Below are 114826 nucleotides of genomic sequence, written 5' to 3' on the forward strand. Positions count from 1 at the left end.
CGACGCGACCTGGATCATCACCGACAGGGTTTCCATGACGAACACGCCGCCCATGATGAACAGCACCACTTCCTGGCGCACGATCACGGCGATAGTGCCCAGCGCCGCCCCCAGAGCCAGGGCACCTACGTCACCCATGAAGACCTGGGCCGGGTAGGTGTTGAACCAGAGGAAGCCGAGGCCGGCACCCACCAGGGCGGCACAGAACACGATCAGTTCTCCCGCACCCGGTACGTACGGGATGAGCAGGTATTCCGCGAATTTGATGTTCCCCGACAGGTAGCAGAAGATCCCCAGTGCGCCGCCGACCATGACGGTCGGCATGATGGCGAGCCCATCGAGTCCGTCGGTCAGGTTCACCGCATTGCTGGAGCCGACGATCACGAAGTACGTCAACACCACGAAACCGATGCCCAGCGGGATCTCGATGTTCTTCACCAGCGGCAGGATCAGGGTGGTCTCGGCCGGAGTGCTGGCGGTCATATAGAGGAAGATCGCGGCGGCGATACCAAATACGGACTGCCAGAAATACTTCCAGCGGCTCGGCAGGCCACGGGAGTTCTTCTCGATCACCTTGCGGTAGTCGTCTACCCAACCGATGGCGCCGAAGGCCAAGGTCACGGCCAGCACCACCCATACATAGCGGTTGGACAGGTCGGCCCAGAGCAGGGTGCTGATGCCAATGGCGGTCAGAATCAGCGCGCCCCCCATGGTCGGCGTGCCGGATTTCGACAAATGCGATTGCGGGCCGTCGTTACGCACGGCCTGGCCGATCTGGCGAATCTGCAGGGTACGAATCATCCAGGGACCGAGCCAGAGCGACAGCGACAGGGCTGTCAGGACGCCGAGAATCCCGCGCAGGGTCAGGTACTGGAATACGCCGAACCCTTTATGAAACTGTTGCAGGTACTCAGCGAGCAGCAGCAGCATGATTAGTGAGCCTCCCCCGTCCCGCAAAGCGCCGCGACGACTTTGTCCATCGCTGCGCTGCGGGAGCCTTTGATCAGAATTGTGGTGTTTGAGTCCTGCTCGCTGACCAGCGCCTGGATCAGGCTGGCCTGGTCGGCGAAATGACGCCCTTGGGTGCCGAAGGCAGTAACCGCATGTGCCATCAGCGGACCGACGGCGTACAAGGCGCTAACCTTGCCGCGCGCGTATTCGCCTACGTCACGGTGGCCCTGTTCGGCCCATTCGCCGAGCTCGCCCATATCTCCGAGCACCAGGACGGTGCGACCGGAAAAGCCGGCGAGTATATCAACGGCGGCGAGCATCGACGCGGGGTTGGCGTTGTAGCTGTCGTCGATTACGCGCATGCCGCTGGTGGCGAGCTGCGCTACGGCGCGGCCTTTGACAGGCTGCAGGTTTTCCAGGCCAGCCTTGATCCCGACCAATGGCACGCCCAAGGCATGGGCGGCTGCGGCAGCGGCCAGAGCATTGGCGACGTTGTGCGCCCCCAACAGGTTGAGCTGGATGTCCGCTTCGCCGACCATGCCACGAAGGCTGAAGGCCATGCATCCGCGGGCATCCCGAGCCAGGTTCTCAGCGCGCACGTCGGCGCGCGAATCATCCAGACCGAAACTGATGACTTTCCGACCGGCAGCACGTGTGTGCCAGATGTCGAATGCGCGGTCGTCACGATTCAGAACAGCGATACCGTCAGACGACAGCCCTTCGAGGATTTCACCCTTGGCCTCTACGATTTTCTCGGGCCCGCCGAATTCACCCACATGGGCAGTGCCGGCGTTGTTCAGGATCGCTACTTGGGGACGGGTCAGGCGTACCGTGTAGAGAATCTCGCCGACACGGGAGGCTCCGAGTTCGATGACGGCGCTGTCGTGTTCGGCGCCCAGTTCCAACAATGTCAGGGGCACGCCGAGATCGTTGTTCAAGTTGCCGCGGGTAGCCAGCACGGAACCCTGGGTCCGCAGGATGCTGGCGAGCATTTCCTTGACCGTGGTCTTGCCACTGGAACCGGTGACCGCGGCAACACGGCCGGTGAAGCCATCGCGGTTGTAGGCCCCCAGACGGCCGAGACCTTCGCGGGTGTCGGCCACCAGCAGTTGCGGAATTGGAGCATCAGCCACCTTGCGCTGTACCAGCGCAGCAACGGCACCTTTGGCGGCGACGTCCGAAAGGTAGTCGTGCCCATCGAAACGCGGGCCGACCAAGGCAACGAATAGTTGTCCGGCTTCAATCTTGCGGCTGTCGCTGGAGACGCCGGTAAAGGCGACATCGGCCCCCACCAGCTCTCCCTGGAGCGGCGCGAGCAGTTCAGACAACTGGAAGGGCTTAAGCATGCGGCACCTCCCAGGCATCCAGCGCCTTGGCAGCTTCGTCCAGGTCGGAGAAGGGATGACGCACGCCGGCGATCTCCTGGTAATCCTCATGCCCCTTGCCTGCCAACAGCACCACATCGTCAACATTGGCGGAGGCGATCAGCTGGGCAATCGCCATACCGCGGCCGGCGACAAACTCAACATTGTCGGCGTCGGCAAAGCCTGGACGGATGTCACCGAATATCTGCGCGGGGTCTTCGGTGCGCGGATTGTCATCGGTCACCAGCACCCGGTCGGCGAGGCGCGCGGCGACAGCCGCCATCAGTGGGCGCTTGCCGCGATCCCGATCACCGCCACAGCCGAACAGGCAGAGCAGGTGACCCTGGACGTGAGGGCGCAGGGCTTGGAGAACTTTTTCCAGCGCATCCGGCGTGTGGGCGTAATCCACTACCACCAGGGGTTTCTCGCCTCCCCCCAGGCGCTGCATACGGCCAATCGGGCCTTGCAGCGACGGCAGCACATGCAGTACGTCGGCCAGCGGGTAATCCATGGCCAGCAGCGCGCCAACCACGGCAAGCAGGTTGCTGAGGTTGAAACGGCCCAGCAGCGGGCTGCGCAGAAGGCCTTCGCCCTGGTGGGTAACTACGTGGGCGCTTACACCGTGATCGTCGAAACGGGCTTCGCGGCAATAAAGGAAGGCACTGGAATCTTCCAGGCTGTAGCTGAACAAGCGCGACTCGTGCTGCTCGTTAGCCAGTTGGCGACCAAACTCGTCATCCAGGTTGACTACCCGCGCACGCAGGTTAGGCCAACTGAACAGCCTGGCTTTGGCGGCCGCATAGGCCTCCATGGAACCGTGGTAGTCCAGATGATCACGGGACAGGTTAGTGAACACCGCTACGTCGAAGTCCAGGGCGGCAACCCGGCCCTGCTCCAGACCATGGGAAGAAACTTCCATCGCCACGGCTCGGGCACCGGCCTGCTTCAGGTTGGCCAACGTAGCTTGCACGGCCAGCGGGTCGGGTGTGGTGTGACGGCCGCTTTCCAGCTCGCCGTAGAATCCGGTACCCAAGGTGCCGACAATGCCGCAACGCTCGCCCAATTGGTCAAGGGCCTGGGCCAGCAGTTGGCTGACACTGGTCTTGCCATTGGTGCCGGTGACGCCAACGAGGCGCAGGGCACGGCTCGGCTCGCCATAGAAGCGGCCGGCAATGGCCGACAGCTGGTTAGCCAGGCCTTTGATCGGAATCAGTTCCGCGCCGACAACCTCAGGCACCTCGGCACCAGCAGTTTCATAGGCCACGGCGACCGCACCGCGCGCCACGGCGTCGGCGATATGGGCACGACCGTCGTGCTGTGCGCCGGGCACAGCCAGAAACAGATCGCCCGGACGCACTTTTCGGCTATCCAGGGTCAGTTCGCGAATCAAGGTGGCGCATTGTGCTTGGAGCAGTAGTTGGTTCAGTGGCATGGGCATCAGATCCGCCCTCCTTTGCCGGTAACCGCGTTTGCGGTTTGTTGTTCCTCGGTGGGCAGGTTGTCTGGCGCGACGTTCATCAGCCGCAGGGCGCCGGCCATGACCTTGCCAAATACCGGGGCCGAAACCAGGCCGCCGAAATAGCCCGCCTTGCTGGGCTCGTCGATTACCACCACCATCGCAATGCGCGGATTTGTGGAAGGACCGAAGCCCGCGAATAGCGAGCGATAGGCGTTCTGGGTGTAGCCCTTGGTTCCTACGCTGGCTTTACGTGCCGTGCCACTCTTGCCGGACACGTGGTAGCCCGGCACCTTGGCGCGGAATACGCCGCGCGGCGCCTCGACCACCTGCTGCAGCATGACCTGCATGGTCCTGGCGACATCTTCGGGAATGACCTGGACGCCATCGGGGACGTTGTCCACCCGAGTCATCGACAGCGGTACCGCCTGGCCGTTATTGGCCAAGGTGGCGTAGGCGTGGACCAACTGGATCGCGGTGGTCGACAGGCCATAGCCATAGGACAGGGTCGCGGTTTCCGCCTTGCGCCATTCGCGGTGGTTGGGCAGATTGCCCACGCGCTCACCCGGGAAGCCAAGGCCGGTATCCTGGCCCAGGCCGAGCTTGCGCATGGTGTCGTAGATAGTCTCGCCGCCGATATCGAAGGCGATCTTGCTCATGCCGACGTTACTGGAGTTGATCAGGATACCGGTCAGGTCGAGGATCGGACCTTCGCTCCTGGATACGTCCTTGATGGTGTAGCGGCCTATCTGCAGGGAGCCGGGGTAGACCTCGACCTTGTCCTCAGGCTTCCAGCGGCCGGTCTGCAGGGCCGCAGACATGGAGATGGGTTTTACAGTCGAGCCCGGCTCGAACACGTCGATCATGGCGCGGTTGCGCATGGCCGCCGGTTGCAGGTTACGACGGTTGTTCGGGTTGTAGGTGGGCTGGTTGGCCATTGCCAGCACCTCGCCAGTCTTCACATCGACAATCACGAGACTGCCCGCCTTGGCACCATTTTCAACCAGGGCGTTGCGCAGCTCCCTGTGGGCCAGGTATTGCAGGCGCAGGTCAATGGACAGGGCCAGGGTCTTGCCAGGCTTGGCGTTGCGGGCAACCTGAACGTCCTTGATCAGACGACCACGGCGGTCCTTGAGTACCTGGCGCTTGCCTGGCACACCAGCCAACCACTCTTCGAAAGACAGCTCGACACCTTCACGACCGCGGTCATCGACATCCGTAAAGCCCACTACATGAGCGGTGACTTCGCCCGCCGGATAGAAGCGGCGAAATTCTTCGATGCCGTAAACCCCCGGCAGCTTGTTGGCGATGATGGCCTGTCCCTGCTCCGGTGTAAGACCACGCACCAGGTACATGAACTCGCGGGTGGCGTTCTGCTCGATGCGCTGGGCAAAGGCCTTCGGATCCTGCCCCAGCGCCTGGGCGATCTTCGGCCACTCGCCGCGCAGCGCCATCAAGTCCTTGGGATTGGTCCAGAGGGTAGTAACCGGCGTACTAACCGCCAGGGGCTCACCATTGCGATCGGTGATCAGGCCGCGGTGAGCGGGAATCGGGATATGCCGCACGCTGCGTGCATCGCCATGCGCCTTGAGGAAGTCATGGTCAATCACGTGCAGGTCAACGATACGCCAGGAGATGGCACCGATCATGATGGCGAGCAAACCCAGGACGACCCGGAAGCGCCACGGATAGAGCGCGCCTTCGAGTTTCATCATGGCGCCACCATCCGCACTTCAGTCGGATCGGGGATTCGCATCTTCAGCTGTTCGCTGGCCAGGGACTCGATGCGGTTGTGTGCAGTCCAAGTGCTCTGCTCGAGAACCAGGCGCCCCCATTCGGCCTGTGCCTTGTCGCGCACACTGAGCTCCGAATAGAGCTCGTTGAGTAGCTTGCGGTTCCAGTGGGCGCTGTACGACACCGCGATGGCGGACAGCAGGACGCCCGCGAACAGCAGCAACATCAGCAGGCTGCCGCCAGGCAATGGCTTGGCGTAGATGCGGCTCATCGCACCTTCTCCGCCACACGCATAACTGCGCTACGCGAGCGCGGGTTGGCCTTGAGCTCTTCGTCCGACGCGTACTGCGGCTTGCCCAGCAGCTTCAAGCGCGGCTCGAAGACAGCCTGGCGAACCGGCAGGTCACGGGGCAGCTTGTCGGCTTCGCCCTTGGCGTGTTTGCGCATGAACAGCTTGACGATGCGATCTTCCAGCGAGTGGAAGCTGATCACCACCAAACGACCGCCGACAGCAAGGGACTCGAGCGCAGCATCCAGCCCCTGCTCCAGGTCGCCGAGCTCATTGTTGACATGAATGCGAATGCCTTGAAACGCGCGGGTAGCAGGATTCTTGCCCTTCTCCCAAGCGGGATTGGCCGCGGTCAACACAGCAGCCAGATCGGCGGTGCGCTCGAATGGTTTCTCAGCACGACGCTGCACCACGGCACGGGCCATTCGCTTGGCGAAACGCTCTTCTCCGTAGTCCTTGAAGACGCGGGCGATTTCGTCCTCGCCAGCGCTGGCAATCCACTGCGCGGCACTCTGGCCGCGGCCAGGGTTCATGCGCATATCCAGCGGACCATCATTTAGGAAACTGAAGCCACGCTCCGGATCGTCCAGTTGCGGGGATGACACGCCAAGGTCGAGCAGAACGCCGTCCACCTTGCCGCCCAAGGCGCGCGCCTGCACCTCATCACCCAGCTCGGCAAAGCTCCTTTGCACAATGACAAAGCGGCCGTCATCGGCCGCCAGAGCTTGCCCCGCTGCAATCGCTTGCGGGTCTTTGTCGAACCCCAACAAGCGCCCGCCGGGCCCGAGCCGCTCCAGAATGAGCCGACTATGCCCACCTCGCCCGAAGGTGCCATCCAGGTAGCAGCCGTCTGCGCGCAAGGCGAGTCCTTCCACTGCCTCTTCGAGCAGTACGGTGATATGACGGAAGCTGCTGGTTGCGCTCACAGGATTAGGTCACGTAGTTCATCCGGCAGACCGCCAGGTTGTTTGATTGCCATGAGATCCGCCTCGGAAATCGCGTTCCAGGCATCTTCATCCCACAGTTGAAATTTGTTCAGTTGGCCGACCAGCATGGCCCGCTTGTCCAGACTGGCGTGCTCACGCAGGCGCGGCGGAACAAGGAAACGCCCGGCGCTATCCAGCTCCAGGTCCACGGCATTACCGATCAGCAGACGTTGCAGGCGGCGAGTTTCCTCGCGCAGGGAAGGCAGCTCTCGCAGCTTGGCTTCGATGAGCTCCCATTCAGGCAGGGGATAGACAGTCAAACAGGGATCGACGGCGTCGATTGTCACGATGAGCTGCCCACCACAACGCGAAACGAGCTCATCACGATACCGACTTGGCATCGCGAGTCGCCCTTTGGCGTCGAGACTGATGGCGTTAGCTCCGCGAAACAAGGCTGCGCTCCCCCATTGATTGGCTTTCCGTGCCAGTAAATCCCACTTCTACCCACTTCGCTCCACTTCCGCACACTATAGAAATGCGCAAGCCCCACCGTCAAGGCGCGCAAAAGCGGAAAATTCCTTACAGGACGGCAATTTAGCGAGGGTTCGGAAGGGATTGGGATGGTTGTACCGAGGCAAAGACGGAGCAAAATCCAGCACTTACAGGAAGCTGAACTTCGAACTTAAAGTAAATTGTTAAGAGTAAGATCTTTTCGGTATTTCTAAGGAGGGTAAGAGAACGCGAAAGAGCTAACGCGGAGCAGAAAGGAGAAAAAGCAGAGAGTCGATCTGTAAGCCGGGTTCTGTCGAGGACAGTCATTCATCTACGGCTGCCATCACTGACAGCCTTTAGCAACCTACCCGAATCCGACGCGGGCCACGCCATGGATTCCTATTTGGTCTTGCTCCGAGTGGGGTTTACCTAGCCACGAACTGTTGCCAGTCGTGCGGTGCGCTCTTACCGCACCTTTTCACCCTTACCGGCGCTTGCGCGCTTAGGCGGTTATTTTCTGCGGCACTTTCCGTAGGCTTGCGCCTCCCAGGCGTTACCTGGCACTCCGCCCTATGGAGCCCGGACTTTCCTCCCTCTCAAAATCGCAGAACGAAATGAGACAGCGACTGTCCGATCGACTCTCCACCGCCAAGATTAACGGCAGGCGCTCCCAAGAACAAGCTCAGGAATCGCCCTGCCGCTCCAAGGCCGCCTGGTAGAGCAGATTCTTGCGCACGCCCGTGATCTCCGCCGCCAGCGCGGCAGCCCGCTTCACCGGCATTTCTGCGAGCAACAGGTCCAGAACTCGCAGCGCTTCTGCACTCAGAGCCCCCTCACCCTCCGGCGCCTGCCACCCCTTTACCAGCACGACACACTCGCCGCGCTGCTGGTTCAAGTCCGCCGCCACCCAGCCACACAACTCATCCAGCGGTGCGCCCTTCAGCGTTTCGAAGGTCTTGGTCAACTCCCGCGCCAGCACCGCCGGACGATCGCCACCGAATACGCCACGCATATCCTCTAAAGACTCCAGAAGTCGATGCGGCGCCTCATAGAAGATCAGCGTACGCGGCTCTTCCTTTAACTCGTCCAACCGCCCACGGCGAGCATTGGCTTTGGCCGGCAGGAATCCCTCGAAAATGAATCGATCCGACGGCAGGCCAGCGGTCGACAGCGCCGCGATCAGTGCGCAGGCCCCGGGCACAGGCACCACTGCAATTCCCGCAGCACGCGCTTGTCGCACCAGGTGAAAACCCGGATCGGAGATCAGCGGCGTACCTGCATCAGAAATCAGCGCCACGTCATCCCCTGCCTGCAATCGCGCGAGGAAGCGCCCACCCTGGTCCCGCTCGTTGTGCTCGTGACAGGCAGCCAGGGGTGTTTCGATGCCGAAGTGCTGCAGTAGACGGGCCGAGTGACGGGTGTCCTCGGCGGCGATCAACGCAACCTCTCGCAACACTCGCAGGGCTCGGGCGGTGATGTCGTCGAGGTTACCGATAGGCGTTGCGACCACATACAGCGTGCCGGAAGCACTGCCACTGGCAGGGGAAAGAGTCACAAGCCACCTCGGAAAAGACTTAAAGCGCGCATTGTATCCCGATTCGCCGGCCCGACATCGCGCCTCAACCGGGGCTTGGGTACAATCGCGTCTTTCTTCAACGAGTATCGGGACCGATAAATGATCGCTTGCCTGCGTCCGCTCTCCGCCCTCTGCCTCGCCGGCCTGCTGGCTGCCTGCGCCAGTTCGCCCTCGTCCAGCCTTGGCGAACTGCCCCGCACACCTCAGGCCAGCATCGAGCAACTGCTGCAGCAAGCCAGCGAAGCGAAACCGGAAGAAGCCGCACTGCTGCGCCTGTCCGCCGCCGACCTCGCCTACAAACAGCAAGATATCGGTCGTTCGGCTCGCATCCTGGAGCAGATTCCGCTGGAGAGCCTGAAGCCCGCCCAGCAGATATTCGCCAGCACCCTGGCTGCCGAACTGGCCATGGCCCGCAACCAAACCAAGAGCGCCCTCAAGGCACTGAGCCATCCCAGCCTCGACCACCTTGCCGAGCTACCCGTTGACCAGCAGGTGCGCACTCAACTAGTTCGTGCCCGCGCCCTGGAAGCCGACGGCCAGACACTCGCCGCCGCCCGCGAACGCGTGTTCATTGCTCCGCTGCTCAGCGGCGAAGCCGCCAGCAACAACCATGAAGCAATCTGGGCACTGGTTTCCAGCCTGCCGCTGAACCAATTGCAAGGCGGCGCCGACAAGGACCTTGCCGGCTGGCTGGAACTGGCGAGCCTGACCAAGACCTCGTCCACCCTGGAACAGCAGCAAGCCGCCATCGATAACTGGCGCGCAATGAATCCGGACCACCCGGCCGCCAAGCAGCTGCCGCAGGCCCTGACCAAACTCAAGGAAATTGCCGGCCAACCGCTGACCAAGATCGCCCTCCTGCTACCCCAGGAAGGCCAACTGGCCTCCGTGTCCCGCGCCTTGCGCGATGGCTTCCTGGCCGCCCACTACCAGGCGAAGCAGTCCGGCCAGCAGCAACCGGCCATTGAGCTCTACGATAGCTCCAAGCTGACCTCTATCGACGACTTCTACCGCCAAGCCCAGGCCGACGGCGTACAACTGGTAGTCGGCCCACTGGAGAAACCGCTGGTCAAGCAGCTCAGCACCCGAGAGCAACTCCCCATCACCACACTGGCACTGAACTACAGTGACTCGGGCCAGGAAGCTCCAGCCCAACTCTTCCAGTTTGGCCTTGCCGCCGAAGATGAAGCCCGGGAAGTGGCCCGTCGCGCCTGGGCTGACGGCATGCGCAGCGCCGTGGCCCTGGTGCCTCGCGGCGAGTGGGGGGATCGCGTATTGCGCGCCTTCCAGCAGAGCTGGCAAGCCGAAGGTGGTCGTCTTATCGCCGCCGAGCACGTCGACCAGCCGGTGGCGCTGGCCCAGCAGATTGCCGATCTGTTCCAACTCCGCCAGAGTGAAGCCCGCGCCAAGCGCCTGCAGGGGACCCTGGGCGTACCGGTAGCCGCCCAACCGGCGCGCCGCCAGGACGTCGACTTCATCTTCCTCGCCGCCACCCCACAGCAAGCCCAACAGATCAAACCAACCTTGGCCTTCCAGTACGCTGGCGATGTACCGGTCTACGCCACTTCCCACCTCTATTCGGCAAGCAACGATCAGGCCCAGTACCAGGACCTGAACGGCATCCGCTTCTGCGAAACCCCCTGGCTGCTGAACGGCGACGATCCACTACGCCAGCAGGTCGGCAACCAATGGCCACAAGCCGGCGGCAGCCTGGGACGCCTCTATGCCATGGGCGCGGATGCCTATCGCCTGGCACCGCGCCTAACGCAGCTGAAAGTACTGCCGGAAACCCAAGTGGATGGACTTTCCGGCCGACTGAGCCTCAACCCCGCCCGCCGTATCGAACGCCAGCTCCCCTGGGCTGAGTTCCGAAATGGCCAGGTCCAGCGTCTGAAAGACAGCGACTCTTGAGTGACAAACGCGCCCGCGGACAAGCGGCGGAAGCCCTTGCCCGCGCCCACCTCGAAGCAAACGGACTGCGTTTGTTGTCTCAGAACTGGCTGTGCCGTCGCGGCGAGCTCGATCTGGTCATGCTCGACGGCGATACAGTAGTATTCGCCGAAGTCCGCTACCGGCGTCATGCCGGCTGGGGTGGCGCCCTCGAGAGCGTCGATGCCCGCAAGCGCGAAAAACTGGCATACGCCGCCCAGCAGTTCCTCCAGCAGGAATCCCGCTGGGCCAAACACCCTTGTCGATTTGATGTGATTGCCGTCAATGCAATGGACGGTGATTCACCCCCGCGACTGACCTGGCTGAAGAATGCCTTCGACACCTGATCGGTCGCCCCACTGAAGGTCTTACCCGATGGACATGCAACCCCGTATTCGCCAACTCTTCCAGGCCAGCATCGACACCAAGCTGCAGGCCATGGAACTGCTGGCCCCGCACATCGAGCACGGCAGCATGGTGATGGTCCACGCGCTGCTCAATGAGGGCAAGATCCTGTCCTGCGGCAACGGCGGCTCGGCCGGCGACGCCCAGCACTTCTCCTCGGAATTGCTCAACCGTTTCGAGCGCGAGCGTCCGAGCCTGCCCGCGATCGCACTAACCACCGACAGTTCGACCATCACCTCAATCGCCAACGACTACAGCTACAACGAAGTTTTCTCAAAGCAGATCCGCGCACTCGGCCAACCCGGCGACGTACTGCTGGCCATCTCTACCAGCGGCAACTCGGCCAATGTGATCCAGGCCATCCAGGCCGCCCACGACCGCGAAATGGTGGTAGTTGCCCTGACCGGGCGCGACGGCGGCGGCATGGCCTCATTGCTACTGCCCGAAGATGTGGAAATCCGCGTTCCCTCCAAGGTCACTGCGCGCGTCCAGGAAGTGCACCTGCTGACTATCCACTGCCTCTGCGACCTGATCGACCGTCAACTGTTTGGGAGTGAAGAATGATCCGTTCCCCCCTGATTCTCGCTGGCCTCGCCCTCTGCCTCGCGCTTTCCGGCTGCGGTGGCCGCACCATTGGCAAGACCATCGACGACCAGTCCATGCCATCCAAGGTGCGCGCGAAAGTCGAGGCCGCCAGCGCTGACCTGAAGACCAACTCGCACATCGTGGTCTCCAGCTACAACGGCGTGGTGCTGCTCGCTGGCCAGACGCCGCGCGCCGACCTCAAGGAACTGGCCGGACAGGCTGCCCAGAGCGCTCAGGGCGTACGCCGCGTGCATAACGAACTGCAAGTCCTGCCGCCCTCCTCCACCCTGGCGCGCATGAATGACAGCACCATTACCACCAAGATCACCACCCAACTACTGGCCGACAGCAAGGTTCCCAGTTCGCAGATCAAGGTGGTGACCGAGAACGGCATCGTCTATCTGCTAGGCCTGGTCACCCGCCAGGAAGCCCAGCTGGCCACCAGCATCGTTCAGGGTGTTTCCGGCGTACAGAAGATCGTTCGACTCTTCGAATACACCAACTGACCCCTGCGGCAGGCATAAAAAAGGCGATCCGAGGATCGCCTTTTTTCTTACTTGACCACTTTCAGACTGGGCCGGCCGCTTGGGCGGGAGGGATCACCTCCCGAACTTGGCGGCTCATTACCGGAGGGGCCGTCATCGTCCGGCTCCGGATCATCCCCGGGAAGCGGCGGCTCAAGATCGAAGACCATGCCCTGTCCATTTTCTCGGGCATAGATGGCCATTACCGCAGCCGAAGGGATGTAGAGGCTGTGGGCAACCCCACCGAAGCGACCCTCGAAGCTTACCGCGTCGTTGTCCATATGAAGATGGCGCACGGCACTGGGAGAAACATTGAGCACGATCTGGCCATCATTGGCGTAGCCCGGTGGCACCTGCACACCCGCATGCTCGGCATTGACCAGCAAGTGCGGCGTGCAGTTGTTATCAACGATCCACTCGTAGAGAGCACGGACCAGGTAGGGACGACTGGAATTCATCTTGGTCTCCTCAGCGCATATCGCGCTCGGCGGCGGACAAGCTGGCCAGGAAGGAGTCTCGAGAGAAGGCCCGCTCCATGTAGTCCAGAAGCGGCTTGGCCGGCCGTGGCAGCTCGATGCCCAGCACGGGAAGGCGCCACAGAATCGGCAGCAAGCAGCAATCCACCAGGCTGAAATCTTCGCTCAGAAAATAGGGTTTGTCGGCAAATAGCGGCGATACGCCGGTCAGGCTCTCGCGAAGCTCCTTGCGCGCCAGCGCCTTGTCGGCGTCCTTGCTGCGCGGATCAAGGATGCGATCCACCAGTGAGCACCAGTCGCGCTGTACGCGATGGATGAGCAAGCGAGTATTAGCTCGAGCTACCGGATAGACGGGCAACAGCGGTGGATGGGGATAGCGCTCTTCGAGGTACTCCATCACCACGGTGGACTCATAGAGCGCCAGATCGCGATCTACCAGGGTTGGCACGCTGCCGTAGGGATTGACCTCGGCCAACTTGGGCGGGCAACGGCCCGGCTCGACATTGATGATCTCGGCAGCGACCCCCTTCTCGGCGAGCACAATGCGCACACGATGGGAGTAGTGGTCGGCAGGGTCGGAATAACAGGCCAGCCTATTGGTGACGGCCATTGCGCCCTCCTCACTAGGGATTATTCAGGGGCAGAAAGACGCGCGCGCCCAATAAGGGCGCGCGCTTGTGAAACAGTCCAGCAGTGTATCAGTGCACGTCCTTCCAGTACTCGCGCTTGAGCAGATAGGCGAATACGAAGAAGAATGCCAGGTACAGCAGGACGTAGGTCCCGACGCGCTGGCTTTCCAGCTTGACCGGATTGGCCGAGTAAGCCAGGAAGGTCACCAGATTCTGGACCTTCTCGTCAAACTCGGCTTCGGTCAGCTTGCCGGTCTTCGGCACCACGGTCAGTTGATCACAGGCTTCATGGGTGATTGGCGCGCCAGTCAGCGGATCGAACTGCTTCTTGCCGTCCTCTACCACCTGAACCTGCTTGCAACCAATGACCTGACGGCCCTGCAGGCTGACCAGGACGTTCGGCATACCGACGTTCGGGAAGACCTTGTTGTTCACGCCCCAAGGACGCGCAGGATCCTCATAGAAGGCACGCAGGTAGCTGTACAGCCAGTCAGTACCACGCACGCGGGCAACCAGGGTCAAGTCCGGGGGAGCCGCACCGAACCATACCTTGGCGTCGTTGGGCTGCATGCCGATCTTCATGTGATCGCCGATCTTGGCGCCTGTGAAGACCAGGTTCTGCAGCATCAACTCTTCGGAAATACCGAGATCCTTACCTACACGCTCGTAGCGCTGGAACTTGGCACCGTGACAGCCCATGCAGTAGTTCGCGAAAGTACGCGCGCCGTCCTGCATCGCAGCCTTGTCGGTCAGGTCGATGTCGACCTTGTCCAGATGCACACCTTGACCGCCAGCAGCGAAGGAAAGAGCCGGCAGCGCAGCAAATACAAATGCAGCAAATAGCTTTTTCATTAGCCCGTCACCCTTTCCGGAACCGGTTTGGTTTTTTCCATCCTGGTGTAGAACGGCATCAGGATGAAGTACGCGAAGTACAGGATGGTGCACACCTGCGACAACAACGTACGGCCCGGGGTCGGCGCGAGAACGCCCAGCACGCCAAGGATGATGAAGGAGACGCAGAACACCAGCAGCCAGATCTTGCTCAGCCAGCCCTTGTAGCGCATCGACTTGACGGGGCTACGATCCAGCCACGGCAGCACGAACAGCACAGCGATGGCAGCACCCATGGCGATTACGCCGAGGAGCTTGTCTGGTACCGCACGAAGAATCGCGTAGAACGGGGTGAAGTACCATACCGGCGCGATGTGCTCAGGAGTCTTGAACGGGTTCGCCTGTTCGAAGTTCGGCTTCTCGAGGAAGTAGCCGCCCATTTCCGGGAAGAAGAACACCACGAAGCAGAACACGAAGAGGAATACCACGACACCGACGATGTCTTTCACGGTGTAGTAGGGGTGGAACGCGATGCCATCAAGCGGCACTCCGTTCTCGTCTTTCTTCTTCTTGATGTCCACGCCGTCCGGGTTGTTCGAACCCACTTCGTGCAGGGCCAGGATGTGCAGCACAACCAGGCCAAGCAGAACGATCGGCAGGGCGATCACGTGCAAGGCGAAGAAGCGGTTCAGAGTGATACCGGAGATCAGGTAGTCACCACGGATCCACTGGGTAAGGTCATCACCCACCACCGGGATTGCACCGAACAGGGAGATGATCACCTGGGCACCCCAGTAGGACATCTGGCCCCAGGGCAGCAGGTAACCCATGAAGGCCTCGGCCATCAGGGCGAGGTAGATCAACATGCCGAAGATCCACACCAGCTCACGCGGCTTCTGATAGGAGCCGTAGAGCAGGCCGCGGAACATGTGCAGGTAGACAACGACGAAGAATGCCGATGCACCGGTGGAGTGCAGGTAGCGGATGATCCAGCCGTACTCCACGTCGCGCATGATGTACTCGACCGACGCGAAGGCCTCTTCGGCGGACGGAGTGAAGCTCATGGTCAGCCAGATACCGGTAAGGATCTGGTTAACCAATATCAGCAGTGCCAGCGAACCGAAGAAGTAGAAGAAGTTGAAGTTCTTCGGGGCGTAGTACTTGCTCAGATGGTCTTCCCACATCTTGGTCGCGGGGAAGCGCGCATCGACCCATTCCATGAATTTGCTCATCAGGCCTTCTCCTGGTCCACACCGACGACGATGACGTCATCCGACTCGTACGAGTACGGCGGCACCGGCAGGTTCAGAGGCGCGGGCTGCGCCTTGTAGACACGACCGGCGAGGTCGTAGCGGGAGCCGTGACAGGGGCAGAAATAGCCGCCGACCCATTCGGCGCCCAGGTCAGCCGGCGCGACTTCCGGACGGAAGGACGGCGAGCAGCCGAGGTGGGTACAGATACCTACCAGCACCAGGATTTCCGGCTTGATCGAGCGGCTGACCGGATCCACGTAGGTCGGCTGCACCGAAGCCTTGGACTCCGGGTCGGCCATGCTACCGCTGAGCTTGCCCAGATTGGCCAGGATCTCTTCGGTACGACGCACGATGAACACCGGCTGACCGCGCCATTCGGCGATGATCTGCTGGCCTACCTCGACCTTGCTTATATTCACCTTGACCGGTGCACCCGCGGCCTTGGCCTTGGCACTGGGCAGCCATGACCCCACGAACGGGACCGCAGCCCCCACCGCTCCCGCCGCACCGACCACGGACGTGGCCGCTACGAGGAAGCGACGCCGGCCTGCATTCACGCCGTCATTGCTCATTCAGTCGTCTCCCATCAGCTTCTGTGGCCTGTTGCTCAGGCCTCTACTAAGTAAAAAATCGAGCCGCGCAAAAAATTCGCCAAATGGTAAAGAAAACCCCCTTTGCTGACAAGGTAATAGCCGGATACAAATAGGCCGAAAGCCTTGAATGGCGCGGGATTCGCACGTGCGACAAGCTGTCGCATGCCATAACTTTTAGCGCATAAAAAAACGCCCAGCTCCGAAGAAACTGGGCGTTCTTTGCAAGCGCTGAATTAACGCTTGGAGTACTGCGGACGCTTACGCGCTTTGCGCAGACCGACTTTCTTACGTTCAACTTCGCGAGCGTCGCGAGTCACGTAGCCGGCTTTACGCAGCGAACTGCGCAGGGTTTCGTCGTATTCGATCAGGGCGCGGGTGATGCCGTGGCGAATAGCACCGGCCTGACCGCTTACACCACCGCCAACGACGGTGACGTAGATATCGAATTTCTCGACGGTCTCGGTCAGCTCCAGCGGCTGACGCACGACCATGCGAGCGGTTTCGCGACCGAAGAAGGTATCCAGGGTGCGATTGTTGATGGAGATCTTGCCAGTACCCGGACGCAGGAAGACGCGCGCGGTAGCAGTCTTACGACGGCCGGTGCCGTAGTTTTGAGTCGCCGACATAATGAACTATCCCGTTAAATCTTCAGTTCTTGGGGCTGCTGAGCGGTGTGCGGGTGAACAGCACCCTTGTACACCTTCAGCTTGCGATACATGTCGCGACCCAGCGGATTTTTCGGCAGCATGCCTTTTACCGCGGTCTCGATCACGCGCTCAGGGGCTTTGGCAATCAGCTTCTCGAAGTTGATTTCCTTGATGCCGCCCGGGAAACCGGAGTGCGAGTAGTACATCTTGTCGGTAGTCTTGGCACCGGTAACACGAACCTGCTCGGCATTGATCACGACGATGTAGTCGCCGGTATCAACGTGAGGGGTGTATTCCGGCTTGTGCTTGCCACGCAGACGGCTGGCAATTTCGGTGGCCAGACGACCCAGGGTCTGACCTGCAGCGTCGACGACGTACCAGTCGCGCTTAACAGTTTCCGGTTTTGCAGTAAAAGTCTTCATTCGCTATAGCCTCAGGGGCCGCCCTGAAAATAAGACGGCGGATCTTACTGAATAGTGCTCGCTCTGACAAGGTCAGAGACAGCCGGAAACAGACGCTATCGGGGGCTCGGGTCAGCGCGTCCGCTACGGCATAGGGTTTTCGGCAGGCTAGGCATCCCCGCCTTCCTTCTCTGCAGGCTAGGCATCCCCGCAAAGAAAGCCGCGAAATTATGCCGATTGCAGGAAAAATTTCAACCTGATTTCATTCATCCTTTATGAAAACGCTGGAGGCAGCGATGGAATACCGCCAACTCGGCCGCACTGACCTCAAGGTTAGCAGCCTATGCCTAGGCACTATGACCTGGGGTGAGCAGAACACCGAGACAGAAGCCTTCGCTCAGATCGAGCGCGCCAAGTCGTACGGCATCAACTTCATGGACACGGCGGAGATGTACCCCGTACCGCCGCGTGCCGAAACCTACAGCGCCACCGAAACCATCATCGGTAACTGGTTCGCCAAGTGCGGCGACCGTGCGGAGTGGGTCCTGGCAAGCAAGGTAGCCGGCCCCGGCAACGGCATCAGCCATATCCGCGACGGCAACCTGAAGCACAACCGCCAGCACATCACCGCCGCACTGGACGCCAGCCTGAAGCGCCTGCGTACCGACTGGATCGACCTCTATCAGTTGCACTGGCCCGAACGCAGCACCAACTTCTTCGGCCAGCTCGGCTATCAGCACAAAGAGGACGACTTCACACCGCTACAGGAAACCCTCGCAGTGCTCGGCGAGCAGGTCAAGGCTGGCAAGATCCGCCATGTCGGCCTGTCCAACGAAACACCCTGGGGCACCATGAAATTCCTCCAGCTTGCCGACCAGCTCGGGTTGCCGCGCGCCGCGTCCATTCAGAACCCCTACAACCTGCTCAACCGCAGCTTCGAAGTAGGCCTGGCGGAAGTGGCGATTCGCGAGCAGTGTGGGCTGCTGGCGTATTCGCCAATGGCCTTCGGCATGCTGTCCGGCAAATACGAGAACGGGGCACGCCCAGCCAACGCGCGGATCACGCTCTTCAGCCGCTTCACCCGCTACACGAACCCGCAGTCCCAGGCGGCTTGCTCGCGCTATGTGCAACTGGCTCGCGAACACGGGCTCGATCCAGCGCAAATGGCCCTGGCATTCGTCACAGCCCAGCCTTTCGTGACCAGCAATATCATTGGCGCCACCTCGCTGGAACAGCTGGAAGCGAACCTGCACAGCAGCGAGCTGAAACTGTCCGAAGCCGTGCTGGAGGGCATTGCCGCCATCCATAAGGACCAGCCAAACCCAGCCCCCTAAAAACGCAGAAGCCCGGCACGTGCCGGGCTCCTCGTGTCCTCCGCTGCCTTACACCAGGGAACGGGCGATGATTTCCTTCATTATTTCGTTGGTGCCGGCGTAAATTCGCTGCACCCGCGCGTCCGCCCAGGCCCGCGCTACCGCGTACTCCCACATGAAACCGTAGCCGCCGTGCAACTGCACGCACTCGTCCAGCACTTTGCACTGCAGGTCGGTTCCCCAGTACTTGAGCATTGCCGCAGTGGGCACATCCAGCTTGCCATCCAGATGCAACTCCAGGCACCGATCGACGAATACACGACCGACCTGGATTTCAGTGGCCATCTCGGCCAGCTTGAAGCGGGTGTTCTGGAACTCGGCGATGGATTTGCCGAAGGCCTTGCGCTCACGGGTGTAGTCCAGGGTCCAGTTCAGCGCCGCCTCCGCCGAGGCCAGTGCACCGATGCCCACGGTCAGGCGCTCCTGGGGCAGCTCCTGCATCAGATAAGCGAACCCCATACCGGCCTGGCCCAACAGGCTCTCCTTCGGTACACGAACGTCCTGGAAGAACAGTTCGGCGGTGTCCTGGGCCTTCATGCCTACCTTCTCCAGGCGCTTGCCCTTCGCGAAGCCCGGGGTGCCCGCCTCTACCAGGAACAGGCTGGTGCCCTTGGCGCCCGCCTTGGGGTCGGTCTTGGCCACCACAATCACCAGATCGGCAAGAATGCCGTTAGTGATAAAGGTCTTGGAGCCATTGATTACATAGTCGTCGCCATCCAGTACCGCAGTGGTCTTCACTCCCTGGAGGTCAGAGCCAGCGCCAGGCTCGGTCATGGCGATGGCAGTCACCATCTCACCGCTGACCAGCTTGGGCAGGTACTTCTTCTTCTGCGCCTCGGAGCCGTAATGCAGGATGTAGGGTGCAACGATGTCGGAATGCAGCGAAAAGCCGATGCCGGTCAGTCCCAGGCGGCCAATCTCCTCGATCACCACCGCGCTGTAGAGGAAGTCGGCAGCCATACCGCCGTATTCCTCCGGAATGTGCGAGCAGAGCATGCCGGCCTCACCCGCCTTGTTCCACAAGGTGCGATCGATGTGGCCGTCTTTCTCCCACTGATGGTGATAGGGCACGGCCTCCTGCTCGAGGAACTTGCGCACGCTGTCGCGGAAGAGTTCGTGGTCAGAGCTGAACAGGGTTCTCGGGATCATGGCATCACCTTGGAATGACACTGTGGTCATGTGGGTTCGGAGGCCACCGACTCTAGGCCAGTCCCCGCCCCCGCCACACTGGACACTTAGGACAAAAAATAAGACGATCCAGCCGGAGAATGACCGCTTTCCCCTAATAAGAACAACACCATGAGTAATTCGCAGTCCCCTAACCTTCGGCAGGTCAGCATCCTGGCCATCGACGGTGTCTTCGCCTCCACCTTGATGCAGGCCAAGGACTTCTTCCACATGGCCAGCCTGCGCTTCGGCAAACTGCAGGGCAAGGGCCTCACCCCCGCGTTCCAGATCCACTTGGTCAGCCCTGATGGTCGGCCGGCGGACAGCTTCAGTGAAGTACAACTTCCGGTAGACGGGCCTCTGGACGACGCGGAAATCATCATCATCCCGGCCTTCTGGGGCGATTTCGACGCCCTGCTTGCGCGTTATCCACAGGTCTGTGGCTGGCTGCGAGAGCGCCACGCCGCTGGCAGTGCCATTTGCGGCGAGGCCACCGGGGTATTCTGGATGGCCCAGGCCGGCCTGCTGGACGGCAAGGAGGCAACGACCTACTGGCGCTTCTTCGGAGAGTTCGCCGAACGCTTCCCCAAGGTTCTGCTGAATCAGGACAAGCACCTCTCCGACGCTGACAACCTCTACTGCGCGGGCGGTGTCACCTCGGCCTGCGACCTGTACATCTACCTGATCGAACGCTTCTGCGGCGCCGGCATCGCCCAGGCGGTCGCCCGCGACATCCTCTACGAAGTACAGCGCAGCTACACCCCGGGCCGCATCGGCTTCGGCGGGCAGAAGCTGCACCACGACATGACCATCCTGCAGATCCAGCAATGGCTGGAAGATCACTTCGCCGACAAGTTCCGTTTCGAGGATGTGGCCCGCGACCATGGCATGAGCATTCGCAACTTCATGCGGCGCTTCCAGGCAGCTACCGGCGACAAGCCCCTGCACTATCTGCAGCGGTTACGCATCGAAACGGCGAAAGGGCTGCTCTCGGCTACGCGCAAGAGCATCAAGACCATCAGTTACGAAGTGGGCTACGACGACGCCAGTTTCTTCGCCAGGCTGTTTCGCCAGCACACCCAGCTTTCTCCGAATCAGTACCGCCGTCAGTACCAGCAAAAAGGAGAATGACGCCGCCATTCCAAGGATAGGTTGGCCGGCAGCGCCACGACCCTATGATCGGCCCATGCCCGAACGGGATGCTCCGAACCCGCGCCAGCCCCGGCACGGGAGGACAACAACAAGAAAAGGTCCATCGCCATGCGCCGCTACCTGCTTGCCCTGCTAGCCGCCTGCAGCCTTACCGCTGTGGCGGACGACAACTGGAAACCCTTCCCCTATGACCAGGCCGCCTACGACTACTCCGGCGACAAGCTGCGTGAGGCCTGGCCGCGCCTGACTCGAGGATTCGGCCCGAACTACCCCTACCCGGATGCCGACTGGGTGGTGACCATGGCCACCAAGTACCCGAAGGCCCTGGAACTGACCGTTACCGGCAATACCGGCTTCACGGGCAAGCCCGAGGAAGCCGAGGCCTACGCAGCCAAGCTGCAGGATGTCTGGCGCCTGATGTTCCGGGGTGAATTTGCCAAGGCGAAGAAGCAGGGCCTGGAACTGGGCGTCGGCGGCCAGGTGCCAGCCATGTTCGCCCAAGTGGTTTATGCCATGTTCCTGGTGCCTGATCAGGCGGAGAAGCATCAACTGTTGGAAGAAGTGATCCGCTACACCGACGAAGCCGGCGATCTGGTCAAGGCAGATGTGGTCGCCCAGTTCGGTCGGGCCTACGCCAAGGCCCGCCTGGGTGAGGAGCTGCCGGTTCCGGTAGTGCTCAAGCGCGGCTATACCAGCCAGATTCCCGATGAGCTGGACGCCCTGCTGATGAAACAACCGCAGCAGCCTTTCGCTCTCGCCCTATACGGCGGCTACGAGGCTGGCGTGATCCGCAAAGTGGGCAAGCTGGTGGGCAAGATGACCTACGGGGTCAGTTCGGACAAGATGGAGCAGTACTTTGCCCGCTCCTTCAAGGCCACCGACGACCTGCCCATTGGTCACTACGAGTACGCCAACGCACTGGAATACGTGTACGGCGAGGACGAGGAAGCCAAGGCGCTGGAACACCTGAGGAAGGCGGTGGCAATCAAGCCGATCAACGCCATGGAAGCGCTGGAAGTCGCCCATGCGCAAAGGCTGCTGAAACAGCAGGAGCAGAAGCTGGCGCAGAACTGAAATACCCTGGCGAAATTGAGAAAGGCTGCCTTCGGGCAGCCTTTTTCTTGCGTGTTCCTCAAGGCTTGTGCGGCCTGGAAAGGAACTCGTGGGACTGCATCTCGAGCAGGCGACTGAGGGTACGCTGGAACTCGAAGTTCAGGCGGCCACCGGAATATAGGTCCTTCAGCTCCACTTCGGCCGAGATGATCAGTTTCACGTTGCGGTCATAGAACTCGTCCACCAGGTTGATGAAGCGCCGCGCCATGTCGTCCTTGGCCACGCCCATCTGTTCGACGTTGGCAAGGATCACCGCGTGGAAGATCTTGCCCAGTTCGATGTAGTCGTTCTGGCTGCGCGGGCCATCGCAAAGCTCACGGAACTCGAACCAGGCGACGTCTTCGCAGACGCGCACGGTGCGGATCTCGCGATTCTCGATCATCAGGACTTCGTTTTCCTGAGCCATCGTGCAGTCTGGCAGTAGGCTCTTGAAGCTGCGGCTCAGGCTGGCCTCGGCCTCGGTGTCCAGCGGGAAGTGGAACAACTCCGCCTGCTCGAGGGCGCGCAACCGATAGTCCACGCCACTGTCAACGTTGACGATATCGGTGTGCTCCTTGAGCAGCGCGATGGCCGGCAGGAACCGCGCCCGCTGCAGGCCGTCCTTGTAGAGGCCATCAGGGACGATGTTCGAGGTCGCCACCAGGCTGACGCCGTTCTTGAACAGCTCCTCGAGGAGCGTGGCCAGAATCATGGCGTCGGTGATATCGGAGACGAAGAACTCGTCGAAGCAGATCACTCGGGCTTCATCGGCGAAACGCTTGCCAATGATGGTCAGCGGGTTCTTTTCGCCCTTGAGGGTCTTCATCTCCTCATGGACGCGTTTCATGAAGCGGTGGAAGTGGGTACGCATCTTCTGCTTGAACGGCAGTGCTTCGTAGAAGGTATCCACCAGGTAGGTCTTACCGCGACCCACTCCACCCCAGAAGTACAGGCCCTTCACCGGGCCCTGTCGCTTCTTGCCGAACAGGCCACCCAGCAGGCCGGGCTTGCTGCGGCCGTCAGCGATCAGGTCGTCATACAGCCGCTGCAAGTGGCGAACAGCCGTTTCCTGCGCAGCATCGTGAAAGAAATCCGGCCGTTTGAGATCGGCCTGGTAGCGCTCGAGGGGGGTCATGATCGGTAGCAAGGCAACGAAAAACGGGGCGAGTACTTTAGAGCCTGCCCCGTAGATTGGCAATTGGCCGGCAAAGCCGGCCGCTGGAAAGGCAGTTATTCCTGGGACGCGAGAGCCACATAGAGGCGCTGGATAGCAGCATCGCGGGCCGCAGCGTCGGCAAAGCCGGGGCTGGAAGCCACCTGCTCGTCATCCAGCCAGATACCGAAGGCTTCACCTTCGACACGCAGGTCCAGCTCATCGCTTGACTGCAGACGCTTGCTGACCTGGCCGGCGGTCTTGCCGTCGGCGAAGGAGCGAGACAGCAGCAGTTGCTCCCCATCGGCATCCAGCAGACGGAAACGGAAGCTGCCGTCCTCGTCGCGGAAACTCACGAAGCGCGCGCTCTTGGCCGCTTTCTTCTTCGTCTCGCCACCAGCTTGTACGTTGGTGCGGAACGATCGCAAGCCCACAGCCTCTCGCAGTTCGTTGAGGAAGGGCGTGGCGATCTTGCGGGCCTTGGCAGCGCCGGCCAGGAGAATGTCCTCCAGATCGGACGGCCGCTCGATCAGTGCATGGTAGTGCTCGCGCGCCTCGCCCAGTTCGTTGTCGAGCAACTGGAACAGACGCTGCTTGGCTTCGCCCCAGGCCAGGCCAGCCAGCAGGTCAGCACGGAACTCGGCGAGCTGCGCCGGGGTGGCGAAGGCCTGGTACAGGGTGAAGAGATGGGAGTTGTCCGGGTCTTTCGGCTCGCCGGGTGCGCGGGAGTCGGTGACGATGCGCGCGATGGCGTCCTTCAACTGCTTGGCGCTACCGAACAGTGGAATCGTGTTGTCGTAGCTCTTGGACATCTTGCGGCCATCGAGTCCGGGCAGGGTCGCTACCTCTTCCTCGATCACCGCTTCCGGCAGGGTGAAGTACTCGCGACCGGCCCCGAACAGGTGGTTGAAGCGCTGGCCGATGTCGCGGGCCATTTCCACATGCTGGATCTGGTCGCGGCCAACCGGCACTTTGTGTGCGTTGAACATCAGAATGTCCGCGGCCATCAGCACCGGGTAGCTGTACAGGCCCATGGTGACGCCGGCATCCGGGTCTTCGCCGTTCTCCAGGTTCTTGTCCACGGAAGCCTTGTAGGCGTGCGCCCGATTGAGCAGCCCCTTGGCGCTGACGCAAGTCAGCAGCCAGGTGAGCTCGGGGATCTCGGGAATGTCAGATTGGCGGTAGAAGGTCGCCTTATTGGTATCCAGGCCACAGGCCAGCCAGGTGGCGGCGATTTCCAGGCGCGAACGCTGGATGCGGACCGGATCGTCGCACTTGATCAGGGCATGGTAGTCGGCCAGGAAGTAGAAGGAATCGACGTCGCTGGCGCGACTGGCAACGATGGCCGGGCGGATGGCGCCTGCGTAGTTGCCGAGGTGCGGCGTGCCGGTGGTGGTGATGCCGGTAAGGATACGAGTGGTCATGGTGTTCGCTTGTCAGACTTCGTTCGGAATCAGAGACGCGGCAGGACCAGATCCTTGAGATCGGTCAGCTTGCCGTGGAAGAAGTGCCCGCATTCTGCCACTTTCAGCAGCTCATGGGGGCGCGTGAGGCCAGCGGACCAGTCATACACCGCTTGGGGCGGCACGACCTCATCGGCTTCGGGCTGGATCACTGTCACCTCGCCGCCTTCAGGCAGCGGGTTATCCGCCGTCAGGCGCATGACCGCCGGCGCCACCATGAACAGGCGTGGGACCAAGATACCCTGACGCTCGAGGCGACCAGCAAGGCTGGCAGCAACGAAGCCACCAAAGGAGAAGCCGAACAGGGTCAGAGGCAACTCCGGTCGCTGGGTGTGGAACCAGTGGGCGACGGCTTCGGCGTCGTCCACCTCGCCAGTGCCCATGTCATGACTACCGGTACTGGCGCCGACGCCTCGATAGTTGAAGCGCAATGTGCTGTATCCCGCGTCACGGGCGGTGCGTTGCAGGGTGGAAACCACCTTGTTGAGCATGGTGCCGCCTTGCACCGGATTGGGATGACAGATCAGCGCCAGGCCTTTGGCCTCGGGCAAATCAAGATGCAGCGCCTCGATCTGGCCACAGGGACCATCGAGCAGGAGAGGGTTTTCTCGGCTCAACTAGGGAAACTCCGTGACCCCGTGACGGGTCGACTCGTCTTGGATTAGCACAACAGGGCTTGCGTCGCGGTATACAGCGCGGATTCGAGCCGTTAACGTAAAGCAAAGCCGTTTATAGAGGAAGGACTCGTGGAACAGTCGCTCACCGTCTGGTTGTTACCAGCCTTCGCCCTGCTCGCCGGTATCGGCATCGGATTCCTGATCGCCCGCCTGGTGCCCAATGCCGCTCCGAGCCGGACGCAGCGCCAGCTGGATGATCTGCAGGAACGTTTCGATACCTACCAGAGTGAGGTGGTCACTCACTTCAACACCACCGCCAGTCTGGTGAAAAAACTCACCCAGAGCTACCAGGAAGTGCAGGAGCATCTGTCCGAGGGCGCCAGCCGCCTGGCCCTGGATGAGCTGACCCGCCAACGCTTACTGGCCGCACTACACGCCGATGAGGCTGCCAGTCCGCGAGAGCGCCTGACACCACCGAAAAGCAATGAAGCGCCCAAGGACTATGCGCCCAAAGCCCCGGACGCCCCTGGCACCCTGGACGAGACCTTCGGTCTGAAAGGCAAGTACTGATTCCTTCACGGCTGGACCTCCGATCGGCCAGCCGAACCGGAGGCCAACAAAAAGCCCCGCAATGCGGGGCTTTTTGTTGTTCGGTGCTTAGATCGCACCGCGAGAGCGGAGCAACTCCAGGACCTGCTTGACGCCCTCTTCTACCGTGACTGACTGGGTGTCGATCACCAGATCGGCATCCAGCGGCACGTCGTAGGGGAAGGACTCTCCCGGGATATTGTCCTGACCTGCGGCGTACAGTCCTTGCGGGTCACGCTCGCGGCACGCCAGCGGCGATGCCTGCACGTAGACGGTGATCAGGCGGTCGGCACCAATCAGCGCCTTGGCCTGCTCGCGACCTTCGGCATCCGGAGCAACGAAGGCCGCCAAAGTGAGCAGGCCGGCTTCGTTGAACTGACGCGCCACGTGAGCGGCACGTCGCCAGTTCTCGGTGCGACCGGCGCGATCCTGCGGCAAGCCCTTGTTCAGGTCATGGCGCAGGTTCTGGCCATCCAGCACGTAAACCGCACGTCCCATGTCGAAGAGCTTGCGCTCCACGGCGTAGGCCAAGGTGCTCTTGCCTGCGCCTGAGAGGCCGCTGAACAGCACGGTAGCCGGCTGCTGGCCGAAGCGTGCTGCACGCTCCTCACGAGCAACATGCGCCTGTTTGCCGTGGTGACCGTCGATATTACGCCCGGCTTGCGGGTCGGCGATGATCATGCCGGCGCCGACGGTGCCATTGGTAAGTCGATCAATGACGATGAATGCACCGGTGGTGCGGTTCTGTTCGTAGCCGTCGAGGGCAATGGGCGCATCCAGGCTGACCTTGACCTTGGCGATCTCGTTCAGTTGAAGGCTGCTGCCTGCTGTTTCCTCGAGGGTGTTTACGTCCACCTTGTGCGCGATGCTGGGAATGGAGCCCGGCACATAGCTGGTGGCGCGCTTGATGTCGTACTTCTTGCCCGGAAGCATAGGCTCTTCGGACATCCACACCAGCATGGCGTCGAAGCCGTCGGTGACCTGCGGGCGGTTGTCGGCATGCACCAACATGTCGCCGCGGGAAACGTCGATTTCGTCTTCCAGTGTCAGGGTGATCGCCTGGCCGGGGCCGGCGTGCTCCAGTTCGCCTTCGTAGGTGACGATGGACTTGACGCGGCTGCCCTTGCCCGAAGGCAGAGCCACCACTTCATCACCCTTGCGCACGACGCCGCTGGCCAAGGTTCCGGCGAATCCGCGGAAGTTGAGGTTCGGACGGTTCACGTACTGCACCGGGAAGCGCATGTCGGAGACGTTTCGGTCGCCGGCGATTTCCACGGTTTCAAGGATTTCCATCAGCGACTGCCCGGTGTACCAGGGCGAGCGCTCGCTCTTGTTCACCACGTTGTCGCCCTTCAGGGCCGACATCGGCACGAAGTGGATCGATGTGGGGTTGAGCTTGATGCGTTCGGCAAAGTGCAGGTAGTCGGCCTTGATGCTCTCGAACACACCCTGATCGAAGTCTTTCAGGTCCATTTTGTTGATGGCGACGACGATATGCTTGATACCCAGCAAGGATGCGATGTAGCTGTGCCGGCGGGTCTGGGTCTGCACACCGTAGCGGGCGTCAACCAGGATAATGGCCAGGTCGCAGGTGGAGGCGCCGGTCGCCATATTGCGGGTGTACTGCTCATGGCCAGGGGTATCGGCGATGATGAACTTGCGCTTTGCGGTGCTGAAGTAGCGGTACGCCACGTCAATGGTGATGCCCTGCTCGCGCTCGGCCTGCAGGCCGTCGACCAGCAGCGCCAGGTCAACGTCGTCACCGGTGGTGCCGACTTTCTTCGAATCACGGGTGATGGCTTCCAGATGGTCTTCGTAGATCATCTTGGAGTCGTGCAGCAGGCGCCCGATCAGGGTGCTCTTACCGTCGTCGACGTTGCCGCAAGTGAGGAAGCGCAGCAGTTCCTTGCGTTCGTGCTGGGCCAGGTAAGCGAGGATATCCTCGCTGATCAGATCGGATTGGTGGCTCATGATGCGGAATCCTTAGAAATAGCCCTGACGTTTCTTCTCTTCCATCGAGCCGGCGGCGTCGTGGTCGATGACCCGCCCCTGGCGTTCGGAAGTACGGGTCAGGAGCATTTCCTGGATGATTTCCGGCAACGTGGTCGCCGTGGACTCCACCGCGCCAGTCAGCGGGTAGCAGCCCAAGGTGCGGAAACGCACCATACGCTTCTCGATACGTGCTTTCTCTTCGTCGGAGAGATGCTCGAGGATGCGCTCGTCGTCGATCATGATCAGCGTGCCGTTCTTCTCGATGACTTCACGCTCGGCGGCGAAGTACAGCGGGACGATCGGAATCTGTTCCAGGTAGATGTACTGCCAGATGTCCAGCTCAGTCCAGTTGGACAGCGGGAAGACGCGAATCGACTCGCCCTTCTTCACCTTGCCGTTGTAGACGTTCCAGAGTTCGGGGCGCTGGTTCTTCGGGTCCCAGCGATGCTTGCTGTCGCGGAAGGAGTAGACGCGCTCCTTGGCGCGAGACTTCTCCTCGTCGCGGCGAGCGCCGCCGAATGCCGCATCGAAGCCGTACTTGTCGAGTGCCTGCTTCAGGCCCTCGGTCTTCATCACGTCAGTGTGCTTTGCACTGCCATGGGTGAAGGGGTTGATGCCCTGGGCTACGCCTTCCGGGTTGACGTGGGTGATCAGATCCAGGCCCATCTCGGCGACCATCTTGTCGCGGAAGCGGTACATCTCCTGGAACTTCCACCGGGTGTCGACATGCATGACCGGGAACGGCAGCTTGCCGGGGAAGAACGCCTTGCGCGCGAGGTGCAGCATGACGGCGGAGTCTTTACCGATGGAGTAGAGCATCACCGGGTTGTCGAATTCGGCGGCCACTTCACGAATGATGTGGATGCTCTCCGCCTCCAGCTGTTTCAGGTGCGTCAGTTTATCGAGCATGGCTACTCACGAAGGTCTTTCTGATACGACGGCCGGCGGGCCGTGGACGAGCGGGCACTCTAACACAGCCCCTCCCTTCTATTGAGGGGCCTGTTTAGAACGAAACAATCTAGTGATATGCCCACCGGATAGATGCCGTGCAGCGCCCTCAAACGGGATTCGGGCAATCGATGAAGAGATGTTCCAGGGCGAAACGCCGCGCCAGATAGTCGCCCAGCGCCTGCACGCCGTAGCGCTCGGTCGCATGATGGCCGGCGGCGATGAAGCTGATACCGTTTTCCCTCGCACTATGAAAGGTCTGCTCAGAAGCTTCGCCAGTCAGATAGAGGTCGACGCCCGCGGCAATCGCGGTATCGATGTAGCCCTGGCCGCCACCGGTGCACCAGCCGATCCGACTGATCATCCGGTCGCCCTCGACCAGCAGCGGCTCACGCCCCAGCACCTCGTGCACACGACGAGCGAAGTCGATGGCGGTCATGGGCTCGACCAAGGAGCCGATCAGCCCAACAGTACGCGGATTATCCGGCTCCAGTGGGCCTTCAACGATGATGTCCAACTGGCGTGCGAGCTGAACGTTGTTGCCCACCTCGGCATGCAAGTCCAGTGGCAGGTGGTAGGCCAACAGGCTGATGTCGTTGGCCAGCAGCGTCTTCAGACGGCGCTGCTTCATGCCTACCACGCATGGGTTTTCACCCTTCCAGAAATAGCCGTGGTGTACCAGCACCACATCCGCCTCGGCCTCCACCGCGGCGTCCAACAAGGCCTGGCTGGCGGTGACGCCGGTGACGATCCGACTGACCTGCGGACGCCCCTCGACCTGCAGGCCGTTGGGGCAGTAATCCTGGATGCGCGAAGCGTTCAGGTAGCGCTCCGCTTCTTCCACCAGAGTGTTCAAGGCAATGGCCATGGCGTTCCTCACAAGCTGTTGCGGACGGCTCGTTTTTAACGGGCGCCCTCGTATAATGGCGCCACCTTAAGGGGCACCCCTGCCCCTCGCAACCCTCAGGATTCTCCCTCGATGCTCAAGGCCCTGCGATATCTCGGCTGGCCCCTGATTGTCGGCGTGCTCGTGGCACTGCTGATCATCCAGCAATACCCGGAATGGGTCGGTCTGCCTCGCCAGGAAGTGCATCTGCAGGAAGCGCCCAAGTTCAACTTCACCCGCCAAGGTCCGGACTCCTATGCGGACGCGGTGACCAGCGCCTCGCCGGCAGTAGCCAACCTCTACACCACCAAGATGGTGAGCAAGCCCGCCCACCCACTGTTCGAGGACCCGCAGTTCCGCCGCTTTTTCGGCGACAACCTGCCGCGTCAACGGCGCATGGAGTCCAGCCTGGGTTCAGCGGTGATCATGAGCCCCGAAGGCTACCTGTTGACCAACAACCACGTAACTGCCGGTGCCGACCAGATCGTGGTAGCCCTCAAGGACGGCCGTGAGACCCTGGCACGCCTGGTGGGCAGCGACCCGGAAACCGACCTGGCGGTGCTGAAGATCGACCTCAAGGACTTGCCACCCATCACCCTCGGTCGCTCGGACAACATCCGCATCGGCGATGTCGCTCTGGCGATCGGCAACCCCTTCGGTGTCGGCCAGACCGTGACCATGGGCATTATCAGCGCCACCGGCCGTAACCAACTGGGCCTGAATACCTATGAAGACTTCATCCAGACCGATGCCGCAATCAACCCCGGCAACTCCGGCGGTGCCCTGGTAGACGCCAATGGCAACCTGATCGGCATCAACACCGCAATCTTCTCCAAGTCCGGCGGCTCCCAGGGCATCGGTTTCGCTATTCCGGTCAAGTTGGCGCTAGAGGTGATGAAGGCGATCATCGAGCACGGCTCGGTGATTCGCGGCTGGCTTGGGATCGAGGTCCAGCCGCTGACCCCGGAGCTGGCCGAGTCCTTTGGCCTGGAAGGCCGACCCGGCATTGTCGTCGCCGGCATCTACCGCGACAGCCCGGCGCAACGCGCGGCACTGCAGCCCGGTGACATCATCCTCAGCATCGAGGGCGAACCCGCAGGCGACGGCCGTCGCTCGATGAACCAAGTAGCCCGCGCCCGCCCGGGCGAGAAGGTCAGCATCCAGGTTATGCGCAACGGCAAGGAGTTGGAGCTGATCGCCGAGGTCGGCGTTCGTCCACCCCCCAGCAGCAACGGCGGAAACTGACCCCACAGTAACGGCGCCTTCGGGCGCCGTTTTCGTTTCTACAATCCAGCACACGCATTGCCCCGCACTGGACAAGAACGACTCTTAGCCCGAAAAAGTTATGCTATTACATCTATAGCGAAATCATCCGATGCCCTCCCACCACCTTTCGACTGTCACGGGACTGGTGCTGAGCCTCCTTGGCGAAGCCGCTGCGGCCGACCCGCCCTCCCACTGCTGCTTGACGACATCCAGATCGACTTCGGCGGCAAGTGGAAGGGGCTGATCGGCGCACGCTTCGAGCACTTTCCCTGACTGTCAACTCGCTCTTTCCCCAGATTCCGCGAAGAACCCAAGAAAAAGCCGAGTGCGGAATTCCACACTCGGCTCTTTCTTTCGATCGCAGAAGGCTTAAAGCGTATTCAGAGCGTCCAGCAGTGCCTGGTTCTGCTCCGGCGTGCCGATGGTGATCCGCAGGAATTGGGCAATGCGTTCCTGCTTGAAATGGCGAACGATCACGCCCTGTTCGCGCAGCCCAGCGGCGATGCCGGCAGCATCCTTCTGCGGGTGACGCGCAAAGACGAAATTGGCAGCCGACGGTAGTACGTCGAAGCCCAGCTTGCCCAGCTCGGCCACCAGGTGCTCACGGCTGTCGATTACCTTGCGGCAGGTCTCCTCGAAGTAGGCCCTGTCTTCAAAGGCGACCGCCGCACCCGCGATGGCCATGCGATCCAGCGGGTAGGAGTTGAAGCTGTTCTTGATCCGCTCCAACGCCTCGATCAGGTCCGGATGCCCCACTGCCAGGCCCACCCGCAGTCCTGCCAGGGAGCGGGACTTGGATAGGGTCTGAGTCACCAGCAGGTTCGGGTAGCGATCCACCAGACTGATGGCGGTCTGGCCACCGAAGTCGATGTAGGCCTCATCCACCAGCACCACCGTATCTGGATTGGCCTGGAGCAGACGCTCGATTGCCTCAAGCGCCAGCAGGCAACCGGTCGGGGCATTGGGGTTGGGGAAGACGATGCCGCCATTGGGGCGCGCGTAATCCTCGACGCGGATCTGGAACTGCTCGTCCAGCGGCAACGCCTCGAACGGAATGCCGTATAGCCCACAGTAGACCGGGTAGAAGCTGTAGCTCACGTCCGGGAACAGCAGCGGCTTGCCGTGCTGGAACAGGCCGTGGAAGGCGTGGGCCAGGACCTCATCCGAACCGTTTCCGACGAACACCTGGCTAGTCTGCACACCATAGTAATCGGCCACCGCCTGCTTCAGGCGATCGCTGTTCGGGTCCGGATACAGGCGCAGGTTGTCGCCAACCTCGGCCTGCATGGCCGCCACTGCCTTGGGCGACGGGCCATAGGGATTCTCGTTGGTGTTCAGCTTGACCAGCTTGGCCAGCTTGGGCTGCTCACCCGGTACGTAGGGCACCAGCTCCTTGACGAAGGGACTCCAGAACTTGCTCATGTTCACTCCCCCTGCTCTTTGTTAGGAGCAATGCGGTATTCAGCGCTGCGCGCGTGGGCGGTCAGCGACTCGCCGCGGGCCAGTACGGATGCGGTCTTGCCCAGTTCGGACGCGCCGTCGGCCGAGCAGAAGATGATCGAAGAGCGCTTCTGGAAGTCGTACACGCCGAGCGGCGAGGAGAAGCGCGCGGTACCGGAAGTCGGCAGCACGTGGTTCGGGCCGGCACAGTAGTCACCCAAAGCTTCAGCGGTGTAACGACCCATGAAGATGGCGCCAGCGTGACGGATCTGCGGCAGCCAGGCCTGCGGATCGGCAACGGACAGCTCCAGGTGCTCGGGAGCAATGCGATTGGCCACCTGACAGGCCTGGGCCTGGTCGGTCACCTGGATCAGCGCACCACGGTTCTGCAACGAGGTACGGATGATCTCGGCACGCTCCATGGTCGGCAACAACTTATCAATGCTGGCCGCCACCTTATCGAGGAAGGCAGCGTCGGAGCTGACCAGGATGGCCTGTGCATCCTCGTCATGCTCGGCCTGGGAGAACAGGTCCATGGCAATCCAGTCCGGATCGGTTCCGCCGTCGCAGACCACCAGGATTTCCGAGGGGCCGGCAATCATGTCGATACCCACCTGGCCGAACACATGGCGCTTGGCGGTGGCAACGTAGATGTTGCCCGGACCGACGATCTTGTCCACCTGAGGCACGCTCTCGGTACCGTATGCCAGCGCGGCCACGGCTTGGGCGCCTCCAATGGTGAAAACGCGGTCCACACCGGCCACGCAAGCGGCAGCGAGGACGATTTCATTGATCTCGCCACGGGGGGTGGGCACCACCATCACCACCTCGGTGACGCCGGCAACCTTGGCAGGAATCGCGTTCATCAGCACGGAGGACGGGTAGGACGCCTTGCCACCCGGCACGTAGAGGCCTGCGCGATCCAGCGGGGTGACTTGCTGGCCCAGCACGGTGCCGTCGGCCTCGGTGTAGGTCCAGGAATCCTGCTTTTGCTTCTCGTGGTAGCTGCGCACGCGTTCGGCAGCGGTTTCCAGGGCCTTGCGCTGCTCGGCCGTAATGCGCGTCAGGGCCAACTCCAGGCGCTCGCGCGGCAGAATCAGCTCGGCCATGGAGGACGCCTGAACGCCATCGAAACGCTGGGTGAACTCGACTACCGCAGCATCTCCACGCTCGCGCACGGCCTTGATGATGTCGAGGACACGCTGATTGACCGCTTCGTCGGATACGCTTTCCCAGCTCAGCAGATGATCCAGGTGTCGCGCAAAGTCCGGATCAGCGGCATTGAGTCGGCGGATAGCGATTGGAGCGGTCATAGCGGGCCTCATGAATGGCAATAGCTCGGGCGCCGCTAGAGTAGCAAGCCCACCGTGCGGGCACCCGAGAATATTGGCTATGACACGGATAGGCGCGTGCGGCGCAGGGCCGCACTCAAGGTGTCAGCTTGGGTGTCGAGACTCGACCGCATTGCGCAGCACTTCGATCAGTGCCTGAATGCGTGCGTGCTGCATCTTCATCGATGCCTTGTTAACGATCAGCCGCGAGCTGATGGTGGCGATCAGTTCCTGGGGCTCCAGGCCATTGGCGCGCAAGGTGTTACCGGTGTCGACCACGTCGATGATCTTGTCGGCCAGCCCCACAAGGGGCGCCAGCTCCATGGAGCCATACAGCTTGATCACGTCGACCTGACGGCCCTGTTCAGCGTAATAGCGCTTGGCGACGTTGACGAACTTGGTGGCTACACGCAGGCGACCCTTGGGCTCCGGTGCGCCAATCGCACCGGCGGTCATCAGCTTGCAGCAGGCGATCCTGAGGTCCAGAGGCTCATAAAGTCCCTGGCCACCGTACTCCATCAGCACATCCTTGCCGGCAACGCCGAGGTCGGCGGCGCCGTGCTCGACGTAGGTCGGCACGTCGGTGGCACGCACAATGAGCAAGCGCACATCGTCCTGAGTGGTAGGGATGATCAGCTTGCGGCTCTTGTCCGGATTCTCGGTGGGCACAATGCCGGCTTCGGCGAGCAACGGCAGGGTGTCGTCGAGAATGCGGCCCTTGGACAGTGCGATGGTGAGCATGAAACTGGATTTCCTTGGCTACGGCCCGTTCGGGGCCTGTTGCGCGGTCGCTACTGGCCGGCCCAGTTCAGGGCCGGCCGATAACACGACCTAACCCGGCACGCGGCGGATCTTGGCGCCGAGCAACTGCAGTTTTTCTTCGATGCACTCGTAACCACGATCGATGTGGTAGATGCGGTCGATCAGAGTATCGCCCTCGGCAACCAAGCCGGCGATTACCAGGCTGGCGGAAGCACGCAGGTCGGTGGCCATGACCGGTGCACCCTTGAGCTTCGGTACGCCGGTAACGATGGCGGTGTTGCCTTCAACCAGGATCTGAGCGCCCATGCGATTCATTTCGTAGACGTGCATGAAGCGGTTTTCGAACACCGTCTCGATCACCGCACCGGTGCCTTCAGCCACGGCGTTCATGGAGATGAACTGGGCCTGCATGTCGGTGGGGAACGCTGGATAAGGGGCAGTACGGACGTTAACCGCTTTCGGGCGGTTGCCTTTCATGTCCAGCTCGATCCAGTTGTTGCCGGTGTTGATGTGGGCACCGGCCTCTTCGAGCTTTTGCAGCACGGCTTCGAGGATGGTCGGATCGGTGTCCTTGAGCTTGACGCGACCACCAGTGGCGGCGGCAGCCACCAGGTAGGTACCGGTTTCGATACGGTCGGGCATTACGTTGTAGCGCGCGCCGCCCAGACGTTTGACGCCATCAATGGTGATGGTATCGGTACCAGCGCCCTGGATCTGAGCGCCCATGGCAATCAGGCAATTGGCCAGGTCAACCACTTCCGGTTCACGAGCGGCGTTCTGCAGCACAGTACGACCGTTGGCCAGGGCAGCAGCCATCATGATGTTTTCGGTGCCGGTCACGCTGACGGTATCGAAGAAGAAATTGGCGCCGCGCAGGCCGCCGGCCGGAGCCTTGGCCTTGATATAACCACCCTCGACATCGATCTTCGCCCCCATGGCCTCAAGACCACGGATGTGCAGGTCGACCGGGCGCGAACCAATGGCGCAGCCACCAGGCAGGGCCACTTCGGCCTCGCCGAAGCGGGCAACCATGGGGCCAAGCACCAGGATGGAAGCACGCATGGTCTTGACCAACTCGTAGGGAGCGACCAGGGTCTTGATGCTGCTGGCGTCCACTTCTACGGCCAGCTTCTCGTCGATCACTGGCTGCACGCCCATACGACCGAAGAGCTCGATCATGGTGGTGATGTCGTGCAGGTGTGGCAGGTTGGCCACAGTGACCGGAGTGTCGGCCAGCAGGGTAGCGGCCAGGATCGGCAGCGCGGAGTTCTTTGCGCCGGAAATGCGGATCTCGCCATCGAGGCGTTGACCGCCAGTAATAATCAGTTTGTCCATAGTTCTCTCGGCAGCGGAGCTCAGGAGCGCTCGGCCCAGGCGGCCCGGCTGAAGAATTTCATGGTGACAGCATGGATGCTGCCGTCAGCAATCCAGGGATTCAGGTGGGCGTATACCTGCTGCTGACGCTTCACCGGGCTCAGGCCGGCCAGCTCATCGCTGATCAGGTTCAACTGGAAGTTGCAGCCTTCCCCTTCAACTTCCACCTGAGTACCTGGCAGTTTCGCCTCCAGGAGGCTTTTCACTTCTACGGCCTGCATGCTCAACCTCAATCGGCGCCCAACGCGCGCGGGTCGGCCATGATACAAAAAAGCCCTCCGCCTGCGAACCCCGCGCGCGCGGGGCCTGACGGAGGGCCGTCGGACCGGCTCAAGCCTCTAGCGGCAGCAGCTCGGTCACTCCAGATACTTCGGCGATCTGCCGCATATCCTCGGGCATTCCACGCACCGTCACCGCCTTTCCGGCAGCCTCGGCGTCACGCATGAAGGCCAGCAGCAAGGCGAGGCCGACGCTGCTGGTCTTCTCTACTGCGGAGCAGTCCAGCAGGAGGCCTGCGCCTTTACTGGCACGGATCATCTGCTTGCCCGCCTCACGCAGCTGCGGTCCAGTGCTGAAATCGAGCACACCAACCAGACGCAACTCGCCCGGAGCGGCCTGTTCGATACGCGCCTCACTCATTGTCCGCCCGCCTGCTTGGCCTCATCAGACTGCTTAGCCTTCGCGACCACCTCAGCCCAACCGTTGATGGTTTTGTCGAGGTCATTGCCATTGCGCTGCATGGTATCGGCGAACTGATCGCGGAACAGCTTGCCGATGTTGATGCCATTGATGATCACGTTGCGCAGCATCCACTGCCCATTGACGTTCACCATGGTGTAGGAGACCGGGTAGACCGTGCCCTTGCTGTCCTTGACCTCCATTCCCACACTGGTGCGTTCGGGGTCTTCCTTCTTGGTTGGCAGCACCCGAATTTCCTGGTTGTCGTACTCAAGCAGGGCGTTTCCGTAGAACTGGATCAGGCTGCGCTTGAAGTTCTCCTGGAAGCGGGTCATCTGCTCGGGCGTGGCCTTGCGCGAATACTTGACGGTCATGATGCTGCGAGAGATGCCATCGGCATCCACGACCGGACCGAGAATGCCGTTCAGGGCCTCGTAGAATGCATTCGGGTCACTGCGATACTGCTGCTTGTTTGCCTTGAGGTCAGCCAGCAATTGGTCAGTGGTCTGTTGCACCACATCGCGCGCACTCGGCGCAGCCGTGGCCAGCAGGGGCAGAGCCGCCAGCAGCACCAACAGGCCGTTTCGCAGAGCTTTGATCATGTCTCGAGTCCTCATTTGCTCTCTTTATTGACCGTGTTCAGCAAGAACTTTCCGATCAGATCTTCCAGCACCAGGGCCGACTGGGTGTCGCGGATGGTGCCGCCATCTGCGAGCAACTCCTCATCACCACCGACACTGATGCCAATGTACTTCTCACCCAGCAGGCCGGCAGTGAGGATGGATGCCGTAGAGTCGGCGGGCAGATTATCCACACGCTTCTCGACTTCCATTGTGACGCGGCCGGTGTAGCTGTCGCGATCCAGGTCGATAGCCGTAACCTTGCCGATGGTTACACCAGCCATGGTTACCTTTGCTCTGACAGTCAAACCGGCAATATTGTCGAAATGCGCGTAAAGCTTGTAGGTGTCGCCATTGGCGCCATAAGACAGACCGCTGACCCGCAGGGCTAGAAGCAGCAAGGCCAACAGACCGGCCAGGAGGAACAGGCCGACACCAATTTCCAAGGTGCGGATTTGCATCAGAAATCTCCAAACATCAAGGCGGTCAGGATGAAGTCAAGCCCCAGCACGGCCAGCGAGGCGTAGACCACGGTTTTAGTCGTTGCGCGGCTGATCCCTTCCGAGGTCGGCTCGCAGTCATAGCCCTGGAACACAGCGATCCAGGTCACCACGAAGGCGAATACGACGCTCTTGACCACGCCGTTCAGCACATCCTCGGTGAATTGCACACTGTTCTGCATGTTGGACCAGAAAGAGCCCTCATAGACTCCCAGCCAGTCCACGGCAACCATAGCGCCGCCCCAGATGCCCACTACGCTGAAGATGATCGCCAGCAGCGGCATCGAGATGAAGCCCGCCCAAAGGCGCGGTGCAATGATGTACTTGAGCGGATCGACACCGATCATCTCCAGGCTGGAGAGTTGTTCGGTGGACTTCATATTGCCGATCTCGGCCGTCAGCGCCGAGCCGGCGCGTCCAGCGAAGAGCAGACCGGTCACCACTGGCCCAAGCTCACGCAGCAAAGTCAGTGCAACCATCTGGCCCACTGCCTGCTCGGATCCGTAGTCGACCAGGATGTTATAGCCCTGAAGGGCCAGCACCATGCCGATGAAGACGCCGGAGACCACAATGATCGCCAACGACAGCACACCAACGGCGTAGAGCTGCTTGACCAGCAACTGAAAGCCGTTGCCCACGCCGGTGCGGCCAAACAGGGCATGGATCAGGAACAGGGTGGAGCGCCCTAGCGCTTCCAGCACATCCAGACCGGAACGCCCGAGCAGGCGAATGCGCTCGAGCAAGGATTTCTTGCGCATCAGCGCCCCCCCAGCAAGTCTTTGCGGTAATCCGGTGCCGGGAAATGGAAGGGCACCGGACCGTCCGGGATGCCTTTCATGAACTGGCGGATACGCGGGTTATCGGAATTCATCAGCTCATCCGGGGTTCCCTGCCCCAGTACCTGGGAATCGCCGACTACGTAGAGGTAGTCCGCGATGCTCGCAGTTTCCGCCAGGTCGTGGGAGACCACGATGCTGGTAATTCCGAGCGCATCGTTGAGGAGGCGAATCAAGCGCACCAGTACGCCCATGGCAATGGGGTCCTGACCGACGAACGGTTCGTCATACATCAATATCTGCGGATCGAGTGCAATCGCCCGCGCCAGCGCCACGCGGCGCTTCATGCCACCGGAAAGTTCATCAGGCATCAGCTCGATGGCGCCACGCAAGCCAACGGCCTGGAGCTTCATCAAAACTATGTCACGAATCATTTCTTCAGGCAGCCTGGTGTGCACCCGCAGCGGAAACGCGACGTTCTCGAATACATCCAGATCGGTGAACAGCGCACCACTCTGGAACAGCACACCAAACTGCTTACGCATGTCGAACAGGTCGGCACGGGAGAGTTTGGGCAGGTTCTGTCCATTGACCCAGACCTCGCCACTGGCGGGTTTGAGCTGGGCGGCGATCAGGCGCAGCAACGTGGTCTTGCCGCAGCCGGAAGGCCCCATGATGCCGGTTACCTTGCCGCGCGGAATACGGATATCGACATCTTGAAAAATGCTGCGCGTGCCGCGGTTGAAGGTTACTCCCTTCAGCTCGACGGCATAGGCGTTTTCGGCGCTCATCTAAACTCCTTGCGATACAGCCTCCCTGAAAGACGACGCATCCCAACGCAAGGACACCCCGCCCGGGACGGGCCGAACAAGGCGCGGACTATATCACCGCGCCATTGCCGCTCCCAAGGCCACACCAGCGTCTGTTCAGCTTTGCGACAGCCTCCACGGCATTGGCGCGTGAGCTAAATCACCTTTATCGCTATAATCGCCGCCTTTTCCCTCGGCAACTGCACGCCCTCCATGAGCCAATCCAGCGATCTCATCAAGTCCGCACAACGCACTATCCGACTCGAACGCGAGGCCATCGACGCCCTTCTGCCGCGCATCGACGCCGATTTCGTTCGCGCCTGCGAACTGATTCTGGCTTGCAAGGGACGCGTAGTCGTAGTCGGGATGGGCAAGTCGGGCCACGTCGGCAAAAAGGTCGCCGCCACCCTGGCCAGTACCGGTACCCCCTCGTTCTTCGTCCACCCGGCCGAAGCCAGCCATGGCGACATGGGCATGATCACCCGCGACGACGTGGTCCTGGCGCTTTCCAACTCTGGGTCGACTGCCGAGATAGTCACCCTGTTGCCACTGATCAAACGCCTGGGCATCACCCTGATCAGTCTCACAGGCAATCCGGATTCCCCATTGGCCAAGGCTGCCGCCGCGAACCTGGACGCTCGCGTTGCCCAGGAAGCCTGCCCGCTGAACCTCGCGCCAACCTCCTCCACCACCGCCTCCCTGGTACTGGGCGATGCCCTCGCAATCGCCCTGCTGGAAGCTCGCGGCTTCACCGCCGAGGACTTCGCCTTCTCCCATCCGGGCGGCGCGCTGGGCCGACGCCTGCTGCTCAAGGTGGAGAACATCATGCATGGCGGCGAAAGCCTGCCCAGCGTCGCGCGCGGCACGCCGCTGCGCGAGGCGCTTCTGGAAATGACCCGCAAGGGCCTGGGCATGACCGCGGTAAACGAGGACGATGGCCGTCTCGCCGGCATCTTTACCGACGGCGACCTGCGCCGCACCCTGGATAAAGGCATCGATGTGCGCCAGGCCAGCATCGACGACGTCATGACCGTCCATGGCAAGACTGTACGCCCGGACATGCTCGCCGCTGAGGCCCTGAAGATCATGGATGACCACAAGATCAACGTGCTGGTCGTGGTCGACGAAGACGACCACCCCATCGGCGCCCTGCATATTCATGACATGACCCGAGCCGGAGTGATTTGATGAGTAACGACCTCCTCACCCGTGCCAAGGCCGTTCGTCTGGCGGTATTCGACGTGGATGGCGTACTAACCGACGGCCGCCTCTACTTCCTCCCCGGAGGCGGCGAATTCAAGACCTTCAACACCTTGGACGGCCAAGGCATCAAGATGCTGATGAACACGGGAGTGCGCACAGCCATCATCAGCGGCCGCCAATCCGAAGTCGTCGAACGCCGCGCGCAGAACCTCGGCATCCAGCACCTGTTCCAGGGACGCGAGGACAAGCTGGTTGTGCTGGATGGCCTGCTCGCGGAACTCGATCTGACCCACGATCAGGTCGCCTACCTAGGCGATGACCTGCCAGACCTTCCCGTAATCCGTCGAGTCGGTCTAGGCATGGCCGTGGCCAATGCGGACGCCTTCGTGAGGCAGCACGCCCATGGCGTCACGCAGGCACATGGCGGCGAGGGGGCGGCCCGTGAGTTCTGCGAACTCATCCTGCGCGCCCAGGGCAACCTGGAAGCGGCTCAAGCCGCCTATCTCTGAGGCCTGACATGTCCAAGAATATCCGACTGGCGCTGGTCTTGATTCCCATCGCAGCACTGCTCGTCGCCCTCGGCTACTGGAACATCAGCCCTGAAAGCTTCATGGACCGGTCTCCGGCAGCGGGCAGTGAAAACGCCATCGACTTCTATGTGGAAAATGGCAAGAGCACCCAGTTCCAGGAAGACGGAAAGATTCACTACGAGCTGACGGCTACACACCTCGAACATATCAAGGCCACTGATGTCACACTGCTGACCAGTCCCGACCTGCTCCTTCATCGCGGCACGGCTTTTCCCTGGCACGTGCAGAGCGAGCGTGGCGAAGTGGGCCCCGAAGGCAAGCAAGTTGAATTGATCGATAAGGTCCGAGTGGCCCGCACCGACGCCAAGGGCCGTCCGACCCTCCTGACCACCAGCCGGCTGACCGTATTCCCCGACGAGGAATATGCGCAGACCCAGCAAGCCGTTAGAATCGAGGCGGCCAATGGGGTGACCACGGCACAAGGAATGAAAGCGTACTTGAATGACAGCAGGATGATCCTGCAGTCCAACGTAAGAGGCCAGCATGAGGTTCGTTAATACCCTCCCCCTGTTGCTCAGCCTGGGCACCGCACTCGGAAGTGCTGCCGCCTGGGCACTGCCTACGGACCGCGAACAACCGATTCGCGTCCAGGCCGACAGCGCCGAGCTTGATGACAAGCAGGGCGTCGCGGTCTACCGCGGCAACGTGGTGATTACCCAGGGCACCCTGAAGATCACCGGCGACACTGTCACCATTACCCAAGACTCCAACGGCGACGTCGAGGTGTTCACCTCGGTGGGCAAACCCGCGTACTACGAACAGAAGCCCGCCGTCGACAAGGAAATAGTCAAGGCCTACGGCCTGACCATTCAATACTTCGCCGCCAACGAGCGCATCATCCTGCTCGACCAGGCCAAGGTGATTCAGGAAGGCAACACCTTCGAAGGCGAGAAGATCGTCTATGACACCCAACGCCAGATCGTCAACGCAGGCCGCGCCACCGGCAGCAACGTGACCACGCCGCGCCCGCGGATCGACATGGTCATCCAGCCGAAGAAGAAAGAGCAGAAAGCACAGTAATGGCGACTCTCAAAGCCCAGCACCTGGCCAAGAGCTACAAGAGCCGTCAGGTGGTCCGCGATGTCAGCCTGTCAATCGACAGCGGTCAGATCGTCGGCCTCCTCGGCCCCAACGGCGCGGGCAAGACTACCTGCTTCTATATGATCGTCGGCCTGGTCAAGGCCGACCAAGGGCGCGTCCTGATCGACCAGCAGGACGTCACCCACCAGCCCATGCATGGCCGCGCTCGCGCCGGTATCGGCTATCTGCCGCAGGAAGCCTCGATCTTCCGCAAGCTCAGCGTGGCGGATAACATCATGGCGATTCTCGAGACCCGCAAGGAACTCGACCGCGCCGCACGCCGCAAGGAGCTGGAGAGCCTGCTGCAGGAATTTCATATCAGCCATATCCGCGATAGCCTCGGCATGAGCCTTTCAGGTGGCGAACGTCGCCGCGTGGAAATCGCCCGCGCACTGGCGACTGCCCCCAAGTTCATACTGTTGGACGAGCCCTTCGCCGGTGTGGACCCGATTTCCGTGGGCGACATCAAACAGATCATCCATCACCTCAAGGCCAAAGGGATCGGCGTACTCATCACCGACCACAATGTCCGCGAGACGCTCGATATTTGCGAGACGGCCTACATTGTCAGTGACGGACAACTGATCGCCGAGGGGGATGCGGAAGCAATCCTGGCCAACCAGTTGGTGAAGGAAGTCTATCTGGGCCACGAGTTCCGCCTGTAGCGTCCCGCGGCCTTGCCTACAAGACCGGTTGCGTAAGCTAGGAAAATCCTTCAAGGTCAGGCATATAATTTGCTTCCTGGTGGCGCTACGGCGCCCTGTAGTGGATGGCGCGCAAGCGCCGGCGAATAAGGTGCTAAGCCCTCTGCCATGAAACCATCGCTAGTCCTAAAGATGGGCCAGCAGCTGACGATGACCCCGCAGCTGCAACAGGCCATCCGCCTACTCCAACTCTCCACCCTGGATCTCCAGCAGGAGATCCAGGAAGCGCTGGAGTCCAACCCGATGCTCGAACGGCAGGAGGATGGCGACGACTTCGACACCTCCGACCCGATGGCCGAAGGCGACCAGTTGCCCAACTCCGGCAATCAGGAGACCAGCTTTCAAGAGTCCAGCGTCGAGACCAATGCCGAAGCCATGGAAGACGGCGAATGGCACGAACGCATCCCCAGCGAACTCCCGGTCGACACCGCGTGGGAGGACGTCTACCAGACGAGTGCCAGCAGCCTCCCGAGCAACGATGACGACGAGTGGGATTTCACCTCGCGCACTTCGGTTGGCGAGAGCCTGCAGAGCCATCTGCTCTGGCAGCTCAACCTGGCGCCCATGTCCGATACCGACCGCTTGATCGCGGTCACCCTGATCGACTGCATCAACAACGATGGTTACCTCGAAGAGTCACTGGCCGAGGTCGTCGAGGCATTCGACCCCGAACTCGGCATCGAACTGGATGAAGTCGAAGTCGTCCTCCACCGCATCCAGCAGTTCGAGCCCGCCGGCGTCGGCGCCCGCGACCTGCGTGAATGCCTGATCCTCCAGCTGCGCCAGTTACCTACGGGAACCCCCTGGCTGACTGAAGCCCAGCGCCTGGTCAGCGATCTCCTCGACCTGCTCGGCAGCCGCGACTACAGCCAGCTGATGCGACGCATGAAGGTCAAGGAAGATGAACTTCGCCAGATCATCGAACTGATCCAGTGCCTGAATCCGCGGCCCGGTTCGCAGATCGAAGCCAGCGAGCCTGAGTACGTGGTACCGGATGTCATCGTTCGCAAGCACAACGAACGCTGGCTGGTGGAGCTGAACCAGGAAGCCGTGCCGCGCCTGCGGGTCAACCCACAGTACGCCGGCTTCGTCCGCCGCGCCGACTCCAGCGCCGACAACACCTTCATGCGCAACCAGCTTCAGGAAGCGCGCTGGTTCATCAAGAGCCTGCAGAGTCGCAACGAAACCCTGATGAAGGTCGCCACCCAGATCGTCGAGCACCAGCGCGGCTTCCTGGAGTACGGCGATGAGGCGATGAAGCCCCTGGTCCTGCACGACATCGCCGAAGCCGTGGGCATGCACGAGTCCACCATCTCGCGCGTAACTACCCAGAAATACATGCACACTCCCCGCGGAATCTACGAGCTGAAGTACTTCTTCTCCAGCCACGTCAGTACCTCGGAAGGCGGCGAATGCTCGTCTACCGCGATCCGCGCCATCATCAAGAAACTGGTCGCAGCGGAAAATCCGAAAAAGCCGTTGAGCGACAGCAAGATCGCTGGTTTACTGGAGGCACAGGGCATTCAAGTGGCCCGTCGCACAGTAGCCAAGTATCGCGAATCCCTTGGGATAGCGCCTTCCAGCGAACGGAAGCGACTGATGTGACGCGGAAATTGACCCACGCCAAAGTGTTCCGGTGGCAGGCCCGTTAGCCTGTCTCTTATACACGGGCAATAAGGAGAAAGCGGTATGCAAGTCAACATCAGTGGACATCAACTGGATGTGACCGACGCCCTGCGCGATTATGTCGGCGAGAAACTTGGCCGGCTCGAGCGCCACTTCGACAAGATCACCAATGTGCAAGTCATCATGGAGGTCGAGAAACTGAAGCAAAAAATCGAAGCCACCTTGCACATCGCCGGCGGGGAGGTTGTGGCCAATGCGGAACATGAAGACATGTACGCCGCCATAGACCTGCTCACCGATAAACTTGACCGCCAACTGATCAAACACAAGGAAAAGCAGTTGAATCGCCAGCAGGGCGCTACGGCCCGCTGACACTCTTCCCCTTCCTATGATTCGACTCGAGCAAATCCTGACCCCCGGCCGTTCCCTGGTGAACGTGCCGGGCGGCAGCAAAAAGCGTGTACTGGAACAGATTGCCAAGCTGGTTTCCCGCGATCTCCCCGACCTCGACAACCAGGATATTTTCGAAAGCCTGGTAGCCCGGGAGAAACTCGGCTCCACCGGTTTTGGCAACGGCATCGCCATTCCCCACTGTCGCCTCACCGGCTGCACCTCGCCCATCAGCGCGGTGCTCCGGCTCGACGCTCCAGTCGATTTCGACGCTATCGACGGCGCCCCGGTTGACCTACTGTTGGTCCTGTTGGTCCCGGAAGCCGCTACCGATGAGCACCTTGAACTGCTCCGTCAGATTGCCAGCATGCTCGACCGCAGCGATGTTCGTGAACGCTTGCGCCAGGCGCCCGACAGCACCAGCCTCTACCAGGTGGTGGTGGACGTGCAGAGCGAACGCTAGGGTTTCTCCATGCGCCTGATCATCGTCAGCGGCCGCTCCGGGTCGGGCAAGAGCACCGCCCTCGATGTACTGGAGGATCACGGTTTCTACTGCATCGACAACTTGCCCGCCGGACTGCTCCCAGAGTTGGCGGAACGGGCACTGCTGCACACCGAACTACTGGAACCCCAGGTTGCCGTCTCCATCGACGCACGCAACCTGCCCAGCCAGTTACAGCGCTTTCCCGAGCTGCTCGTCGAAGCCCGCAGCCGCCACATAAAATGCGACGTGCTCTACCTCGATGCCGAGCATGCCACCCTGCTCAAGCGTTTTTCGGAAACGCGCCGGCGCCATCCGCTGACCAACGACAACCGTTCCCTGGCGGAAGCAATCCAGGACGAAGAAGCACTTCTGGCCCCCATTGCCGATCTCGCCGATCTGAAGATCGATACCACGCACCTCAACCTCTACCAACTGCGCGACAGCATCAAGCTCCGACTACTGAACCAGCCGGAGCCAGGCACCGCCTTCCTGATCGAGTCTTTTGGATTCAAGCGTGGCATGCCTGTGGATGCCGACCTGGTGTTCGACGTGCGCTGCCTTCCCAATCCGTACTGGAAGCCTGAGCTGCGCGATCATTCCGGGCTGGAACCAGCAGTCGCCGAGTATCTCGCGGGGCAACCTGATGTCGAAGAGATGTATCAGGATATCCTCGGCTATCTGAGCAAATGGCTGCCGCGCTTCGCCGCCAGTAACCGCGCTTATGTCACTATCGCCATCGGCTGCACCGGTGGGCACCACCGTTCGGTCTACGTCGCCGAGCGTCTGGGCACCGCGCTGAAACCCAGTTTGAAGAATGTCCAGGTTCGCCACCGCGACCTCAGCTAGAAGGATTGGAAACGCGATGCCCGCCTGCGAGATCACCATCATCAACAAGCTCGGACTGCATGCCCGAGCCGCGGCGAAGTTCGTCGGCGTGGCCGGTCGCTATCCTTGCCAGATTCGCGTGGGCCGCTCCCCAGAAAGCCTGGTGGACGGCAAGAGCATCATGGCGGTGATGATGCTGGCGGCAGGCAAAGGCACCCCCATTCACCTGCATACCGAAGGCGACCAGGACGACGACGCCCTCACCGCCCTGATCGAACTGATCAACAATAAGTTCGACGAAGGCGAATGACTGCCACTACCGCCTCGTGAAAACGCGCCCAATTGGGCGCGTTTTTCATTCCCTGGCCAAGCAACCTTCAGCTGCCCGCAACCGTCATCCGCTCGATCAGGACAGACCCGGTGCGAATGTTGCCGCGCAGCTCCAGGTCGCTGCCCACAGCGACTATCTGGCGGAACATGTCCTTCAGGTTTCCCGCGATGGTTACTTCCTGCACCGGGAACTGGATCTCGCCATTCTCCACCCAGTAACCAGCTGCGCCGCGGGAGTAGTCGCCGGTCACCATGTTCAGTCCCTGCCCCATCAACTCGGTCACAAGGAGGCCGCGCCCCATACGTCGCAGCAGCGCGGCCTGGTCTTCCTGGCCGTGGCTGACGAAAAGATTGTGCACGCCGCCAGCGTTCGCCGTGCTGGGCAGGCCCAGCTTGCGCCCGGAGTAGGTGCCGAGGATGTACGACACAAGCTCGCCATTCTCGACGAATGGCTTGGCGTAGGTCGCCAGACCGTCGTTGTCAAAGGCCGCGCTGGCCATCGCGCGCGGGATGTGCGGGCGCTCGTCGATGGACAGCCACTCGGGAAACAGGCGCTGTCCAAGAGCACCTTCGAGGAAGGACGACTTGCGGTAGAGATTGCCTCCGGAAATTGCCCCAAGGAAGCTGCCGAACAGGCCGGTTGCCAGCTCGGCGGCGAACAGCACCGGTACTTCGCAGGTCGGTACCGGACGTGCACCAAGACGAGCCGCTGTCCGCTCGGCCGCGCGGCGTCCGATGCTGACCGGGTCGGCGAGCTGATTGCCGATACGGTTAACGTCATACCAATAGTCGCGCTGCATCTGTCCCTGGCTCTCGGCGATCATCACGCAGCTCAGGCTGTGACGGGTGCTGGCATAACCGCCGACGAAACCATGGCTGTTACCGTAAACCCTGCAGCCCTGATGGGTGTTGAGGGTAGTGCCGTCCGCCTTGCTGACGCGCTTGTCGGTCTCGAATGCCGCCGTCTCACAGATCAGCGCCTGCTCCACCGCCTGTTCGGGGGTTATGGACCACGGATGGTAGAGATCGAGCTCCGGCAGATCGCGGGCCATCAGTGCCGCGTCGGCCAAGCCTGCGCATTCGTCCTCGGATGCGTGCTTGGCAATGGCCAGGGCCGCAGCCACAGTCTCGCGGATCGCATCGTCGCCGCTCGCCGACGTACTGGCAGAGCCCTTGCGCTGACCCACATACAGGGTGATTCCGAAGCCTTGATCGCGGTTGAACTCGACTGTTTCCACCTCGCCCTGGCGAACGGTGGTGGACAATCCCTGCTCTACTGAAACAGCCACCTCACAAGCGCTGGCACCCTGACGCCGGGCTTCGGCGAGGATGCGCTCGACCCGCGCCTGCAATTCCGGCAATGCTTCCGGGCCGACCACTTCTACTTCACTCATAGCCACTCCAGTTCAATAATTCCTCGACACGACGGGCGCAACCTGGCGCCTCGCCGCACGTACCGCACTCCGGCGGCGCCAGCCGGGCCGGACAAGGCGGCCCCGACTGGTTATCATGGCGGCGTTTCCCATTGGACCACCCCCATGTCTGAATTCCTCGACGACGACTTCTCCGGCGAGAAGAGCAAAACCCAGGTCAAGCGCGAGCTGCACGCCCTGCAGGAGCTCGGTGAGCGCCTGACGACCTTCAAGCCCGACGTGCTGGCCAAGCTGCCACTGACCGACGCCCTGCAGCGAGCCCTGGCGGAAGCGCCGAAGCACAAGGCACACGTTGCCCGCAAACGGCACATCCAGTACATCGGCAAGCTCATGCGCGAGCAGGACATCGACGCCATTGTCGGCCTGATCGACCAGCTCGACAGCTCCACCCGCGAGTACAACGAACGCTTCCACGCCCTGGAACGCTGGCGCGACCGTCTGATCGAGGGTGGCGATGCCGCCCTGGAAAGCTTCGTCGCCGACTACCCGGATACCGACCGCCAGCACCTGCGCGGCCTGATCCGTCATGCCCAGCACGAAGTGGCCCACAACAAACCACCGGCCGCCGCGCGCAAGGTGTTCAAATACATCCGCGACCTGGACGAGGCCAAGCGCGGCTTGCGCTGATCCTTCCGGGGGCCGCCATCAGGCCCCCGTCCCGCCTACCGTTATTGCATCGATCTTCAGGGTCGGCTGACCCACGCCCACCGGCACCGACTGACCGTCCTTGCCACAGGTACCCACGCCGCTGTCCAGTGCCAGGTCATTGCCGACCATGGACACCCGGCTCATGGCCTCCGGACCGTTGCCGATCAGGGTAGCGCCCTTCACCGGCGTGGTGATCTTTCCGTTTTCGATCAAGTACGCCTCGCTGGTGGAGAAGACGAACTTGCCGCTGGTGATGTCCACCTGGCCACCTCCGAGGTTGGCGCAGTAGATGCCGCGTTCCACCGAGGCGATGATCTCCTGCGGATCGCTCTTGCCGGCCAGCATGTAGGTGTTGGTCATGCGTGGCATCGGCAGGTGCGCGTAGGACTCCCGGCGACCGTTGCCGGTGCGCGCCACCTTCATCAGGCGGGCGTTCAGCTTGTCCTGCATGTAGCCCTTGAGCACACCGTTTTCGATCAGCGTGGTGCACTGGGTCGGGGTGCCCTCATCGTCAACGCTGAGGGAGCCACGGCGATAGGCCAGGGTGCCGTCGTCGACGATGGTGCAAAGACTGGAAGCCACCTTCTCGCCGATGCGGCCGCTGTAGGCTGAGCTGCCCTTGCGGTTGAAGTCGCCTTCCAGGCCGTGGCCCACGGCTTCATGCAGCAGCACACCGGACCAGCCAGCTCCCATCACCACCGGCAGGGTACCAGCCGGCGCGGGAACAGCTTCCAGATTGACCAGGGCCTGGCGCAGCGCCTCGCGGGCATAGCCCATGGCGCGGTCTTCCTGGAGGAAATAACGGTAGTCGGTACGTCCGCCGCCGCCATGGCCACCGCGCTCGCGGCGGCCGTTCTGCTCGACGATCACACTGACATTGAAACGCACCAGCGGGCGCACATCGGCGCCCAGGCTGCCGTCGCTGGCGGCGATCAGGATGCGCTCCCAGACGCCGGCCATACTCACAGTCACTTGCTTGATGCGTGGATCGAGCGCACGGGTGGCGGCGTCGACCTTCTTCAGCAGCTCGACCTTCTCGGCACGGCTGATCACATCCAGCGGGCTGCTGGAATCGTAGAGCCGGGTAATCTGCGGGCTGGCGAAGGCCTGCACCCGCCCTTCCTGCCCGGCACGGGAAATGGAACGCGCGGCCCGCGCGGCCTGGCGCAAGGCATCCGCCGTGATGGCATTGCTGTAAGCGAACCCGGTCTTCTCGCCGGACTGGGCACGCACGCCGACGCCCTGATCGAGATGGAAGCTACCTTCCTTGACGATGCCGTCCTCCAGCATCCAGGACTCGGAAATCTGCCCCTGGAAATACAGATCGGCAGCGTCGATGCCTGGACCGGCCAGCTCTCCGAGGATTTCCGGCAACTGCTCGATACTGAGGTCACCAGGTGCCAGCAGATGCTCGCTGACAGATAACAAGACGTCGCTCATAACTTCTCCGTACGCGCCGGCCCGGGAGTGGCCGGCGTCATGAATCTTCTGTGGGTGCTCACCGGCATGCGCTGGCGGATGGCCGCCTGCTCGTCCGCGTCGCGACTGGCAAGCAACACGGCTTCGCCCTGAGCCCGCTCGGCCAGTACCCGCCCCCAGGGGTCGACGATGGCCGAATGGCCGAAGGTTTCGCGCGGGCCGGGGTGCATACCGCCCTGCCCTGCCGCCAGCAGGTAGCACTGGGTTTCGATCGCGCGAGCACGTACCAGCACTTGCCAGTGCGCCGCGCCGGTCACGGCGGTGAAGGCCGAGGGAGCGCTGATCAACTCGGCGCCGGCTTCGCGCAGTGCGCCATACAACTCGGGAAAGCGCAGGTCGTAGCAGACGGTCAGACCGAGCCGACCGACCGGCGTGTCCGCCACCACTACCTGTGCGCCATGGGCGTAATCGTCGGATTCGCGGTAGCGGCCGCGAGTGTCGGTGACGTCCACATCGAACAGGTGGATCTTGTCGTAGCGCGCAGCTCGTTCGCCATGCTCGTCGATCAGCAGGGAGCAGGCGTTGGCCTTGTCCGCAGGCCGGCCGTCGGGCGGTAGCGGCAGGGTGCCAGCCACTATCCAGAGCTTGAGATCGCGGGCGGCCTGGCGCAACCAGGGCAGGATCGGTCCCCGGCCTTCCGCCTCGGCACGCCCCAGCTCGGCGAGATCCCGACGGCCGATGGCGGCGAAGTTCTCAGGCAGCACCGCCAGGCGGGCACCGCCTTCGGCAGCCTGTTCCAGCAGGCGGCGAGCGCTGGCGAGGTTAGCCAGGACATTGTCCTGGCTAACCATCTGAATTACGGCAAGGGACATCGGAATCTCCGTTCAAGGCATGGAATGCATGCTAACCCAAGCTGCGAAAGCCCGCTTCAGCGAGGCTTTTCAAAAGGCTTGTCGAACGTGATCTTGGGGCTCTTCCAGGAACCTTCAACCTTATATTGCACACTCGCGAAGCGCGCGACCCTGTCGCCCAGCAGCTTGTCCACCACGAAGAGCGCGCCGCCAATGGCCGGTGCTCCGACGATCAGCGCCGCCAGCGGCAAGTTGTTGGTCACCGGCAGGGTCACCAGCAGCTTGGCATTGATGCGATCAGCGGCCAGGTCCATGGTGCCGTCCAGCTCCAGGCCACTGGACGGGCCTTCGAGCGTAATGGGCTCGCGGGTGACGAAACGGCCGTCACTGCCCACCAACAGCCCCTTGACCCGGTCATAAGCCAGGCCTTTGCCCAGCAGATCGGAGAAGTCCAGGCGCAAGCGCCGACCGATGGAGTTGAAGTTGAGCAAGCCAAACACCCGAAGCGCCTGGGCGCTACCCTCCACTTCGACGAACTGACCATTGCTCAGGCTGGCATCCAGGGAACCGGAATAACGCTTGAGACTGACCCAGGCCGGCGACCCCGGCCAACGGCCATCGGCGTCCAGGCGGAAGCGCTCGCTGGTGGCTGACGGCGCAAAGTTCCAGGCCTTGAGCACGTCCGCCAGGTTCTTGCCTTCCATCCGCCCCTTGTACCAGGAGCTGCTGCTTTCAGCCGTGCCTTCCCAACCTGCCGCCCCGGTGACCTTCAATCCCCTGAGGTCAAGGTTCAGTTCGCTGAAATTCACGCCCTTGGCGTCAGGCCGAGCCTTGAACGACCAGGCCCCCAGAGGCGAGTCCCCCAGAACGACCTGATCGATGCGCACATCCAGTGCCGGTACCTGGCGCGGATCGACACCGGCCAGCGGATCGGGCTTGGCATCCGCCTCGGCATCGTTCTCCGGCGGCTTCGGCAGGCGTATCTGCTTCAAATGGATATCAATGGGCGCGCCTTTGGCATCAGCCATCGCCACGTTCCCCTGCATCAGGGCGCTGTCCAGGCCCAGGTTCCAGCCGTTGGCAGACCGGTCCAGATTGACCTTGAGATCGTCCAGGCTCATGCCAAAGCCCTTGAACCGGCCGATTTCCAGATTGGCACTGCTCAGCATGCGGGCCTTATCGGCGCCGTCACGGGGAGCATACCGCTTGGCCAGCTCCAGCCAGGGCGCGGTGTCCAATTCGTCCACCCGGCCACGGATGCGCAGGCCCTTTCCCCCGGGTGGAGTCGCCGTGCCGCCCCCTAGAACCAGGTCGCCCCGTGCTTCGTCCAACTTGCCCACGGGCGCAGCCAGGGCCAGGCTGGCAAGCCCGGCATAGTCCAGCCAGTAGCGCCGCTCGTCGCCGTCCAGGGTCATGCGCCAGGTCGCATCCCGGGTTTCGCCGGCCAGCTTGCCAAAAGGGGCCGGCAACTCGACCGCCAGGCCTTTGAGACTGGAATCGATGCGCAGTTGGCTATCCTTGCCGTCCAGACTCAGGTTCAAGCTGTAGGGCAAGCTGCCCGAAGCCGGCAGCGGCTGGGTCACGCCGAGCCAGGCGGTGAGGTCTTTCAGGGTGATGCTGCCGTTGGCGAGGATGCGCGAACGGGCGTTACCGTTGCTGCCTTCGGCCTGGGCCTTGGCCCGGACTTCGCGTCCAAAGGCTTGGCCACGGATATCCTGGGCGCTGAGGCCCTTGTCGGTGTCGTAGCGGAATGCGCCCTTGAGCTGGGTCAAAGACAGATCGGGGCGGGCGATCTTCAAGTGCGCGTCGGCGGTACTGAGATCCACCACCACGTGGGGCGGATGGCCCTTCTCCAGCGGGATATCCAATTGCAGCCTGCCGTCAAGAGTGCCCTGTCCCTGCCAGCCAGCGAAAATGTTCGCAGTGCCCATCGGGGTTTCCTGAAGAATCTTCAGGCCGTCGGTGAAGCTGCTGTCCAGCTGGGCGTCCAATAGCAGACGCGGCACTTCGCCAGCCTCTACGTGGGGCACTTCAGCCTCAGCGTCGCTCACCCGGCTGTCGAGGATGCGTCCATCCGGCACCTTGATCCGCACGCCGGAGTCCTCGATGAACACGTCACCACGGGCCTCGCGCAGTTCCGGCCAGCCGGGTTGGTACGCCAGTTCGGCGTCACGCACCTTGAAGAACAGGCTGAGGGAACGCGCCTCCGGATCGGCGCCTTGGGCCAGTGAACCCTGGTACTGGAAGAAACCCTCATCCACCGCACCTCCCTTGATGGCCTCCTTGAGCCATTTGGCCAGGGCCGGACTGAGCCCCGGCGAACGGGTCGGCAGGTACTTCTCGGTGTAGCGTGCATCGCCTTCGCGCAGGCCGACACGCAGGTCCATGTAGTCCTCTGCCTCTGGCGCGCGCATCAAGCGAATCAGCATGTCACCGGCAATATGCCCCTCTTCGCCCTCCAGGCGCATGTACGGGCTGACAAGGGTGAAGGCGGTATCGTCCAGGCTCCAGGTCAACCGGGCGTTCGCTTCGCGGTAGTGCCAGGGTTTGGGAAAGAGGTGGTCGAGGTGCAGGGTGAAATCGTTGGAATCCAGGCGCAACTCGCCCTGGGACAGGTCCCCCGCCAGACTGCCACTGACGTTCTCGACGGCGGGCGCGCCGTGGTAGGCGTTGAAACCGACATCGTCGAGGTTGCTGCTGAAGTCCAGGCGCTTGGCGCCTTCCTGAAGTGGGCGGTAATGCAGGCTCAGGTTGCGCAGGGCACCCCGCGGCTTCAGGCCAGCCACAGCGGCGGCGGCGGCTTCCGGCAGCGGGATCAGCGCCTCCACGACCGGTAGCAAGGGCGCCACCTCCAGTCGGTCGGCGCTCAGCGCCCACTCGGGTCGCTCACCCGCCGTGTGATCGAGACGAAGATGGGCCTCGCCCCAGCGCGTCTCTCCGATGTTCGCAGCAAGGGAATCGAGCAGGACCTGGAACCCCTCATCGGTCCGGGTGAAATAGGCATTGAGCCCGACGTTGCTCAGGGTGACCGCCTTGCGTTTGGCGTAGGCGCCGCGTACTTCGGGCGCATGCAGCTTGGCGACAGCACGCCGCATACTGCCCTTGCTCCATTCGCCCCAGACTTCGCCCCCTGCCTGCAGGCGCTGAAGACGCCAGTCACGGGTCAGGCTGGCGGGCAGCCAGCGCGCCCAATCGGTTTGCGGCAGGCTGAGATAGAGTTCCGCATCATTTTGCAGCCAGGCGTCGGAATTGAGGCGGGTTCTCAGGCGCAGGGCAATCGGCTGCCCATCGGGTAGGGTGAAGCGGCCATCGAGGCGCTGGCGTCTACCACTGGCTTTCAGCGTGGCGCTGACATAGGTGAAGCTCGTGGATGCCTGTCCTTCGGATTCCAGGGTGAGCTGGCTGTTCAGCACGGATACGTGGCCAATCTGCTGCAGCAGGGCGCGGACCTGCCGGGGGCCTGGGAGCGGCTTGTCCGAGTTGCTGGCAAGACCTTCCAGATGCCATTTTCCAGCCTTGTCCTGGCTCAGGCCGACCTGGACGCCATCCAGCTCCAGCCGGGCGATACGTGGCTGCCGCGCCAACAGACTGCCAAGCACGTCAGGCACCACGCGTATCTGATCCACGCGCAGGACGCCATTGCCCTCGCCCAACACGACGTCGTGCGCAATCAGCAGCGGCGACAGCCCATGCCAACGCCCTTCCAGGCTGCCGATCTCAATCGGCTGCCCCAGCGCGGCAGAGGCCCTGGCTTCTGCTTCGGCACGGTACTCAGCCACGAATGGCACCAGTTCGCGCCCCAGGCTGACATATAGCGCCGACAGCACCAGGAACAGGGCGCAAAGACCCAGTGACCAGCGCAGCGTGCGCATCAACCAGCGGGCTATGGCTTCCACTCAGCGCCTCAGAGCAGGACCACGTCGTACTGTTCCTGGGAATACATGGTTTCCACCTGGAACTTGATCGGCCGCCCGATAAAGGCTTCCAGATCAGCGACGTTGCCCGACTCTTCATCCAGAAGTCGATCCACCACCTTCTGGTTCGCCAGCACGAGGTAGCCTTCGGCCTGATAGGCCCGGGCCTCCCGCAGTATCTCGCGGAAGATTTCGTAGCAGATGGTTTCTGCGGTTTTCAGCAGGCCACGGCCCAGGCAACTGGCGCAAGGCTCGCAGAGCACCTGGATCAGGCTCTCGCGGGTACGCTTGCGGGTCATCTGTACCAGTCCGAGCTCGGTGATACCGATGATGTTGGTCTTGGCGTGGTCGCGTTCCAGCTGCTTCTCCAGGGTACGCAGCACCTGGCGCTGGTGCTCTTCATCTTCCATGTCGATGAAGTCGATGATGATGATCCCGCCCAGGTTGCGCAGGCGCAGCTGGCGAGCAATGGCGGTGGCCGCCTCGAGATTGGTCTTGAAGATGGTCTCTTCGAGGGTGCGATGGCCGACGAAGGCACCGGTGTTCACATCGATCGTGGTCATCGCCTCGGTCGGGTCGATGATCAGGTAGCCACCCGACTTCAGCAGCACCTTACGCTCCAGGGCCTTCTGGATTTCATCCTCGACGCCGTAGAGGTCGAAGATCGGCCGTTCACCGGGGTAATGCTCCAGTCGATCGGAAACTTCCGGCATCAACTCGTCGACGAACTGGGTCACTTTCTGGAAGGTCTCGCGCGAGTCGATGCGAATCTTCTCGATGCGCGGGTTGACCAGGTCACGCAAGGTGCGCAGGGCGAGGCTGAGGTCTTCGTAGATGACCGACGGTGCCGAAGCGGTCTGCATCTGCGAGGAAATCTGCTCCCACAAGCGGCGCAGATAACGGATGTCCGCCAGGATTTCATCAGCGCGGGCGCCGTCAGCGGCAGTACGCAGGATGAAGCCACCGGCCTCCTCGATGCCTTCGGCGGCAATGCAGTCGGCCACCACCTGCTTGAGGCGCTCGCGCTCGGCCTCGTCCTCGATCTTCAGGGAAATGCCCACATGGCTGGTACGTGGCATGTACACCAGGTAACGCGAGGGTATCGACAGCTGGGTGGTCAGGCGAGCGCCCTTGCTGCCGATCGGGTCCTTCGTGACTTGCACGACCAGGCTCTGACCCTCATGCACCAGTGCGCTGATGCTCTCCACGGCACTGCCTTCGCGGTTGCTGATTTCCGAGGCATGAATGAACGCCGCGCGATCGAGGCCGATGTCGACGAAAGCCGCCTGCATGCCCGGCAGTACCCGCACCACCTTGCCCTTGTAAATGTTGCCGACGATGCCGCGACGCAAGGTGCGCTCCACATGCACCTCCTGCAGCACGCCGTTCTCCACTAGCGCCACGCGCGATTCCATCGGCGTGATATTGATCAGTATTTCTTCGCTCATGCCGTTGACCTATCCCAGGTGCTGCCAACAAGGAATGCCGAACCCGGCGAGCATTTCCGCCGTTTCCAGCAGCGGCAATCCCACTACCGCTGAATAACTGCCCTCAACGCGACTGACGAATACCGCACCCAGCCCCTGAATAGCGTAGCTGCCGGCCTTGTCGGCGGGCTCGCCGCTGGCCCAGTAGGTTTCCATTTCGATTCGGGAAATGGGACGAAAGCGCACCCGACTGGCCACCACCCGCGTTTCGCAGCGATCCACAGCGGCCAGTGCAACCGCAGTGAGCACCTCATGCTCGCGACCGGACAACTGCTCCAGAATGGCCAGCGCATCGTCGCGATCGACCGGCTTGCCAAGAATGCGGCCATCAAGCACCACCGCGGTGTCTGCCCCCAGTACGCAGGCCGCGCGGGTCTCGGCCAGGCTGGCGAGACCAGCCAGGGCCTTCTCGCGCGCCAGACGCTCGACATAGGCGTTTGCTGGCTCGTCCGGCAGGGCGGTTTCGTCGATGGAGGCGATCAGGGGGATATAGGGAACGCCGATCTGTGCCAGCAGCTCGCGCCGACGCGGCGACCCCGAAGCCAGGTACAGCGTGGCCATGCGGACTTCTCCCTGTCGAAGACAGAGGCTTGCGACATGGCCGCAAGCCGATCAATTGACGTTGAGGCGGCGACTCGTACCGCGCAGGGCGGCATAAACCCAAGGCCAGAGCAACGCGCTGACCAGGGCGGGCAGCAGGAAGACCAGGGTCGGGGGACGATTACCGGTGAGAGCATTGAGCCACAGCTGTACCAACTGGGCCAGGCCGAAAACTACGAGCAGCACCAAACACTGCTGCCACATGGGGAACATGCGCAGCCGCTGGTGCAAGGTCAGCACCAGGAAGGTGATCAGGGCGAGAATCAAGGCGTTCTGACCTAGCAAAGTGCCATAGAGCACATCTTCCGCCAGGCCCAGCATCCAGGCGGTGGTCATGCCCACGCGGTGCGGCAGGGCGAGCGTCCAGTAGGTAAGGAAGAGCGCCAGCCAGAGCGGCCGGCCGATTTCCATGAAGCTGGGCACCGGCCCGACGCTGAGTACCAGCGCCAGGATCAGACTGACCCAGATCACCCAGCCATTGTTGGAGCGCTGGCCGACCATCAATGACTCTCCTGGGGATTACGCGCTGCCGGCGGCTTGTTCGGTGCAGCCTGGGCCGGCGCAGTAGACGCTGGCGCTGCGGCGGGGGCCTGGGCGGCGGGGGTACTGGCAGCGGCAGGTGCGGCCTGGGCGGCCGGAATGACCGGAGCGGTAGCATCGCCCTGGGCGGGTTGGGCGGCAGCCTCGCGGTCAGCAGCCTCCTGGGCCTTGGCGGCGTCGTTGGCGCGCTCTTCGGGGCTGCGGGTATCGGTGAACACCAGCAGCATGTAGCGGCTGCGGTTCAGCGCGGCGGTAGGCACGGCGCGAACGATGGCGAACGGCTGGCCGGAATCGTGGATGACTTCCTTGACGATCGCCACCGGGTAGCCCGCAGGGAAGCGCTGGCCAAGGCCGGAACTCACCAGCAGGTCGCCTTCCTTGATGTCAGCGGTATCGGCGACGTGGCGCAGCTCAAGGCGCTCGGGGTTGCCCGTGCCACTGGCAATGGCGCGCAGGCCGTTGCGGTTCACCTGCACCGGAATGCTGTGGGTGGTATCGGTCAGCAACAGCACGCGGGATGTATAGGGCATCACCTCCACCACCTGGCCCATCAGACCGCGGGCATCGAGCACCGGCTGGCCGAGGAACACGCCATCCTTCTCGCCCTTGTCGATCAGGATGCGGTGGGTGAAGGGGTTGGGATCGACGCCGATCAACTCGCCAACCAGGACTTTTTCATCCACCAGGGCAGAAGAGTTGAGCAGCTCGCGCAACCGAACGTTCTGCTCGGTCAGGGTCGCCAGCTTCTGCAGGCGACGCTGCATCAGCAGGGCCTCGGCCTTGAGCTTCTCGTTCTCGGCGATCAGGGTACTGCGGCTGGTGAACTGATCACTGACGCCATCCCAGACACGCACCGGCAAGTCGGCCAGCCAATAGAAAGGCGTGAGCACGAGACCCATCTGGCTGCGCATGGGTTTGAGCGTGTCAAAGCGGGCGTCGACCACCATCAGTGCAGCCGAAAGCACGGCGAACACCAACAGGCGCACGCCGAGCGAAGGTCCCTTGGTGAATAGCGGTTTGATGGCCCGCTCCTATGGCTGCGTTGCTCTCCGACCTTACTCGGTGGAGAGCAGATCCATCGCGTGACGGTCCATCATATCCAAGGCACGGCCGCCGCCACGGGCGACGCAGGTCAGCGGATCTTCTGCGACGATCACCGGCAGTCCGGTTTCCTGGGCCAGCAGCTTGTCCAGATCGCGCAGCAGCGCGCCACCACCGGTCAGCACCAGGCCGCGCTCGGCGATGTCGGACGCCAGTTCCGGCGGAGATTGCTCCAGGGCGCTCTTCACCGCCTGAACGATGGTCGCCAGGGACTCCTGCAGGGCTTCCAGCACTTCATTGGAGTTCAGGGTGAAGCTGCGCGGTACGCCTTCGGCCAGGTTACGGCCACGGACATCGATCTCGCGGACCTCGCCACCCGGGAAGGCGGTGCCGATTTCCTGCTTGATGCGCTCGGCGGTGGATTCGCCGATCAGGCTGCCGTAGTTACGGCGCACGTAGGTGACGATGGATTCGTCGAAGCGGTCGCCGCCGACTCGTACGGATTCGGCGTAGACCACGCCGTTCAGGGAGATCAGGGCGATTTCGGTGGTACCGCCACCGATATCCACGACCATGGACCCGCGGGCTTCTTCCACGGGAAGACCGGCGCCGATGGCAGCCGCCATGGGCTCTTCGATCAGGAATACTTCGCGGGCGCCGGCGCCCAGGGCGGATTCACGGATGGCACGGCGTTCCACCTGGGTGGATTTGCAGGGCACGCAGATCAGGACGCGCGGGCTCGGCTGCAGGAAGCTGTTTTCGTGAACCTTGTTGATGAAGTACTGCAGCATCTTTTCGCAGACGCTGAAGTCGGCGATCACGCCGTCCTTCATCGGACGGATGGCGGAGATGTTGCCAGGAGTACGGCCCAGCATGCGCTTGGCTTCGGTACCTACGGCTACCACGCTCTTCTGGTTGCCGTGGTTACGAATGGCGACCACCGAGGGTTCGTTGAGGACGATACCGCGCTCACGCACGTAAATAAGGGTATTGGCAGTGCCCAGGTCGATCGACAGATCGCTGGAAAACATGCCACGCAGTTTCTTGAACATGGGAGAGGGACCCTAGGCAACGCGTGGGTAAAAAAGTGCGGCAAACTCTAACAATGACGGGGATTTTGGGCAAGGCGCCGATATGTTAAATTGCCTGTTTTTCCGGGCCACCAAGGCCCATCATCGCGGCCTTTGACCGCTCGTTCGCAGCACCGTTCCCCGCTCGATTCCCGCACGGTCGACTGCCCACGCAGGCCGCTTCTAGTTGGAGACCCCCGATGGCGCTTGAACGCTCCGACGTGGAAAAAATCGCCCATCTCGCCCGACTGGGCCTGAACGAGGCCGATATCCCGCGTACCACCGAGACCCTGAACAACATCCTCGGCCTGATCGACGCCATGCAAGCCGTGGACACCGACGGCATCGAACCCATGGCCCACCCGCTGGACGCCACCCAGCGCCTGCGCGCCGACAGCGTCACCGAGGAAAACCGACGCGAGGCCTACCAGGCCATCGCGCCGGCCGTCGAGAGCGGCCTGTACCTCGTGCCTAAAGTCATCGAATAAGGAAAGGGTTCCCCATGCATCAACTGACCCTCGCCGAGATCGCCCGTGGCCTCGCCGCCAAGGAATTCTCCGCCGAAGAGCTGACCCGCGGCCTGCTGGCTCGCATCCACCAGCTCGATCCGCAATTGAACAGCTTTATCAGCATCACCGACGAACCGGCCATCGAACAGGCCAAGGCAGCCGACGCACGGCGTGCCGCCGGTGAGCAAGGCGCCCTGCTCGGCGCCCCCATCGCCCACAAGGACCTGTTCTGCACCGAAGGCGTGCTGACCAGCTGCGCCTCGAAGATCCTCGACGGTTTCAAGGCGCCCTACGATGCCACCGTCGTCGCCCGCCTCAAGGCAGCCGGCGCAGTCAGCCTCGGCAAGCTGAACATGGACGAGTTCGCCATGGGCTCCTCCAACGAGTCCAGCCACTACGGCGCGGTAAAGAACCCCTGGGCCCTGGACCGCGTACCCGGCGGCTCTTCCGGTGGTTCCGCCGCGGCCGTCGCTGCGCGCCTGGTGCCCGCGGCTACCGGCACCGATACCGGTGGCTCGATCCGCCAGCCGGCTGCCTTCACCAACCTCACCGGCATCAAGCCCACCTACGGCCGGGTTTCCCGCTGGGGCATGATCGCCTACGCCTCCAGCCTCGATCAGGGCGGTCCGCTGGCCCGTACCGCCGAGGACTGCGCGCTGATGCTCGGCGCCATGGCCGGTTTCGACCCGAAGGACTCCACCAGTGTCGACCAACCGGTGGATGACTACCTCGCCAGCCTGAACCAACCGCTCGCCGGCCTGCGCATCGGCCTGCCGAAGGAATACTTCGGCGCCGGCCTCGACAGCCGCATCGCCGACACGGTGCTGGCCGTTGTCGAAGAACTGAAGACGCTGGGCGCCACCGTCAAGGAAATCAGCCTGCCGAACATGCAGCACGCCATCCCGGCCTACTACGTGATCGCCCCGGCAGAGGCCTCCTCCAACCTGTCGCGTTTCGACGGCGTGCGCTTCGGCTATCGCTGCGAAAACCCACAGAACCTGGAAGACCTGTACAAGCGCTCCCGCGCCGAAGGCTTTGGCGCCGAAGTGAAGCGCCGCATCATGGTCGGCACCTACGCCCTGTCCGCCGGCTACTACGACGCCTACTACCTGAAGGCGCAGAAGATCCGCCGCCTGATCAAGAACGACTTCGTCAGTGCATTCAATGAAGTCGACGTGATCCTGGGCCCAACCACGCCCAACCCGGCCTGGAAACTCGGCGAGAAGAACAACGACCCGGTCGCCCAGTACCTGGAAGACATCTACACCATCACCGCCAACCTGGCGGGTCTGCCAGGGCTTTCCATGCCCGCCGGCTTCATCGATGGCTTGCCGGTCGGTGTACAGCTACTGGCGCCCTACTTCCAGGAAAGCCGTCTGCTCAACGTCGCCCACCAGTACCAGCAGGCGACCGATTGGCACACTCGTGCCCCGGCCGGATTCTGAGGAACACGTACATGCAATGGGAAACAGTGATCGGGCTGGAAATCCACGCACAGCTCAGCACCCAATCGAAGATTTTCTCCGGCAGCGCCACCACCTTCGGTGCCGAGCCCAACACCCAGGCCAGCCTGGTTGACCTCGGCATGCCCGGCACCCTGCCGGTGCTGAACGAAGAAGCCGTGCGCATGGCCTGCAAGTTCGGCCTTGCCATCGACGCCGAAATCGCCGAGAAGAACGTCTTCGCGCGCAAGAACTACTTCTATCCGGACCTGCCCAAGGGCTACCAGACCAGCCAGATGGATCTGCCGATCGTCGGCAAGGGCTTCCTCGACATCACCCTGGAAGACGGCACCATCAAGCGCGTCGGCATCACCCGCGCGCACCTGGAAGAAGACGCCGGCAAGAGCCTGCACGAAGACTTCCACGGCATGAGCGGCATCGACCTGAACCGTGCCGGCACCCCGCTGCTGGAAATCGTTTCCGAACCGGACATCCGCAGCGCCAAGGAAGCGGTCGCCTACGTCAAGGCCATCCATGCCCTGGTGCGCTACCTGGGTATCTGCGACGGCAACATGGCCGAAGGCTCGCTGCGCTGCGACTGCAACGTCTCGGTCCGCCCGAAAGGCCAGGCCGAGTTCGGCACCCGTGCCGAGATCAAGAACGTCAACTCGTTCCGCTTCATCGAGAAGGCGATCAACCACGAAGTGCAGCGGCAGATCGAACTGATCGAGGACGGCGGCAAGGTGGTGCAGGAAACCCGCCTGTACGACCCGAACAAGGACGAAACCCGCTCCATGCGCAGCAAGGAGGAAGCCAACGACTACCGTTACTTCCCCTGCCCCGACCTGTTGCCGGTGGTGATCGAGAAGAGCTTCCTCGACGAAGTGCGCGCTCAACTGCCGGAACTGCCCAACCAGAAGCGCGAACGCTTCCAGAGCGAGTTCGGCCTGTCCGCCTATGACGCCAGCGTGCTGTCCGCCAGCCGTGAAATGGCCGACTACTTCGAAGTCGTGCAGAAGGTTTGTGGTGACGCCAAGCTGGCCGCCAACTGGGTGATGGGCGAACTCTCCAGCCTGCTCAACAAGGATGGCCTGGAAATCGAGCAGTCACCGGTTTCCGCCGATCAACTGGGTGGCATGATCCTGCGCATCAAGGACAACACCATTTCCGGCAAGATCGCCAAGATGGTCTTCGAAGCCATGGCCGCCGGCGAAGGTTCCGCCGACGAGATCATCGAGAAGAAAGGCCTGAAGCAGGTCACCGACACCGGCGCCATCGAGTCCATGCTCGACGAAGTGCTGGCTGCCAACACCGCCCAGGTCGAACAGTACCGCGCCAGCGATGAAGCCAAGCGCGCCAAGATGTTCGGTTTCTTCGTCGGCCAGGCGATGAAAGCTTCCAAGGGCAAGGCCAACCCCGGCCAAGTGAACGAATTGCTCAAGAAGAAGCTCGAAGGCTGACACCATTAAGGACGCCGGGCTTGCCCGGCGTTTTCTTGTCCGAGGTATTCGGCATGTTTCGATCCCTGTTCTGGCTCCCGGCGCTTGCTCTCCTGCTGGCCGGCTGCAGCACGAGCCCTTTCGGAGGCGGTAGCGAGTCTGGCCACGACTACCGCGCCGAAGGCAAGGCGTCCTATTACGGCGCCAGGCACCATGGCAAGCGCACCGCCAGTGGCGAACGCTTCGACCAGCACGCCCTGACCGCCGCACACCGCACCTTGCCCTTCGGTACCCGGGTGAAGGTCACCAACCTCAACAACGACCGCTCGGTGGTGGTGCGCATCAATGATCGCGGCCCCCATGTTCGTGGCCGCATCGTCGACCTCTCCCGCGAAGCGGCCGAACGCCTGGGGATGCTGCGCGCCGGCGTGGTTCCGGTGCGCGTGGAATCCCTCGACTGACTGGAGAATCGCAATGAATGAAGAACGCAAATCCGGCCTGCAGGTACGCCGGGAAGTCATGGGCGACGCTTTCGTCGACCGTGCCCTGGGCAATGCCACCGAATTCACCCAGCCGCTGCAGGACTTCGTCAACGAACACGCCTGGGGCGGCGTGTGGAACCGCGAGGGCCTGCCGCGCAAGACCCGCAGCCTGATCACCCTCGCCGCCCTCACCGCGCTGAAATGCCCGCAAGAGCTGAAAGGCCATGTACGCGGTGCGCTCAACAACGGATGCACAGTCGAGGAAATCCGCGAAGCGCTGCTGCACTGCGCGGTCTACGCCGGCGTTCCTGCCGCCATCGATGCCTTCCGCGCCGCCCAGGAAGTCATCGACGACTACCAGAAGGCCTGACATTTTTCGTAGGGTGGGCTTCAGCCCACGTTGCCTTCCCGCCGCCTAAGTCGACCCTCGATAAACAGCGTGGGCTGAAGCCCACCCTACCGCTTCCCGCGCCGGACTCAGATCCAGCCCGCCCACTGCAACAGGAACAAGCCGATATTGGTGGTCACCACCGCCGCCAGGGTGGTCATCACAATGATCGCCGCTGCTAGCTCATGGTTGGCGTTCACCGCGCGGGCCATCACGAAACTCGCCGCAGCGGTGGGGCTGGCGAAGTAGAGGAAGAGGATTGCCAGGTCGGCATCGCGGAACCCGCACAGCCAGGCGCCGAAGGTTGCCAGGATAGGCAGCCAGACCATTTTCATCAGGCTGGCGCTGATGGCGATCTTGCCGCTGGAGCGCAAGGACGCCAGCGACAGGGTCCCACCGATGCAGATCAACGCCAGGGGCAAGGTCATCTGTGCGAAATACTCGCCCGAGGTGATCAGCCAGGCCGGCAACGGCAATTGCCAGTACGCCACCGGAAGCGCGGCCAGTACACCGATGATCAGCGGGTTGCTGATGATGCTCCTGGCAAGACTCACGGGGTCGCTCTTGGCATCCGGGCTGTAGATCGCCAGGACGATGGACGACAGCGTGTTGTAGCTGAGGATCACCACCCCGCCGAGGATACTGCCCACCGATAGGCCGTAGTCGCCGTACATGCTGGTGGCCAGGGCCAGGCCAACGATGCCGTTGTTGCCGCGAAAGGCGCCCTGGGTATAGATGCCGCGATCCGCCGCCGGACAGCGCAGGATGGCCCAGCCCCAGCCAATCAGGAAGCACACCAGGGTCGCCGCGACGAAATAGCCAATCAGCTCCGGCCGTAGCGCCGTGCGCAGGTCCGCCTGGACGATCCCGAGGAACAGCAGGGTCGGCATGGTGCCCTTGAACACCAGCGATGACGCGGTATTGATGAAGGCGCTATCGATCCAGCCGAGGCGCTTGAGGCCCACGCCCAGGAACAGCATGGAGAACACCGGCGCGGTGATGCTGAGGGTCTGCTGGACGACGGCGAGCATGGGTGAACCTTGGCGGCGGGAATAGATAGGCGGCTAAGGATACCAATTACGGCGGGGAAATGGCTTTCGCGGGGCTTGCAGAATCAGGGGCGGAACATCTTTGTAGGGGCGAATGAATTCGCCCCTACAAACAAGGAGCAGACCGGGACGGGATCAGCGCCTTACCGGCCGCTTCTGCAGTTTGCGCTGCAAGGTCCGGCGGTGCATGCCGAGGGCACGGGCGGTGGCGGAGATATTGCCGTCGTGCTCGGCCAGCACGCGCTGGATGTGTTCCCACTGCAGGCGATCCACCGACATCGGGTTTTCCGGCACCAGGCTGTCCAGGTCGGCGTGCTCGGAAAGCAGCGCGGTCAGTACATCGTCGGCGTCGGCCGGCTTGCACAGGTAATTGGTGGCGCCGCGTTTGATCGCCTCCACCGCGGTGGCGATGCTCGAATAGCCGGTCAGGATCACAACGCGCATCTCGGCATCCAGTTCCAGCAGCTTGGGCAATAGCACCAGGCCGGAATCACCGTCCATCTTCAGGTCCAGCACGGCGTAGTCGGGCAGGTCTTCCTTGGCCAACTGCAGCCCTTCTTCGGCGGAACCGGCCACCGTCACTCGCAGACCGCGACGCGTCATGGCCCGCGCCATTACGCGAGTGAAGGTGGCGTCATCGTCCACCAGCAGCAGGTGGGGTTGCTCTTCGCCTTCGATCAGGGGTTCGTCAGTCATCTCGCTTCCTCTTCGTCAAGGCACTCAGGCGACGCCATAGGTGCGCGGCAGGCGCAGCTCGGTCAGGGTGCCGCCTTCTTCATGGTTATAAAGTTTAACCGTACCGCCGGCGCGGGTAACGCTGGCCTGGCTCAGGAACAGGCCGAGGCCGAAACCCTTGCCCTTGGTGGTGAAGAACGGCCGGCCAAGCTGCTCCGCGATGGCCAGGGGTACACCGGCACCGTGGTCGCGGATGGTCAGGACCATCCATTGGTGATCCCAGTTGACGCGGATGTCGAGCTTTTCCGGACAGGCATCGGCCGCGTTGTTGAGCAGGTTCAACAGCGCCTGGGTGAGGTCGGCCGGGGGTTTCAGCCTCGGCGCCACACCAAGCCCCATGCACTGGTAGCGGTAGGTGGCTTCCGGGCGCATCAGGTGCCAACGGTTGAGCGTGACTTCCAGCCACTCGATAACCGATTGCTCCACCACCGCCTGGCGACGATCCGCCTCTGCGGCGCGCACCAGTTGCTGCAGCGTGTCCTTGCAGAGCATGACCTGTTCCTGCAGCAGGGCCAGGTCGTCCTGCAGGCCTGGCTTGTCGCCATATTCCTGGCGCAGTTCCTTGAGCAGCACGCTCATGGTCGCCAACGGTGTACCCAGCTCATGGGCGGCACCGGCAGCCTGAGTGGCCACCGCCAGCAGTTGCTGGTCGCGCATGCTTTCCTCGCGACGCACCGCCTGCAACTGGTCCTGGCGCCTCAGCTCTTCAGCCATGCGTGCGACGAAGAAGGTGATCAGCGCGGCCGCCAGGGCAAAGCTCAGCCACATGCCGTAGATCAGCAGCGACTCACGCTGGCCGGTGGGCATTTCCAGCGGATGGAACAGCACCAGCAGCAGGGTATAAGCCGCCAGCGCAAGGCCCGCGAGCGTGAGGGTGTAGAGCCAGGGCAGGGTTGCCGCGGCGATGGTCAGCGGGACCAGGTAATAAGAGACGAAGGGGTTGGTCGAGCCCCCGGAGAAATACAGCAGCACGCTGTGGATAACCAGGTCGAGGCCAAGCTGGACGGCATATTCCAGCTCGGTCACCGGCCAGGGCCCGCGCAAGCGCAGCGCCGTGCCGACGCAGAGCACCAGCGAGACGCCGAGGGTCAGGCTCAGGGCCAGCCAGGGCAATTGCAGCAGTTGAGCCTTGTAGGCAAGGCCGACCGAGCCGGCCTGGGCGGCCAGGACAAGGATGCGGATCAGGGTCAGCCGCAGCAGGTTCTGGCGGCTGGCAGACAGTAGCTGTACGGGTTCGAGCATGGGTACTCCCTGGAATCGCCGGAGTATAACCAAGGCGGACCGGGGATCGCCTCTGCGGCAACTCGCCGCAGCGGCCCCTTCTAGCTCGCTGGGCAGGCCTGCGGTCTGCTTGGTGAATGAATTCGCCCCCACAAGGTCATCAAAAAGCCAGCATTGGCTGGAACATCTGTTCCAACTGTTGGTCAATTTGCGTCGTCGTTAACCCGAATGGCCGGTTACCCTCGTCCCATACGGAGAAATACCGCGCAACCCGCGCGGAAACCTGTCCCACAAGGAGTCGTCATGCCCAAGTTCACTCGCCTCGCCGCCGCCCTCGCCCTTTGCGCCGCCAGCCTCGGCAGCCTCTCGGCCCAGGCCGGCGACGATGTCCACTACAACCAGGTGGCCGTGCGCGCCGAGGTCAGCCAGGAAGTGGCCCACGACCTGATGCACGTCACCCTCTACAGCGAATCGCAGAATACCGACCCGGCCAAGCTGGCGGACGAAATCACCCGCACGCTCAACGCCGCAGTGGAAAAGGCCCGCAAGACCAAGGGTGTCACTGTCAGCCTGGGCAGCCGCAACAGCTACCCGGTGTATGACGAGAAAGGCCAGAAGATCACCGCCTGGCGCGAGCGCGCCGAAGTGCGCCTGGAAAGCGCCGACTTCGCTACGCTCTCCCAACTCAGCGCCGATCTGCTGGGTCAGCTGAAAATGGCCGGGATGAACTTCAGCATCGCAGACAAAACCCGCAAGACTCATGAAGACGATCTGATCAAGCAGGCTGTCGATGCCTTCAAGGCCCGCGCCCAGCTGGCTACCAGTGCCCTGGGCGGCAAGGGCTACAAGCTGGTCAACCTGAGCCTGAACAGCGCCGGTTTCCAGCCGCCGCAGCCGATCATGATGCGTGCCATGGCCGCCAAGGGTTACGCCGACGGCGCTGCCGTTCCCGAGATCGAGGCCGGCACCAGCCGCGTCAGCGTCAGCGCCGATGGCACCATCGAAGTGCAGATGCCCTGATCCAAAACAGGGCGCCGCGGCCTTTCGGGGCGGCGCCCTCTCCCCTCCTCAGGCTTGAATTTGCAAAATTGCGACAAGCCCTTACAGCTTTATCCCGCCGACTACACTCTTTCCGGTCCAGCTCTTGCGCCGGGCATATGCCCTGCATAGCTTCTCGCAAGGCCCCCACAAAGGGCCCCTCACGATGACAAACAGAATAAACATGAGGTCAACATGCGTAAAAACGCCGTCATCCAGGCACTTGTCGCCGCAGGGCTGATCGCCAGCGCGCCCTTCGCCAGCGCTGCAAGCAACCTGGTGTTCTGCTCCGAAGGCAGCCCCGCCGGTTTCGATCCGGGCCAATACACCACCGGCACCGATTTCGACGCCGCTGCAGAAACCGTCTTCAACCGCTTGAGCCAGTTCGAGCGTGGCGGCACTGCGGTGGTCCCGGGCCTGGCCGAGAAGTGGGATGTTTCTCCCGACGGCCTCAGCTACACCTTCCACCTGCGCAAGGGCGTGAAGTTCCACACCACCGAGTACTTCAAGCCCACCCGCGATTTCAACGCCGATGACGTGCTCTTCACCTTCCAGCGCATGCTCGACAAGGAACATCCGTTCCGTAAGGCGTACCCCACCGAGTTCCCTTACTTCACCGACATGGGGATGGACGCCAACATCGCCAAGGTCGAGAAGATCGACGCCAACACCGTCAAGTTCACCCTCAACGGCGTGGACGCCGCGTTCATCCAGAACCTGGCGATGAGCTTCGCCTCCATCCAGTCCGCCGAGTACGCCGACCAGTTGCTGAAGTCCGGCAAGGCTGCCGACATCAACCAGAAGCCCATCGGCACTGGCCCCTTCGTCTTCAAGCGCTACCAGAAGGACGCCCAGATCCGCTTCACCGGCAACAAGGACTACTGGAAACCCGAGGACGTGAAGATCGACAACCTGATCTTCGCCATCAACACCGACGCCTCGGTGCGCATGCAGAAGCTCAAGGCCGGCGAATGCCAGGTCACCCTATTCCCGCGTCCGGCCGACCTGGATGCACTGAAGAAAGACAGCAACCTGGACATGCCGTCCCAGCCGGGCTTCAACCTCGGCTACATCGCCTACAACGTCACCCACAAGCCGTTCGACAAGCTTGAAGTGCGCCAGGCGCTGGACATGGCGGTGAACAAGAAAGCCATCATCGACGCCGTCTACCAGGGCGCCGGCCAGCTCGCCGTCAACGGCATGCCGCCGACCCAGTGGTCCTACGACGAGACCATCAAGGACGCCGGCTACAACCCGGAGAAGGCCAAGGAACTGCTGAAGGCCGCCGGGGTTGCCGAAGGTACCGAGATCACCCTCTGGGCCATGCCGGTCCAGCGTCCGTACAACCCGAACGCCAAGCTGATGGCCGAAATGCTCCAGTCCGACTGGGCCAAAGTGGGCATCAAGGCCAAGATCGTCACCTACGAGTGGGGCGAGTACATCAAGCGCGCCAAGGGTGGCGAGCATGACGCCATGCTGATTGGCTGGAGCGGCGACAACGGTGACCCGGACAACTGGCTGGGCACCCTCTATGGCTGCGACGCCGTGGATGGCAACAACTTCTCCAAATGGTGCGACGCCAGCTACGACAAGCTGATCAAGCAAGCCAAGGCCACCCCAGACCAGGCCAAGCGCACCGAGATGTACAAGCAGGCCCAGCACATCCTGAAAGACAACGTGCCGATCACCCCGATCGCCCACTCCACTGTCTACCAGCCGATGCGCAAGAACGTGCAGGACTTCCTGATCAGCCCGTTCGCGCTCAACTCCTTCTATGGCGTGAGCGTCGGCAAGTAAGCCGGCAAACGGGGCCTTCGGGCCCCGTTTTCATTTCTGCCCCAAGGAAGTCCGATGCGTCGAAGCCTGCTGACCCTCGCTCTCTGCCTTCCCCTCTACACAGCCGCCAGTCAATCCCTAGTCGTCTGCACCGAAGCCAGCCCCGAAGGCTTCGACATTGTCCAGTACACCGCCGCCACCACGGCCGATGCCTCGGCCGAGACGGTCTTCGACCGCCTGGTGCAGTTCGCGCCCGGCAGCACCCGGCTGCAACCGGGATTGGCGGAAAGCTGGAGCATCAGCCCTGACGGCCTCGTCTACGAGTTCCAGCTACGCAAGGGCGTTACCTTCCACAGCACGTCCTGGTTCACTCCCAGCCGTGAACTCAACGCCGACGACGTGCTCTGGAGTTTCCAGCGCCAGCTCGACCCGGCTCATCCCTGGCACACGCTGTCCCCGCGCGGCTTCCCCTATGCCGAATCCATGGCCTTCGCGCAGTTGATCGAGCGCATCGAGAAGCTCGACGACCACCGCGTGCGTTTCACTCTGAAACACCCGGAGGCGCCCTTTCTCGCCGACCTGGCCTCCAAATACTTCGCCGAGTGCTCCGACCGCCTGCTCGCTAAAAGCACGTCTATGTCTATTCAAGCAACACATTGATCTTGTCAAGATCCACTGGTGACAAAGCACCAATAGCCGCCTTGAGCCGCAATTGCGCAAATAATACATCGTATCGAGCCTTGGCAAGCTGCTGCACGAAGTCACTTAACTGGCCTTGTACCTCAAGCACGTCCGCGCCCGTGCGCACCCCAACTTGATAGCCTCGTCGATTCGATCTCACTGCTGTATCCGCAGAAACCCGTGCCACCTCCAATGCCTTGACCTGGGCAATCCCATCCATAACACCAGACCACGCCTCGCGTGCGGCCAGAGCCGCACCACGCCGTGTATCCTCCAGTTCATATTCGGCCTGCTGGTGCAGTGCCACAGCCTCGCGCGCAGACGAGGTAGTCCGACCACCGCTGAATAGCGGCATACTCAACCGTACTCCAATGGCCGCGGACTCGCTGCGCTCTGTGCTGACATTGGGACTTTGCTGCATGTTCTGGCTGACTACCATATCGAGTGTCGGCAAGTGTTCCGCCTTGCGACTGCGAACCTCGTTGCCAGCAATCTGCAGCACCAACTCCTGAGTCTGTACCTCAAGACTGTCCCGCTCCGCATTCATGACCCATGCTTCCACATCAACCGGTTCCGGTGGGCTCAGCATCACTTGGTTCCCCAAGCGTTTAAGCGCCCCTGGGCGCCTGCCCGTGAGCCGAGCCAGCGCATGACGGGCCAGCACTAGATCACTTCGGGCTTTCACCAACTGCGCCGTAATTCTATCGTGGCTCATTTGAGCCTCGTGCACGTCGACGATGCTGGCATTGCCCAGGTCGAAATTCTTGCGTGCGCTGGCTAGTTGTAGCTCGTCTGCCGCCTGCAACTGTTCCAGTGCGTCAATCACATCGGCCGCGTTCAGAACATTGAAATACGCTTCAGCCACACGCAACATCAACGCTTGGCCAGCACTCTTCGCTTGAAGCTCGGCAAGTAGTTTTTGTAGTCCGCCCTGTTGGTACTGAATCCAACTTTGCCAGCGAAACAGCGGCTGCACTAGTTGAACGCCATAGCTGCGGTTCTGGCGGCGCTTCTTTATCGCCCCATTGACGACTTCGTACTCGGTTTCGCTCCAACTCGTCTGAGCGTCGAACGAAATCTGCGGCAACAGTCCTGCTCGCCCCTGGTTCAGCCCTTCATCTCCTGCGCGCCGCTGAGCGAGGGCAGCGGAATACTGTGCGTCGTGTCTCAGAGCGAGTCGATAAGCTGTCAGCAAATCATCCGCCCGAACCGGATCAATCACGCTTGCCAAGCCCCAGGTCCACAAGACCAGCCATCCTCGTTTCCCCCATATCATGCCGAAACTTGGCTCTCATCGAGACGAACGTCTTCCACGATGCAGCCCCGCTCCAGACAGACAAGGCGCTTGGCAAAAGCAATGGTTTCACGTCGGTGGGCTATTGTGATCCGGGTAACTGCCATCTGGTGCAATGACGTCACTACATGCTTTTCGCTGTGCAGATCCAGATGGCTGGTAGCTTCATCCATGGCCAAGATGCGTGGCTGCTTGTACAGAGCCCGAGCCAGTAGAACCCGCTGCCGCTGCCCGCCTGACAGCCCGCTTCCCATTTCAGCCATCAATGTCTGATAGCCCATGGGCATCTTTGCAATCGCCTTGTGGATATGGGCCTGACGGGCTGCCTCTTCAATCCGCTCCTGACTTGCATCGGGATCGAAGCTGGCGATGTTCTCTGCCAGCGACCCAGCGAATAGTTGATCCTCTTGCATGACAGCACCGACCAGATTTCGCAGGGCCTGTGGTCCCAACTGCCGAACTGGAATGCCACCCACTAGAATTTCGCCCTCAGTCGGCGTAAGCAGACCAAGCATCAGTTTAAATAGAGTGCTCTTACCGCAGCCCGAGCGGCCGACGATTGCCACAGACTCGCCCGCCTTGATGGTCAGGGACAGGTTGCGCAATATCCAGGGCTCCCCCTCTGCGTAACGGAACGACACATCCCGCAGCTCAATACTCGGCTCTATCCGCTCCAGGTCGGTCTCCATCACACTTTCAGGTTCCGGCGACTCCAGTGCAATATCTGCCAAGCGCTCCGCGTGCAACGACAACATTCGTATCTCAACGCAGAGATCGATTAACTGGCTGGCTCGACCAGTAAACTGGCTCTTGTAGGCAATGAACGCCAACAGCATGCCCAGCGACAACTCTCTTTCCAACACAGCCAAACCGCCCAAATAGAGCAACAGCATGCTCTCCAAACCAAAGATCAGGGTGTTGAGACTGGCGAACACGAGAAGCAGCTTCTGCGTGGCCACGTCCCGGTTCTGAACGTCAGCGAGCATGTTTTGCCAGGTCGCCAACCGCAGTGAAGCCGTGTTGAACAACTTGAGCGGCTGAACCGCCCGGATCGTTTCCAGAAAGTAGGAATTCTCGCGCGCAGCCAACACAATGCGCTCTTCGGAGGCATTACGAAGCGGCTGATAAAACACAGCTCTTAGGCTCGCGTACAGCGCAAGGGCGACCAGTACAATACCGGTCAAGGTGATGCTGTAGAGCAGCATCATGCCGAGCGTGATCAATGTGACCAGACCATCAAGCACCACCATGATTGCCCCGTTGGTGAGGACGTTGCGTATGGCGGTCAACGAGTGGAAGCGAGCCGTGATATCTCCAAGCTGGCGCTTCTCGAAGAAGGTCCAGGGCAGGCGAAGCAGGTGGCTGAAAAGATTGCCCGACCACTGCAAGGCAAGCTGCTGATTCAGCCGAAGCCCCATCCAGCCACGTGCCATTCGCAGCGCGAAGTCGATCACAATCAAGAGACATCCGCCCAGCACCGCGATCAGCAACAGATCCCGATCCGACGACACCAGCGCACCGTCAACCACCCACTGCGTCACCTGTGGGGACAGCAGTGCGACCACCTCCAGCGCCAAGGCAAGCACGAAAATATTGGCCAGCGCCCGCCTCAAGCCTACCGCACGCCCGATCAGGTCGCGCAGACGCACACGAGTCTTCTGCTGGGCCGGGCGGAACGTCGCGTTCGGGCTCAGTTCCAGCGCAATGCCGGTGAAATGCGTCGACGCCTCACTCAGCGACAGAGCACGGCGCCCCACGGCAGGATCAAGCAAATAGAGACGATTTCCCCGAACCTTCTCCAGCACCACAAAGTGGTTCATGTTCCAGTGCAGGATGCATGGCAGCCTCAGCTTACCGACATCTTCGAGTTCTAGCCGCAATGGACGGCACGAGAAATCGAGGATCTGCGCATATCGCACCAATTGGGCAAGGTTAGTGCCTTTCAATGAAATAGAAAAACGTCGGCGCAGGCTAATCAAATCAAGGTGAAGATCATGGTAACCAGCGATCATCACCAGGCAAGCCAGTCCGCATTCCTGGCTTTCCGCTTGCAATACTGCTTTCATGCTTCAACGTATCCATGAACCGCATCACGCAGTCAGTCGCGCGACAGTTCTAGAATTTCCTGATGGCAAGGCGCAATAACCATGCCACGGAACTTTTAAGCCCTGGCTTCGAAATGAAGGGCAATCAACTCGACAGAAATCTGGGAGTCAGTCAACAATTTCGATCACGTCATTGAGAGCCAACTGAAACAGCGCCTTGTTGACAAGATCCTCTCCGTGCTCTGAAAACCTCTCCTGAATCCTAGCTACGCTACAAATTCCTTGGTTATGAATGAACTCAATCAACTCGAAACCCACATCATCGATATTGATTTTGTTTCCATTGATCACCACGAACCCTTCCGAGAATCGGTACAGCAAGTTAGCATTCAACCGAACGATCTGCTTCAAATCGAGCTGATGATTGCTGCCATCGCCAAGGATATGGAGTGCAATCTTTGAGTCCACTCTATGCTGACCTATGTAGGCCCGCATAAATTTTTCAAAATTACTTCGATCACTGACGGCAGCCCCAAGGCTTGCCGCGATAGTTCTCAGAGATTCCTTGTCTCGCTCAAAGTCATGAAAGTTTTTCCTAACATCAGGAATCTCAGGCAGCAAATTAAGCAGCCAGCGTAAATAGTCAAAACCAGTAGGTGCGAATGTGCCGACAGCGAGATGAAATGTCTCCCCTCCAAGAGGAAGCGGATTGTGCCACCATCCACGAGGCACATATATGATGTCACCGGGCTCAAGAATAACGTCTAAATAAACCTCTTCCGGTTCTACCGCTTCGGACATATTTTTTGTCTGCTGCATGAATAAAGGGAAAACAAAGTTAGGCCTCTTGATGATCCAACGCTTCCGCCCCAGGAGCTGAACAGCAAAAACATCCCTTGTATCCCAATGACTTCTATAGGAAGACTTACCGCTGAAAGCAGCATACCCGCTGACGATAACCTGCGCACCTGCATAGTTGGCAATCTGCTTGGATATGGCAGTCACGAAGGGTTCGTTTTTTATTCTATTGAAGACAAGCGTTGCGCCCTCTCGCATATACCTATAAATCACAGACTTGATGTATCGATGCTCTAGGCGCCCAACATTCATATAAGACTCCACGTACTCCGTCTTTGGAATCTCACGACCATCCATCAACTTAAAACTTCTATCGGACGCATCCGCCCTCTCGTAAATTTCACTTATATCTTTCCAGCCTATACGCACTCCTTGGATAGCACCTTTAAAAACATGAGGCTTTCTGTACAGATACTCGTCAAAAAAATCACTCTTCGTAACACCAAACGCGATGCGCATTATCTACCACCCACGCAGTTAAAGACCATGCCCGATGACCACATTAAACTATTGATTGCTCTTTTCAGACTCTTGATCTTTTCTCAGCCACAGGACAAGTAACATTCCGACCAAGGCTGACACAGCACTCCCGTTTCTTTGGCTAGCATCACCACTTATTGCGAAGAACACTGTCGAAACAGCACAAACCAAGGTTAGTACAGTAAAAAAACAGATAGCTAACTTACGCAGAAAATCGAACTTATTAGCCATCCTCAAACTCCTCGCAGAGAAATAAGCCAAGTGACGCAATGCCGCGCCACTTGACACACGCCTTACTTAATAGTTGGTTCCATCACCATAGTCGCTTCCATCTTGGCTGTCCTGGTACCAGTCATAAGCCCCCGCTGCGGCGCCAATTACCGCACCTGCAATAGCGCCAACCAACCCAGCGCGACTCCCGTTGACGGCACCGCCTGCCGCCGACGCGAGTACACGGCCGGCGGCATATCCCGCACCACCGGTTGTGACTGTGGTATTTACCGTGTCAGTAGCATTGCCAGCACCACCCACTAAGTTCATCTCGGTTAGAGTAAGTTCTCTCATGGCTTTCTCCTTTTGAAACGCCATATTTCTTCTAAATTAGGCAACTGCGTCAGTGCCTGATGTCAGCACATCCGATACAGCCGCCGTATTCGCTTCCCTTACGTATACAGGGAAGCGTCAAGAAGCTCTGTTCCGCAAAAACACATAAGCCATTGCGCGATATCGCCTCTTGAATCTCCTTGCACAGGACACGCCATTAGTTCACCCCAACCACCATTATTCAGCAGCCCACTTACCCGTCACAGAGTAAATTGGTTCAAGCACCCACTCATAAAGTCGACGTTTATCTTGAATTATGTCTGCTTCCAACAGCATTCCAACCTGCAGGGGCTGCGCCACCCCATAAACAGTCAGTCTCTGGAACTCAAGACCGAGAGTTACGCGATAGAACAGTTCGCCTGTACCAGTGGAATCCTGAAGTACGCTTGCTACATGCGCAGGGAGTTCCTGAATGGCATAGGGACTTTTCGCCACATCCATTACCCGTCCTCGGGCTGACCCGAATTTCTGATAGGGATAGGCGGCATAGCGCATCAGCGCCGTCTGCCCTGGCTCAATAAATCCGGCCTGTCGCGGAGTAACATAAACATGTGCCGTCAGTTCAGCCTCATACGGGATCAGACTCGCCAATAGCGTACCCGCCATAACCTGTTGGCCTGGCTGGACGCTTACGCCGGTAACATATCCTCGAAAAGGAGCCGAGATAATTTGTTCAACGCGCACATCGTTCTCGGCTTGTTCCTGCCTGACGAGCGCGATGGCATTGTCGATGTCGGAGACATCGCCTTGGTATCTGAGTTCAGTTTCCTCAAGCTGCGCTAGAAGATCGATTCGCTCTCGGCCCAAACTCGCCTGAGTGCGACGCAACGTCTGTTGCTGCCCTCGCAAGGTCAACAATTCCGCTTCGGCCTGCTGTAGCTGTGAAATTGAGATGAAGTTCTCCGATACCAACTCTTTCTGGCGCTCCAGATGCGTCTGAGCCAATATCACACGACGACCCTGCAATTGAATTTCTTCATCCAGACGAGCCAGCTCTTCATCGATAGCACGCAGCCGATTTCCGATCATCCGATGTTGAGTTTCGACGCGGCTGTCGGCCAACACGCGATTGCTCTCCAACAAGCGTAAACGCTGCTCCAACTGATCTGAGATCAGTTGTTGTGTGCCGCCTGCTGAACTGAGCCGTTCGCCGGAAATGACAAAGAGCACGTCTCCTTGTTCAACAACTTGACCCTCGGTCACTTTGGCTTCGGAGATGAAACCGGCTGCACTTGAAGAAAGGCGTAGCATCCCCCGCTCGGGAGTTAACAACCCCGTGACGGTCGCCGTTCGCGTATAGGTTCCAAAGTATGCGAATACCCCCACAATAAAAACGAGCGTGATCGAAACTATCGCCGTCGCCGTATAGCCCACTGGTTGATGAATAAGCACACGCCCCTGATACCCCATGCGGCTTCCAGCACTGGCTTCAGATCGAAATAAGCACTGATCAACTGATTCGCCTGCTGCTCCATGCAAAACTTGTTGCTCCATCAGTTTTACTTAGTACTGAGGAATCTACGAAAGCGAATGACCAAGATCAACGGACAGACTTTTAAATAGCGTTTTCCGAATAGACTTGGCGCATATGCTGACAAACCACTTCCCCACTGGGGATGATCTGAAGTAGCCGTACATTTCTGGCTGACTTCAGCGCCTGCTGATTTTGATCGCGACCATGGGTAGGGCTGCTGGAGTTGATTGAGCCGTTCTACCCCAAGGCTGGAAGTGGTCGTCCGCCGTACCCACCGGAAACCATGCTGCGCATCCACCTGCTGCAAAGCTGGTTTGCCCTCAGCCATACGGCGATGGAGGAAGCGCTGTACGAGATAAACTCGCACCGTCAGTTCGCCAAGCTGTCGCTGCGCCAGGGCACCATCGCCGATGCGGCGATCACTCAGGCACCCAGCTCGACCAAGAGCAAGGAAGGCAAACGCGATCCTGAGATGCACCAATCGAAGAAGGGCAACCAGTACTTTCGGGACGAAGTCGAATATTGGTGCCGATGCCGAGTCTGGCCTAGCGTGCAGAATCGTGGGTACGGCGGCCAACTTGGCCGATGCCCCCCAGATCGACCAACTGCTGCACAGCGAGGAGAACGTGATCTGTGCCGATGCGGGCTGCACCGGGGGTGCAGAAGCAGCCCGATCATGCAGGACGTGCAGTCATCTGGCAGATAGTGGCCCGGCGCAGCACCTATATGCAGTTGGGCAAACGCAGCGTCTTGAACAAAGCCAAGCGCATGATCGAGAAGGCAACGGCACTGCGCGTGTCATGCTTTTTATAGGCGCTGCGTAAAGCCGAAACCGGCCAGATGACTGGGCGACTTTCGTGTTCAGGGCGCTTTCACCACGAAGTATGGAACCCGCCAGGCCAAGGGCGATCATGTGCATTACCTAGGAGGCCGCCACAATCTGGTGGAAGCCTTTGAAATCGCCGCCTATGCGAGCTATTTCGACGACTTGTGGGACCAGTAATTCCTGGGCCTGCCCCATAGTGCGGGAGACCTCGGGCGACTGGCCCTGGATACGACCCTCAACGCCTACCGCACCCGCGACGGCGGTTCGCGCAAGGAGGGTTACATCGATAACGACGCCTGAAGCCTCGCCCTAAGCCTTGGTCACCAGGCCCACTCGCTGACCTTTGCCTGGCAACAGAACCACGGCGATGAATACTTCGACTACGTTCGCGAAACCGCCACGATCCACCTGGCCAACACTCTGTTCTCCGACTACGGGCGAACGAGCGCTCGGCCCAGGTGCGATACGATACCGACTGGGCGGTTTTCGGGATTCCGGGGCTACGCACCGGTGTCTGGTACGTCAAAGGGTTGGAACATCGACGGCACCCGCTACCGGGGCGCTCGCAACGGCGCCTACGGCAATTGCGCGGAAGTGCTAGCCATGGATGATGAGCGTCACCATGAGCATGGCCCGACGGCAAGCTACATAGTCCAGGGTGGACGCCTTGAGAACAGCCCCTTCAGGGTCACCTGGAGGTCACACCGAGAAAGCCGGCAGTAAGTGGATGCCAGTGCCGACGAACTACGCATCGTCAGCACCCTTCCGTTCGACCTGCTCTGAATGACCGCGGCCCCGGCAGATCGTCGCCGGGGCCTACAGGAGACAGTCCATGCACAAGCTCATTCGTCTTGCTCCCCTGCTTCTGCTGCTGGGCGCAACGACCGCCCTCGCCCGGAACAACAGCCTGGTCGTCTGCACCGAAGCCAGCCCCGAAGGCTTCGACATTGTCCAGTACACTGCCGCCACCACGGCCGATGCCTCGGCCGAGACGGTCTTCGACCGCCTGGTGCAGTTCGCGCCCAGCAGCACCCGGCTGCAACCGGGATTGGCGGAAAGCTGGAGCATCAGCCCTGACGGCCTCGTCTACGAGTTCCAGCTACGCAAGGGCGTTACCTTCCACAGCACGTCCTGGTTCACTCCCAGCCGTGAACTCAACGCCGACGACGTGCTCTGGAGTTTCCAGCGCCAGCTCGACCCGGCTCATCCCTGGCACACGCTGTCCCCGCGCGGCTTCCCCTATGCCGAATCCATGGCCTTCGCGCAGTTGATCGAGCGCATCGAGAAGCTCGACGACCACCGCGTGCGTTTCACCCTGAAACACCCGGAGGCGCCCTTTCTCGCCGACCTGGCCATGGGCTTCACGTCCATCTATTCCGCCGAATACGCCGACCAGTTGCTGAAAGCTGGAAAGCCGGAACAGCTCAACCGCGAACCGGTCGGCACAGGCCCGTTCGTTTTCGAGCGCTACCGCAAGGATGCGCAAATCCGCTTCCGCGCCAACACGCACTACTGGGCAGGCAAACCTGCGATCGACCGTTTGCTGTTCGCCATCACCCCCGATCCCAACGTGCGCGTACAGCAACTCAAGGCCGGCGCCTGCCAGATTGCCGTCTATCCGCGCCCGACTGATATCGACGCCCTGCGCCAGGACCCGGCCTTGCAGGTTCTGGAACTGGACTCCCTACTCGTCGCCTACGTCGGCATCAACACCCGCCATCCGCCGCTCGACGACGTGCGGGTACGCCAGGCCATCAACCTCGCCTTCGACACCCGCGCCTACCTGCGCGCCCAATATGGCGAAGGGAATGCCAGCATCGCCGTGGCGCCCTACCCGGCCAGCATGCTGGGCTTCAACGACAAGCTGAACCCTTGGCCTCACGACCCGGAAAAAGCGCGGCAACTGCTGGCCGAAGCGGGTCACAAGGACGGCTTCAAGCTGAGCATCTGGACCCGCCCCGGCGGCGGACCGACCAACCCCAACCCGGGCATTGGCGCGCAGATGCTCCAGGCAGACCTGGCCGCCATCGGCATCAAGGCAGACATTCGCGTGTATGAATGGGGCGAGCTGATCAAACGCGCCAAGAACGGTGAGCACGACCTGGTGTTCATGGGCTGGGCCGGCGACAACGGAGACCCGGACAACTTCCTTACACCCAACCTGTCCTGCGCCGCGGCCAAATCAGGCGAGAATCAGGCCGGCTGGTGCAACCCGGCGTTCGATGGGTTGATCCGCGAAGCCCGCGCCATCAGCGATACGACCCGCCGTGCCGAGCTCTATCGAAAGGCGCTGGCGATCTTCCACGAGCAGGCACCGTGGATAACCCTCGCGCATCCCAAGCAGTTCGCCGCCGTGCGCAAAGGTGTGGACGGGTTCCAGCTGAACCCGATGGGATCGAACAACTTCGCGCGGGTGAAGGTGAACCCGTAGGCCGCTTCCCTGTTGGGGCGAAATCATTCGCTCTGTCTGCGTTAGCTATCGGTGAGCTTGGGCGCCTGTAGGAGCCAGCTTGCTGGCGAAAATGTCCGCGTTCGCTAGCAAGCTAGCTCCTACAAGGAATTCCACGACCCTCAACACGTTACGCGGACACAGCCAATTCATTCGCCAAGCAGACCTCAGGCCCCCAACCCGAACGGATCGTCGATGGAATGGCTCGGCTCGGTAAACCAGCGCGGCCCAGTGGCCGTCATGTAGAAGTGGTCCTCCAGGCGAATGCCGAACTCGCCCGGCACGCAGATCATCGGCTCATTGGAGAAACACATGCCTTCGGCCAGCGGCGTTTCGTCGCCGCGCACCAGGTAAGGCCCTTCGTGAATATCCATGCCGATGCCGTGGCCGGTGCGGTGCGGCAGGCCGGGCAACTGGTAGTCCGGGCCCAGGCCGCCGGCTTCCAGGCAACGACGCGCCGCGGTGTCTACCGAGCCGCAAGGCTCGCCAAGGCGGGCCGCATCGAAGGCAGCCTGCTGCGCCGCCTTCTCCAGGTTCCAGAACGTGCGCTGACGGTCGCTCGGGGAACCGAATACATAGCTGCGGGTGATATCCGACTGATAGCCATGGAGCTGGCAGCCGGTGTCGATCAGCACCATGTCGCCGTCCTTCAGCACCTGCGCGTGCTTTACGCCATGGGGAAAGGCACTGGCCTCACCGAACAGCACGATGCAGAAGGTCGAACCCGGCGCGCCCACCTTGCGGTGCGCCTGGTGGATGAACTCGGCGACCTCAAGGGTGCTGATGCCCGCGCGCAGGATGCTGGCGGCAGCCTTGTGCACTTCAAGGGTCATGTCCTTGGCGCGCTGCATCAGCGCCAGCTCGGTGGCGGACTTGTGGAAGCGGCAGGGATTGATCACGCAGGCCGCATCGACGAAGTCGAAGCCCGAGCCGAGACGACGGATGCCGTCGAACATGAAGAAGGCCAGCGACGGGCACAGGCCCACCTTGGCGTCGGCGGCGATGCCCATTCCGGCCAGCATTTCCAGCAGCAGGCGATAGGGGCTCTCGTGTTCCTGCCAAGTGTGGATAACCCCGTCCACCTCGCGAAAATCGCGAATGGTGCCTTCTTCAAACGCGGGGGCAATGTAGGCGAGTTGACCATCGGCAGGGAGCACGGCACCGACCATGCGTTCGCTCGGGCTCCACTTCACCCCGGTGAAGTAGCGCAAGTTGCTGCCAGCGTTCAGGTAGATGGCCGCGACACCCTGTTCGCGCATCAGGCCCTGGGCCTTGGCAATGCGTGCCTGGTACTCACCGAGGCCGATGGGCTCCGTGCCCTCGGTCATGATCGCCAGGCCGGCCAGGGCCTGTTCCGGAGTCTTGCCACCCACACCCACTGTCATCTTGTTCTCCCGAGTGATGTTGCCGTGCGCCGAATTTAAGTCTCACTTAAATAGCCGTCAACGCAATTTTTCAGTCCCACTTAATTTCAATAAGGCGACAAGCCTTTTCTACAATGCGCCGCCCGTTATACTGGCGCCCTTCAGAACAAGAGCCACGCCAAAGACCGTAGAACAGATCGGCGAACGGTTGCGCCGCTATCGCCGCGCCGCCAACAAGACCCTGAACCAAGTCGCCGCCGAATCGGGCCTTACGGCCAGTTTCCTGTCCCAGGCCGAGCGCAACCTCACCGGCGTGTCCATCTCATCCCTGGCGAACATCGCCAAATCCCTGGGCATTCCGCTCAACGCCCTGTTCGACCAGCCCGCCCAGCACCAGCCCGACTCCCATCAGGGCCAGCGCGTGCGCTACACCATCGGCGGCCAGCCGCTGGCCTACGAGCGCCTGTCCAGCAACTTCCCGGGCAACCTGATCAACGCAGTGAAGATGAGCATGCCGGTGGGCTACCAGTCCGAGCTCATCTCCCACGATGGCGCTGAGTTCGCCTACGTGCTGTCGGGGCAGATCGCCTACACCATTGAAGGTCGCAACTACCCCCTCGGCCCTGGGGATTCAGTGCATTTCGACGCCGCCAAGCCGCATTTTCTCGCCAATGCCGGCGACGAAGTGGCCGAGGTGCTGACCGTGACCACCATGGGCCTGTTCGACGACCACCCCACGCCCTGACCAGCCAGTTCCAGATGTAAGCGCCACTGAATTTAAGTTGACCTTAATTTCAGCATCACTTAAGTTCGGCCTCGGCCGGCGCAGGCGCAAGCATCCCTTTCCCCTCCGCCGCCATCGCCCGCCCGGGGATGCCGGCATCCGGCCCCTGGCTCGCGAATGACGGGCAACCTGCGGCCCACGAAGCCGCAGGGTCAGGTGCAACGGACACCGAAGGCTTCGACCACCTGATACGCCGCCCTCAGAACAACAACAACGAGGTTCGCATGCGTCAGAAAACCACGCTCAAGTCCATGCTCGCCGCCGGCCTGATCCTCGGCTCCGGCTTCACCCACGCCGCCAGCAACCTGGTCTTCTGCTCCGAAGGCAGCCCCGCCGGCTTCGACCCGGGCCAGTACACCACCGGCACCGACTTCGACGCGACCTCCGAAACCCTCTTCAACCGCCTCGCCCAGTTCCAGCGCGGCAGTACCCAGGTCGAACCTGCCCTGGCCAGCAGTTGGGACATCAGCGAAGACGGCAAGCGCTACGTCTTCCACCTGCGCCCCGGTGTGAAGTTCCACACCACCGCCTATTTCAAGCCGACCCGCGAGCTCAACGCCGACGACGTGGTCTTCACCTTCCAGCGCATGCTCGACAAGGAGCATCCGTTCCGTAAGGCCTACCCCACCGAGTTCCCCTACTTCACCGACATGGGCCTGGACAAGAACATCGCCAAGGTAGAGAAGGTCGACGACATGACCGTCGCCTTCAACCTGAACGAAGTAGACGCCGCCTTCATCCAGAACCTGGCGATGAACTTCGCTGCGATTCAGTCCGCCGAGTACGCCGACCAGTTGCTGAAGGCCGGCAAGGCCGCCGACATCAACCAGAAGCCCATCGGCACTGGCCCCTTCGTGCTCAAGCGCTACCAGAAGGACGCGCAGATCCGCTTCACCGGTAACAAGGATTACTGGAAGCCCGAGGATGTGAAGATCGACAACCTGATCTTCGCCATCAACACCGATGCCTCCGTGCGCACCCAGAAGCTCAAGGCCGGCGAATGCCAGGTCACCCTCAACCCGCGCCCGGCAGACATCGAGGCCCTGAAGAAGGACCCGAACCTGAAGGTGCCGAGCGAACCCGGCTTCAACCTCGGCTACATCGCCTACAACGTCACCCGCGCCCCCTTCGACAAGCTCGAAGTGCGCCAGGCGCTGGACATGGCGGTGAACAAGCAGGCCATCATCGACGCCGTCTACCAGGGCGCCGGCCAGCTCGCCGTGAACGGCATGCCGCCGACCCAATGGTCCTACGACGAAACCATCAAGGACCGCGACTTCAACCCGGAGAAGGCCAAGGAACTGCTGAAAGCCGCCGGCGTGAAGGAAGGTACCGAAATCACCCTCTGGGCCAAGGTGGGCATCAAGGCACGTATCGTCAGCTACGAGTGGGGCGAGTACATCAAGCGTGCCCACAATGGTGAACACGACGCCATGCTGATCGGCTGGACCGGCGACAACGGCGACCCGGACAACTGGCTGGGCACCCTCTACGGCTGCGACTCGGTCGACGGCAACAACTTCTCCAAATGGTGCGACGCCCGCTACGACAAGCTGGTGAAGGCCGCCAAGGCCACCGCCGATGTCGAGAAGCGTACCGAGCTGTACAAGCAGGCCCAGCACGTCCTGCAACAGCAGGTACCGATCACCCCCATTGCGCACTCCACGGTTTATCAACCGATGCGAGCCAGCGTGAAGGACTTCCTGATCAGCCCCTTCGGACGCAACAGCTTCTATGGCGTCTCCAACGGACGCTGAGTGAACGAGGCCGGGCAACCGGCCTTGTCCGCCCCCTTCGAGCCACCGACAGAGTGGCCGAGGCCAATCTCACCTGCCCATAACGAACGCAAGGCCCCCCGTCCCGACACCCTCGGGCCGGCGCCTTTACCCACGCGGCCTAAACTGCTGGGAACGGTCAGCACGCTGACCGGCATTACAAAGACGAGGAGTGATTCGCCCAAATGCTGAGTTTCATCGCACGCCGACTGGGACTTCTGATCCCCACCTTCTTCGGCGTCACCCTGCTCACCTTCGCCCTGATTCGCCTGATCCCCGGCGACCCGGTGGAAGTGATGATGGGTGAACGTCGGGTCGACCCGGAAATGCACGCCCAGGCCATGGAACGCCTCGGCCTCAACAAACCGCTGCCGGAACAGTACCTGGATTACATCGGCAAGCTGGCACAGGGCGATCTGGGCGAATCACTGCGCACCCGCGAAGGCGTCTGGCAAGAATTCCTCACCCTGTTCCCGGCTACCCTGGAGCTGTCCATCGCGGCACTGATCTTCGCGGGCACCCTTGGCGTACTGGCCGGCGTGATCGCCGCGCTCAAACGCGGCTCCCTGTTCGACCACGGGGTGATGGGCATCTCGCTGGCGGGCTACTCCATGCCGATTTTCTGGTGGGGCCTGCTGTTGATCATGTTCTTCTCCGTCTGGCTGGGCTGGACGCCGGTATCCGGACGGATCGACCTGCTCTACGACATCGAACCGAGAACCGGCTTCATGCTCATCGACACGCTGCTTTCCGAAGAAGAAGGCGCCTTCGTCGATGCCCTGCGCCACCTGATCCTGCCGGCCATCGTGCTGGGCACCATCCCGCTGGCGGTGATCGCCCGCATGACCCGCTCGGCCATGCTCGAAGTACTGCGCGAAGACTATGTCCGCACCGCCCGCGCCAAGGGCCTGTCGCCGGCTCGCGTGGTCTTCGTCCACGGCCTGCGCAACGCGCTGGTACCGGTCCTCACCGTGTTCGGCCTGCAGATAGGCGCCCTGCTCGCCGGCGCCGTGCTGACCGAAACCATCTTCTCCTGGCCCGGTATCGGCAAATGGCTGATCGAGGCCATCGGCGCTCGTGATTATCCAGTGGTGCAGAACGGCATCCTGCTGATCGCCTGCCTGGTGATCCTGGTGAACTTCGTCGTGGACATCCTCTACGGCCTGGTCAACCCACGCATCCGCCATCAGCGATAAGGAGACCTGACGTGACCACCCTGCAACCCCAGGTCGATCCAAGCATCCTTTACCCCTCCCCGCTGAAGGAGTTCTGGAAGGCCTTTTCCCACAACAAGGGCGCCGTCGGCGGCCTTGCCTTCATGATCCTGATCGTGTTCTGCGCCCTCTTCGCCCCTTGGGTCGCGCCCCATGACCCGAGCGAGCAGTTCCGTGACTTCCTGCTGACCCCGCCGGTCTGGCTGGAAGGCGGCCAGGCGCAGTTCCTGCTGGGCACCGATGAACTTGGCCGCGACCTACTCTCGCGCCTGATCCATGGCGCCCGCCTGTCCCTGCTGATCGGCCTGGCCTCGGTGGTGATGTCGCTGATCCCGGGCATCCTCCTCGGCCTGGTGGCGGGTTTCTTCCCGCGCCTGCTGGGGCCCTCGATCATGCGCCTGATGGACATCATGCTGGCCCTGCCCTCGCTGCTGCTGGCGGTGGCCATCGTCGCCATCCTCGGCCCGGGCCTGATCAACACCGTGATCGCCATCGCCATCGTCTCCCTGCCTTCCTATGTGCGCCTGACCCGCGCCTCGGTGATGGGCGAGCTGAACCGCGACTACGTCACCGCCTCGCGCCTGGCTGGCGCCGGCCTGCTGCGCCTGATGTTCGTCACCGTGCTGCCCAACTGCATGGCGCCGCTGATCGTGCAGGCCACCCTGAGTTTCTCCTCGGCCATCCTCGACGCCGCCGCCCTGGGTTTCCTCGGCCTCGGTGTGCAGCCGCCCACGCCTGAGTGGGGCACCATGCTGGCCTCCGCGCGCGACTACATCGAACGCGCCTGGTGGGTGGTCTCGCTGCCCGGCCTGACCATTCTGCTCAGCGTGCTGGCAATCAACCTGATGGGCGACGGCCTGCGCGATGCGCTGGACCCGAAACTCAAGAATGCAGTCTGAGGAGCCCGCCATGAACCGAATCATCTTCGTAGGATGGGTAGAGCGAAGCGAAACCCATCATTTCCGGCCGACCACGTCGATGGGCATCGCTCCATCCTACGGCGAGCCTTGCACCGCTCTGGAGGCCACCGCATGAGCCTCCTCGAAATCAGGAACCTCAGCGTGCGCTTCGGCGACGCCAATGCCGTGCCGGTGGTGGACGGCCTCGACATCGCCGTGAACAAGGGCGAAGTGCTGGCCATCGTCGGCGAGTCCGGCTCCGGCAAGTCGGTGACCATGATGGCCCTGATGGGGCTGATCGACGCCCCCGGCCGCGTCACCGCCGACAGCCTGCTCTTCGACGGCCACGACATGCTCAAGCTCAAGGGCAAGCAGCGCCGGCACATCGTGGGCAAGGACCTGGCGATGGTTTTCCAGGACCCGATGACCGCCCTCAACCCCAGCTACACCGTGGGCTTCCAGATCGAGGAAGTGCTGCACCAGCACATGGGGCTCAAGGGCAAGGCCGCGCGCCAGCGCGCCCTCGAACTGCTGGAACGGGTGGAAATCCCCGGCGCCGCCAGCCGTCTCGACGCTTACCCCCACCAACTGTCCGGGGGCATGAGCCAGCGCGTGGCGATTGCCATGGCCATCGCCGCCGAACCCAAGCTGCTGATCGCCGACGAACCCACCACCGCCCTGGACGTGACCATCCAGGCGCAGATCATGGACCTCTTGCTGGACCTGCAGCGCGACCAGGGCATGGCGCTGGTGCTGATCACCCATGACCTGGCCGTGGTGGCCGAAACCGCCGACCGCGTCTGCGTGATGTACGCCGGCCAGGCAGTGGAAGTCGGTGAGGTACCCCGCCTGTTCAATGCGCCGACCCACCCCTATACCGAAGCCCTGCTCAAGGCGATTCCCGAGCACAGTCTGGGCGCCCATCGCCTGTCGACGCTGCCCGGCATCGTCCCCGGCCGCTACGACCGGCCCCACGGTTGCCTGCTGTCGCCGCGCTGCCCTTACGGCCAGTCCAACTGCGTGGCCCAGCGTCCGACCCTGGACCCGCATGCCCATGGCGCCGTGCGCTGCTTCTACCCCCTTAACCTGATCGAGGTGGCGCGATGAGTGCTGTATTGACCGCCCGCGAACTGACCCGCCACTACGAAGTCTCCCGTGGCCTGTTCAAGCCCAGCGCCCTGGTGCGCGCCCTGAACGGTGTGTCTTTCGAGTTGGAGGCTGGACGTACCCTGGCCGTGGTCGGCGAGTCCGGCTGCGGCAAGTCCACGCTGGCCCGCGCCCTGACGCTGATCGAGGAACCTTCCTCCGGCTCGCTGCAGATCGCCGGTCGCGAAGTGGCAGGCGCCAGCAAGGACGAGCGCAAGCAACTGCGCCGCGACGTGCAGATGGTTTTCCAGAACCCCTATGCCTCGCTCAACCCACGGCAGAAGGTTGGCGACCAGTTGGCCGAGCCACTGGTCATCAACACTGGCCTTTCCCGCGTCGAACGCCGCGAGCAGGTGCAGGCGATGATGCAGCAGGTGGGCCTGCGCCCCGAGCACTACCAGCGCTACCCGCATATGTTCTCCGGCGGCCAGCGCCAGCGCATCGCACTGGCCCGCGCCATGATGCTCAACCCCAAGGTACTGGTAGCGGACGAGCCGACCTCGGCCCTGGACGTGTCGATCCAGGCCCAGGTGCTCAACCTCTTCATGGACCTGCAGGAGCGCTATAACACCGGCTACGTGTTCATCTCCCACAACCTCGCGGTGGTGCGCCACGTCGCCAACGACGTGCTGGTGATGTACCTCGGCCGCCCGGTCGAGATGGGCCCCAGTGAGTTGATCTACGAGCGCCCGCTGCACCCTTACACCAAGGCCCTGCTCTCGGCCACGCCGGCGATTCATCCAGACCCGAGCAAGCCGAAGATCAAGATCGCCGGCGAACTGCCCAACCCGCTCGACCCGCCGTCCGGCTGCGCCTTCCACAAGCGCTGCCCCTACGCCACCGAGCGCTGCAAGGTGGAAGAACCCGTCCTGCGCCTGATCGATGCGCGCCAGGTGGCCTGCCACAACGTCGAGAGCATCAACGGTTGAGGTGTTGACCGCCCCCCTTGTAGGGGCGAATTCATTGGCTCTGTCTGCATGACGTGTTGTAGGCAGCTGCATTGCCCGTAGGAGCTGGCTTGCCAGCGAATGGCCGCGCCAGCAGATCGAAGCTCCATGGCGCGATCCTGAACAACACGGCCACGCAGCGTCCCTGCCAGAGCGGCTTACCGCCCGAAGAAGCTATAGAACGCCCGCAGCTCGTCCTGGGAGTCGTCCAGGCTCATCACGGTGAACCGCAGCATCTGGTTCGCGGGGCATTGCGCCAGGCGCCCGAGGTCCAGGGAATGGACCCAGCCAAGGATGGGATAACCGCCCATGGTCTGGCGGTCGGCCATCAGGATGATCGGCTGGCCATCCGGAGGCACCTGGATCGCGCCACTGACCACGCCCTGGGACCACTGCCGTTGCGGTGGGACCAGCGGCTCACCTTCCAGCCTCGCCCCCATGCGATCGGACTGCGAACTGAGTTGCCAGGGGCGCTCGAAGAAGGCGCGGGCCTGGTCCTCGTCGAAACTGGCGGCGTCGCCCCCGATCACCACCCGCAGCACCTGCGCCACGCTGTAGTCCGGTTGCCAGGGCCAAGGCACGCTGGCGCCACGTGGGAAGTTGCCGGAACCGCCTGCCAGCAGGTCACCTTCGACCAGGCGATGGCCTTGGCCATTCAGGCCGCCCAAGCCTTCACGCATCTGGCAAGCCACGCTACCCAGCACCGGTTCGGCACGGATGCCGCCCGCCAGTGCCAGATACGCGCGCTGACCATGGCGGGCATAACCGACCTGCAAGCGCTGCCCGGCCTCCAGGCGAAAGCGCGACCAGTTGAGGCGCGATTCGCCGTCGACACTCAGCGGCATGTCCGCGCCGGTGATGGCCACCCATAGCGCCGCCTCAGCCTCCAGCTCCACACCCCCGAGGGCGATTTCCAGCACCGCGCATTGCCGCGGATTGCCCAGCAGCCGATTGGCCCAGGCCGCTGCCAGCGGGTCCATGGGGCCGGTCGGGGAAACGCCCAGATGCTGCCAGCCGAACCGACCGGCGTCCTGCAGCAGGCTCAGGGGGCCGGGCTTGATCACCCGCAGGCTGCTCATGCCTCGCCACCTTCAGCGCGATAGCGAGCTTCGTCGATGGCGAAGAAGCGCACGCGATCACCCAGGGCCAGCGGACACGGCGGCTCGCGCCGGGCATCGAACAAGCGCCAGGGACAGAGCCCGAGCAGGTGCCAGCCGCCCGGAGAGGCCTGTGGATAAATGGCCGTCTGCTGCTCGGCGATGGCCAGGCTGCCGGCCGGCACGCGAATGCGCGGGCTGCTGCGACGTGGCAGGGCAAGACGCGAATCGAGACCACCCAGATAGGCGAAGCCCGGCGAAAAGCCGATAGCCCCGACCCGGTACTCGGCGCTGCTGTGGATATCCACCACCCCGGCCACGGACAGACCACAGGACTCCGCCACCCAGGCCAGGTCCTCGCCGCAGTACCAGATGGGGATTTCATGCAGCCGGCCGGCGTCGGTCGCGTCGGGAGCCAGCAGCCAGGCTTCCAGCAGCGGCTCGATACGCTGGGCCAGGTCCTGCTGGTCCGTGCGGGTCAGGTCGTAGTGCAGCAGCAGGGTGGTCCAACCGGGCACCAGATCCAGCAACAGCGATCCCAGCTCACGGCGCAGGGTCTCGGCCAGCGCCGCGATGCGCTGTGGAGACCGGGTATCCGGTTCATCGGCCAGCACCAGCAGCAGGGCTTCGGCGCCAGCAGGCTCGAGACGGATCATAGGGCGTCCAGCTTGCCTCGCAGACGGCGCAACACCGCCAGGGACTCGGGATTGTCGCCATGCACGCAGAGGCTGTCGGCAGTCAGCCGCAAGGGCTTGCCGTCGATGTCCGGGAAGGGCTCACCGGCGGCAATGGCCAGGGCCTGGCTGAGAATGCGCTCGGGGTCGTGATGCACCGCACCAGTCATGCGCCGAGGCGCCAGTTGGCCGTCGGAAAGATAGGCGCGGTCGGCGAAGGCTTCGAACATCAACGGCACATCGGCGGCATCCGCCAGTTGCAGTTCACGGCTGTTGTCCGCCAGGGCCAGAACCATCAGCGGCAGCCCTTTGCGATAACTGGCACAGGCATCGAGCACGGCTTCGAGCAGCGCGTCGTCCCGCACCAGATCGTTGTACAGCGCGCCATGGGGCTTTACGTAAGCCACCTGGGTACCGACTGCACGGCAGAAGGCTTCCAGCGCGCCAAGCTGATAGAGCACCAGGGCGCGCACCTCTTCCGGCGAGCAAGCCATATGGCGACGGCCGAAACCGGCGAGGTCCGGGTAGGCCGGATGGGCACCGATGCGCACATGGTGACGCAGCGCCAGCTCGACGGTGCGCTGCATGGTCAGGGGGTCAGCGGCGTGGAAACCACAGGCGAGGTTGGCCTGGTCCACCAGTGGCATGGCGTGTTCGTCATTACCCATCTGCCAGGCGCCGAAGCTTTCGCCCATGTCGCAGTTCAGCAGGATTCGTCTGTTCATGAGGCGGATTATGGCTAAAAGCCGGCAGCCTTGTAGGGACTAATTCGCGGGTATTCCTCCCGTAGGGTGGGCTTCAGCCCACCAATCAAGGCCAGCGCGGGCTAAAGCCCACCCTACATAACGGACGGGCATCGAACCGGTGCGCATGGCGCACCCTGCGGAGGGGCGAAGAACAACAAAAAAACGCCCCGCACAAGGCAGGGCGAACGTTCCCCAGGAGCAGGGATCACTCGGTTTGGCGCACAGCGCCTTCAGTACACGTCGCGGCGGTAGCGGCCATCGTCATTCAGCTGCTGCAGCGCCTCGTCGCCAAGGATGTCGCGCAGGGTGCGATCGACGCCCTCGGCCATGCCCTGCAGACTGCCGCAGACATAGATCACCGCGCCCTCTGCCAGCCAGGCGCGCAGTTCGTCCGCTGCTTCACGCAGACGGTCCTGCACATAGATCTTTTCGGCCTGGTCGCGGGAGAAGGCGAGGTCCAGGCGCTGCAGTTCGCCCTGGGCCAACCAGCCCTGCAACTCGTCACGGCAATAGAAGTCGTGAGCCTGGTTGCGCTCACCGAACAGCAGCCAGTTGCGATTGCGCCCGGCTGCGATGGCCGCCTTGAGCAGGCCACGCAGGCCGGCGAGGCCAGTACCGTTGCCAATGAAGATCAGCGGACGATCTTCGTCGATCAGGTGGAAGCGGCTGTTGCGACGCAGGCGCAGGGGCACGACGGCACCCTGCGGCAAGTAGTGGGTCAGCCAGCCGGAGGCGATGCCCAGGCTGCCATCGGCGTGCTGTTCCTGGCGCACGATCAGCTCCAGCACACCGTCGCTGGCCAGTGAGGCGATCGAGTACTGACGCACCGAGAGGCCGATCAGCGCCTGCACCAGGGCGTGCGGGTGCAGCCCAACAAGATGCTCGAAGGAGTTCGGCAGCAGGCGCCCGGCCAGGGCTTGGCGCAGCGTCTGGCGCTGGCCATCCAGCTCCACCTGGGCGTTGCCGTCGAGGCCATGCTGGTCGAGCCAGGCCTGGATGCGCGGTTCGGCCTGGCGCGGGAGGATTTCCACCAGGTCGCCGGCCTGCCAGTCCACCTGGCTACCTGCCGGGGCGCGCAGGCGCAGCAGCCAGGCGGATTCGCCCTGGCTACCCGGATTGAGGTGTTCGCGGCCTTCCAGGGTCCAGCTTTCGAACGCCGGGCCGCTCCAGGGCGTCAGCATGGCGCTGCCGGAAACCTGGGCGATCTGCTGCTGCCATTGCTGCAGGGCGCTGCTGTTGCCGTTATCCACTTCCACCGGCTCGAACAGCTGACTTGCGCCTTGCCCTTTCAGCCAGGCCTGCAGGCGGCGGCCGAAGCCACAGAACTGCTCGTACTGGCGGTCGCCCAGGGCCAGCACGGCAAAGCGCAGGCCGGCGAGCTGGGAGGCCTGGCCAAGCACCTTGCGCTCGAAGCCACGGGCATTGTCCGGCGCCTCGCCATCGCCAAAGGTACTGACCACGAAAAGCGCGTTGCGGGCCTGCGCCAGGGTGCTGCCATCCAGCGCGGCGAGGGGTTCGACCCGTACCGGCAGGCCGGCAGCCTGGAGCTGGCTGGCGCTCTGCCAGGCCAGTTGCTCGGCGAAACCGCTCTGGCTGGCGAAGCCGATCAACCAGGAATCCTGCCCACCGCTCTCGGCCAGGCCACCACGGGCGGCCTTGATCGCACGCTTCTTGCGTCGGCGGTCGAGGTAGAGCAGCCAGCCGGTGACGAAGAACAGCGGCATGGTCAGGCTCGCCAGCATCACCAGGATGCGGCCCGGCAGGCCGAAGTACTCGCCCATATGCAGCGCATAGACGCTGGTCAGTAGCTGGGCCTTGAAGCTCTTGTCGGTGTAGCGTTCGCTGCGCGTCACCTTGCCGGTGGCGGGGTCAAGGACGATCTGGTTGAGGGCACGGGGATGGTCGGCATCCTCCAGCAGGTAGAACACCTGGGCAGGCTTGCCGCCCACCGGCGGCAGGCGCAGGTTGTAGGCGCTCAGGGTCGGGCCGGCGGTGTCGCGGATGCTTTTCCACACGGCGTCGTAGTCCACCACCAGCGGCGGGCCGGACGGCGCCTCCGCGCCGGGACGGCCACGGCCTTCGCCACGACGCTCGCCGGGCTTGCCCTGCTGGCCGGCCGGGGCATCGGAAAGCAGGCGGGTGAGGCCTTCGCGGTACCACTCGTAGGACCAGTACAGGCCGGTCAGCGCCGCCAGGAGATAGAACACCAGGCACCAGGTACCGGCCACGGCATGCAGGTCCCAGTTGAAGCTGCGGCCCTTGCGTGACCAGTCGAGGGTCAGCCAGGCGCGCCAGTTGGTGGCCTTGCGCGGCCAGCGCAGGTAGAGGCCGGACAGGCAGAAGAAAATGAGGATCAGGGTGCAGGCGGCGGTGATCTGCTTGCCGAACTCGCCCATGGCGAGGAAGCGGTGCAATTGCAGCATCAGGCCAAAGAACTGCTGGCCGGCAGGCTGGCCCAGCAACTCGCCGGTGTAGGGGTCGAAGTAGCGCATGGGGCCGCGGCGCTCGCCCGGCGGCGGCATGAAGAAGACGCGGGCGGCATGGTCGGTGCTCGTTTCCACCCACAGGCCGGAGACTTTCTTGCCTTCGGCGGCTTCGATCCTGGTTACCAGCTCGGCCGGCGGCAGCACGCCACTGTCACGCACCTCGACCGTCAGGGTCTCAGGGTTGAGCAGGCGGAGGATTTCTTCCTGAAAGCTGTACGCGGCCCCGGTGATGCCCATCAGTGCCAGCACCAGCCCCGCACTGATACCGAACAGCCAGTGCAGCTGGAACAGGGTCTTCTTCAACACGTGATATCCCTCGGATACGCACCTGGCGGTGCGTCAAATCGCTTGTTCGCGGCAGGCCCCATGCCTGACCGGGGGGCGATTTTATTTGAGAACGGGATGCATTAAATCAGGAAACGAAGGTTTTACCTTTTATTTACAGCGACACGGGCCCTGCACAAGGCAGGGCCCGTGACTCGTCCGTCAGAACGAGTAGCTGGCGGTCAGGATCGCCGAACGAGCATCGCCGTATTCGATGGCCGAGGAACGCGCGTCGGTACCGTTCTGCTGACGCACACGCTCCACGTAGTCCTTGTCGAACAGGTTGTTCACGTTCAGCTGCAGGTCCAGGTTTTCGTTGACCCGGTAGCCGACCATGGCGTTGTGCAGCCAGTAGGCGTCCAGCTTGGCAGTGGTGCTGGAGCTGACGTTACGCTCGCTGACGTAGCGCGCGCCGTAGCCCAGGGTCCAGCCTTCCGGCAGCTCGTAGGTGGTCCACAGGTTGAAGGAGCGCGGCGGGGTGTTGGCCAGCGCCTGGCCTTCACGCGCGATACCCGCGGCAGTGTCGGCAGCGTCCAGGGTCTCGCTGGACTGGAAGGTGTAGTTGGCAAACACATCCCACTGCTCGGTGATGTGACCGGTCAGCCCCAGCTCCACGCCTTCCACGCGTTGCTTGCCGGCCAGTTGGGTCGAGCCGTCGGCCATGGTTTCACGCGCATTGGTCTTTTCCACGCGGAACAACGCGCCATCCAGCCCCAGGCGGCCGTCCAGCAGTTCCCACTTGGTGCCCAGTTCCCAGGTCTCGTTCTTTTCCGGGTCCAGGTTCTCGGTCGCCGCGGTCAGGCCACCACCGTTGGATGCGATGCCTTCGGCGGTGGGGTTGAAGGAGTTGCCCCAGGCCACGTAGAAGCGACCGTTCTCAACCGGCTTGTAGACCAGGCCGGCGCGGCTGCTGAGTTTCTCGTCCTTGGAGGTGAAGCTGCCAGTCGGCGCGTGAGCCGCACTGAAGGTATCGCTGTGGCCCTTGAACCAGTCGTAGCGCAGGCCGGCGTTGAAGTCCCACTGCTCGTTCAGGGCGATGGTGTCGAAGACATACAGCGCCTTGTCGTCCAACTGGTTCTCTGTGTAGCTGGAAGTGGTCTTGTTGACCGGGCCGACCCAGTGGCCGGGCGGGTTGCTCAGGTCATAGCCGTCTGCCGGGTACAGGCCGTTGCCCAGACCATGGTTGTAGCTCTTGAGGTCGAAGTCCTCGCGGGAGATTTCCGCACCGGTCACCAGTTCGTGGTCAAGACCGAGGGTTGCGAAGCTGGCGCGAAGGTTGGTCTGGTTGATCCACATCTCGGTGGTGGTGTCACGGCCGGAAGCCTGTGGGCCTGCCGGACGATAACGGCCCGCCGGGACGCCGGTGACGTTCACGTGGGACGCCGAAACGATGGTGTCGCGGTCGATACGGCTGTAGCGGGTCAGGTTCTGCAGGCGCAGGCTGTCGTTGAACTCGTGTTCGAAGTTCGCGGTGAAAGCGCTCTGCTCGATCTCGTCCTTGTCCAGATTGTCCCAGCCAAAGTAGTCCTCGCGGCTGACGCCGGCGAGCTTCTTGCCGTCGCGGGCGGGTACGCCATAGTCCGGCAGATTGTCGTCGGTCTGGTGGAAGGCGCTCAGGGTCAGGCGAGTGGACTCGTTGAAGCCCAGGCGCAGGGAGGGCGCAACGCCCCAGCGCTCGCGGTCGATCTCGTCGCGGCCGGGCACGTCGTTCTCGTGGGCCATCAGGTTCACGCGGAAGGCACTGTCGGTGCCCACGCCTTCCAGCGGCTGGTTGGCGTCCAGGGTCAGGCGGTGGTAGTTGTCGGTGCCCAGGCCACCGCCCAGGGTGGTGAAGGCACGATCCATCGGCTGCTTGCTGATGATGTTGATGCTGCCGCCGGTGGTGCCGGCGCCGCCGAACACCGAGTTCGGGCCCTTGATGACCTCGACCTGTTCGATGTTGAAGGTATCGGTACGGCTGGTCTGGGCGCTGTCACGCAGGCCGTCGATCTGGATGTTGTTGTTCGCGGAGAAGCCACGGATGTTGATGCTGTCTCCAGAACCACCACCGCCCTCACCGGCGTTGAAGGTGATACCGGAGACGTTGGACAGCACCTGGCGCAGGCTCAGTGCCTGCTGCTCCTTGATGACTTCCTTGGGAACCACGGTGATGGTCTGCGGAGTGTCCAGCAACGGCGCGGTGTACTTGGAGGAAGCGGACTCCTCGACCTTGTACGACTTCTCGGCCTTGCTATCGATTTTGACAGTGCCGAGTTCAAGCTTGCCCTGTTCGGCGGCCATGGCCAGGCCAGCGGAAGATGCAGTGACGAGGCCGACGGCAGTGGCCAGGACGGCGCGTTGCGGCAGATTGTTCTTTTTGCTCATAAGAATCACTCCCCAGTGAAGATGGGGCGCGATTCTATTTGCGAACGTTTATCAGTAAATATTCCAAACACAATATTTACAGAATCTTTACACTTCTCATCGGATCACCGAGAGCATCAACTATCGGTTATTTCATGCGATATGCTCGAAAAACCAATAAAAATCCTCAAAAACCACCTAACTACTAAATCAGACTCGAGCTAGTCCCTGCCGACCATTAATCGTGACTATCCGGTCATTTTTCAGCCTCGATACAAATCGAGCCTGTGAAACGACCATCGATGATTGGGGAAACCATTCGGCTTTATGACAGGTGACGCCAGGAGGTCTAACGCCAGATCAGGGAAGGCTCGATGTCGGCCAGGCTCGCGCACCCCGTCAGGATCATCGCCACTTCCAGCTCAGTACGCAGCAGGTGCAGTACATGGGCCACGCCAGAGGCTCCCGCGGTAGCCAGCCCATGAACGTAGGGACGACCGATCATCACTGCACTCGCGCCCAACGCGAGCGCCTTGAACACGTCGGTTCCACGACGAACGCCACCATCGAGCAACACCGGCACCCTGCCGGCCACTGCCTGAGCGACCGCCGGCAGCACGTCCAGCGTCGCCGGCATGCCGTCCAGGGTCCGGCCGCCGTGGTTGGAGACCACGATTCCAGCGACGCCCCGCTCCACCGCACGCTCGGCATCCCGTGGATTCATCACCCCCTTGACCAGCACCGGCAAGTGCGTGAGGGATTGCAGCCACTCCAGGTCCTTCCAGGTCGGCGCATGGGTCAGCAACGGGCTGCCGAACAGCGGGCTCGTACCCGGCTGGGCGACGCTCGGCGGCAGGCTGCGCATGCCTCTCAAGTTCACCGCTTCGACGCCCTCCGGCAGGACGAACCCCGCCCGCTGCTCACGGTTACGCATGCCGTTGACCGGCGCATCCACCGTGACTACCAACGCGCGATAACCAGCCGCCTCGACACGCCGCACCAGGTCGCGAGTGAACTCACGATCCGGCTGGATGTAGAGCTGGAACCAGAGGGGAGTCTGTGCGGCCTGGGCAATGGCTTCCAGGCTGACACTGGCCTGGGTGCTGACCACCATGGCCGCGCCCATGGCAGAAGCGCCGAGCACGCTGGCCAGCTCGCCATCAGGATGGGCCAGCTTCTGGAACGCGACCGGCGCCAGAAGAATCGGATAATCCAGCCCGAGGCCGCAGAGCTGCAAACGAGTGTGGCCTCCCTGAAGATCCTCCAGCACCCGATTGAGCAGGCGCACACGCTGGAAGGCCGCGAGATTGTCCGCCAGGGTCTGCTCATCCGCCGCGCCGCCGGCCAGATAGGCCCAGGCTTGCGGCGTCATGCGCTCACGGGCGAAGGTTTCGTAATCGGCAACGGCGGCGATCTCGGCAGGAATGAGCGCAGTCAAGGCGGCGAACCTCTTCGGACCGGCAACGGGCCAGTCGATAATCGTTTGCAAATGTAACTGGCGCTCATCTTACTGCCCTGACAACGCACAAGAAACCACGCCCCGAAAATGACAAGGCCCGCCATGAAGGCGGGCCTTGTTCGAAGCGCGTACTGGCTTACAGGTAGTAGGCCTTCAGCGGCGGGAAGCCATTGAACTCCACTGCGCTGTAGCTGGTGGTGTAGGCGCCGGTGGACAGCCAGTAGAGGCGGTCTTCGGCAGCCAGGTTCAGCGGCAGGCCGTACTTGTAGTTCTCGTACATGATGTCGGCGCTGTCGCAGGTCGGGCCGGCGATCACCACCTCTTCCACCTCGCCCTTCTTCTCGACCCAGATCGGGAACTTGATGGCCTCGTCCATGGTTTCGATCAGGCCGGAGAACTTGCCCACGTCGGTGTAGATCCAGCGCTCTACGGCGGTACGCGACTTGCGCGCCACCAGCACCACTTCGCTGACCAGGATGCCGGCGTTGGCGATCAGGGATCGGCCCGGCTCCAGGATGATTTCCGGCAGCTCGTCGCCGAAATCTTCCTTGAGGAAGCGGATGATCTCTTCGGCGTAGGTTTCCAGGCTGTTGGTGCGCTGGATGTAGTTGGCCGGGAAGCCACCGCCCATGTTGATCATCTGCAGGGTGATGCCGTCTTCTTCCTTCAGGCGCTCGAAGATCACCTTGACCTTGGCGATGGCGGCGTCCCAGACATCGATGTCGCGCTGCTGGCTGCCCACATGGAACGACACGCCGTAGGGCACCAGGCCCAGTTGCTTGGCGAGGATCAGCAGGTCCAGGGCCATGTCCGGGTTGCAGCCGAACTTGCGCGACAGCGGCCAGTCAGCCGAGGTGGAGCCTTCAGTGAGGATACGTACATAGACCTTGGCGCCCGGAGCGGCCTTGGCGATGTTGCGCAGGTCGGCTTCGGAGTCGGTGGCGAACAGGCGCACGCCCTTCTCGAAGAAGTAACGGATGTCGCGGGCTTTCTTGATGGTGTTGCCGTAGCTGATGCGCTCCGGGCCAACGCCGGTCTTCATCACCTTGTCCAGCTCATAGATGGAGGCGATGTCGAAGTTGGAACCCTTGTCGCGCAGCAGCTCAGTGATTTCGGTGGCCGGGTTGGCCTTCACCGCGTAGTAGACCTTGGCGAAGGGGAAGCAGCTCACCAGTTGGTCGTAGGAATCGGCGATGGTCTGCTTGTCGATGACTACGAACGGGGTTTCTTGCTTGTCGGCAAACGCCTTCATGCGCTGGAAAGTTTGGGGCGAGAAATAGTCTTCGACCTTGATCGACATGCGAGGGACTCCATATGGCAAAACAAACGAAAGTTGTTAGGGGTGGCCGGTGTTGCGTTGGACAACAGGCCTGAACGTCTGATCAGTTTCCCCACTTTGGTTCGCCTACTTCCCAAGGCATGTCGCCGAGGATTTTCAGTCATCAATGACTTCAAACCTCTCGTCGTCAGTACTTGAGCCGGATGGATCGTTGCCAGCATGGACGTTCGGGCGCGAACTTTAGGACCACAGGAACCACAGATCAATCAAAAATTGCCGCTTTCTCGCATCCCTTTGTCGCATGGCCTGTTGACTGTTTCGAATCCTCAACAAAACGTTATGAAATGCTGCACAGCCGCGGGTTTCAGGGTGATGACAGGGGGACGGAGGGTCTTTCCCCTGTGGGGGCGAATTCATTTGCAAAGGGCTGCGCAGTAGCCCAGTAGGTTGGCGCAGAGCGAAGCGAAGCCCAACATGCCCGGCGGCGCTGATCGAGCATCCATTTCCCGCTATAATCCCGCGCTTTTCCGGGCCGTCCGCGCCCCGCCATCGATTCCAGCAGGCACCCTCCATGACCATCCAGGCCGCCGAAGTCGCGAAACGCCGCACGTTCGCGATCATCTCCCACCCCGACGCCGGTAAGACCACCATCACCGAAAAGCTGCTGCTGATGGGCAAGGCCATCGCCGTGGCCGGTACCGTGAAGTCGCGTAAATCCGACCGGCACGCCACCTCCGACTGGATGGAGATGGAAAAGCAGCGCGGCATCTCCATCACCACCTCGGTGATGCAGTTCCCCTACCGCGAGCACATGATCAACCTGCTCGACACCCCCGGCCACGAAGACTTCTCCGAAGACACCTACCGCACCCTGACTGCGGTGGACTCGGCGTTGATGGTGCTGGACGGCGGCAAGGGTGTAGAACCGCGCACCATTGCCCTGATGGAAGTCTGCCGCCTGCGCGATACGCCCATTGTCAGCTTCATCAACAAGCTGGACCGCGACATCCGCGACCCCATTGAACTGCTGGATGAGATCGAGGCGGTACTGAAGATCAAGGCCGCGCCCATCACCTGGCCGATCGGTTGCTACAAGGACTTCAAGGGCGTCTACCACCTGTCCCAGGACAAGATCATCGTCTACACCCCGGGCCACGGCCACGAGCGCACCGAGATCAAGGTGATCGACAAGCTCGACTCGGACGAAGCCCGCGCCCACCTGGGCGACCTCTACGACAACTTCGTCGAGGAGCTGGAACTGGTGCAGGGCGCCTGCCACGAGTTCGACAAGGAAGCCTTCCTCAAGGGCGAGATGACCCCAGTGTTCTTCGGTACCGCACTGGGCAACTTCGGCGTCGACCAGGTGCTCGACTGCATCGTCGACTGGGCGCCGAAACCGCTGTCGCGTGCCGCCCATGAGCGCATCGTGGAGCCGACCGAGGAGAAGTTCTCCGGCTTCGTGTTCAAGATCCAGGCGAACATGGACCCGAAACACCGCGACCGTATCGCCTTCATGCGCATCTGCTCGGGCAAATATGAGAAGGGCATGAAGATGCGCCACGTGCGCCTGGGCAAGGACGTGAAGATCGCCGACGCGCTGACTTTCTTCTCCAGCGAGCGTGAGCAGCTGGAAGAGGCCTTCGCCGGCGACATCATCGGCCTGCACAACCACGGCACCATCCAGATCGGCGACACCTTCACCGAAGGCGAGGCCCTGGGCTTCACCGGCATCCCGCACTTCGCCCCGGAACTGTTCCGCCGCGTGCGCCTGAAGGACCCGCTGAAGTCCAAGCAGCTGCGCCAGGGCCTGCAGGAACTGGCCGAGGAAGGCGCCACCCAGGTGTTCTTCCCCGAGCGCAACAACGACATCATCCTCGGCGCCGTGGGCGTGCTGCAGTTCGATGTGGTCGCCAGCCGCCTGAAGGAGGAATACAAAGTCGAGTGCGCCTACGAGGCGATCAACGTCTGGTCGGCGCGCTGGATCGAGTGCAAGGACGAGAAGAAGCTCAAGGAGTTCAAGGACAAGGCCTTCGAAAACCTGGCCGTAGACGGCGGCGGTCACCTCACGTACCTGGCACCGACCCGCGTGAACCTCAGCCTGATGGAAGAGCGCTGGCCAGACGTGAAATTCCGCGCCACCCGCGAACACCATTGATGGCACCCTGTAGGAGCGAGCTTGCTCGCGAATCGGAGCTTCCCTTTCGCCAGCAAGCTGGCTCCTACACAGGGCTCCCTTGCCCCTCTTGAAGCCCTGAGCAAACCTCCCTGTTTTCTCCACAGGGAGCGCAATGGATGCGCTATCAAGGAAGGAACCTGCGTAAAGGCCGCTACTCCGAGCCCGGCCGTATCTACCTGCTGACAACCGTCACTCATGAGCGAACGCCCGTGTTCGCACAATGGAGTCCCGGCTGCCTGGTCGCCCGGGAGATTTATGCCATGCGGGAGGGACACTCGCTGGAAACCCTCGCCTGGGTATTGATGCCAGACCATCTGCATTGGCTCGTTCAACTGCAGTCCGGAACCCTGGAACAGCACGTGAGGCGACTGAAGTCCCGTGCCGCCATTGCCCTGAATTCAATGGAGAGAAGTAGCGGGCGTGTGTGGCAGAAAGGTTTTCATGACCATGCCCTTCGCAGAGAGGAAGACGTGCAGGCGGTGGCCCGCTATGTCGTTGCCAATCCCTTGCGTGCTGGTCTGGTGGAGAAATTGGCGGACTATCCGTTCTGGGACGCGGTCTGGTTGTAGGAGCGAGCTCGCTCGCGAACCTCATCCACGCCATTCGCCAGCAAGCTGGCTCCTACATCCGAGCAAGCGCGCCCCTGCAGGAGCGAGCTTGCTCGCGAACCTCCCCACGCCATTCGCCAGCAAGCTGGCTCCTACATCCGAGCCCCGCATGTCCCTGTAGGAGCGAGCTTGCTCTCGAACCGGAGCCTCCCTTTCGCCAGCAAGCCGGCTCCTACGACAGAGCTGTTACGGATCGAGCGCACCGGAGGTCCAGGTGCTCGACGGTAACGAGCCGGTGAATTTGGCGACTATCGCCCCTGCCGGGACCAGCCGGTCGCGATAGCGGGTGACCATCAGTCCCGCCTGGGGCGCCAACAGCCGGTGTTCGCTGGACGGGTCGCCGGGGGTGGTAATGACACGGGCGAAGCATTCACCGGCCTGGACGGCATCGCCCAGCTCGCGCTCGAACACCAGCACTCCGGCAGCGGGCGCGAATACGGTTTCCATATGCCCGATGGGCACCGCCCTGCCCTGCCACGCCGGTAATTGCGCCGGTTCGGCAACAAGGCCACGGGCGCAGAGAAAGGTGTAGAGCCCATCGGCATCCTGCTGTGCCAGGGCGTCACTCACATCCCCTTGCCCGCGCAGCTCGACGGTGGACACCAGGCGCCCCTCGACGCGACCGTCCGCCAGCCAGGGCGCAATCACCACCTCCTCGAAGGCACCATCGCCATCCCCCTCCCAGATAATCGCCACTTCGGCCCCAAGGGCTGCCGCGAGGTCCTGGCCGGCGGGCCAGAAGCACTGGTGCAAGTAGACGTATTGCAGCGCTTCGTCGTCGGTATGCAGGTCAAGGACGATATCGGCATCGGCGGCAAGTCCGGCCAGCGCCTTCTGCCAGGCGGCGAGACTGCCAATCGGCCGGGCCTGTGATGCTGACTCGGGGAAGCCTCGGTTGAAGTTGCGGCTGCTGGGTTCGTGCACCCGCCCCAGGATGCGCCCTTGACGGAACTGGCCGATGCCCAGCGGGTTGGCCTGGGGCACCAGCGTCACGCTGCCGCGCAACAGGCCGTCCTCAGCGGCCTGGATCAGGCGCGGCAGGAGCGTGTGCAGCACCAGCATGCCGGCGATCTCGTCGGCGTGGACCCCGGCCTGCAAGTGGACCTTGGGGCCCGGTTTGCCGCTGTCCAGGCGCCAGGCCGGCACCCGCAGGGGAGCGCCGGAATCCCCCGGAATACTCAGGGAGATATCTTCGATCATGTCCTACCTCCTCTTGGCCGCCGGATACGTCCGGACGGTTGGTTTGTCGTCGAGCCAGGCGGTACTATCCCGGCCCATCGAGCGAAGGAAATCGCCCCTTGGAAACGCCCCGCGAACGACAGCCCCGCACCAACCCCGACGAACGCCGCGAACATCTGGTGCGCGCCGCGCTGCGCTGCCTGGTCGCCGAAGGCCACGCCGGCATTTCGGTGCGCCGCATCGCCAAGGAGGCCAACGTCGCCGTCGGCCTGATCAATCACTATTTCGGTAGCATCGACGCCCTGGTCGCGCAGGCCTACGAGACCCTCGCCAGCGAGGTCAACCAGGCCCTGGTCGCCCGCATCGAGGCCGCCGACCCGGCACCTGCCGCACGCCTGGAAGCTTTCCTGACCGGCTACTTCTCGCCAGTCACCCTGGACCCCGACCTGCTCAGCCCCTGGGTGGTGTTCTGGAGCCTTATCCGCCATTCCCCCCAAGTGAACGAAGCCCACGAACGCACCTACGGCGGTTCCCTGGTACTGCTGGAACAACTGCTCTCTGAGCTCGCCCGGGAAGAAGGCTTCTCCATCGCCAAACCGCGTCTTGCGGCCATCGGCCTGTCGGCCATGCTCGACGGCCTGTGGCTGGAGTGGTGCCTCAATCCCGCCAACTTCAGCGCCGAGGAAGGCCTGGAGATCAGCCGCCGCTGGGTCGACAGCCTGCGGCGCGGGGCCTATGCCTGACGTACTCAGGCGAATCCGAACCCTACAACAGCGGTGTCTTCAACCCTCAGTTCGCCCGGCGAAACATGCTTCGTCGCTCCGCCAGGCCGAAGCCCATCTCAATCATGAAGGTCAGGCAGACGTAGATGCCTGCCACCAACAGCAGCGGCTGGTAGATCTGGAAGGTCTGGGCGCGCACCACGTTGGCCGCTCCCAGGAGGTCGACCACCGCCACGGTCGACGCCAGCGCGGTGGATTTCAGCAGCATCACCGTCTCACCGGCCAAGGTCGGCAGCAGCAGGCGGATCGCCCTCGGCAACCAGACCCGCATCAGCACCAGGCGCTGGCGCATGCCGAAAGCCGCCGCGGCCTCCAGCTCTCCCCTCGGCACGGACTTCATGCCGCCACGAATGACTTCGCCCACATAGGCCCCCACCGAGAGCACCAGGGCGATGACGATGTACCAGAAGCCATCACGCAGGTACGGCCAGAGGAAGCTGCCGCGAATCAACGGAAACTGGGCGAAGAGGCTGCCCAGGCCGTAATAGAAGATGTAGATCTGCACCAGCAGCGGCGTCCCGCGAATCACGCTGGTGTAGGCGAGGCTCGTGCCCGCCAGCACCGGGTTGCGCGACATCCGCGCCAACGCCACCAGCAGCGCCAGAGCAAAGCCCAGCACGGCGGAAACGGCGAGGATGAGCAAGGTGGTGCCCAGTCCGCTGAGCAGCAGTTTTCCGTAGTCGAATATCCAGGTAGCGGTCATCACACGCCCTCGCTCACACCGACGGGGTCCAGCGGCGGAAGCGCCGTTCGAGCCAGCCAGAAAACAGGTTGGAGAGCACCGTCAGCAGGTAATAGAAGACCGCGGCGGTGAGGTAGAAAGTCAGGTAGTGGCGCGTCGAGCCCGCCGCCTGCTTGGCGGTGAAGAGCAGCTCGTTGGTGCCGACCACGCTGATCAGGGCGCTGTCCTTGATCAGGTTGACCCAGAGGTTGGCCATCCCGGCCAGGGCGTTGGGCGCCATGATCGGCAGGGTCACCCGGCGGAACAGGCTGAAGCCGCTCAGGCCAAAAGCCCGCGCCGCCTCGATCTGGCCGTGGGGAATCGCCTGGATGGCCCCCCGGAAGATCTCCGAGGCATAGGCGCCCTGAACCAGCCCCAGCACCGCGATGGCGACCACTGTGCCGTTGAGCTTGAGGTCGCCATAGCCAAGCCAGGCAAACAGCTGGTTGAGCCCCATGGAGCCCACGTAGTAGAGCAGCAGGATCAGCAGCAATTCAGGTATTGCGCGGCACAGGGTGGTGTATCCACGCATCAACTGCGCCACTGGGCGCGGGCCGTTGAGCTTGCCCATCGCGACGGCCAGGCCAATCAGCATGCCGACCAGGAAAGCACCGACGGAAATCTGCAGGGTTACCCACAACCCCTTGAGCAGCGCCGGCCCCCAACCCTGGGCGCCGAAGCCGACCAGTTCAAAGTAAGACTGCATTGCAGGCCCTCATCGAGGCGGAAATGCGCCATCCCGGTAGAGCCGGGATGGCTCCGGAGGTCACTGCTTCGGCGCGACGCTGACGTCGAAGTACTTGGCGGAGATGGTCTTGTAGTCCTCGCTGGCCAGCAGCTTGGCGATGGCCTCGTCGAGCTTCGCCTTGAGGGCGACGTCGTCCTTGCGCAGGCCGGCCCCTACACCGCGGCCGAACAGCGGATCGTAGGGCACCTCGCCCTTGTTTTCGATGCCGGCGGCCTGGGCATCAGGGGATTTGACGAAGGCGCTGACAGCGATGCCGTCGGCCATCATCAGGTCGATGCGCCCCGCCACCAGGTCGGCGTTCACCGAGTCCTGGGTGTCGTAGTAGCGCACGTCGGCGATGCCGTCGTAATGCTGCTTCAGGTAGTTGGAGCTGACGGTGGAGAGCTGCACGCCAATCACCTTGCCCTTGAAACCTTCCGGGCTGATGGCGACATCCAGTGCCTTGGGTGCAGCCACTGCGACCGGGGTGTCGTAATAGGCACGGCTGAAGGCGATCTGCTTCTCGCGCTCTTCAGTGACGGACATGGAGTTGAAGATCACATCCACCTTCTTCGACATCAGGGCTGGAATCAGGCCATCCCAGGCCACCTCGTCGATCTCGCACTGGGCCTGCATCTGCGCACAAAGGGCGCGGATCAGGTCCGGCTCGAAGCCTGCCCACTGGCCATCTGGCTGCTTGCTGGAGAATGGCGGATAGGGTTCCGCCGCCATCGCGAATCTCAGGGTTTCGGCCTGCGCGCCCACCGCGCCGGCCATGAGCATTACCGCACCCGCCATCCAACGTGCCAGTTGAGACTTCTTCATGGTTTCTGCCCTGCTTGATGTTGTTGTGGTTAGAGCTTGTCGAACTGGCCGCGCGCGGCGGCCGGAGTCAGCGATTCTGGTGGGCGGTAACGAACTGCCGGCAGCGCTCGCTGCGCGGCCTCAGGAAGACCTCCTGCGGAGGCCCTTCCTCTTCGATACGCCCCTGATGGAGAAAGGCAACGTGGCTGGAAACATCACGGGCGAAGGCCATTTCGTGGGTTACCAGGATCATGGTGCGTCCCTCTTCGGCCAGGGAGCGGATCACCCGCAGGACTTCACCCACCAACTCCGGGTCCAGCGCCGACGTAGGTTCGTCGAACAGCATGACCTTGGGCTCCACCGCCAACGCACGAGCAATGGCCACCCGCTGCTGCTGGCCGCCGGACAGGAAGGAGGGATATTCGTGGCGCTTGGCGGCGAGCCCCACCCGTTCCAGCAGGGCCTCGGCACGCTCGATGGCTTCGGCGCGGCTTTCGCGCAACACCTGGATCGGCGCTTCGATGAGGTTTTCCAGCACAGTGCGGTGGGGCCAGAGGTTGAAGCTCTGGAACACCATCCCGAGCCGCGAACGAATCCGGGTCAGCTGCTTCTGGTCCGCCACCATCGGTTCGCCGATGCGACTGGTGGTGAGACGAATGCTCTCGCCATCGACCGTGACCGTGCCCTGATTGGGGATTTCCAGCATGTTGATGCAACGCAGCAATGTGCTCTTGCCCGAACCACTGGCCCCGATCAGGGACACCACACCGCCCTCCCGGGCGGTCAGCGAAACGCCCTTGAGCACCTCGAACTGGCCAAAGCGTTTGTGAATGGAATCCACCTCCACCATCTTCGGCCGCTCCGCCTTTGCGGCTCGCGTATCAACCGAAACGGTCGGGCGCACGTCGATGCGCGGGCCAGCTCCCAGGGTGGCGGCAAAACGGCGGATGCGCGCGCAGGCCTCGGCCAATTGCTCTTCGCCCAAGCTGAATGACAGCCGCACGAAGCCGGCGGCGGAAGGGCCGAAGGCCGCCGCGTCCAGCACCGAGACGCCGGTTTCGCGGAACAGCTTCCAGGCGAAGTCCAGGGAACTGAGGCCGCTGCCGCGTACGTCGAGCAGCACGAACATCCCGGCTTCGGGCGTCAGCACCTCGAGCGGCGCGCAGTTCTGCAGCGCATCGACCACCAGGTCGCGGCGACGCCGATAGCAGGCGCGCATTTCCCCGGTCACCTGGTCGTAGGTGCGCACAGCGGTCAACGCAGCTTCCTGCACGAAACCGGGAAGGCCATACAACACGTTCAGCGCCAGGTTTTCGATGTGGGCCACGAGTTCGGGACTGGCGATCACCCAGCCGGTGCGCCAGCCGGTCATGGCGTGGGACTTGGACAGGCTGCCGATGCTCACGGTGCGCTCGCGCATGCCCGGCAAGGTGGCGAAGTAGCGGTGCGGTTGTTCGAAGGTCAGGCTCTCGTAGACCTCATCCACCACCACCCACAGGTCGTGCTGCTGCGCCAGCTCGGCGATGGCCTGCATTTCTTCGGTGCTGAGCACCACGCCGGTCGGGTTGTTCGGATTGGCGAAGAAGATGGCGCGGGTACGCTCGCTGATGGCTCCACGCAAAGCCGCGAGGTCGGGGCGGAAGCCGCCCTCCGCCGGACAGGGCACCCTTACCAGGGTGGCGCCGGTAGCCTTCAACGTGGCTTCGTAGGTGACGTACACCGGATCGAAGACGATGACCTCATCGCCGGCCTCCAGCAAGCACATGGCCGCCGCGTAAAGACCGTTCTGTGCGCCAGCCACGAGGATGGTGCTGTCCGCCGACACCGGCTGGCCGGTCAGGCGGCCATGCAGATCGGCGATGGCCTGGCGCAACTCGGGCCGGCCGGCGACGTCACAGTAATGGGTATCACCGGCCTGCAAGGCCTGGATGGCTGATTCGGTGATGGCGGCGGGGGTTGCGAAATCCGGGTCGCCAATGCTGAGGACTATCACGTCCTCGCCCGCACGTTGGGCGGCGATGGCCGCGTAGTGAATATCCCAGGCTGCTGTGCCTGGCCCTGCCATTCTCTCCACTAGCGAAGCGAAACGCATGTTCGGGCCCCATTTGCAAAGGGTGAAATCCGGGTCACGTGACTGCATCAGCGAACCGGCGAGTGGCCCAACCATAGCCGAGCATGAACGAGTGTTCAATAGCGTTTTCGGCCTTGTTTTTCCCGCCCCGCGCGATGCCCCGAGACAGAGCGGATGCACCGGAAAAAACAGCCACAACGCCCCAGGAACGGGCATGTCAGACCGGGGAGAGGCGGTATATGCTGGCGCCATGCTGATCGATACCCACAACCATCTGGACTTCCCCGACTTCGACGCCGATCGCAGCGGCGTGCTGGCGCGTTGTCGCGCCCTGGGCGTGCGGCGCCAGGTCCTGCTCGGGGTGTTCCGTGACAACTGGCAGCGGGTCTGGGACCTGGCCAATTCCGGCGACGATTTCTGCACCGCCTTCGGCCTGCACCCGGTCTATCTGGCACAGCACCGGGACGAGCATGTGGCGGAACTGCGCCAGTGGCTGGCGCGGCACGCGGGCCACCCGAAGCTCTGCGCCGTAGGGGAGATCGGCCTGGATTATTTCGTCCCCGAACTGGACCGCGACGAACAACAGCGACTGTTCGAGGCCCAGCTGGCCCTGGCACAGGAGTTCGAGCTGCCGCCGTTGCTGCATGTACGGCGCAGCCATGCGGCCGTGATCGCCACGCTGAAGCGTTTTCGCCTCAAGCGCGCCGGCATCATCCACGCCTTCGCCGGCAGCGCCGAAGAGGCAAAGGAATACCGCAAACTGGGCTTCCGCCTGGGCCTCGGCGGCGCCCCCACCTGGCCCCAGGCCAACCGCCTGCGCAAGGTGGTGGCGCAGCTGCCGCTGGAAGACATCGTGCTGGAAACCGACTCGCCGGACATGGCGCCGGCCATGCACCCCTATGGGCGCAACAGCCCGGAGTTCCTGCCGGATATCTGCGCGGCCCTGGCCGCAATCCGCGGCGTTACACCCGAGGAACTGGCCGCGGCCAGCACGCGTAACGCCTGCGAGGTGTTTGGCTGGAAGGATTTGCAGGGGTGAGCATTATTGCTTTCTGGCGGCGAATGAATTGGCGATGTCTGCATGACGTGTTGCAAGCAGCTGCAGTGCCCGTAGGAGCTGGCTTGCCAGCGAATGGCCCCGATTCGCTGGCAAGCCAGCTCCTACAAGTCTCCTGGACCTCTCGCAACGGCTAAGAATGAATTCGCCCCCACAGGGAACCCATCAGCCAAACATGAAAAAACCCGCCAATTGGCGGGTTGTTTCATTGGGTCGAACCTCAGACGCGGAACGCGCCAATCAGTTGCTTGAGCTGCGCCACCTGGCCGGACAGCTCGCGGCTGGCCCGCTCGGTCTGGCTCGCACCGTCGGCCGTGCGCTCACCGGCATGGTTGATCTCGACGATGTTCTGGTCGATATCGTGGGCCACGGCGGTCTGCTGCTCAGCTGCGGCGGCAATCTGCTGGTTCTGGTCGACGATCATGCCCACCGCACCGAGGATGTTCTCCAGCGCCGCCTGCACCTTGCCAGACTGGCTGACCGTGCCATCGGCCATCTGGTGGCTGGCGTTCATCGCCTTCACGGCAGCACCGACGCCCCCCTGCAGCTTGATGATCATCTGCTCGATTTCCTCGGTGGACTGCTGGGTGCGCTTGGCCAAGGTCCGTACTTCGTCGGCCACCACGGCAAAGCCGCGGCCTTGCTCACCCGCCCGGGCGGCTTCGATCGCCGCGTTAAGCGCCAGCAGGTTGGTCTGCTCGGCGATGCCCTTGATCACTTCCAGCACACGACTGATCGAGGCGCTGTCGGCGGCCAACTGGTTGATCACGCTCACCGACTGGTCGATCTCGCTGGCCAGGCGCTCGATGCTGCCCAGTTGGGACTCCACCAGGGCGCGGCCACTGACGGTTTCCTGATTCACGCTCTGCGCACTGTCCACTGCCGCAGCGGCGCTGCGCGCCACCTCCTGTGCGGTGGCCGACATCTCGTTCATGGCCGTGGCGACCTGTTCGATCTGGCTGCGCTGCCCGGCCACGGCCTGATTGCTTTCACCGGAGACCTGCTCCACGCGGCCGGCCTGGCGCTCCACCTCGGCCACGGTATGGCCCACCAGCTCGATCAGGTCATGGATCTTCGCCACGGTGCCGTTGAACACCTGGCCGAGCTCGCCCAGTTCATCGCGGCTTTCGGCACGGAAGCTGACGGTCATGTCGCCGCCGGCGACCTGGTCCATCACCTTGCCCAGGCTCTTCAGGGTGGTACGCGTGGAGACGTAGAAGCCGCTGTAGAGGTAGACAATGGCGAGGAACACCACCAGCAGGGCCACCACCAGCAGCACGGTCTGCACGCGCTTTTCGGCCAGGCGTTTTTCCAGCTCGGCCTTGAGGAAGGCCAGTGAGCCGTCATTGAGCTGATAGGTCTTTTCCAGCGACGCCGTCACCTGGTCATAAAACTGCTGCCAGGGCGTGTCGAGGGTGTCGGCCATGATCACCTTGTCCTCGAACAGCGTGGCGCTCTGCTTGATGGTGTCGCGACTGGCGGCGGTCAGACCATCCAGCGCCTGGTGACCGCGCGGACTGCCGTCGAGGGCATCGGCGATCTTCAGGCCGTACTCGGCATTGAGCTTGTCCAGGTCCAGCAGCAAGTCGTCCAGCTTGGTGCTGGCCGCCGAATTGAGGAAACCCTGGCCGAGCGAATAGGCGCCTATGGCGCGCCCCTTGCCGATGGCCATGGTCACTTGCGGAGTGGTGGAGGTGACCAGTTCGGTGATCTGGCGCACGTCGGCCTGGTCGTCCTGGCTGAGACCGGCCTGGGCGGCGACGAACTTGATGAAGACCTGAGCGTTGCCCAGCAGCTTCTCGATCATCGCGCTCTTGCTCTGCAGGGAGGTTTCGCCCTTGGCAGCCTGCAAGGCCGTGATCAGCTCATCGCGCTTGGTGTTGAAGGCTTCGACCTGTTCAGCCTCGGACACCACCGGAGCCAGGCCCTGAAGGGTCGAAAGCAACTCCTGTTCAAGCGCAGTGACGCGCTTTTCCAGGTCCCCGGCCTGCCCCGACTGACCGATCATCGAGTTGATCATGACCAGGTCGTTCAGGCTCTCCAGGTTGCGGCGCACATGCAGGCTGGCACCCAACAGGTCGAGGCTCTGCAGTTCGGAGCGGGTACTGACGAATTGTCGGTAGGAGTCGCGCACCAGGTAGAAGTTGGTGATCAACATCGGCAGGAAGAACAGAACACTGATCAGACTGAACTTCATCCCGAAACTGAGGCGGTTCATCAGCGCGATGGCAGGATACAACAGGGTCTTCACGAGACGTCTCCTGTTCTCATTTATTGTTATGGGCGCGCTCTGATCGGCTGACAGGATGTGGCCAGGGCCTCGCAGCATCCCCACGCTGCTTGGCGATCGCCGGGATCAGTCAGATGCTTCTGTGAGCAATGTCCGAAAATTCTGGCGCGCTCATCTGTGTACCCGATATCGGCAGGAGTTTCTGTAACTAAAGGTTAATCAAGGCGGGACCCGCCCGACGGCAGCGCCGGGCGGGCGGGCGGTGAAGCAGAACTCAGAACAGCAGGGCCCAGACGGCGAAACCGGCGTACCAGAGCACCGCAGCGCGAACCAGCAGTTGCCAGAGGGCATCCAGCGTTGCCACCCCGGCGTCACCCGTGGCGGGCTCCGGCAGTTCGGCAGCAGCGCGGCCGGCCAGCTCGATGTAGCGCTGAGCCGGGATCTCCCAGCTCAGCAGTTCGTGAAGCAGCACGCGGCTGACCCCGACGAAATTCCCCACCAGCGAGAAACTGGCTGCCAGCACCCGTACCGGCAGCCAGTCGAAGGCGTGGCGAATCATCGCCGCTTGCTCACGCAATGCCGGCGTGCCGGCTTTCTCGGAAGCCAACGCGAGCAAGCGGTAGGCCAGGGCCGCCACCGGGCCGAGCAGCGCGTACCAGAAGATCACCGCGAAGAAGCCCTGATAGGCCTGCCAGAGCTGATAGCCCTGCACCTGCTGCAGGAGATCGTCGCTCTCATCCGCCTCCAGGCCGAGGTCGCGTTCGGCGACGTGATAGGCACCCTGGGTATCGCCACGCCGCCAGGCATCGCGGAAGGGCCCCAGATCGGCCAGCACATCGCCGCGCCCCAGGCTGTAGATGATCACCAGCAAATGCACCGGCAGGGCCATCCAGCCATAGGCCAACGGCTCCAGCGCCAGCAGCACCAGCGCCAGGAGCACCAGGGGCAGCAGCACCAGTAACGCGAGGATCGCCCAGGGGCGCTCGCTTAAGCGCGGGTTGGCTTCGGCCTTGGCCAGCTCACGCAGCCAGAAGCCGTCCTGCTGGATATGCCGGCGCCAGGCGGAGAATTTCTCGATCCAGAGCACCAACAACAACACCAGAAAATACATGGGTCCCTCCTCGTTCTATCGTGCGAGCGCGCCACGCAGGCGCGCCCAATCGAATGCAGGCCCGGGATCGGTCTTGCGCCCCGGGGCGATATCGCTATGACCGCAAATGCGCTCCGGCGTGATGGCCGGATAGGCAAGACGCAGCTGTTCCACCAATGCGATCAGCGCAGCGTACTGAGGTTCCGTGAACGGCAGATCATCGGTGCCTTCCAGTTCGATTCCCAGGGAAAAGTCGTTGCAGTTGTCCCGCCCCTCGAACAGGGAAACGCCCGCGTGCCACGCGCGCTCATTGCAAGAGACGAACTGGGTGACGGCGCCATTGCGCTCGATGAGGAAATGCGCGGATACCCGGAGGTCGCGAATGCCCTCGAAGTAGGGATGCTCGGCGGGGTCGAGGCGGTTCTGGAAGAACGCCTGCACCTTCCCCGTACCGAACTGCGCGGGCGGCAGGCTGATGTTGTGGATCACCAGCAGGGAAACTTCCCCCTGCGGGCGGTTATTGAAGTTGGGCGATGGGCAGTGGCTGATGCCCTGGCACCAACCGGATGCGGGGTCCAGCTGCATGTCGGCTCCTTGGTCTGCCGCCCACTTTAGGCGCAGTGGAGCCATTTTAGCGAGTGGCGGGACAGGGAGCGGCAATTGCCTCTGTTTTGAATGTGCAGGATGGGTGAACACGGAGCGATACCCATCGACCACACGCGATGGGTATCGCAGGCTCCACCCATCCTACTGAAACGTGCTGTCGAGCTCAGGCGCCCTTGAGCCGACGCAGGTTGCCGATCACCGATTCCAGCGCGCGGTCGAACAGCAGGGCATCGTCCAGCAGGCGGATCGCATTGCGGCGGAACTCCACGGCCAGGCCCATGCGGGTCTTTTCCAGCACTTTCATGCCGGTGCGGTTGACGAAGATGTACTTGCCCGTGGGCTTGATCAGCGCCGCCAGCTTGCAGCGCAGCTTGTGCTCGTCGTCTTCCTGGAACTCGACCCAGCTCCCCACGCGAAGGCTGTCGACAAAGCCAAGGGCCTCGTCATCATCCGCCAGGGAAACTTCAGGCTCCTGTACTTGAGGCTCGCCGGGGGCGACCAGGACGATTTCTTCCACGACCGCCACCATGGCCGGCGCAGACTCATCCTCCGGCTCGGCGTCGTCCGGCAGGTCAAGCAACGGCGGCGGCGATTCCAGACCGTCGTCAGCAACCACTTCCACCGGCTCGGGCTTGCGGAAACGCTGGAAGGCCTGAACGTGCAGGGTCTCCAGTTGGCTGAAGAATTCGCTGGTGGAGAAGGGATCGAACGCGGCGCTGGCCAGGCCATCGCGCAGGGACTTGAGCAGCCCCGGCACCAGCTCCAGCAAGCGTGCACGGGCTTCCGGCGCATCGTGGGACTCCACGCTCCAGATCAGGTCGTCCATGGTCTGCAGGGCGGATTGCCATTCGGCCGACTCAACACCGTGCTTGAGGCAGCTCAGCAACAGCACCTTGCTCCAGGCTTCCTGCAGCAGGCGCACCACCACTTCCGGCAGGGTGCGGCCCAGCAGGCGCTGGTTGAGCGCGTCTTCCACCTGCCTGCGAGCCAGTTCGGCCTTGGCGCGGCCTTCTTCGGCATCCCGCGTGCGCTGTTCCAGCAGCTCGCTGCGGCGGCGCTCGTCACCGGCATAGGCCAGGAACTCGGCGAGCAGCTCCGAGAAAATCGCCGGGTCGTCGACGAAATCGTTCAGCAGGCGCTGCACCACCTGCTCGATGCGATGGTAGAGACTGTCGCGCTGGGCTTCGTCCTGCTCTACCCAACCAAGGGCGGCAGAAGCGATCTCGTTGAGCAGGCGGCGAGCCGGGTGGCTGCCACGGCTGAAGAAGGTCTTGTCCAACAGCGCGACCTTGAGCATCGGAATCTGCATGCGGCCGATGAGGGCCTTGAGCGAATCCGGCAGGGTGCGGTCGTCGAGGATGAACTCGAAGAGCATGGACACCAGGTTGATGACATCATCGTCGACCTGTCCGACCACCCGCGCCCGACCGCTGCGGGCGCTGGCACGAGTGAGCAGCTGGTCGAGGCTCATCCGCAGGTCGTAGTCATCGTTGTGTTGCTGAGGCAGGTGCTGCTGCAGATGCGACAACAGGCGCATCAGGTCGAGGCTGCTGACCGGAACCGCATCGGCAGGGTGCTCCCGGCGCGGCAATGCCGTGCCGCGTACCTGCGACAGCAAATCCTGAAGCACGCCAAAGATTTCCTGCACGCCCTCTTCGGTCACTTGGCCACCGCCAGCCGCGTTACCGGGCTGGGCTTGGCGCCCCGTGGCGCTGGAGCGCTCCGCCTGGCGCCGCGCCGGTGCCGAGCGCAGGTCCGGAAGCACGCCGGCGGTGACCAGCTGCTGGTTGGCTTCGGCGTACACCTGGTCCAGCTCGGTGAGGACGTACTTCTCGAACAGCTTGAGGATGATCAGCTTGACCTTGATCTCCACCCCGAGGCTACGGCATGCGTCGAGGAAGGCCTCGCACAGCGGGCGCGGCCCCAGCGGGTTGGATTTGTCTTCGATCTTCTTGCTGACAAGGGTGTTGAAACGCGCAGTGAGATGGCCGAGGGCAATGCCGTCGCGACTCATCACCTTGGCAACCATGGCGTCCAGCGCCACGGCTTCCTCGAGTTCGTCGTTCTGCACCAGAGACAAACTGTCGAAAGACACCGCATCCAGCTGCGGCGCCTTGCCCACCTCATATTGATTGAGCGAAGAGAACGACTCGGAGACCTTCTGCA

106 protein-coding genes, 1 other RNA gene and 2 pseudogenes (2 of these 109 cut by a window edge) are annotated in these 114826 nt (G+C 62.3%); 42 read left to right on the top strand and 67 right to left on the bottom strand.

Annotated elements, in window-relative coordinates:
- From mraY to rsmI, 9 genes are all read right to left on the bottom strand, one after another.
- Positions 1–930, bottom strand: partial view of a phospho-N-acetylmuramoyl-pentapeptide-transferase gene (gene mraY / locus G559_RS0112050; RefSeq protein ID WP_028628451.1) — the 5' portion only. 153 nt of this gene lie to the left of the window's left edge; 930 of the gene's 1083 nt are visible here — the first part of the coding sequence; its start codon is at positions 928–930; the stop codon falls past the left edge of the window.
- 2 nt (positions 931–932) lie between these two features.
- Positions 933–2297 carry a UDP-N-acetylmuramoyl-tripeptide--D-alanyl-D-alanine ligase gene (locus tag G559_RS0112055; RefSeq protein WP_028628452.1) on the bottom strand — a complete coding sequence of 455 codons (1365 nt, stop codon included), beginning with the start codon at positions 2295–2297 and terminating at the stop codon, positions 933–935.
- Positions 2290–3753 (bottom strand): UDP-N-acetylmuramoyl-L-alanyl-D-glutamate--2,6-diaminopimelate ligase, encoded by a 1464-nt coding sequence (gene murE / locus G559_RS0112060; RefSeq protein ID WP_028628453.1) that lies wholly within the window; start codon positions 3751–3753, stop codon positions 2290–2292. The genes G559_RS0112055 and murE overlap by 8 nt, the downstream gene beginning before the upstream one ends.
- Positions 3753–5486, bottom strand: a complete 1734-nt coding sequence (locus tag G559_RS0112065) for a peptidoglycan D,D-transpeptidase FtsI family protein (protein ID WP_036997353.1) — start codon at positions 5484–5486, stop codon at positions 3753–3755. The genes murE and G559_RS0112065 overlap by 1 nt, the downstream gene beginning before the upstream one ends.
- The gene (gene ftsL, locus G559_RS0112070; RefSeq protein ID WP_028628455.1) at positions 5483–5776 is read right to left on the bottom strand and encodes a cell division protein FtsL; all 294 of its coding nucleotides are present in this window, start codon (positions 5774–5776) and stop codon (positions 5483–5485) included. The genes G559_RS0112065 and ftsL overlap by 4 nt, the downstream gene beginning before the upstream one ends.
- Positions 5773–6720, bottom strand: a complete 948-nt coding sequence (gene rsmH / locus G559_RS0112075; RefSeq protein WP_028628456.1) for a 16S rRNA (cytosine(1402)-N(4))-methyltransferase RsmH — start codon at positions 6718–6720, stop codon at positions 5773–5775. The genes ftsL and rsmH overlap by 4 nt, the downstream gene beginning before the upstream one ends.
- Positions 6717–7172, bottom strand: a complete 456-nt coding sequence (mraZ, locus tag G559_RS0112080; protein ID WP_028628457.1) for a division/cell wall cluster transcriptional repressor MraZ — start codon at positions 7170–7172, stop codon at positions 6717–6719. The genes rsmH and mraZ overlap by 4 nt, the downstream gene beginning before the upstream one ends.
- A gap of 323 nt (positions 7173–7495) precedes the next feature.
- Positions 7496–7854, bottom strand: an RNA gene (rnpB, locus tag G559_RS29630) — RNase P RNA component class A.
- Between the two features lie 40 nt (positions 7855–7894).
- Complete coding sequence (rsmI, locus tag G559_RS0112085; RefSeq protein WP_028628458.1) at positions 7895–8767, bottom strand: 16S rRNA (cytidine(1402)-2'-O)-methyltransferase; 873 nt, start codon at positions 8765–8767, stop codon at positions 7895–7897.
- A 120-nt stretch (positions 8768–8887) separates the two neighbouring features.
- Here rsmI and G559_RS0112090 point away from each other — a divergent pair, with 120 nt between their 5' ends.
- From G559_RS0112090 to G559_RS0112105, 4 genes are read left to right on the top strand one after another with little or no spacing between them, the layout of a single operon-like run.
- Positions 8888–10699 (top strand): penicillin-binding protein activator, encoded by a 1812-nt coding sequence (locus G559_RS0112090; protein ID WP_028628459.1) that lies wholly within the window; start codon positions 8888–8890, stop codon positions 10697–10699.
- A complete protein-coding gene (locus G559_RS0112095) occupies positions 10696–11064 on the top strand; it encodes a YraN family protein (RefSeq protein WP_028628460.1) in 369 nt (122 codons plus the stop codon). Before G559_RS0112090 ends, G559_RS0112095 begins: the two co-directional genes overlap by 4 nt.
- Positions 11065–11092: 28 nt before the next feature.
- The gene (locus tag G559_RS0112100) at positions 11093–11686 is read left to right on the top strand and encodes a phosphoheptose isomerase (protein ID WP_028628461.1); all 594 of its coding nucleotides are present in this window, start codon (positions 11093–11095) and stop codon (positions 11684–11686) included.
- Complete coding sequence (locus G559_RS0112105; protein WP_028628462.1) at positions 11683–12213, top strand: BON domain-containing protein; 531 nt, start codon at positions 11683–11685, stop codon at positions 12211–12213. The genes G559_RS0112100 and G559_RS0112105 overlap by 4 nt, the downstream gene beginning before the upstream one ends.
- A 47-nt stretch (positions 12214–12260) precedes the next feature.
- On the opposite strand, the gene G559_RS0112110 is transcribed toward G559_RS0112105, so the two are convergent.
- From G559_RS0112110 to rplM, 7 genes are all read right to left on the bottom strand, one after another.
- A complete protein-coding gene (locus tag G559_RS0112110; RefSeq protein ID WP_028628463.1) occupies positions 12261–12689 on the bottom strand; it encodes a ClpXP protease specificity-enhancing factor in 429 nt (142 codons plus the stop codon).
- Positions 12690–12699: 10 nt separating this feature from the next.
- The gene (locus G559_RS0112115) at positions 12700–13317 is read right to left on the bottom strand and encodes a glutathione S-transferase N-terminal domain-containing protein (protein ID WP_028628464.1); all 618 of its coding nucleotides are present in this window, start codon (positions 13315–13317) and stop codon (positions 12700–12702) included.
- Between the two features lie 88 nt (positions 13318–13405).
- Entirely contained in the window at positions 13406–14188 is a 783-nt protein-coding gene (locus tag G559_RS0112120) for a cytochrome c1 (protein WP_028628465.1), read from the bottom strand.
- Positions 14188–15399 carry a cytochrome b gene (locus G559_RS0112125; protein ID WP_028628466.1) on the bottom strand — a complete coding sequence of 404 codons (1212 nt, stop codon included), beginning with the start codon at positions 15397–15399 and terminating at the stop codon, positions 14188–14190. Before G559_RS0112125 ends, G559_RS0112120 begins: the two co-directional genes overlap by 1 nt.
- Positions 15399–15992: a ubiquinol-cytochrome c reductase iron-sulfur subunit gene (gene petA / locus G559_RS0112130; RefSeq protein ID WP_028628467.1), complete on the bottom strand. Its 594-nt coding sequence runs from the start codon at positions 15990–15992 to the stop codon at positions 15399–15401. Before petA ends, G559_RS0112125 begins: the two co-directional genes overlap by 1 nt.
- A 254-nt stretch (positions 15993–16246) precedes the next feature.
- On the bottom strand, positions 16247–16639 hold the full coding sequence (gene rpsI, locus G559_RS0112135) for a 30S ribosomal protein S9 (RefSeq protein ID WP_028628468.1): 393 nt from the start codon (positions 16637–16639) through the stop codon (positions 16247–16249).
- 14 nt (positions 16640–16653) lie between these two features.
- On the bottom strand, positions 16654–17082 hold the full coding sequence (gene rplM, locus G559_RS0112140) for a 50S ribosomal protein L13 (RefSeq protein ID WP_016490991.1): 429 nt from the start codon (positions 17080–17082) through the stop codon (positions 16654–16656).
- Between the two features lie 275 nt (positions 17083–17357).
- Between rplM and G559_RS0112145 the strand changes: the two genes are divergently transcribed.
- On the top strand, positions 17358–18395 hold the full coding sequence (locus G559_RS0112145) for an NADP(H)-dependent aldo-keto reductase (protein WP_028628469.1): 1038 nt from the start codon (positions 17358–17360) through the stop codon (positions 18393–18395).
- 48 nt (positions 18396–18443) lie between these two features.
- Here G559_RS0112145 and G559_RS0112150 read toward each other — a convergent pair whose 3' ends face one another.
- Positions 18444–19583 carry an acyl-CoA dehydrogenase family protein gene (locus G559_RS0112150; protein WP_028628470.1) on the bottom strand — a complete coding sequence of 380 codons (1140 nt, stop codon included), beginning with the start codon at positions 19581–19583 and terminating at the stop codon, positions 18444–18446.
- Positions 19584–19733: 150 nt separating this feature from the next.
- Between G559_RS0112150 and G559_RS0112155 the strand changes: the two genes are divergently transcribed.
- Both G559_RS0112155 and G559_RS0112160 read left to right on the top strand, forming a co-directional pair.
- Positions 19734–20732, top strand: coding sequence for a GlxA family transcriptional regulator (locus tag G559_RS0112155; RefSeq protein WP_028628471.1), 999 nt, complete (start codon positions 19734–19736; stop codon positions 20730–20732).
- A gap of 129 nt (positions 20733–20861) precedes the next feature.
- On the top strand, positions 20862–21827 hold the full coding sequence (locus G559_RS0112160; RefSeq protein ID WP_028628472.1) for a hypothetical protein: 966 nt from the start codon (positions 20862–20864) through the stop codon (positions 21825–21827).
- Between the two features lie 58 nt (positions 21828–21885).
- Here the strand turns inward: G559_RS0112160 and zapE are convergent, their stop codons facing one another.
- From zapE to G559_RS0112175, 3 genes are all read right to left on the bottom strand, one after another.
- Positions 21886–22980 carry a cell division protein ZapE gene (zapE, locus tag G559_RS0112165; protein ID WP_028628473.1) on the bottom strand — a complete coding sequence of 365 codons (1095 nt, stop codon included), beginning with the start codon at positions 22978–22980 and terminating at the stop codon, positions 21886–21888.
- Between the two features lie 95 nt (positions 22981–23075).
- Entirely contained in the window at positions 23076–24422 is a 1347-nt protein-coding gene (locus G559_RS0112170; RefSeq protein ID WP_028628474.1) for a tryptophan--tRNA ligase, read from the bottom strand.
- A gap of 29 nt (positions 24423–24451) precedes the next feature.
- Positions 24452–25078, bottom strand: coding sequence for an alpha/beta hydrolase (locus G559_RS0112175; protein WP_028628475.1), 627 nt, complete (start codon positions 25076–25078; stop codon positions 24452–24454).
- Between the two features lie 129 nt (positions 25079–25207).
- Here G559_RS0112175 and G559_RS0112180 point away from each other — a divergent pair, with 129 nt between their 5' ends.
- On the top strand, positions 25208–25648 hold the full coding sequence (locus tag G559_RS0112180; RefSeq protein ID WP_028628476.1) for a YhcB family protein: 441 nt from the start codon (positions 25208–25210) through the stop codon (positions 25646–25648).
- Positions 25649–25735: 87 nt separating this feature from the next.
- On the opposite strand, the gene cysN is transcribed toward G559_RS0112180, so the two are convergent.
- The 3 genes from cysN to G559_RS0112195 all read right to left on the bottom strand — a co-directional run bounded on the left by cysN (position 25736) and on the right by G559_RS0112195 (position 29474).
- A complete protein-coding gene (gene cysN / locus G559_RS0112185) occupies positions 25736–27637 on the bottom strand; it encodes a sulfate adenylyltransferase subunit CysN (protein ID WP_028628477.1) in 1902 nt (633 codons plus the stop codon).
- Positions 27638–27649: 12 nt separating this feature from the next.
- Positions 27650–28567: a sulfate adenylyltransferase subunit CysD gene (gene cysD, locus G559_RS0112190; RefSeq protein WP_028628478.1), complete on the bottom strand. Its 918-nt coding sequence runs from the start codon at positions 28565–28567 to the stop codon at positions 27650–27652.
- Between the two features lie 148 nt (positions 28568–28715).
- The gene (locus G559_RS0112195; RefSeq protein WP_028628479.1) at positions 28716–29474 is read right to left on the bottom strand and encodes a Nif3-like dinuclear metal center hexameric protein; all 759 of its coding nucleotides are present in this window, start codon (positions 29472–29474) and stop codon (positions 28716–28718) included.
- Between the two features lie 111 nt (positions 29475–29585).
- Between G559_RS0112195 and algW the strand changes: the two genes are divergently transcribed.
- Positions 29586–30737, top strand: a complete 1152-nt coding sequence (gene algW, locus G559_RS0112200; RefSeq protein WP_028628480.1) for a Do family serine endopeptidase AlgW — start codon at positions 29586–29588, stop codon at positions 30735–30737.
- Between the two features lie 390 nt (positions 30738–31127).
- Here algW and hisC read toward each other — a convergent pair whose 3' ends face one another.
- From hisC to G559_RS0112250, 10 genes are all read right to left on the bottom strand, one after another.
- Positions 31128–32180 carry a histidinol-phosphate transaminase gene (gene hisC, locus G559_RS0112205; protein WP_028628481.1) on the bottom strand — a complete coding sequence of 351 codons (1053 nt, stop codon included), beginning with the start codon at positions 32178–32180 and terminating at the stop codon, positions 31128–31130.
- Positions 32181–32182: 2 nt separating this feature from the next.
- Positions 32183–33511, bottom strand: a complete 1329-nt coding sequence (gene hisD, locus G559_RS0112210; protein WP_028628482.1) for a histidinol dehydrogenase — start codon at positions 33509–33511, stop codon at positions 32183–32185.
- A 123-nt stretch (positions 33512–33634) separates the two neighbouring features.
- Complete coding sequence (hisG, locus tag G559_RS0112215; protein ID WP_028628483.1) at positions 33635–34270, bottom strand: ATP phosphoribosyltransferase; 636 nt, start codon at positions 34268–34270, stop codon at positions 33635–33637.
- A 90-nt stretch (positions 34271–34360) separates the two neighbouring features.
- Positions 34361–35626, bottom strand: a complete 1266-nt coding sequence (gene murA, locus G559_RS0112220; RefSeq protein WP_028628484.1) for a UDP-N-acetylglucosamine 1-carboxyvinyltransferase — start codon at positions 35624–35626, stop codon at positions 34361–34363.
- A gap of 20 nt (positions 35627–35646) precedes the next feature.
- Complete coding sequence (locus tag G559_RS0112225; protein ID WP_028628485.1) at positions 35647–35886, bottom strand: BolA family protein; 240 nt, start codon at positions 35884–35886, stop codon at positions 35647–35649.
- Between the two features lie 109 nt (positions 35887–35995).
- The gene (locus tag G559_RS0112230) at positions 35996–36304 is read right to left on the bottom strand and encodes an STAS domain-containing protein (protein ID WP_028628486.1); all 309 of its coding nucleotides are present in this window, start codon (positions 36302–36304) and stop codon (positions 35996–35998) included.
- Entirely contained in the window at positions 36301–36945 is a 645-nt protein-coding gene (locus tag G559_RS0112235; RefSeq protein ID WP_028628487.1) for an MlaC/ttg2D family ABC transporter substrate-binding protein, read from the bottom strand. The genes G559_RS0112230 and G559_RS0112235 overlap by 4 nt, the downstream gene beginning before the upstream one ends.
- Before the next feature lie 11 nt (positions 36946–36956).
- Entirely contained in the window at positions 36957–37424 is a 468-nt protein-coding gene (gene mlaD / locus G559_RS0112240) for an outer membrane lipid asymmetry maintenance protein MlaD (protein ID WP_028628488.1), read from the bottom strand.
- Positions 37424–38221: a lipid asymmetry maintenance ABC transporter permease subunit MlaE gene (gene mlaE / locus G559_RS0112245; protein WP_028628489.1), complete on the bottom strand. Its 798-nt coding sequence runs from the start codon at positions 38219–38221 to the stop codon at positions 37424–37426. Before mlaE ends, mlaD begins: the two co-directional genes overlap by 1 nt.
- Positions 38221–39030, bottom strand: coding sequence for an ATP-binding cassette domain-containing protein (locus G559_RS0112250; RefSeq protein ID WP_028628490.1), 810 nt, complete (start codon positions 39028–39030; stop codon positions 38221–38223). The genes mlaE and G559_RS0112250 overlap by 1 nt, the downstream gene beginning before the upstream one ends.
- 231 nt (positions 39031–39261) lie before the next feature.
- On the opposite strand from G559_RS0112250, the gene G559_RS0112255 reads away from it, so the two are divergent.
- The 10 genes from G559_RS0112255 (at position 39262) to G559_RS0112300 (ending at position 46260) form a co-directional block, all read left to right on the top strand.
- Positions 39262–40236 carry a KpsF/GutQ family sugar-phosphate isomerase gene (locus G559_RS0112255; RefSeq protein ID WP_028628491.1) on the top strand — a complete coding sequence of 325 codons (975 nt, stop codon included), beginning with the start codon at positions 39262–39264 and terminating at the stop codon, positions 40234–40236.
- On the top strand, positions 40236–40760 hold the full coding sequence (locus tag G559_RS0112260; protein WP_028628492.1) for a KdsC family phosphatase: 525 nt from the start codon (positions 40236–40238) through the stop codon (positions 40758–40760). Before G559_RS0112255 ends, G559_RS0112260 begins: the two co-directional genes overlap by 1 nt.
- Positions 40761–40768: 8 nt before the next feature.
- Positions 40769–41338 (top strand): LPS export ABC transporter periplasmic protein LptC, encoded by a 570-nt coding sequence (gene lptC, locus G559_RS0112265; RefSeq protein ID WP_028628493.1) that lies wholly within the window; start codon positions 40769–40771, stop codon positions 41336–41338.
- The gene (lptA, locus tag G559_RS0112270; RefSeq protein WP_028628494.1) at positions 41325–41861 is read left to right on the top strand and encodes a lipopolysaccharide transport periplasmic protein LptA; all 537 of its coding nucleotides are present in this window, start codon (positions 41325–41327) and stop codon (positions 41859–41861) included. The genes lptC and lptA overlap by 14 nt, the downstream gene beginning before the upstream one ends.
- Positions 41861–42586 (top strand): LPS export ABC transporter ATP-binding protein, encoded by a 726-nt coding sequence (lptB, locus tag G559_RS0112275; RefSeq protein ID WP_016490964.1) that lies wholly within the window; start codon positions 41861–41863, stop codon positions 42584–42586. Before lptA ends, lptB begins: the two co-directional genes overlap by 1 nt.
- Before the next feature lie 147 nt (positions 42587–42733).
- Positions 42734–44230: an RNA polymerase factor sigma-54 gene (locus G559_RS0112280; RefSeq protein WP_028628495.1), complete on the top strand. Its 1497-nt coding sequence runs from the start codon at positions 42734–42736 to the stop codon at positions 44228–44230.
- Between the two features lie 84 nt (positions 44231–44314).
- Complete coding sequence (gene hpf, locus G559_RS0112285; protein ID WP_028628496.1) at positions 44315–44623, top strand: ribosome hibernation-promoting factor, HPF/YfiA family; 309 nt, start codon at positions 44315–44317, stop codon at positions 44621–44623.
- 16 nt (positions 44624–44639) lie between these two features.
- A complete protein-coding gene (ptsN, locus tag G559_RS0112290; RefSeq protein WP_028628497.1) occupies positions 44640–45104 on the top strand; it encodes a PTS IIA-like nitrogen regulatory protein PtsN in 465 nt (154 codons plus the stop codon).
- 9 nt (positions 45105–45113) lie between these two features.
- A complete protein-coding gene (gene rapZ / locus G559_RS0112295) occupies positions 45114–45971 on the top strand; it encodes an RNase adapter RapZ (RefSeq protein ID WP_028628498.1) in 858 nt (285 codons plus the stop codon).
- A gap of 16 nt (positions 45972–45987) precedes the next feature.
- Positions 45988–46260, top strand: a complete 273-nt coding sequence (locus G559_RS0112300) for an HPr family phosphocarrier protein (protein WP_028628499.1) — start codon at positions 45988–45990, stop codon at positions 46258–46260.
- 67 nt (positions 46261–46327) lie between these two features.
- Here G559_RS0112300 and pmbA read toward each other — a convergent pair whose 3' ends face one another.
- Entirely contained in the window at positions 46328–47674 is a 1347-nt protein-coding gene (gene pmbA / locus G559_RS0112305) for a metalloprotease PmbA (RefSeq protein ID WP_028628500.1), read from the bottom strand.
- Between the two features lie 144 nt (positions 47675–47818).
- Here pmbA and yjgA point away from each other — a divergent pair, with 144 nt between their 5' ends.
- Positions 47819–48340 carry a ribosome biogenesis factor YjgA gene (gene yjgA / locus G559_RS0112310; RefSeq protein WP_028628501.1) on the top strand — a complete coding sequence of 174 codons (522 nt, stop codon included), beginning with the start codon at positions 47819–47821 and terminating at the stop codon, positions 48338–48340.
- Between the two features lie 18 nt (positions 48341–48358).
- On the opposite strand, the gene tldD is transcribed toward yjgA, so the two are convergent.
- The 8 genes from tldD to mreB are packed head-to-tail and all read right to left on the bottom strand — an operon-like array spanning position 48359 to position 59265.
- Complete coding sequence (tldD, locus tag G559_RS0112315; RefSeq protein WP_028628502.1) at positions 48359–49801, bottom strand: metalloprotease TldD; 1443 nt, start codon at positions 49799–49801, stop codon at positions 48359–48361.
- The gene (locus G559_RS0112320) at positions 49798–50652 is read right to left on the bottom strand and encodes a carbon-nitrogen hydrolase family protein (protein ID WP_028628503.1); all 855 of its coding nucleotides are present in this window, start codon (positions 50650–50652) and stop codon (positions 49798–49800) included. The genes tldD and G559_RS0112320 overlap by 4 nt, the downstream gene beginning before the upstream one ends.
- A gap of 56 nt (positions 50653–50708) precedes the next feature.
- Positions 50709–54527: a YhdP family protein gene (locus tag G559_RS0112325; RefSeq protein WP_394296411.1), complete on the bottom strand. Its 3819-nt coding sequence runs from the start codon at positions 54525–54527 to the stop codon at positions 50709–50711.
- Between the two features lie 8 nt (positions 54528–54535).
- On the bottom strand, positions 54536–55993 hold the full coding sequence (gene rng / locus G559_RS0112330) for a ribonuclease G (protein WP_028628505.1): 1458 nt from the start codon (positions 55991–55993) through the stop codon (positions 54536–54538).
- A gap of 9 nt (positions 55994–56002) precedes the next feature.
- A complete protein-coding gene (locus G559_RS0112335; RefSeq protein ID WP_028628506.1) occupies positions 56003–56593 on the bottom strand; it encodes a Maf family protein in 591 nt (196 codons plus the stop codon).
- 51 nt (positions 56594–56644) lie between these two features.
- The gene (mreD, locus tag G559_RS0112340; RefSeq protein ID WP_028628507.1) at positions 56645–57133 is read right to left on the bottom strand and encodes a rod shape-determining protein MreD; all 489 of its coding nucleotides are present in this window, start codon (positions 57131–57133) and stop codon (positions 56645–56647) included.
- Entirely contained in the window at positions 57133–58194 is a 1062-nt protein-coding gene (gene mreC / locus G559_RS0112345; protein ID WP_081668046.1) for a rod shape-determining protein MreC, read from the bottom strand. The genes mreD and mreC overlap by 1 nt, the downstream gene beginning before the upstream one ends.
- A gap of 33 nt (positions 58195–58227) precedes the next feature.
- Positions 58228–59265, bottom strand: a complete 1038-nt coding sequence (mreB, locus tag G559_RS0112350) for a rod shape-determining protein MreB (RefSeq protein ID WP_028628509.1) — start codon at positions 59263–59265, stop codon at positions 58228–58230.
- Between the two features lie 218 nt (positions 59266–59483).
- Between mreB and gatC the strand changes: the two genes are divergently transcribed.
- The 5 genes from gatC to G559_RS0112375 are packed head-to-tail and all read left to right on the top strand — an operon-like array spanning position 59484 to position 63525.
- Positions 59484–59771, top strand: coding sequence for an Asp-tRNA(Asn)/Glu-tRNA(Gln) amidotransferase subunit GatC (gene gatC, locus G559_RS0112355; protein WP_028628510.1), 288 nt, complete (start codon positions 59484–59486; stop codon positions 59769–59771).
- A gap of 14 nt (positions 59772–59785) precedes the next feature.
- Positions 59786–61237, top strand: coding sequence for an Asp-tRNA(Asn)/Glu-tRNA(Gln) amidotransferase subunit GatA (gene gatA, locus G559_RS0112360; protein ID WP_028628511.1), 1452 nt, complete (start codon positions 59786–59788; stop codon positions 61235–61237).
- Positions 61238–61248: 11 nt separating this feature from the next.
- The gene (gatB, locus tag G559_RS0112365; protein WP_028628512.1) at positions 61249–62694 is read left to right on the top strand and encodes an Asp-tRNA(Asn)/Glu-tRNA(Gln) amidotransferase subunit GatB; all 1446 of its coding nucleotides are present in this window, start codon (positions 61249–61251) and stop codon (positions 62692–62694) included.
- 53 nt (positions 62695–62747) lie between these two features.
- Positions 62748–63134 carry a septal ring lytic transglycosylase RlpA family protein gene (locus G559_RS0112370; protein ID WP_028628513.1) on the top strand — a complete coding sequence of 129 codons (387 nt, stop codon included), beginning with the start codon at positions 62748–62750 and terminating at the stop codon, positions 63132–63134.
- A gap of 13 nt (positions 63135–63147) precedes the next feature.
- Positions 63148–63525 carry a carboxymuconolactone decarboxylase family protein gene (locus tag G559_RS0112375; RefSeq protein ID WP_028628514.1) on the top strand — a complete coding sequence of 126 codons (378 nt, stop codon included), beginning with the start codon at positions 63148–63150 and terminating at the stop codon, positions 63523–63525.
- Between the two features lie 107 nt (positions 63526–63632).
- Here G559_RS0112375 and G559_RS0112380 read toward each other — a convergent pair whose 3' ends face one another.
- From G559_RS0112380 to G559_RS0112390, 3 genes are all read right to left on the bottom strand, one after another.
- Positions 63633–64574 carry an AEC family transporter gene (locus G559_RS0112380; protein WP_028628515.1) on the bottom strand — a complete coding sequence of 314 codons (942 nt, stop codon included), beginning with the start codon at positions 64572–64574 and terminating at the stop codon, positions 63633–63635.
- 153 nt (positions 64575–64727) lie between these two features.
- A complete protein-coding gene (locus G559_RS0112385) occupies positions 64728–65288 on the bottom strand; it encodes a response regulator transcription factor (protein WP_028628516.1) in 561 nt (186 codons plus the stop codon).
- Positions 65289–65312: 24 nt separating this feature from the next.
- Positions 65313–66569 carry an ATP-binding protein gene (locus G559_RS0112390; RefSeq protein WP_028628517.1) on the bottom strand — a complete coding sequence of 419 codons (1257 nt, stop codon included), beginning with the start codon at positions 66567–66569 and terminating at the stop codon, positions 65313–65315.
- Between the two features lie 282 nt (positions 66570–66851).
- Here G559_RS0112390 and G559_RS0112395 point away from each other — a divergent pair, with 282 nt between their 5' ends.
- The 3 genes and pseudogenes from G559_RS0112395 to G559_RS0112405 all read left to right on the top strand — a co-directional run.
- Positions 66852–67568 (top strand): SIMPL domain-containing protein, encoded by a 717-nt coding sequence (locus tag G559_RS0112395; protein ID WP_028628518.1) that lies wholly within the window; start codon positions 66852–66854, stop codon positions 67566–67568.
- A gap of 213 nt (positions 67569–67781) precedes the next feature.
- Positions 67782–69383, top strand: a complete 1602-nt coding sequence (locus tag G559_RS0112400; RefSeq protein WP_028628519.1) for an ABC transporter substrate-binding protein — start codon at positions 67782–67784, stop codon at positions 69381–69383.
- A 54-nt stretch (positions 69384–69437) separates the two neighbouring features.
- Positions 69438–69986 (top strand): annotated as a pseudogene (locus G559_RS0112405) (ABC transporter substrate-binding protein); the annotation flags it as partial.
- A 16-nt stretch (positions 69987–70002) separates the two neighbouring features.
- Here the strand turns inward: G559_RS0112405 and G559_RS0112410 are convergent.
- From G559_RS0112410 to G559_RS0112425, 5 genes are all read right to left on the bottom strand, one after another.
- Positions 70003–71265, bottom strand: coding sequence for a TolC family outer membrane protein (locus G559_RS0112410; protein ID WP_245586503.1), 1263 nt, complete (start codon positions 71263–71265; stop codon positions 70003–70005).
- A gap of 50 nt (positions 71266–71315) precedes the next feature.
- The gene (locus G559_RS0112415; RefSeq protein ID WP_028628522.1) at positions 71316–73403 is read right to left on the bottom strand and encodes a peptidase domain-containing ABC transporter; all 2088 of its coding nucleotides are present in this window, start codon (positions 73401–73403) and stop codon (positions 71316–71318) included.
- Between the two features lie 147 nt (positions 73404–73550).
- Positions 73551–74699: a JmjC domain-containing protein gene (locus G559_RS0112420; RefSeq protein WP_028628523.1), complete on the bottom strand. Its 1149-nt coding sequence runs from the start codon at positions 74697–74699 to the stop codon at positions 73551–73553.
- Positions 74700–75017: 318 nt separating this feature from the next.
- Complete coding sequence (locus G559_RS29860; protein ID WP_081668051.1) at positions 75018–75284, bottom strand: hypothetical protein; 267 nt, start codon at positions 75282–75284, stop codon at positions 75018–75020.
- 216 nt (positions 75285–75500) lie between these two features.
- Positions 75501–76817 (bottom strand): HlyD family secretion protein, encoded by a 1317-nt coding sequence (locus tag G559_RS0112425; protein ID WP_081668053.1) that lies wholly within the window; start codon positions 76815–76817, stop codon positions 75501–75503.
- A 182-nt stretch (positions 76818–76999) separates the two neighbouring features.
- Here G559_RS0112425 and G559_RS28935 point away from each other — a divergent pair.
- The 3 genes and pseudogenes from G559_RS28935 to G559_RS0112445 all read left to right on the top strand — a co-directional run.
- Positions 77000–77586 (top strand): annotated as a pseudogene (locus G559_RS28935) (transposase); the annotation flags it as partial.
- Positions 77587–78081: 495 nt separating this feature from the next.
- Complete coding sequence (locus G559_RS31265; RefSeq protein WP_394296412.1) at positions 78082–78234, top strand: hypothetical protein; 153 nt, start codon at positions 78082–78084, stop codon at positions 78232–78234.
- Between the two features lie 221 nt (positions 78235–78455).
- Entirely contained in the window at positions 78456–80054 is a 1599-nt protein-coding gene (locus G559_RS0112445) for an ABC transporter substrate-binding protein (protein ID WP_028628526.1), read from the top strand.
- A 185-nt stretch (positions 80055–80239) separates the two neighbouring features.
- Here G559_RS0112445 and G559_RS0112450 read toward each other — a convergent pair whose 3' ends face one another.
- Entirely contained in the window at positions 80240–81457 is a 1218-nt protein-coding gene (locus tag G559_RS0112450) for a M24 family metallopeptidase (protein WP_028628527.1), read from the bottom strand.
- Positions 81458–81587: 130 nt separating this feature from the next.
- Here G559_RS0112450 and G559_RS0112455 point away from each other — a divergent pair, with 130 nt between their 5' ends.
- The 7 genes from G559_RS0112455 (at position 81588) to G559_RS0112480 (ending at position 88183) form a co-directional block, all read left to right on the top strand.
- Positions 81588–82181 carry a helix-turn-helix domain-containing protein gene (locus G559_RS0112455; RefSeq protein WP_028628528.1) on the top strand — a complete coding sequence of 198 codons (594 nt, stop codon included), beginning with the start codon at positions 81588–81590 and terminating at the stop codon, positions 82179–82181.
- 263 nt (positions 82182–82444) lie between these two features.
- A complete protein-coding gene (locus tag G559_RS0112460; RefSeq protein WP_028628529.1) occupies positions 82445–83977 on the top strand; it encodes an ABC transporter substrate-binding protein in 1533 nt (510 codons plus the stop codon).
- A gap of 203 nt (positions 83978–84180) precedes the next feature.
- Positions 84181–85191 carry an ABC transporter permease subunit gene (locus G559_RS0112465; protein ID WP_028628530.1) on the top strand — a complete coding sequence of 337 codons (1011 nt, stop codon included), beginning with the start codon at positions 84181–84183 and terminating at the stop codon, positions 85189–85191.
- Between the two features lie 11 nt (positions 85192–85202).
- Positions 85203–86108, top strand: a complete 906-nt coding sequence (locus tag G559_RS0112470; RefSeq protein WP_028628531.1) for an ABC transporter permease subunit — start codon at positions 85203–85205, stop codon at positions 86106–86108.
- A 10-nt stretch (positions 86109–86118) separates the two neighbouring features.
- Positions 86119–86244 (top strand): glycosyltransferase family 4 protein, encoded by a 126-nt coding sequence (locus tag G559_RS31105; RefSeq protein WP_137821097.1) that lies wholly within the window; start codon positions 86119–86121, stop codon positions 86242–86244.
- On the top strand, positions 86241–87215 hold the full coding sequence (locus G559_RS0112475; RefSeq protein WP_028628532.1) for an ABC transporter ATP-binding protein: 975 nt from the start codon (positions 86241–86243) through the stop codon (positions 87213–87215). Before G559_RS31105 ends, G559_RS0112475 begins: the two co-directional genes overlap by 4 nt.
- Complete coding sequence (locus G559_RS0112480) at positions 87212–88183, top strand: peptide ABC transporter ATP-binding protein (RefSeq protein WP_028628533.1); 972 nt, start codon at positions 87212–87214, stop codon at positions 88181–88183. The genes G559_RS0112475 and G559_RS0112480 overlap by 4 nt, the downstream gene beginning before the upstream one ends.
- Before the next feature lie 176 nt (positions 88184–88359).
- Here G559_RS0112480 and G559_RS0112485 read toward each other — a convergent pair whose 3' ends face one another.
- The 7 genes from G559_RS0112485 to G559_RS0112515 all read right to left on the bottom strand — a co-directional run bounded on the left by G559_RS0112485 (position 88360) and on the right by G559_RS0112515 (position 98630).
- Entirely contained in the window at positions 88360–89280 is a 921-nt protein-coding gene (locus G559_RS0112485) for a 5-oxoprolinase subunit C family protein (RefSeq protein ID WP_028628534.1), read from the bottom strand.
- Positions 89277–89954: a 5-oxoprolinase subunit PxpB gene (gene pxpB / locus G559_RS0112490; RefSeq protein WP_028628535.1), complete on the bottom strand. Its 678-nt coding sequence runs from the start codon at positions 89952–89954 to the stop codon at positions 89277–89279. The genes G559_RS0112485 and pxpB overlap by 4 nt, the downstream gene beginning before the upstream one ends.
- A complete protein-coding gene (locus G559_RS0112495) occupies positions 89951–90697 on the bottom strand; it encodes a 5-oxoprolinase subunit PxpA (protein WP_028628536.1) in 747 nt (248 codons plus the stop codon). The genes pxpB and G559_RS0112495 overlap by 4 nt, the downstream gene beginning before the upstream one ends.
- A 251-nt stretch (positions 90698–90948) precedes the next feature.
- The gene (locus G559_RS0112500) at positions 90949–93507 is read right to left on the bottom strand and encodes a PepSY domain-containing protein (protein ID WP_028628537.1); all 2559 of its coding nucleotides are present in this window, start codon (positions 93505–93507) and stop codon (positions 90949–90951) included.
- A gap of 183 nt (positions 93508–93690) precedes the next feature.
- Positions 93691–95892, bottom strand: a complete 2202-nt coding sequence (locus tag G559_RS0112505; protein ID WP_028628538.1) for a TonB-dependent receptor — start codon at positions 95890–95892, stop codon at positions 93691–93693.
- 328 nt (positions 95893–96220) lie between these two features.
- Positions 96221–97309 carry an alpha-hydroxy acid oxidase gene (locus G559_RS0112510; RefSeq protein ID WP_028628539.1) on the bottom strand — a complete coding sequence of 363 codons (1089 nt, stop codon included), beginning with the start codon at positions 97307–97309 and terminating at the stop codon, positions 96221–96223.
- Positions 97310–97466: 157 nt separating this feature from the next.
- A complete protein-coding gene (locus G559_RS0112515) occupies positions 97467–98630 on the bottom strand; it encodes a type III PLP-dependent enzyme (RefSeq protein ID WP_028628540.1) in 1164 nt (387 codons plus the stop codon).
- Between the two features lie 550 nt (positions 98631–99180).
- On the opposite strand from G559_RS0112515, the gene G559_RS0112520 reads away from it, so the two are divergent.
- Together G559_RS0112520 and G559_RS0112525 are read left to right on the top strand one after the other, a co-directional pair.
- Entirely contained in the window at positions 99181–100764 is a 1584-nt protein-coding gene (locus G559_RS0112520) for a peptide chain release factor 3 (protein ID WP_028628541.1), read from the top strand.
- A 137-nt stretch (positions 100765–100901) separates the two neighbouring features.
- Complete coding sequence (locus G559_RS0112525) at positions 100902–101354, top strand: REP-associated tyrosine transposase (protein ID WP_028628542.1); 453 nt, start codon at positions 100902–100904, stop codon at positions 101352–101354.
- Between the two features lie 225 nt (positions 101355–101579).
- Here the strand turns inward: G559_RS0112525 and G559_RS0112530 are convergent, their stop codons facing one another.
- Positions 101580–102593 (bottom strand): M14 family metallopeptidase, encoded by a 1014-nt coding sequence (locus G559_RS0112530; RefSeq protein WP_028628543.1) that lies wholly within the window; start codon positions 102591–102593, stop codon positions 101580–101582.
- A 98-nt stretch (positions 102594–102691) separates the two neighbouring features.
- On the opposite strand from G559_RS0112530, the gene G559_RS0112535 reads away from it, so the two are divergent.
- Positions 102692–103315, top strand: coding sequence for a TetR family transcriptional regulator C-terminal domain-containing protein (locus G559_RS0112535; RefSeq protein ID WP_028628544.1), 624 nt, complete (start codon positions 102692–102694; stop codon positions 103313–103315).
- Between the two features lie 46 nt (positions 103316–103361).
- On the opposite strand, the gene G559_RS0112540 is transcribed toward G559_RS0112535, so the two are convergent.
- The 4 genes from G559_RS0112540 to G559_RS31110 form a co-directional block, all read right to left on the bottom strand.
- Positions 103362–104057: an ABC transporter permease gene (locus tag G559_RS0112540; RefSeq protein ID WP_028628545.1), complete on the bottom strand. Its 696-nt coding sequence runs from the start codon at positions 104055–104057 to the stop codon at positions 103362–103364.
- 13 nt (positions 104058–104070) lie between these two features.
- Positions 104071–104781, bottom strand: a complete 711-nt coding sequence (locus G559_RS0112545; RefSeq protein ID WP_028628546.1) for an ABC transporter permease — start codon at positions 104779–104781, stop codon at positions 104071–104073.
- Between the two features lie 60 nt (positions 104782–104841).
- Positions 104842–105627: a transporter substrate-binding domain-containing protein gene (locus G559_RS0112550; RefSeq protein WP_028628547.1), complete on the bottom strand. Its 786-nt coding sequence runs from the start codon at positions 105625–105627 to the stop codon at positions 104842–104844.
- 67 nt (positions 105628–105694) lie between these two features.
- The gene (locus G559_RS31110) at positions 105695–107698 is read right to left on the bottom strand and encodes an aminotransferase class I/II-fold pyridoxal phosphate-dependent enzyme (protein ID WP_028628548.1); all 2004 of its coding nucleotides are present in this window, start codon (positions 107696–107698) and stop codon (positions 105695–105697) included.
- A 193-nt stretch (positions 107699–107891) separates the two neighbouring features.
- Between G559_RS31110 and G559_RS0112560 the strand changes: the two genes are divergently transcribed.
- The gene (locus G559_RS0112560; RefSeq protein ID WP_245586501.1) at positions 107892–108716 is read left to right on the top strand and encodes a TatD family hydrolase; all 825 of its coding nucleotides are present in this window, start codon (positions 107892–107894) and stop codon (positions 108714–108716) included.
- 238 nt (positions 108717–108954) lie between these two features.
- Here G559_RS0112560 and G559_RS0112565 read toward each other — a convergent pair whose 3' ends face one another.
- The 4 genes from G559_RS0112565 to G559_RS0112580 form a co-directional block, all read right to left on the bottom strand.
- Positions 108955–110985, bottom strand: coding sequence for a methyl-accepting chemotaxis protein (locus G559_RS0112565; RefSeq protein WP_028628550.1), 2031 nt, complete (start codon positions 110983–110985; stop codon positions 108955–108957).
- A gap of 253 nt (positions 110986–111238) precedes the next feature.
- Entirely contained in the window at positions 111239–112075 is an 837-nt protein-coding gene (ampE, locus tag G559_RS0112570; protein ID WP_028628551.1) for a regulatory signaling modulator protein AmpE, read from the bottom strand.
- 15 nt (positions 112076–112090) lie between these two features.
- Positions 112091–112639 carry a 1,6-anhydro-N-acetylmuramyl-L-alanine amidase AmpD gene (ampD, locus tag G559_RS0112575; protein WP_028628552.1) on the bottom strand — a complete coding sequence of 183 codons (549 nt, stop codon included), beginning with the start codon at positions 112637–112639 and terminating at the stop codon, positions 112091–112093.
- Between the two features lie 184 nt (positions 112640–112823).
- Positions 112824–114826, bottom strand: the 3' portion of a protein-coding gene (locus G559_RS0112580) for a DUF1631 domain-containing protein (RefSeq protein WP_028628553.1). The gene runs 271 nt beyond the window's last position; 2003 of the gene's 2274 nt are visible here — the last part of the coding sequence; the start codon falls outside the window, past its right edge — the gene reads right to left on this strand; it ends in the stop codon at positions 112824–112826.

Source organism: Metapseudomonas resinovorans DSM 21078, assembly GCF_000423545.1.
Lineage (GTDB): Bacteria > Pseudomonadota > Gammaproteobacteria > Pseudomonadales > Pseudomonadaceae > Metapseudomonas > Metapseudomonas resinovorans.

Bases quoted from the DNA above. Each gene is read 5' to 3' on its own strand.
- G559_RS0112530 (WP_028628543.1), bottom strand. From the start codon at position 102,593: ATGATCGAAGATATCTCCCTGAGTATTCCGGGGGATTCCGGCGCTCCC.
- ampD (WP_028628552.1), bottom strand. From the start codon at position 112,639: ATGCAGCTGGACCCCGCATCCGGTTGGTGCCAGGGCATCAGCCACTGC.
- G559_RS0112385 (WP_028628516.1), bottom strand. From the start codon at position 65,288: ATGACTGACGAACCCCTGATCGAAGGCGAAGAGCAACCCCACCTGCTG.
- G559_RS0112120 (WP_028628465.1), bottom strand. From the start codon at position 14,188: ATGAAAAAGCTATTTGCTGCATTTGTATTTGCTGCGCTGCCGGCTCTT.
- G559_RS0112475 (WP_028628532.1), top strand. From the start codon at position 86,241: ATGAGCCTCCTCGAAATCAGGAACCTCAGCGTGCGCTTCGGCGACGCC.
- mreD (WP_028628507.1), bottom strand. From the start codon at position 57,133: ATGGTCGGCCAGCGCTCCAACAATGGCTGGGTGATCTGGGTCAGTCTG.
- G559_RS0112445 (WP_028628526.1), top strand. From the start codon at position 78,456: ATGCACAAGCTCATTCGTCTTGCTCCCCTGCTTCTGCTGCTGGGCGCA.
- G559_RS0112525 (WP_028628542.1), top strand. From the start codon at position 100,902: ATGCGCTATCAAGGAAGGAACCTGCGTAAAGGCCGCTACTCCGAGCCC.
- G559_RS0112480 (WP_028628533.1), top strand. From the start codon at position 87,212: ATGAGTGCTGTATTGACCGCCCGCGAACTGACCCGCCACTACGAAGTC.
- hisC (WP_028628481.1), bottom strand. From the start codon at position 32,180: ATGAGCAAGTTCTGGAGTCCCTTCGTCAAGGAGCTGGTGCCCTACGTA.
- G559_RS0112495 (WP_028628536.1), bottom strand. From the start codon at position 90,697: ATGAACAGACGAATCCTGCTGAACTGCGACATGGGCGAAAGCTTCGGC.
- cysN (WP_028628477.1), bottom strand. From the start codon at position 27,637: ATGAGCCACCAATCCGATCTGATCAGCGAGGATATCCTCGCTTACCTG.
- gatA (WP_028628511.1), top strand. From the start codon at position 59,786: ATGCATCAACTGACCCTCGCCGAGATCGCCCGTGGCCTCGCCGCCAAG.
- G559_RS31105 (WP_137821097.1), top strand. From the start codon at position 86,119: ATGAACCGAATCATCTTCGTAGGATGGGTAGAGCGAAGCGAAACCCAT.
- G559_RS0112375 (WP_028628514.1), top strand. From the start codon at position 63,148: ATGAATGAAGAACGCAAATCCGGCCTGCAGGTACGCCGGGAAGTCATG.
- G559_RS0112335 (WP_028628506.1), bottom strand. From the start codon at position 56,593: ATGGCCACGCTGTACCTGGCTTCGGGGTCGCCGCGTCGGCGCGAGCTG.
- G559_RS0112145 (WP_028628469.1), top strand. From the start codon at position 17,358: ATGGAATACCGCCAACTCGGCCGCACTGACCTCAAGGTTAGCAGCCTA.
- mreB (WP_028628509.1), bottom strand. From the start codon at position 59,265: ATGTTCAAGAAACTGCGTGGCATGTTTTCCAGCGATCTGTCGATCGAC.
- G559_RS0112225 (WP_028628485.1), bottom strand. From the start codon at position 35,886: ATGCAGGCCGTAGAAGTGAAAAGCCTCCTGGAGGCGAAACTGCCAGGT.
- G559_RS0112250 (WP_028628490.1), bottom strand. From the start codon at position 39,030: ATGAGCGCCGAAAACGCCTATGCCGTCGAGCTGAAGGGAGTAACCTTC.
- G559_RS0112105 (WP_028628462.1), top strand. From the start codon at position 11,683: ATGATCCGTTCCCCCCTGATTCTCGCTGGCCTCGCCCTCTGCCTCGCG.
- lptA (WP_028628494.1), top strand. From the start codon at position 41,325: ATGAGGTTCGTTAATACCCTCCCCCTGTTGCTCAGCCTGGGCACCGCA.
- G559_RS0112400 (WP_028628519.1), top strand. From the start codon at position 67,782: ATGCGTAAAAACGCCGTCATCCAGGCACTTGTCGCCGCAGGGCTGATC.
- G559_RS0112560 (WP_245586501.1), top strand. From the start codon at position 107,892: ATGTCAGACCGGGGAGAGGCGGTATATGCTGGCGCCATGCTGATCGAT.
- G559_RS0112320 (WP_028628503.1), bottom strand. From the start codon at position 50,652: ATGTCCCTTGCCGTAATTCAGATGGTTAGCCAGGACAATGTCCTGGCT.
- G559_RS0112170 (WP_028628474.1), bottom strand. From the start codon at position 24,422: ATGACCACTCGTATCCTTACCGGCATCACCACCACCGGCACGCCGCAC.
- G559_RS0112125 (WP_028628466.1), bottom strand. From the start codon at position 15,399: ATGAGCAAATTCATGGAATGGGTCGATGCGCGCTTCCCCGCGACCAAG.
- G559_RS0112380 (WP_028628515.1), bottom strand. From the start codon at position 64,574: ATGCTCGCCGTCGTCCAGCAGACCCTCAGCATCACCGCGCCGGTGTTC.
- G559_RS0112090 (WP_028628459.1), top strand. From the start codon at position 8,888: ATGATCGCTTGCCTGCGTCCGCTCTCCGCCCTCTGCCTCGCCGGCCTG.
- mlaE (WP_028628489.1), bottom strand. From the start codon at position 38,221: ATGCGCAAGAAATCCTTGCTCGAGCGCATTCGCCTGCTCGGGCGTTCC.
- G559_RS0112280 (WP_028628495.1), top strand. From the start codon at position 42,734: ATGAAACCATCGCTAGTCCTAAAGATGGGCCAGCAGCTGACGATGACC.
- pmbA (WP_028628500.1), bottom strand. From the start codon at position 47,674: ATGAGTGAAGTAGAAGTGGTCGGCCCGGAAGCATTGCCGGAATTGCAG.
- G559_RS0112485 (WP_028628534.1), bottom strand. From the start codon at position 89,280: ATGAGCAGCCTGCGGGTGATCAAGCCCGGCCCCCTGAGCCTGCTGCAG.
- pxpB (WP_028628535.1), bottom strand. From the start codon at position 89,954: ATGATCCGTCTCGAGCCTGCTGGCGCCGAAGCCCTGCTGCTGGTGCTG.
- murE (WP_028628453.1), bottom strand. From the start codon at position 3,753: ATGCCCATGCCACTGAACCAACTACTGCTCCAAGCACAATGCGCCACC.
- hpf (WP_028628496.1), top strand. From the start codon at position 44,315: ATGCAAGTCAACATCAGTGGACATCAACTGGATGTGACCGACGCCCTG.
- G559_RS0112155 (WP_028628471.1), top strand. From the start codon at position 19,734: ATGAGTAATTCGCAGTCCCCTAACCTTCGGCAGGTCAGCATCCTGGCC.
- rapZ (WP_028628498.1), top strand. From the start codon at position 45,114: ATGCGCCTGATCATCGTCAGCGGCCGCTCCGGGTCGGGCAAGAGCACC.
- ampE (WP_028628551.1), bottom strand. From the start codon at position 112,075: ATGTATTTTCTGGTGTTGTTGTTGGTGCTCTGGATCGAGAAATTCTCC.
- G559_RS0112100 (WP_028628461.1), top strand. From the start codon at position 11,093: ATGGACATGCAACCCCGTATTCGCCAACTCTTCCAGGCCAGCATCGAC.
- G559_RS0112550 (WP_028628547.1), bottom strand. From the start codon at position 105,627: ATGAAGAAGTCTCAACTGGCACGTTGGATGGCGGGTGCGGTAATGCTC.
- algW (WP_028628480.1), top strand. From the start codon at position 29,586: ATGCTCAAGGCCCTGCGATATCTCGGCTGGCCCCTGATTGTCGGCGTG.
- yjgA (WP_028628501.1), top strand. From the start codon at position 47,819: ATGTCTGAATTCCTCGACGACGACTTCTCCGGCGAGAAGAGCAAAACC.
- gatB (WP_028628512.1), top strand. From the start codon at position 61,249: ATGCAATGGGAAACAGTGATCGGGCTGGAAATCCACGCACAGCTCAGC.
- cysD (WP_028628478.1), bottom strand. From the start codon at position 28,567: ATGCTCGATAAACTGACGCACCTGAAACAGCTGGAGGCGGAGAGCATC.
- G559_RS0112395 (WP_028628518.1), top strand. From the start codon at position 66,852: ATGCCCAAGTTCACTCGCCTCGCCGCCGCCCTCGCCCTTTGCGCCGCC.
- rng (WP_028628505.1), bottom strand. From the start codon at position 55,993: ATGAGCGAAGAAATACTGATCAATATCACGCCGATGGAATCGCGCGTG.
- G559_RS0112520 (WP_028628541.1), top strand. From the start codon at position 99,181: ATGACCATCCAGGCCGCCGAAGTCGCGAAACGCCGCACGTTCGCGATC.
- petA (WP_028628467.1), bottom strand. From the start codon at position 15,992: ATGAGCAATGACGGCGTGAATGCAGGCCGGCGTCGCTTCCTCGTAGCG.
- G559_RS0112390 (WP_028628517.1), bottom strand. From the start codon at position 66,569: ATGCTCGAACCCGTACAGCTACTGTCTGCCAGCCGCCAGAACCTGCTG.
- ftsL (WP_028628455.1), bottom strand. From the start codon at position 5,776: ATGAGCCGCATCTACGCCAAGCCATTGCCTGGCGGCAGCCTGCTGATG.
- G559_RS0112300 (WP_028628499.1), top strand. From the start codon at position 45,988: ATGCCCGCCTGCGAGATCACCATCATCAACAAGCTCGGACTGCATGCC.
- G559_RS0112235 (WP_028628487.1), bottom strand. From the start codon at position 36,945: ATGATCAAAGCTCTGCGAAACGGCCTGTTGGTGCTGCTGGCGGCTCTG.
- mlaD (WP_028628488.1), bottom strand. From the start codon at position 37,424: ATGCAAATCCGCACCTTGGAAATTGGTGTCGGCCTGTTCCTCCTGGCC.
- gatC (WP_028628510.1), top strand. From the start codon at position 59,484: ATGGCGCTTGAACGCTCCGACGTGGAAAAAATCGCCCATCTCGCCCGA.
- G559_RS0112425 (WP_081668053.1), bottom strand. From the start codon at position 76,817: ATGGAGCAACAAGTTTTGCATGGAGCAGCAGGCGAATCAGTTGATCAG.
- G559_RS0112110 (WP_028628463.1), bottom strand. From the start codon at position 12,689: ATGAATTCCAGTCGTCCCTACCTGGTCCGTGCTCTCTACGAGTGGATC.
- G559_RS0112260 (WP_028628492.1), top strand. From the start codon at position 40,236: ATGAGTAACGACCTCCTCACCCGTGCCAAGGCCGTTCGTCTGGCGGTA.
- G559_RS0112370 (WP_028628513.1), top strand. From the start codon at position 62,748: ATGTTTCGATCCCTGTTCTGGCTCCCGGCGCTTGCTCTCCTGCTGGCC.
- tldD (WP_028628502.1), bottom strand. From the start codon at position 49,801: ATGAGCGACGTCTTGTTATCTGTCAGCGAGCATCTGCTGGCACCTGGT.
- hisG (WP_028628483.1), bottom strand. From the start codon at position 34,270: ATGCTCACCATCGCACTGTCCAAGGGCCGCATTCTCGACGACACCCTG.
- G559_RS0112540 (WP_028628545.1), bottom strand. From the start codon at position 104,057: ATGACCGCTACCTGGATATTCGACTACGGAAAACTGCTGCTCAGCGGA.
- zapE (WP_028628473.1), bottom strand. From the start codon at position 22,980: ATGACCCCCCTCGAGCGCTACCAGGCCGATCTCAAACGGCCGGATTTC.
- lptC (WP_028628493.1), top strand. From the start codon at position 40,769: ATGTCCAAGAATATCCGACTGGCGCTGGTCTTGATTCCCATCGCAGCA.
- G559_RS29860 (WP_081668051.1), bottom strand. From the start codon at position 75,284: ATGAGAGAACTTACTCTAACCGAGATGAACTTAGTGGGTGGTGCTGGC.
- murA (WP_028628484.1), bottom strand. From the start codon at position 35,626: ATGGACAAACTGATTATTACTGGCGGTCAACGCCTCGATGGCGAGATC.
- G559_RS0112065 (WP_036997353.1), bottom strand. From the start codon at position 5,486: ATGATGAAACTCGAAGGCGCGCTCTATCCGTGGCGCTTCCGGGTCGTC.
- G559_RS0112150 (WP_028628470.1), bottom strand. From the start codon at position 19,583: ATGATCCCGAGAACCCTGTTCAGCTCTGACCACGAACTCTTCCGCGAC.
- G559_RS0112545 (WP_028628546.1), bottom strand. From the start codon at position 104,781: ATGCAGTCTTACTTTGAACTGGTCGGCTTCGGCGCCCAGGGTTGGGGG.
- rplM (WP_016490991.1), bottom strand. From the start codon at position 17,082: ATGAAGACTTTTACTGCAAAACCGGAAACTGTTAAGCGCGACTGGTAC.
- hisD (WP_028628482.1), bottom strand. From the start codon at position 33,511: ATGACCGCTCCAATCGCTATCCGCCGACTCAATGCCGCTGATCCGGAC.
- rpsI (WP_028628468.1), bottom strand. From the start codon at position 16,639: ATGTCGGCGACTCAAAACTACGGCACCGGCCGTCGTAAGACTGCTACC.
- G559_RS0112255 (WP_028628491.1), top strand. From the start codon at position 39,262: ATGAGCCAATCCAGCGATCTCATCAAGTCCGCACAACGCACTATCCGA.
- G559_RS0112415 (WP_028628522.1), bottom strand. From the start codon at position 73,403: ATGAAAGCAGTATTGCAAGCGGAAAGCCAGGAATGCGGACTGGCTTGC.
- G559_RS0112160 (WP_028628472.1), top strand. From the start codon at position 20,862: ATGCGCCGCTACCTGCTTGCCCTGCTAGCCGCCTGCAGCCTTACCGCT.
- G559_RS0112420 (WP_028628523.1), bottom strand. From the start codon at position 74,699: ATGCGCATCGCGTTTGGTGTTACGAAGAGTGATTTTTTTGACGAGTAT.
- G559_RS0112115 (WP_028628464.1), bottom strand. From the start codon at position 13,317: ATGGCCGTCACCAATAGGCTGGCCTGTTATTCCGACCCTGCCGACCAC.
- G559_RS31110 (WP_028628548.1), bottom strand. From the start codon at position 107,698: ATGCGTTTCGCTTCGCTAGTGGAGAGAATGGCAGGGCCAGGCACAGCA.
- G559_RS0112515 (WP_028628540.1), bottom strand. From the start codon at position 98,630: ATGTCGATCAAGGTCGAAGACTATTTCTCGCCCCAAACTTTCCAGCGC.
- G559_RS0112505 (WP_028628538.1), bottom strand. From the start codon at position 95,892: ATGAGCAAAAAGAACAATCTGCCGCAACGCGCCGTCCTGGCCACTGCC.
- lptB (WP_016490964.1), top strand. From the start codon at position 41,861: ATGGCGACTCTCAAAGCCCAGCACCTGGCCAAGAGCTACAAGAGCCGT.
- G559_RS0112055 (WP_028628452.1), bottom strand. From the start codon at position 2,297: ATGCTTAAGCCCTTCCAGTTGTCTGAACTGCTCGCGCCGCTCCAGGGA.
- G559_RS0112450 (WP_028628527.1), bottom strand. From the start codon at position 81,457: ATGACAGTGGGTGTGGGTGGCAAGACTCCGGAACAGGCCCTGGCCGGC.
- G559_RS0112465 (WP_028628530.1), top strand. From the start codon at position 84,181: ATGCTGAGTTTCATCGCACGCCGACTGGGACTTCTGATCCCCACCTTC.
- G559_RS0112195 (WP_028628479.1), bottom strand. From the start codon at position 29,474: ATGGCCATTGCCTTGAACACTCTGGTGGAAGAAGCGGAGCGCTACCTG.
- ptsN (WP_028628497.1), top strand. From the start codon at position 44,640: ATGATTCGACTCGAGCAAATCCTGACCCCCGGCCGTTCCCTGGTGAAC.
- G559_RS0112230 (WP_028628486.1), bottom strand. From the start codon at position 36,304: ATGAGTGAGGCGCGTATCGAACAGGCCGCTCCGGGCGAGTTGCGTCTG.
- G559_RS0112460 (WP_028628529.1), top strand. From the start codon at position 82,445: ATGCGTCAGAAAACCACGCTCAAGTCCATGCTCGCCGCCGGCCTGATC.